Origin of the sequence: Microbispora sp. ZYX-F-249, assembly GCF_039649665.1 — a bacterium.
GTDB classification, from domain to species: Bacteria; Actinomycetota; Actinomycetes; order Streptosporangiales; family Streptosporangiaceae; genus Microbispora; species Microbispora maris.
In genome coordinates this window covers 1-114,249 of the sequence record NZ_JBDJAW010000002.1, presented here as the reverse complement: position 1 = coordinate 114,249, position 114,249 = coordinate 1, and the positions used below count along the sequence as shown (strand labels likewise).

Below are 114,249 nucleotides of genomic sequence, written 5' to 3'. Positions count from 1 at the left end.
ACGCGCAACTCCCGCATGCCCGACAGCCTCGCCGGCGACCTCGACGCCGAGTGCTCGGCCTGCCTCATGGGCGCGCGGCGGCTCGGCGAGCTGTTCGGCCGCTACGGCCGGGAGGCGGTCGAGGTGTGCTTCGACGCGATCGTCGGCAAGACGACCGAGACCTTCCGCCGCGAGCTGCTCGCCAAGATCCCCGAGGGTGTGCACGTCTGGGAGGACTACGCCGAGCATGACGGCGTGGACGAGCCGCGCCTGCACGCCCAGCGGATCACGCTCACCGTCGACCACTCGGCGGACACGCCGCTGACCATCGACTTCACCGGCACCTCACCGCAGGCCAAGGGGCCGATCAACCACGCGGGCGACTACGCCGACGGGGTGTTCCTGAAGAAGTGGCTGGCGCCGATCCTGCGCAACCTCGCCGACACCCCCGAGCGGATGGCCCAGCTCGACGTCAACGAGGGCGTCGTGCCACTGATCAAGATGGTCTTCCCGGAGAAGGGCACGCTGCTCACGCCGATCTTCCCCGCGCCCACCAACGCCCGTACGTTCGTGATCCTGCGACTGCTCGGGGTGCTGGCCGGCGTGCTCGCCAAGGCGACCGGCGGCCGCATGCCGGCCGACCAGGAGACCATCCGCTACACCGGCGTGTACGGCGAGTCGGACGACGGGCCCTACCTCATGCGCGAGGTGCTGGGCGGCGGGTCGGGCGGGCGCTGGTACGCCGACGGGGAGGACACCATCCACGTGGTGCCCGACAGCCGCAACATCCCGGTGGAGTTCGCCGAGGCGCGCTGGCCGTTCCGGGTGGAGCGGCTGGGCCTGGCCGTGGACAGCGGCGGCCCGGGGGAGTTCCGCGGCGGGCTCGGCTACGACAAGCACATCCGCATGCTGCGCGACGCCTCCTTCATGTCGATCGCCGACCGCTCGATCCTGTCGTGCTGGGGTGTGAACGGCGGCCGGGCGGGCCGTCCCTTCCAGGTCACCGTGGACGGTGTGGAGATGGAGGGCCTGGTCGACGACTTCCCCGTACGCGCCGGGCAGGTCATCCGCATCCGGACGACGGGCGGAGGCGGCTGGGGCTCGCCGTACGACCGGCCGGCCGAGACGGTGGCCGCCGACGTCCGCGACGGGAAGGTCTCGTTCGAGGGCGCGCGGGAGGACTACGGCGTCGTGCTGACCGGCACCCGCGACAGCGTCGTGGTGGACGCGGAGGCGACCGAGCGCTTGCGGGAGCGGCTGCGCGAAACGCGTCCCCCCGCCTTCTTCGACCGCGGCCCCGGCTATCCCAAACTCTCCGGCGGCCTCCCGTACGCGGAGGTGGACACCGTCTGACACGAGCCGGAAGGGCGGCGCTCACGCGGCCCCCGCCCCTGTGCCCGCACGAGCCGCCGGGCCTCGGCCGCCCCGAGGAGGTTCTTCTGCATCGTCCCCGGGTTTCGCCGGACCGTTCCGTGCGCTCTCGCACCGGTGATTGGCGGCGGTGTCCGTGGGTAGCCGTCCAGTGACGGCACAAAAGGGATGGTGAGCTACAAATGGCATCTATCGTGCAGCGCATCAGGGAGTACCTGCAGAGCCCCAAGGGCCGGGAGAACGTCGAGAAGGCCAAGACCATGACGCGTGATCCGGAGAACCGGCAGCGGATGCGCCGGCTGATGGACCAGTGGCGCGGCCATCGCACCCACCGCTGACGCGTTCGTGACCCCGGGCCGGGCCAGGACGACGACGCCCCGGCCGGCCGAGCGGGGGCGCGGCCGCCGTGACCGGGCCGGACGCGGGCGCCCGATCCGCTCTGGTCGACGGCGTGGGCCGCGCCCGCGTCCGAGCCGGGGGCAGGGGCCGCCGGACCGTCCGGCGGCGACGTCCGAGCCGGGGGCAGGGGCCGCCGGACCGTCCGGCGGCGACGTGGACGACGGCGCGGCTCGCCCGCTACCGCCCGCTGGGCTGCTGAGAGGTCTCCTGACCGTCCGCCCGGTCAGGAGCGAGCGGCACGGGCACGCGCTCCACCCGGATCGCGTGCACCTCGTCGCGGGGCACGACCACCTCGTACGCGCCGTGGTCCACAAGCCAGTAGCCGAGCGCCTCGGCCTTCAGGCCGTTGTGGCCGGTGTAGGCGATGTGCAGGCCGCCCTCGCCGCCGTCGCCGCCGTCGTCCTCGTCGAGCACGAGGCACGGCTCGCCCCCGAAGGCGCCGACCGTGCGCAGCAGGGTGAGCCGCTCCAGCGTGGAGCGGTTCACCCGCAGCCGCCAGTAGCCGCCGGCGGCGGTGAAGCCCTCCTGCGGGGTCTCGCTGAACAGCACCACGTCGTCGCCGCCGGGCCCGACCGCGGCGGCGTAGTCACGGTCGCGGTAGCGGGCGACGAATCCCAGGCCGACCGGCTCGATCTCGCTCATCGCGCCGGCCGCCAGGTCAGGCCGTCGTACCCGGCGAAGGGACGCTCCCCGGCCGCGGTGAGGTGCACGATCTCCGCGCCCGCCGGGATCGGCATGGGCATCGTGTGGAACTGCGGCACCACCTGCTCGCGCGAGGCGGTGAAGCCGTTCCCGGTGAAGGGCGGTGCATCGCTCCAATCACCGCCCATGTGCGGCCCGTACGGGACGACGTAAGTGTCGATGTCCCGTGCGTCCCAGCGCATGATGTACAGCTCGGGCACGTCCGGTGTCAGCTCCGATCCGTCGAAGCACAGGTCGAGGGCCTCGACGAGCGCGGCGGGGGTGGTGAGGCGGTCGCAGTCCTGCACCCGGTAGACGTATCCGGAGATGATCGTCCGGCGGCCCGACAGGTACGGCACGAGCAGCCGCGGCGGAACCACCTTCTGCATCCGCGTCCTGCGTCCCGGCTCGCTCATGGGGCCAAGTTTACGATCTGCCGGCTCCGAGCCGGCGGTGTTCGAGCGAGGGGAGGGTCGCGCGCGCGGTCTCGGTCCACGCCGCGTCGATCTCCGCCGGCAGCACGCCGGGGCCCGTGCCCAGGTCGTGGCGGGCGACCCCCATCGGGTCGACGAGCATGCTGCGGCCCACACCGAACCCGTCCGGTATGGCAGGGTTGGGCGCCTGGCCGACCGCGATGGTCCAGGTGGTGTTCTCGATGGCCCTCGCCCTGACGAGGGTCGTCCAGTGGTCCTCCTTCAGCGGCCCCGAGCCCCAGGCGGCGATCACCGCGAACGTGTCCGCGCCACGGTCGACCAGTGCGCGGGCCAGTTCGGGGAAGCGGACGTCGTAACAGGTGATCAGCCCGATCCTGAGCCCGGCCAGCTCCACCACCGCCGGCTCGTCTCCCGGCGCGACCAGTTTCGACTCCTTCGCGCCGAAGGAGTCGAACAGATGGATCTTCCGGTAGGCCGCCGCGAGCGAGCCGTCCTCGCGCAGGGCGACCGCGGTGTTCCAGACCCTGCCGTCCGCGGCGGGCTCGAAGACGCCGGCGATGACCGCGGTGCCGTGTTCCCGCGCCGCCTCGGCGAGGCCGGTGACGAACGGGCCGTCGAGCGGCTGGGCCGTCTCGACGATCCGCGGGCCGAACCGGGCGAGCGTCGCTTCGGGGAACACGGCGAGGTCCGCTCCCCGCGCCCGCGCGAGAGCGTCACGCACGGTCGCGAGGTTGGTCTCCGGGTCGTGGTCGACGGGGATCTGGCACAGCGCTACGCGGGTCACGGACCACAGTCTGCCCGGTCGTCTCCACACCCCACCAGATGCCCCGCGAAGTGCCCCACCAGGTGAGCGTGCGCCACACCCATTCCAGCGGGCCGTACCGGTGCCGGGCGAGCCACCACCGGCAGAAGACCGCCTGCGCGGCGACGGTGACGGCGGCGAGCACCACGAGGGCGGCTCCCGTGTCGTCGGCCTCCAGCAGCGGCATCGCCACCACGATCACCGTCGTGCCCGTCACGTAGTTGGTCAGCGTCATCCGTCCCAGCGTCTCGAACAGGGTGGCGCGCCGGGCGAGCAACAGGAACGCCGCCGCGTACGCGACCGCCCCGCACAGCGCCGCCGCCTGGTAGACCCCGCCGCCGGGCGGTGCGTGGTTCCACCACCAGGTCAGCCAGGCCGCGAGCACGGCAGCCGCCCCGCACACGACGCCGAGGAACGGCCCGCTGCCCAGGCCGTCCGCCCCGCCGAGGCGCGTCGGTCCTCTTCCCGGCTCCGTACCCGGGGCGGCGGCCAGGCCGAGCAGGAACAACGCGGTGATCAGCACGTACGGGTGGGAGTCGAGCACGGAGGCGACCAGCGTGCCGGAGCCGGCCAGCAGCACAGCCCACCGGGGCAGGAGGCTCGCCGGCAGCAGGACGAGCGCCCCCAGCAGCGCGTACGGCAGCAGCACCTCGCCCGGGTCGATCAGGGTGTGCGCCGCGCCCAGCACGGCGAGCACGGCCAGGCGCCGGAGCATGACGACGCGCGGGCGCCGCGTGCGCCGCCGCGCCGAGCGCAGGAACAGCGCGAAGGACAGCCCGAACAGGAAGGCGAACATCGGGTAGAAGCGGCTCTGGAACAGGTTCGTCATCACCCAGTCCAGCGAGGTGGGCGCCCGCCGCACCGTCTGCTGCCACGCGTTGACGAGCATGATCCCGCACACGGCGAACCCGCGCAGCGCGTCCACCCGCCGGATCCTGCCTGCCGTCAGGCTCACCCTCCGGCCCCTCCTTGTCAGCCTCTTCGCGAGCCGGGCGGCCAGAGCACCAGCACGCGCGTCTCCCGCTCGCGGACGTGCACGACGACGTCGGCCGTGCCGCCGAACCCACGCGCCGACAGCGCGTCCCGGTCGGCGACCAGGTGCCGCAGCCACCGTTCCTGCTCCATCATCGCAAGCTGCTCGATCTCGTGGTCCTCGAAGGAGAGACGCGGCTCGGGCTCCGCACGGGAAGCGAAGGCGCAGCCGATGCCCCGACAGCTTGCGGGGCGGCCTGATCGCCGGGGGCTGCCCGGTCACCCGGCCAGGCCCGGTCACCAGGGGAGGGGTTCCAGTTCGCGGTCGACGCGGCGCCAGTCCAGCACCGCGCCGATGACCGGGTGCGCCTCCCCGAGGATCCGGCGGAGCTGGACGAGCAGGGGCTCGCGCAGCATCCGGGCCTCGTCGGTCCGCCCGACGTCGCGCAGGGTCACGGCCAGGTCGGCCTCGCAGATCAGTGTCGTGGGGTGGTAGGCGCCGAGAACCGCGCGCAGCCGTTCGAGGGTGTCCCGCTGCAGCCTCTCGGCTTCGGCGTGGTCCTGCAGGTCTCCCAGCGCGTTGGCCAGGTTGACGGCGCAGGCGAGTGAGAAAGGGTGATCGGACCCGATCCTGCGCCGCAGCGTCTGGAGGGTACGGGTGCCCAGCGCCCGGCTCTCGGCGAACTCACCGAGGTGCCGCAGGTAGATCGTGAGGTTGCCGGCCGCGATCAGCGTGTACGGGTTGTCCGCGCCCAGCGTGCTCTCGTAGCTCGCCCGGACCTCGGCGGCGAGGTCGAGCGCCCGCCGTGCGTCGCCCGCCGCGGCGAGATCGCAGGCGAGACTCAGTTTGCACGCGACGGTCTCGGGTGAGTCGGGGCCGAAGCGCCGGAGACACCGCTCGTAGGTCGCCTCGGTGAGCCGCCGCGCCTCCGCGAGCGCGCCGGTCTCTCGCAGGGACACGGCGAGGCTGCGCGCGGTGCTCAACCTGTCGGGGAGCTCGGGGCCGGCCACCTCGGCGTAGCTGTTCAGCGTCTCGCGCAGCAGGTCGGCCGACTTCGCGTACTCCCCGGCCTCGCGGATGTCCAGAGCGAGGTTCGCCTCGGATAGGAGCGTGGAGGGGTGGGCGGGGCCGAGCACCTCGCGACGCTTGTCCGCGGTCTCCTGGTCGAGCCGGCGGGCGGCGTTGAAGTCCCCGGCGTGCCGCAGGGCGACGGCCAGGTTGTGGGACGCCGCGAGGACGCGCGGGTGGTCGTCGAAGAACAGCTCCTTCGTGCGCTCGTAGGTCTCCTGCTCCATCCGCAGCGACTCGGTCGGCTCGCCCAGGGCGCGCAAATCGGCGGCGAGGCTGCCGGCCGTCTGTAGCGTGTGCGGATGCGGGTCGGGCAGCACCCGGCGCTGGTCTTCGAGGATCGCCCGGTTGAGATCGCACGCCTCGCGGTACCTGCCCTGGGAACGCAGCACGTTCCCCAGGTGGAACCGCAGGTGGAGCGTCTGCCGGTCGTAGTCGCCGAGCTTCCTGATCCACAGCTCCTCCAGGCGGCGGCCGAGATCGAGCGCCCGGTCGAACTCGCCGCGCCGCCACAGGTACCGCACGCGGTCGACCAGCAGTTGCCGGGTCTCCTCCTCGTCGCAGTCCTGCGCGCTGGACGGGGCGAGGTGCGGCCAGATCTCGTCGTACCGCGGCCAGTTGCCGGGGTCGTCGGTGCCGCCCTCGCGCGGGCGGGCGCCCAGGAGGATGCGGTGCACCTCGTGGACGGTGCGCTCGCGCTCGTCGTCGTCCATCTGGTCACGCAGCACGGCCTGCACGAGTCTGTGCACCTGCACCGAGCTGTTGCGCTGGTCCACCTTGGCGAGGGCGAACCTGTGCAGCTCGCGCACCAGCCGCCCGATCATGATCTTCTCGCGCAGCGAGTCGTCGTACGGGATCAGGCAGCGCACGGTCTCGTCGCCGTACAACATGGACAGCGACACCGGTTCCGCGGCGAAGAAGGCCAGCAGCTGGAGCAGCCGGACCGCCGCGGGTGACTTCTCCCGCAGGCGCTCGATGGACACGTTCCAGGTGGCGGCGACCGAGGTCGGGTAGGTCGGGGAGTCCCCGAGTGCGAGCGTCCGCTCAAGCTGCTCGGACAGCGTGCCGACGTACTCGTCCACGCTCATGCCGCTCTCCTGCAGCCACGCGCCGGCCTGCTCGATGGCGAGCGGCAGGTCGCCCAGCGCGGCGGCCACCCGACCGGCGTCCCCGTCGCTGAGATCGGCCACCCGGCGCCGCAGGTGCTCCAGACTCTCCTCCCGGGTGAAGACGTCGACCTCCAGCGGCATGGCGATCCGCGACCAGGCCTGGCTCCGCGACGTGATCAGCACGTGCCCGGTGCCCCCCGGCAGGTAGGTCTGCACGTCCTCCGCGCTGTCGGCGTCGTCGAAGATGAGCAGCCAGCGGGCGTACGGCTCGCCTCGCCCCAACGCGTCCTTGGCCGCCAGCGCCGCCTCAGCCAGGTTGTCGCCGATCCTCATGCCCAGCCGCTCGGCCAGATCGGCCATCGCTCCGTTCAGCAGTTCCGGCTGCTCCGCCGGCACCCACCACACGACGTCGTAGTCGCTCATGAACCGGTGGGCGTACTCGATGGCCAGCTGGGTCTTGCCCACGCCGCCGAGTCCTAACAGGGCCTGGGCGCGGCCCTCCTGCGCCTGGGTCACCACGGCCGGGCTGCCGCCGGCGAACCGGTCGCGCAGCCGCTCCAGCATCTCGCCGCGGCCCGTGAAGGCGGCGTTCCTCGTCGGCAGGTTCACGATGGCCGGCTGGATGCCGGGATACCGCGGCGTCCCTCCCCGCCCGGCGGCCTCGGCCCCCGACGGGCGGCCGAGGGCGCGCAGCAGCGCGGCGGCCGCGTGCTGCTCGTCCAGCCGGAACAGGTCCAGCGCGGGCGGGTCGGCGTACGGCCGCGGGAGCCGTACGTCCGACACCCGGACGGCGACCAGATCGGCCGACGGCGCGGCGAGGCCCCCGGCGGCGCGCCATGTCTCCCGTGCCCGCCCCGAGCGCAGGTAGGCGGGGGACAGCAGCGCGACCGTGCGGCCCGCCGCCTCCGGCGTCCGCGACTGCCCGCTCGCGTCCTCCTCGCGCTCGCCCCCCTGCGTACGGACCCGCATGCCGGCCCGCGTCAGCACGGCGGTGATCCAGTCCGCCCACAGCCGGTCCTCGGGGACGTGACTCAGGGTGACGTCCTCCGACAGCGACGGGCGGCGCCGGACGAACAGCTCCCGGTAACTCAACCGCAGGTCCTCGTCCAACGGGGGAAGGGACGGCACGCGGCCCCCGGTGATGACGTTCGTGAGCCGCTCGTAGGCGGCCAGCAGCGAGCCGGGCGAGCCGGGCGCGTCGCCGAAGGCCGCCAGGGTCTCCTCGTACGCGTAGAACGGCTTGTAAGGGATCTCGACGGCGCCCCAGTAACTGCCGGCCTGGTCCTGGCCGATGCCGCTGGGGAACTCCTCGAACCGGCTCCGGGCGAAGGCCCGGCCCGTGTCGAGCTTCTCCTTCTCCGTGTCGTCCACGCGCATGGGGACCGGCAGGATCCTGATGCGGCGGTCGGAGAACCGCTCGGCGATCTCCGACGCGACCCGCGCGGCCCCCTCGATGCTCTGGTCGCTGAGCGTGAAGCAGGTGACCACGGTGTCGGGGAGGTGGACCGTGCAGATGCCGGCGACGTCGCTCAGACCGGTGCGGCTGTCGATGAGCACGTAGTCGTAGCCGCGCCGCATGTCCATCCGCAGGGCGTCGAGGAACTGCCCGCCGCCCAGCCGCTCGTAGAAGTTGTCCCAGTCGAAGGTGGACACCAGGGAGGAGTAGTCGCGGTCCTGCCGTCCGGCGGGCAGGAAGCCGAGGGAGCCGCCGTCGGGGAAGTGGGGCCACTCGACCGGGACGACGTGCCGCCCCACGTCCGCGTACCGGGTGTGCCAGTCGGCGGGCCGGGAACCGGGGCGCGTCGAGGCCCAGGCGAAGCCCGCGATCAGATCGATCACGCCGGCCGTGCCGGCGATCATCTCCTCGTCGAGGAAGGGCCGGAAGAACTTGTGCAGACCGGGGGACTCCAGATCCCAGTCGACGACCAGCACGCGGTGACCGTTGGAGGCGAGGATCCAGGCCGTGTTGGCCAGCGCCATCGTCCTGCCCGTCCCTCCCTTGTAGGAGTAGAAGGTGACGATGTGGCCGTCCCGGAACTCGCTCATTGCCTCCCCTTCCGTCCTGGCGGTTCGTCGGGCGCGGCATCTTCGGGTGCCCGGTCCTCCGGCGTGAGCGGCCACAGTCGCGGGCGGCCGCTGCGAGGCACCGGCTGCGCCGGCTTCGCCGGCAGCGGTGCGCGCAGGGTGGCGCCATCGGGCCGAGATTCTTGGGGTGGTGAGGAATGCAGCCGCACGGAGAGGACCCGTAGAACCACGCGTCCCGCGGTGCCGTAGCCGTGGCCGTCGTGTGGGCGAGGACGGCTATCGGCGCAGCTCCTTGTAGCGCTGCACGAACCGGTTGGGGTTCTCGTCCTCGGGATGCGTACGAGGCGTGTGCGCGTAACTGATGAAGAGATACGGGAGACGGCCTTCAGCGCCCGAGGTACCAGCCACCCCACCTCCCGCGCTCCGCCGGTCACTTCACTATAGGCTTGCGCCGCAGGGGCGACAGGAATGCCGGATTCCTTCTCTGCTCGTCCTCGTTTTCGGACAGCCGTTTCCCGGTCGTCCGGCATCACGCCGTTGTCGTTGGCGCGTGTCGGCCCTCGGCGGTCGCGGATAGGGTGAGGGCCGTGAAGGAGCCGCTGGTGCGGCGGATGCGGGAGTTCGGCACAACCGTGTTCGCCACGATGACGAAGCTGGCCGTGGAGACGGGCTCGATCAACCTGGGCCAGGGTTTCCCGGACACCGACGGGCCGGAGCGCATGCTGGAGCGGGCGGTCGAGGCCGTGCGGAGGGGTCTCAACCAGTACCCGCCCGGGCCGGGCCTCCCCGAGCTGCGCCAGGCGGTCGCCGAGCACCGCAAGCAGTGGTACGGCCTCGCCTACGACCCGGACGGGGAGGTCCTCGTCACCGTCGGCGCCACCGAGGCCATCGCCGCGGCGGTCCTCGCGCTCTGCGAACCGGGCGACGAGGTGATCGTGTTCGAGCCGTACTACGACTCCTACGCCGCGGCCATCGCGCTCGCGGGAGCCGTGCGCAGGGCGGTGACGCTGCGCGTCGACGCGGGGCGGTTCACCTTCGACCCGGCCGAGCTGGAGGCCGCCGTCACGCCCCGCACCCGGGTGATCCTGGTGAACTCGCCGCACAACCCGACCGGCACCGTGTTCACCCGGCAGGAGCTGGAGTGCGTGGCCCGCGTGTGCCGGGAGCACGACCTGATCGCGGTCACCGACGAGGTCTACGAGCACCTCGCCTTCGACGGTGTGGAGCACGTGCCGCTCGCCACGCTGCCCGGCATGCGCGAGCGCACGGTCATGATCTCCTCGGCGGGCAAGACCTTCAGCGTCACGGGCTGGAAGACCGGATGGGTGTGCGCCCCGGCGCCGCTCATCGACGCCGTGCAGACGGTCAAGCAGTTCCTCACCTACACCGCGAGCGCCCCCTGGCAGATCGCGGTCGCGTACGCCCTGCGGGAGGAGATGGACTGGGTGGCCGCGCAGCGGGCGGCCCTGCAGGCCAAGCGGGACCGCCTCGTGGCCGGCCTGACCGAGGCCGGCTTCGACGTGCTCCGGCCCGCCGGCACCTACTTCGTGCAGACCGACATACGGCCGCTCGGGTTCGACGACGGGCTGGAGCTGGCGCGGCGGCTGCCCGAGCTGGCCGGGGTGGTCGCCATCCCGACCCAGGTCTTCTACGACCACCCCGCGCGGGGCCGTCACTTCCTGCGGTTCGCCTTCTGCAAGCGGGACGAGGTCATCGACGAGGCGGTGACCCGCCTTCGCGGTCTCGGCGCCGGCTGAGTGGAGAAGGTTTGATAGCCCAGCGTTATCGGTCCTATACTCTCCGTTGGTGGTATCACGCTGATACCGCGCCGTACCATGGAGGCATGGCCATGACGCTTCGACTGAGTGACGAGCAGACCGAGGCCCTCCGGCGGCGCGCCGAGAAGGAAGGCCGGAGCATGCAGCAGATCGCTCTTCACGCGATCGACGACTACCTCGCCCGCGTCGCCGACGATGAGTACACCGACCTGCTGGCCGAGAAGGGGGCGCAGCGTTTCGCCGACCTCCTGCGCAGGCTGGGGGAGTGACCCGCTACATCACCCTTGAGCAGGCGCTGAGGATCGCCCGTCACGCGACGGGGGCGCCGATCGAGGTTCGTGACATCGGGCTCCTGGAGGCGGCCCTCCTGCGTCCGCGGACGTCGTTGTTCGGGCGGGACGCCTACCCCGATCTGCTGACCAAGGCCGCGGCCATCCTGCACTCGATCGTCTCCAACCATCCGTTCGTGGACGGCAACAAGCGAGCCGCCTGGCTCACGATGTACGTTTTCTGCGCAAAAAACGGGGTGGAGATCGAGCCGCGGGACGACGATGTCGCCTACGACTTCGTGATCGCGGTGGCGTCGGGGAAGCTCACCGAGGTCGACGAGATCGCGGACGTGCTGCGCGGCTTCACCGCCTCTTAAGCACCCGGACCGTGCCGAAGGCGACGAGCGGGGTCGCCAGCCACAGGAAGGGCACCACGTCGACCGCCCACGCGCTCGCCAGCGCGGTCAGCAGCCAGTAGATCCCGATGGCCCAGTAGACCCAGGTGTTGACGCGCAGGCGGGGCAGGTCGGTGTCCGGCCGGTGCAGGCGCTGCGCCGGCACCAGAGTGAACAGCGCGGCCTGGGACAGCAGCAGGATGGCCTCGTTGCCGCCGAACATCCCGGTCACCAGGGCCCTGCTGCTCGCCGTGAGGTGGCCGGCGTTGGCCTCGCCGAAGAGCGACGTCGTGTACGGCAGGAAGGCCACGAAGAACAACAGCGGGATGTGCAGCAGGAGCACCGGCTGGGACACCCGCTCGATCTGGTCGAACAGCGTGTGATGGGCCCGCCAGGCGAACCAGAGCATCAGGAAGGCGATGGCGAAGGCCATGAAGGAGCCGAAGTGGTCGCCGAAGAACGCCCCCAGCCGCTGGAAGTCCGCACCCTCCGGGCGGGGGAGCTCCAGGGCGAGCAGCGTGATGGCGATCGCGAAGATGGCGTCGGCGAAGACGCCGACGCGCTCGTGGGTGAGCCCGGGACGCACCTGGGGGGTGGCCATGTGTCTCCAATAAAAGGGGGGCAGTGGCGAGCATTGTGGCAGAAGTCACTCGCGATAAAAGTCGGCCCGATGCCGCTGACGGCCGAAGCCCCTGCACCCGGACCGCCTTCCCGCCGCCTCACAGGGAACGGCGCCGCCGCCCGGTGCCGAGCTTGGTGAAATGTGCCCATGGATGTGGCAGGGGTGGGCGAGACTCGCCAATGAAGGCCCGGGTGGGGCTGGATAGTTTCCGGGTGTGGGCGGACGCGTACTGATCGCACTGGGCGGCAACGCCATGACGGCTCCCGACGGGAGCGCGTCCCCGGCCGACCAGCACCGGGCGATCCGCGAGGCGATGGCCCACGTGGCGGCGCTCATCAGGGCCGGGCACGAGGTGGTGCTCACGCACGGCAACGGCCCCCAGGTCGGCAACATCCTGCTGAAGAACCAGCTCAGCGCGCACGTCGTGCCGCCGGTGCCGCTCGACTGGTGCGTGGCGCAGACGCAGGGCACCATCGGCACCCTCGTCATGAACGCCCTGCAGCGCGAACTCGGGGACGCGCGGGTCGCGACCGTCGTCACCCGCACGCTCGTGGACCCGGCCGATCCGGCCTTCCAGGACCCGGTGAAGCCGATCGGACGGTACTTCGGGGAGGGCGAGGCGCGCCGCTTCGAGGGGCACGGCCAGGCCTGGCGGCGCTTCGAACGCGGCTGGCGGCGGGTGGTCGCCTCGCCGCGCCCCGTGGAGATCCTGGACGCCTCCGCCGCGGTCGCGCTCATCGAGGCCGGCTTCACCGTCGTCGCCGCCGGAGGCGGGGGAGTGCCGGTCGTGCGCGGCGCGGACGGCACATTGACCGGGGTCGAGGCCGTGATCGACAAGGACCTCGCCGCCGCCGCGCTGGCCGCCGCCGTCGGCGCCACCGATCTCGTCATCGCGACGGACGTGCCGAACGCGATGGTGGACTTCGGCACGCCCCATGCCCGTCCGATCGGGGAGATAGAGGTCGCCGCCCTGCGTGAGCTGCAGGCCGCCGGCCACTTCGCCGGGGGCAGCATGGGGCCCAAGGTCGAGGCCGCCGTGCGCTTCGCCGAAGACGGCGGGGGACGGGCGGTGATCACCTCGCTGCACCACATCGGTGCCGCGCTGTCAGGAAATATCGGTACGAGGGTGTACAGAGGGGTGGAGGCATAGTGCCGGATCCGATCGAGGTACGGAAGGTCCCCATCGAGAGCGTCACCGACGCCTCCGGGCTGGCGAGGCTGATCGACGACGGCGTGATCGAGGCCGACCGCGTGCTTGCCGTGATCGGCAAGACCGAGGGCAACGGCGGCGTGAACGACTACACGCGGATCCTCGCCGACCGGGCCTTCCGCGAGGTGCTCGTGGCCAAGGGCACCCGCACCGCCGAGGAGGTCGCGCAGGTGCCCCTGGTGTGGTCCGGCGGCACCGACGGCGTGCTCAGCCCGCATGCGACGATCTTCGCCACGATCGGCCCGGCGAAGGCCGTGCGGACCGACGAGCCGCGGGTGAGCGTCGGCGTGGCGATGAGCGAGGTGATCTTTCCCGAGGACATCGGCAGGCCGGCGATGGTCGAGAAGGTGGCCGCAGGGGTCCGCGAGGCCATGAAGATCGCCGGCATCGACGACCCGGCCGACGTCCACTACGTGCAGACCAAGACGCCGCTGCTCACGCTGTCCACGATCACCGACGCGAAGGAACGCGGCCAGACGGTCGTCACCGAGGACACGCTGAAGTCGATGGACATCTCCAACTCCACCACGGCGCTCGGCATCGCGGTCGCGCTCGGGGAGATCGAGATGCCGTCGGCCGAGCAGATCCACAAGGACCTGTCGCTCTACTCGTCGGTCGCCTCGTGCTCCAGCGGCGTCGAGCTCGACCGGGCCCAGATCGTCGTCGTGGGCAACGTGCGCGGGATCGGCGGGCGCTACCGCGCCGGCCACTCGGTGATGAAGGACGCCCTGGACGCCGACGGCATCTGGGAGGCCGTCCGGAGCGCCGGGATCGACCTGCCCGAGCGCCCGCACCCGGACGACCTGGGCGACCGGCTGGTCAACCTGTTCATCAAGTGCGAGGCGGACCCTTCGGGCCGGGTACGCGGGCGGCGCAACATCATGCTCGACGACTCCGACGTCCACTGGCATCGCCAGATCAAGGCGACCGTCGGCGGGGTGGCGGCGAGCGTGACCGGTGACCCGGCCGTGTTCGTCTCCGTGGCGGCGGTCCATCAGGGCCCGTCCGGCGGAGGCCCGGTGATCGCCATCGCCGACCTCGCGTGATCTTGTAGTTAGTCGCATCGATGCCGTTTGACCTGCGCGATGACCCTCCGTGATCATGCAGAGAATCGGGCGGATGCGCTCTCACAAGCGGCGACGTCCGCCGTGATCATGCAGGTGGGGAGGCCTGCCCGGGTTGGGGGTAGGGTCGGGAGACGTGCCATCGATTCCGCAGCCCCTGCGTCCCGACGACGACGGCGGCACCGACGCGCCCGTCGCGGCGGCGCTGTCGGCGTTCCAGGCCGGCACGGCGACGGCGGCCGACGTCCTGGCGGTGCTCGCCGGGACCAGGCTGCTCGTCCCCGTGGTCGCACTGCTGACCGAGTCGGAAGTGGGAGAGCACGGACTGCGCCAGGAGAAGGAGAGCGAGATGGCCCTCCCGAAACTGGTCGGCAAGGACGGTCGTGAGGCCGTGCTCGCCTTCACCGGGACCGAGCCGATGCGCAGGTGGCGCGCGGACGCCCGGCCGGTGCAGGCCACCGCGCCGCAGGTCTGCCAGGCGGCGCGGCACGAGAGCGCCGCCGCCGTGGTGGTGGACGTGGCCGGGCCGGTCCCGTTCGTGATCGAGGGTGGAATGCTGCAGGCCCTCGCCACGGTGGAGGATGCCAAGAGGGACGCCTCGGCCGTGGACCGGCTCGCCCGCGAGGTGCCGGGCGCCACCGTGGCCCGCCTGGGGACGACGGAGGACAAGCGCCGCCGCTGGTGGAGCCGTCGCCGCGCCTGACCGGCGCCGGCCGCCGCCCTGGTGACGCCCTGACTCCTCCCCGCCGGGTCGTGCCGGCGCCGGCGCGTGGCCGCATCGGCCTCCGACCGGCCTCCTGGCACGCTCGACCCGGCGAGACCTGCCTCCCGGCGATGGCCACGCCGTGCCCAGGAACGCGGTCGTCCACAGGGCGGCGCCCATCGAGGGCCATGGCGGGTATGCGGGCGTTAGGGTCGGCCGCGTGTCCCTCGTCGTCCCCGCCGCCGCCGTCCTCGGCCTGATCGCGGGGGCCTACGCCCGTGCCCTCGCCGCCGGGTTCGGCCCCGAGCCGGACGACCGCCGCGCGGAGGCGCTGCCGGCGTTCGCCGCGGCGGCCCGCGCCGTGCCGCTGCCCCGCCCGCCGTACGTGCTCGAGGTCGCGACCGCGCTGGCCGCGGCGCTGGTGGCCTGGCGCGTCCACGACGGCTGGGTGCTCGCCGCGTGGCTGTACGCGGTTCTCACAGGGGCCGCCCTCGCGGAGATCGACCGGAGGACCTGGCGGCTGCCCGACGCGATCACGCTGCCGTCGTACCCGATCCTGCTGGTCCTGCTCGCGCCGTCGGGCCGGCTGCTGCCGGCGGTGGCGTCGGGCTGCGCGCTCGGCGCGGTCTACGCCGTGCTGTGGTTCGCCCGCCCCACGGGCCTCGGGCTCGGCGACGTGAAACTGGCCGGGCTGATCGGCCTGCTCACCGGGGCGCTCGGCGTGCAGGCCACGATCGCCGCCGGGATGGCGGGCCAGGTTTTCGGCGCGCTGTACGCCGTGGGGTTGCTCCTGGCCCGCAGGGCCACCCGCACGACCGAGTTCCCGTTCGGCCCGTTCATGCTCGCGGGCACGCTCGTGGCGCTGGCTTTTCCGGATATATAGGACGGACCCGTTTCCCGGTATCGGGGCACCCGCGGATGGTCAAGGGGGTGTCAGGGGGCGGCGCACTGGGATGCACATGGAAGACTTGTCCCCATGCTGCGCTGGTTGACCGCCGGGGAGTCACACGGCCCCGAGCTTCTCGCGATCCTGGAAGGCCTGCCCGCAGGTGTGGAGGTGACCACCGCCGACCTCGCCGAGGCACTGCGCCGCCGCCGTCTCGGATACGGCCGGGGGGCACGGATGAAGTTCGAGCAGGACGTGGTGACGATCTCCGGGGGCGTACGGCACGGCCGCACGCTCGGCTCGCCCGTCGCGATCCGCATCGGCAACACCGAGTGGCCGAAGTGGGAGACCGTCATGGCCGCCGACCCGGTGGACCCGGCGGTGCTGGAGGGCCAGGCGCGCAACGCGCCGCGCTCGCGCCCCCGCCCCGGCCACGCGGACCTCGCCGGCATGCAGAAGTACGGCTTCGACGACGCCCGGCCGGTGCTCGACCGCGCCAGCGCGCGGGAGACCGCCGCCCGGGTGGCGCTCGGGCAGGTCGCCCGCTCCTTCCTCAAGCAGGCGCTCGGCGTCGACATCGTCAGCCACGTGGTCTCCATCGGCGAGGCGAGCGCGCCCCGCGACGTGCTGCCCGGTCCCGGCGACATGGAGACGGTGGACGCCGACCCGGTGCGCTGCGTCGACCCGGCCGCGAGCGCGGCGATGGTCGCCGAGATCGACAAGGCGCACAAGGACGGCGACACCCTCGGCGGTGTGGTCGAGGTCGTCGCCTACGGCCTGCCGCCGGGCCTCGGCAGCTACACCCACTGGGACCGGCGCCTCGACGCCCGCCTCGCCGCGGCGCTCATGGGCATCCAGGCGATCAAGGGGGTCGCGGTCGGCGACGGCTTCGAGACGGCCCGCCGCCCCGGCTCGCAGGCGCACGACGAGATCGAGAACACCTCCGAGGGCGTGCGCCGGATGACCAACCGGGCCGGCGGCGTCGAGGGCGGCATGACCAACGGTGAGCCGCTGCGGGTCAGCGCCGCGATGAAGCCGATCTCCACCGTGCCCCGCGCGCTCGCCACGGTCGACGTGCTGACCGGCGAGCCGGCCAAGGCGCACCACGAGCGCTCGGACGTCTGCGCGGTCCCGGCCGCCGCGATCGTCGCCGAGGCGATGGTGGCGCTCGTGCTCGCGGACGCGGCCGTCGAGAAGTTCGGCGGCGACTCCGTGGAAGAGGTCGCGCGCAACCTGGCGGGCTACCTGTCGTCCCTGGTCATCAAGTAATAGGGTTTGTGATCATGCAATCGGCGCCACAAGGCCCCGCCGCGGTCCTCATCGGCCCGCCCGGCTCGGGCAAGTCCACGGTCGGGCGAATCCTCGCGGACCGCCTCGGCCTGCCGTTCCGCGACACCGACGCCGACGTCGAGGCCGTCGCCGGCAAGAGCGTCAGCGACGTGTTCGTGGAGGACGGCGAGGAGCGGTTCCGCGAGCTGGAGGCGCAGGCCGTGCGCGACGCGCTGGAGACCCACCCCGGCGTGCTCTCGCTGGGCGGCGGGGCGATCCTGCACGAGCACACGCAGAAGCTGCTGGCCGGCCACCGGGTCGTGTACCTCCAGGTCGGGCTCGACCAGGCGGTCAAGCGGGTCGGGCTCGCCTCGGCCCGGCCGCTGCTGGTGCTCAACCCGCGCAGCCGGCTCAGGCAGCTCATGGAGCAGCGCCGCCCGATCTACGAGAGCCTCGCCGCGATCACCGTCGCCACCGACGGCCGCGAGCCCGAGGACGTGGTGACCGAGATCGAGGCGGCGCTGTGACCGCGACGCGCATCACCGTGCGGGGCGACAGCCCCTACGACGTGGTCGTCGGCACCGGCGTGCTGCCCGAGCTGCCCGGCCTGCTGGACGCGACGGTGCGCACGGTCGCCATCATCCACCCCGCCGGGCTGCCCGAGATCGCCAGGCCGGTGCGCGAGACGCTCGAGGGCGCCGGGCTGGAGGTCGTCGCGCTGCCCGTGCCGGACGGCGAGGAGGCCAAGACCGTCCACGTCGCGGCCGAGCTGTGGTCGGCGTTCGGACGGTACGGCATCACGCGGTCCGACGCGGTCGTCGGCGTCGGCGGAGGGGCGACCACCGACCTGGCCGGTTTCGCGGCCGCGACGTGGCTGCGCGGCGTCCAGGTCGTGCAGGTGCCCACCACCCTGCTGGCCATGGTGGACGCGGCGGTCGGCGGCAAGACCGGCATCAACACACCCGAGGGCAAGAACCTGGTCGGGTCCTTCCACCCCCCGAAGGGCGTGCTGTGCGACCTGGCCACGTTGGCGAGCGTCCCGCGCGACGACTACGTCGCGGGCCTCGCCGAGATCATCAAGGGCGGGTTCATCGCCGACCCCACGATCCTCATGCTGATCGAGGACGACCCCGCCGCCGCCCGCACCCCCGAGGGTGAGCACACCCGTGAGCTGGTCGAACGCAAGATCCGGGTGAAGGCCGACGTCGTCGGGGCGGACCTGCGCGAAAGCGGCCTGCGGGAGATCCTCAACTACGGCCACACCCTCGGTCACGCGATCGAGCGGGTCGAGGACTACCGCATCAGGCACGGCGAGGCCGTGGCCATCGGACTGGTCTACGCCGCCGAGCTGTCCCGGCTCGACGGCCGGGTCGGGCGCGACGTCGTGGACCGCACGCGCTCCATCCTGGAGTCGGTCGGGCTGCCCACCTCCTACCGCGCCGACGCCTGGCCGCGGCTGCGCGACCACATGCGGGTGGACAAGAAGGCCAGGGGAGCGGTGCTGCGCTTCGTCGTGCTCGACGACGTCGGCAGGCCCGCGCGTCTGGAGAACCCGTCGGAGGAGCTGCTCGAAGCGGCCTACCGGGAGGTCGCCCGATGAGGCAGGTGCTCGTCCTGAACGGACCCAACCTGGGCCGTCTCGGCAGCCGGGAGCCCGACGTCTACGGCGCGCAGACCTTCGACGACCTGGCGGGCCTGTGCCGCGAGACCGGCCGTGAGCTCGGCCTGTCGGTCGAGGTCAGGCAGACCGACGACGAGGCCGAGCTGGTGAGCTGGATCCACGAGGCGGCCGACAGCAGGACCCCCGTGGTCCTCAACCCCGCCGCCTTCACCCACTATTCGTACGCGTTGCGCGACGCGATCGCGCAGCGTACGGCCCCGCTGGTCGAGGTGCACATCTCCAACCCGAACGCGCGGGAGGAGTTCCGCCACACCTCGGTCGTGGCGGCCGTGGCCACCGGGACGATCGCGGGGTTCGGCATGCGGTCGTACGAGCTCGCGCTGCGCGCGATCGCGGACATGGGCGAGTGACGAAAGAAGGGATCATGGGCTACCGGTCGTACGTGGCGGTCGGAGACAGCTTCACCGAAGGGCTCAACGACCCCCTCCCGGACGCGCCCCCTCCGGCGCCGGGCGAGGTGGTGCGCTACCGGGGCTGGGCCGACCGGGTCGCCGAGCGGCTGGCCGACCTCGAGCCGGACTTCCGCTACGCCAACCTCGCGGTGCGGGGGAAGCTGATCGATCAGATCGTCGCCGACCAGGTGCCCGTGGCCGTCGGCCTGAAGCCGGATCTGATCAGTTTCTGCGCGGGCGGCAACGACCTCATCCGCCCCGGCAGCGACCCCGACGTGATGGCCAAGAAGCTGGCCGCCGCCGTACGGACCCTGCGGGCCACCGGCGCGGACGTCGTGCTGTTCACCGGCACCGACCCCCGCGACACCCCGATCATGCGCAGGGTGCGGGGCAAGTTCGCGATCTTCTTCATGCACGTCCGCTCGATCGCCGACCTGTACGGCTGCCACCTGGTGGACATGTGGTCGATGCAGGGGCTGCGGGACTGGCGGGCGTGGAGCGGCGACCGGCTGCACATGAACGCCGAAGGCCACCGCCTGGTCGCCGCCCGGGTCCTGCACGTGCTCGGCGTGCCCGGTGAGGACGACTGGCGCAAGACCTGGCCGCCCCGCGAGGCGGTGGACCCGAGGGCCAAGCGCCGCGAGGACGTGCAGTGGCTCAGGGAGCACTTCGGCCCGTGGATCGGGCGGCGCCTGCGCGGCACGTCGTCCGGCGACGGTCTCGCCCCCAAGCGCCCCGACCTCAGCCCGCTGCCCCCGGTCAACTGACCCCTGCTCCCTGACCCGGGCCCGCGCCGCGGTAACAGCGCGTCCCCGCCGACGACTACGCGGGCGTGCCGGTCCGCGCCGCGGTGACAGCGCGTCCCCGCCGACGACTACGCGGGCGTGCCGGTCCACGCCGCCGCGCGGCGCAGGCTCCGGGACGTCCAGGGCGGGCAGTCCGGATCGCCTTGGGCCTCCGCGGCGGTGAGCCACAGGAAGTCCTCCACCTCCTCCGCCGAGGCGGCCACGGGCTGGGCGTGGGGTGGCATCGTCGCGCGGAAGACCACGTTGACGACGGGGTCGCCGTCGTCGGTGACGAAGAACCCGCTCTCCACGTAGGAGAGTCGGGCTCCCGTGATGTCGACCCCGATCTCCTCGGCGACCTCACGCCGCGCCGTCTCTTCGAGCACGTCGAGTCCCGCGTCGTCGGCCTCGACCTTGCCGCCCACGCCGGCGAGCGTGCCCGGTGCGTGAGCCTCCTGCCTGCCGCGCCGGATGAGCAGCCACCGGCCGTTTCGCTCCAGGAAGACCTCGACGTTCACGACGAAGGCCGGCCGGCCGCCCCGGGTGAGGCACTCCGACGTGACAGGGGTGTCAGCGCTCATGCGCCCGCACCCTACACGCGGTCGCGGGGGCTGACACCCTGCCCGAGGCGCGGACGGCGCCGCCCGGCCCACGCGCCGGTGCCACCGGCAGCCCGGACGGCGCGGCGCCCCTCCGGCCGTGGAGGTCCTACCACGGTCCGATGCGCGACGGGCGGACATCGCGCGATGATCCTGCCTCACGGCCACCGTCGCAGGGGCCGCCGATGGCCGAATTCGAGCAAAGCAGGTGACGATGGCGTGGAAACGACGGCCCGTGTCACGGCGTGGACGGGCGTGGCCACTCGCCGTGCTCGCGGCCCTGCCGATCGCGGCGGCCGCCGTCGTGGCGGTCGCCTTTCCTTCGGTCGCCGCCACCACGTGCCCCGGTTGCTACGGGCTGGAGCGGCTGGCCTCCGGCGTCTACGCCGAATCGGGCCTGCCGCCGTCCCGGACACGACAGGTGCTGTCCGCGGTGGACGAGGCGGAGCGGCGGGTCCGCGCCTTCTATGGCGGCAGGCGGACCTCTCCCCGGATCCTCGCCTGTCTCAGCGACGGCTGTTACCGCCGGATCGGAGGGGGCGGGGAGCGGGGCGTCGCGGTGCTGAACCGCTCGGTCATGCTGTCGCCTGCGGGCGTTGACCCGGTGATCGCCTCCCACGAGATGTCGCACGTCGAGCTGCACGCCAGGCTGGACTCGGGCGGTGCGGAGGTGCCGCAGTGGTTCGACGAGGGGCTGGCCGTGCTGGTCTCCGGCGACCCGCGCTATCTCGCCCCGGAGACGGCGGCCGACCGCTGCCTGGTGAGCTCGGACGCGCCGCTGCCGGTGACGCTGGACGCCTGGCTGCGGGCGGCCGGCGCCGACCGGCGCACCTACGCGGAGGCGGCCTGCCGGGTGAGCCGATGGGTCACCGCGAACGGCGGGCCGCACGCCGTGCTCGATCTCGTCCGGCGCCTCAACGCGGGCGAGACCTTCGCGGCCGTCACGAGGATGTGATCCGCCGGCTCCGTTCAGGAGCCGGCGGTGAGCCGGCGCAGGGCGTCGCGGACCTTCGCGGGGTCGGTGGTGCGCCAGAAGGGCGGCAGCGAGTTGAGCAGGAACCCGCTGTAACGAGCGGTGGCGAGCCGCGGATCGAGCACGGCGACGACGCCCCGGTCGTCCATCGAGCGCAGCAGCCGGCCCGCGCCCTGCGCCAGCAGCAGCGCGGCGTGGGTGGCCGCCACCGCCATGAAGCCGTTGCCGCCCGTGGCCGCCACATGTCGCTGCCGGGCCGAGGCGAGCGGGTCGTCGGGGCGCGGGAACGGGATCCTGTCGATGATCACGAGGGTCAGCGAGGGGCCCGGCACGTCGACCCCCTGCCACAGGGACAGCGTGCCGAACAGGCACGTCGCGGGGTCGCCCGCGAACTGCTTGACGAGCTGCGAGGTCGAGTCGTCGCCCTGGCACAGCAGCGGCACGTCCAGCCGCTCGCGCAGCGCCTCCGTGGCGGCCTTGGCGGCCCGCATGGAGGAGAACAGGCCGAGCGTCCGTCCGCCGGCCGCCTCGATGAGCTCGGCGATCTCGTCGACGTACGCCTCGGGCAGGCCGTCGCGGCCGGGCTGGGGGAGATGCGTGGCGACGTAGAGGATGCCGCGGCGCGGATGGTCGAACGGCGAGCCGACGTCGAGGCCGGTCCACTCGCCCGCGCGCAGGCCCCACTGGCGGGCCAGGCTGTCGAACGTGCCGCCGAGCGCGAGCGTGGCGCTGGTGAGGACGACGGTCCGGTCGCCGAACAGCTTGTCGCGCAGCATGCCGCCGACCGACAGCGGCGCGACCCGCAGCGTGGGGGGAATGCGCCCGCGGCCCTCCTCCAGCCAGACGACTTCGGCCCGGTGGACCTCCTCGGACCCGGCGTCTCCCGCGCGGGAGCCGTTCGCGGTGTCGTCGGATTCGTCCGCGTCGTGCCCGGCCGCCGGGCCGAAGGCGTCGAGCATCCGCTGGGCGGTGTCGTGGACGTCGTCCAGCGCGGTGAAGGCCGCCTTGCGCAGCCCGGCGTTCTCCGGGTCGTCCTTGTCCTTGTTGCGCGGCCCGAGGGCGGTGATGCAGGCGAACGCGGCGTCCCTGATCAGCGCGAGCGTCAGCCCGAGCGACTGCGGCAGCGTGTCGACCCGGCCGGGCGGAGCGACGGCCAGCAGGGCGCGCAGGTCCTCTCCCGCCTCCTGCAGGCGGTCGGCGATCCCCTGCTCGACCAGCCGGCCCGCCCGGCGCACGGCGAGGCCGACCGTGCTCTCCGACAGCTCTCCGGTGACCACCGAGGTCACCCGGTCGACGAGCTCGTGCGCCTCGTCGACCACGACCACGTCGTGCTCGGGCAGGACCGCGAAGTCCTCCATCGCGTCGATCGCCAGCAGCGCGTGGTTGGTCACCACGACGTCGGCCTCGCCCGCGCGCTCCCGCGCGAGCTCGGCGAAGCAGTCGGCGCCGCTGGGGCATCGCTGCGCCCCCAGGCACTCCCTGGCCGTCACCGAGAACTGCCGCCATGCCTGGTCGCTCACGCCGGGCACGATCTCGTCGCGGTCGCCGGTCTCGGTCTCGTTGGCCCACTCCTGGATGCGCTGCACCATCCGGCCGGTGGCGCTGACCTCACGCGGGTCGAAGAGCTGGTCGTCCTCGTCCTCGGGCATGCCGGCGGCCATCTTGTGGCGGCACAGGTAGTTGCGGCGGCCCTTCAGGATCGCGAACTCGGGGCGGTGCGGCAGCAGGCCCTCCAGCGCGTCGGCGAGCCGGGGCAGGTCGCGGTCCACCAACTGGCGCTGCAGCGCGATCGTGGCGGTGGACACCACCACGGCGTCGCCGCTCTCGGCCGCGTGCCTGATCGCGGGCACGAGGTAGGCCAGCGACTTGCCGGTGCCGGTGCCCGCCTGCACCGCGAGGTGCTCCTCGCTCTCGACGGCGTCGCGCACCGCCTGTGCCATCTTGACCTGGCCCGGGCGCTCGACGCCGCCCAGGGCGGTCACCGCGGTGGCGAGGAGTTCTTCGACGGGCGGGAGCTCGGGACGGTCCTTGGGCACGGAAGAACGCTACCCGGTGCCACCGACATCCGGTGCGTGTCCGTCCCACCACATCCTGGCGTTCCAGGAACTCCCTCCCGGCGCGCATGGCACACTGGGGTGTCAGTGCTCTCAAGGTCAACGGCGATCTACCCAGTGAGGTCGAAAAGGGACGAAACGGACGTTTCGCGAGGGTTCCCGAGATCGAGTGGACGGAAAAGGGCAGGTAAAGGCACTATGTCTGCCATGTCGGAAGTTGTCCCACTGCCATCGTTCGGCGAGGTGTTCTTCGACGCGCGAGGCCAGGACCGTGTGCTCCGGGTCACGTGGCACGACGGCACGCTGGTGCTGAGCCTGTGGCGGGGCGAGATGTGCACGGCGAGTTTCCGCATGCCCATGGACGACGTGGGACGGCTGATCGACACCCTGGACGAGGGTTTCGCCGAGGCGGGCGGCCAGGAGCAGGACGCCGGGACCGGTCCGTTCCCCCAGCAGGGGGCGGCGGGCCAGGACGGCTACGCGCCCCAGGGGGCCTACCCCGCGCACCCGCAGGACCGGGGGCAGGACCCCTACGCGACCCAGGTCCACGACCCGTTCGCCACGCAGGTCCACGACCCGTACGCGGCCGAGCCCCAAGAGGCGTACGCGGCGCGCGCCCAGGACGCCTACGCGGGGCCCGACGCGTACGCCGGGCAGCCCGCTGACGGATACGTGCCGCAGGACCCCTACGGCGTGCCCCACAACGTGCCGCAGGATCCCTACGGGCAGGCCCACGACGGGTACGCCGCCGCCGACGGTCACGTTCCCGCGCCCGACGGCTACGGCAGGGCCCACGACGGCTACGCGCACGGCGAGGACGGGTACGGGCAGGCCGAGAACGGCTACGGCCGCGGGCCGCGCGACGCGGGGTTCCCCGAGCCGCCCGGACAGGCCGACTACGAGTACCCGGACTACCCGGGAACCGGGCAGTACGCCCGTCCGCCGGTGCCGCCGCCCGCCCCGGCCCCCGAGGCCTATCCCGCGCCCGCCGCGCTCGGCCCCAACGACGTGCTCGTCGCCCGCGGCACGCCCACCCAGGACCGCCTCGTCGCGTCGTCCGCCACGCAGACCGGCCCCCAGGCGGCCTACCCTGCGGCCGCGCAGCCCGTGGCGCCGCAACCGGCCGGGCAGCAGCCCGCGCCGGTGGACCCGAGCGACCCCCTCGGGCTCGGCGCGGTCCGTCCATACGTCAACGAGTCGTACGCGAACGAACCGCCGCTTTACACCACGGGCGAGCGGCTTCGGCCGGACCAGTGGCCGGGTGGCCAGGCTCCCGACCCGCACGCCGAGCACGAGCGCCGCGGGGGGCGGCGTGCGGGACAGCCCGCCGCGGACTCCCCGATCCCGTGGTCGGACGAGAACGGGGAGAGCTGGGAGGGTGCCCGGGGCTGGTGAGGGCCCCGGTCAGCAGGAGTTCCAGCTGTAAGTAACCTCGTCGTCTGATGGACACGTCAACGGCACTGCAGTTCCTCCTGCTCCCGGCCGGCGCCCTCGGCGTCGCCGCCCTGGCCAACTGGCGCGGCTGGTCGGCCCCGCTGCTCCTGGTGATGGCGGGACTGGCCGCCTCCTACGTGCCGGGGGTTCCCGACTACAGCCTCGACCCGCACATCGTCCTGCTGGTCTTCCTGCCGCCGATGCTCTACTCGGCGGCACTGGACAGCTCGTACCTGCGGCTGCGCGACGCCGCCAGGCCCGTCGGCCTCCTGGCCGTCGGTCTCGTCCTGGCGACGACGGTGGTGGTCGGCTTCGTCGCGCACGCGATCGTCCCCGATCTCCCGCTCGCCGCGGCCTTCGCGCTCGGGGCGATCATCGCGCCGCCCGACGCGGTGTCGGCGGTCGCCATCGGGCGCAGGCTCGGCCTGCCGCGACGCGCACTGACCATCCTCGTGGGCGAGAGCCTGTTCAACGACGCCACCGCGCTGACGGCCTACCGGGTCGCGGTCGGCGCGATGACCGGCGCCGCCGCCGGTCTGCTCGACATCGGCGGGCAGTTCCTCCTGGCCGCCGGCCTCGGCATCGCGATCGGCCTCGCCATCGCGTACGTCGCAGGCGTGGCGCTGCGGCGGCTCGACGACGCGCTGATCGCCAACGGCGTCTCGCTGCTCGTGCCGTACGCCGCCTACCTCGCGGCCGAGGCCGTGCACGCCTCCGGCGTGATCGCCGTCGTGATCGTCGGCATCTACCTGGGCCACGAGCTCAGCCGGACGACGTACGGCACGCGCCTGCTGTCGGGCGCGGTCTGGAAGGTCGCCGACCTGGTGCTGGAGTCGATCGTGTTCGCCCTGATCGGGCTGCAGCTGCGCCCGATCATCGCCGGGCTGAACGGCGAGCGGCCGGGGGAGCTGGCGATGTACGCGATCGTGCTGTTCCTGGTGGTCGTCCTCGTGCGGATCGCCTGGGTGCCGCCCAGCACCTACCTGCCGCGGATGCTGTCGAAGAGAGTGCGCGCCCGGGAGCCCAAGACGCCGTCCTGGCAGAACGTGATGCTGACGAGCTGGGCGGGCATGCGCGGGGTGGTGTCGCTGGCCGCGGCCTTCGCCCTGCCCGAGCAGTTCCCCCAGCGCAACCTGCTGCTGTTCCTGACGTTCGCGATCGTCGTGGGCACGCTGATCGTCCACGGCCTGTCGTTCCCCTGGCTGATCAGGCGGCTGGGCGTGTCCACCGCGCGGGAGCGCTACGGCGACGACCTCGCGGAGGCGGGAGCCCAGCAGGCCGCGGCGGCCGCGGCCCTGGCGCGGCTCGAGGAGCTCACCGCCGACGGTGTGCTGGACGTCCACGAAGAGGTGGTCGAGCAGCTGCGCGCCAGGGCCGAGCGTAAAGCCCTGCACGCCTGGGAGCGGCTCGGCGGCGGCACCGGCCCCGAGGGCGAGGAGACGCCCGCCTCGGTCTACCGGCGGCTGCGCCGGGAGATGCTCGCCGCCGAACGCGAGGTGTTCGTGCGGATGCGGGACGAGCGGCGCATCGACGACGAGGTCCTCCACCGGGTCATGCAGGAGCTCGACTTCGAGGAGGCGACACTCGAACGCGGCTGAGCGGGCTCAGGACCCGGCCCGAGGGACCCGGCGCGCAGGCCAGGGTGGTCAGGACAGGGTGTTCAGGACAGGGTGTTCAGGACAGGGTGTTCAGGACACGGCCTGGCCCAGGCGCTGGTCCACGAAGCACCACCGCCAGTCCTCGCCCGGTTCGAACGAGCGCATCACCGGGTGGCCGGTCTCCTTGTAGTGGGCGGTGGCGTGCTTGCCGGGAGAGGAGTCGCAGCAGCCGATGTGACCGCACTCCAGGCACTTGCGCAGGTGGACCCAGCGCATGCCGCGCTCCAGGCACTCCTGGCAGCCTTCCGGCGTGAGCGGCTGCGGGTCGGCCGTCACGAGCAGGTGTTCGCAGTTCCCCATGCCGCAGATGCTACGGCGCTTCGCCGGGTGATCGGCGCCGCGCCCGGGCGGGGCCGCTCGCACCGAACCTCTACGAACCGCCCCCCGGAATCTGCACATCGTCTCCGTAGGTTCGTGGGTCATGACGACGGTCGACACGGGCGCTTTCACCGACTGGTTACGCGACTTCGAAGGCGCGGCGCTGCTGCGGCGCACCTGGGGCGACCCCGACTGGAGCGCGGGAGCGCGTCTGGAGCCAGCCCTCGTACGCAGCCTGCAACGGTTCCAGGTGGGGGAGGACGGTGACGGCGCCCGCCTCCTGGACAAGGCCCGCCGGGCGGGCGACCCGGTGTACGCGGAGGCGGTCCGCCTGTTCGTGGCGGAGGAACGCGAGCACGCCCGCCTGCTGGGCCGGCTCCTGGAGTCGGCGGGCGCCGGCACGATCTCCGGCCACTGGAGCGACGCCGCCTTCGTCCGGCTGCGGCGGCTCCTCGGACTGCGCACCGAGCTGATGGTCCTGATGCTCGCCGAGGTCGTCGCGCTGGGCTACTACCGGGCGGTGCGCGACGGTGTCCCGGACCTCCTGGCCGCGGAGGTCGCGGGCCGGATCCTCGCGGACGAGCTGCGCCACGTGCCCTTCCACCGGGACCGGCTGCGGCGGTCCTTCCGGGAGTCGTCCCGGTTGCCGCGGGCGGCCGCCTCGGCCCTGTGGTGGTCGCTGCTCGCGGGCGTGCTGACCGTGGTCGTGATCGATCACGGGGACGCACTGCGCGGCGCCGGGGTGTCCCGGACCGCCTTCGCCCGCGAGGTCCTGGGGTATTTCCGCGCGGTCGTCGCCGAGGTCATGGCGCGGTGAGGCGCTGAGGACCGCGATGCGGGCGGGGCCGCGAACGGCAGCCTGCTCCGGTTCCGCGGCGGGCGGGCGGCGGTTGGGTAGGGTGACCGGCATGCGACTCCTCCCGTTCGCCGCCGCCTGCGCGGCCGCCGTCCTGTTGGTCACCGGCTGCGCGACCGCGGACAAGGCCCAGTCGTGCGCCGAGGCGACGCAGCTGATCAGCCGCACCATCGGCGAGATCGGCAAGGTCGTCGACGACCCCGCCGCCATGCGCCAGAAGCTCGAGGACGGCGCCGCCGATCTGGAGAGCATGGCGAACAAGGCCGCCGACACCACGCTCAGGGACGCCCTCCAGGGCCTCGCCGACAGCCTGCAGAAGCTCAACGTCGACGACGCCAACGCGGCGGTGGACGCCGCGCAGAAGGTCGCCGCCGACGGCGCGAACTACCTGCGCCAGGTCAGCGAGGCCTGCCTCTAGATCTGATGCCGGGGCCGCCGGCCGGACGCGCCGGAGTGTCCCGCGTCCTGTCCGGCCGGGCCGCCGAACGGGCGGGTGCCGACGGAAGGGCCAGCGCGGCCGCCACACCGATCACGGAGATCGCGGCGGCGACCCAGACGGCCGAGCGCAGGCCCTCGGAGGTGGCGGCGCGCAGGGCCTGCCCGGCGAGGCCGGCGGTGTCGCCGCCGGCCACGGACACCAGGACGGCCAGGCCGGCGGCGGTGCCCGCCTGCAGGACGGTGGAGGACAGGCCGGAGACCACGCCCTGCACCTGCGGGGCCACGCCGGTCGAGGCGACCATGAACATGGTGGCGAACGACAGGCCCGCGCCCAGGCCGTAGGCCGCGAGGCCGGGCAGCAGGCCGAGGTAGGACGCGCCGGGCGACAGCAGCGACGCCAGCGCGGCCGTGCCCGCCGCGCCCACGCCCAGACTGAGCACGAGTGTGCCGCGCAGCCCGAGGCGCGGGATCAGCCGCTCGGCGGCCAGGTTCCCCGCCGTGATCGCGAGGGTCGGCCCCAGGAAGGCCAGACCCGACTCGACGGCGCCGTAACCGAGCACGTCCTGGAAGTGCAGCGTGAGGAAGCACGGCACGCACTGCAGCGTCAGGCCGTAGACCAGGATGACCATGGCTCCGGCGCTCGTGTGCCGGCTGGCCGGCAGCCGCGGCGGCAGCAACGGGGTGCGGCCGCGCCTCTCGATCACGAAGAACCCGGCGAGCAGCGCCGCCGCGACGACGGCGGGGGCCAGGACGGCGGGGGAGGCCCAGCCCCGTTCTCCGGCCTGCGCGACGGTGAACACCAGCAGCGTCACGCCGGCGGTCCCGGTGAGCGCGCCGGGAAGGTCGAATCCGCCCGCCCGCCGCCTCCCGTCGGGCGTCAGGACGACGAACGCCGCGGCGGCCACGGCCGCGGCGGGCGGCACGTTCACGAAGAAGACCGCCTGCCAGCCGAACGCGCCGGTCAGCAGCCCGCCGAGCAGCGCGCCGAGGCTCAGCCCGGCCGCACCGCTCACCGCCCACACGGTCATCGCCCGGGTGCGCGCCCGGCCCTCGGCGAACATGGTGACGACCAGAGAGGGTCGCGGGCATCAGCACCGCGCCGCCGAGCCCCTGCAGCGCCCTGGCTCCGATCAGCGGGGCCGGGGAGGCGGCCAGCCCGCCCAGCAGCGAGGCGGCGCCGTACAGCAGCAGGCCGGAGACGAACATCCGCCGTCTGCCGAGCAGGTCGGACAGGCGGCCCCCGAGCAGCAGGAAGCCGCCGAAGGGCACGGCGTAGGCGCTCACCACCCACTGCAGCGCGTGCGGGGAGAATCCGGCCTCGCGGGCGATCTGCGGCAGTGCTACGTAGACGATGGTGAAGTCCAGGGCGGTGATCATGCTGCCCAGGCCGAGGAGGACGAGAGGGATCACGGATCGCATGGCCGGAAGCCTGGCCGCGGCCGCGGGCCCCAGCCATCCCCGCGTTCTGACTACTCAATTTCCGCCTAGGCTGGACGATCGTGGACCGTGGAGCGGAGCTGAGCGAGTTCCTGAAGTCCCGCAGGGCGCGGCTACGGCCCGAGGACGTCGGCCTGCCCTACCGGGGCCACGGGACGCGGCGGGTGCGCGGTCTGCGCCGGGAGGAGTTGGCGCTGGCGGCCGGGATGAGCGTCAGCCACTACACGCGCCTGGAGCAGGGCAACGGCCGCAACGTCTCGGCCGAGGTGCTGGACGCGGTCGCCGACGTGCTGCGGCTCACCGGGGACGAACGGGCCTACCTCCACGCGCTGGCCCGGCCGGCGCAGCGCAGCCGCGACCTCGCGCCTGCTCCCGTCAGACAGGGGCTGCAGCGGGTGCTGGACTCGCTGGTGCTGACTCCGGCCTTCGTCCTCGGCCGGCATGCGAACGTGCTCGCCTGGAACGCACTGGCAGCGGCGGTCTTCGCCGACTTCGCCGCCATCCCCGCGTAACGCAGGACCATCGCGCACCTGATCTTCCTGGACGAGGAGATCAGGCGCACGCACGGCGAGGGGTGGGCACGGCTCGCGCGGGAACACGTGGCCCAACTGCGCGTCCTGGCCGCGCGCTATCCGAAGAACGCCCAGATCATGGAGCAGGTGGACACCATCTGCCGGCAGAGCGCCGAGTTCCGCGAGCTGTGGCACGAGCACCACGTGACCGCCGCGACGTACCGCGAGTACGTCCTCGACCACCCGGTCGTGGGCGAGCTGCGGTTGTCGGCCGAGCTCGTCGGCCTGCCGGGCGACCCGGAGCTGCAGGGCATGGACCTGTTCGCGGCGGAGGCCGGGTCGGAGTCGGAGCGGAAGCTGCGGCACCTGGCCGCCACCACCACACGCCTGCCGTCCGGTGCTTCGCCCGACGGTCAATAAACGGCAACCCCGACAAATCTAGGGGAAAAGGGGCGGAAATAGCGTGCTCGTATGGAAGAGAACGAACCCGACCCCCGCTTCGTCCTCGCCAACGAGCGCACGTTTCTCACCTGGATCACCACCTCGCTCGCGCTGAGCGCGGGCGGCATCGGCATCGCGGTCGTTCCCGAGGGCGTCTTCGTGCCGTGGGTGCGCACGCTGCTCGCCGTGGTGCTCGTGCTGCTGTCGGCCGTGGCCGCGGGCTCGGCCTACCCCCGCTGGCGGCACATCGACCGGGCGCTCCGGCGGGACCGCGCGCTTCCGCCGCCCGCCCTGGCCCCCCTGTTCGGGTACGGCGTGGCGGGGGTGGCCGTTCTGGCCCTCGTCCTGATCCTCCTGTCGAGGTGACCGGGCCCGTGGGCGACGTGCCGAGGCCGGGTCTGCACAGCGAGCGGACCCGGCTCGCCTGGGTCCGCACCGCCGTGACGATGTCGGGCTCCGCCATGGTGATGGCGGGACTCGCCGTACGGCACGATCTGCCCGGCCCCGCCGCCCCTTTCGCGGCCGCCGCGCTGGCCGGGGCGGTCCTGCTCCTGCGCACGGGAATCCGCCATCGCCGCCTGGAACGGGCGCTGCGGCACGGTCACCCGCTCGACCACCGGCTGGACGGGCGGATCGCCTGGGCCGGCGCGCTGGCCGTCGCCGCCGCGGCGCTGGTTCTTGTGCTGATGCCGGCGTTGTGAGCATCCGAGGCTGATCGGCACCGGAGCCGGGCGGCGCGGCACCGCGGCGGATCGCGGCCGGGAACGTCAGATGGCGGGCACCGCCTCCATGCTGTGCGGGCGCGGGCTGGTCTGCAGCCGGATGCCGCCGATGGCCGTCACCGCCGCCCTGTCCGCGTTCTCGCCCGCCCACTTCTCCGCCTTGGCGCGCAGACTCCGGGCGGGGGACAGCAGAGTGTCCGCCATCTTCGCGAAGAGGCTCGTGCAGGCCTTCGTGCCGACGCCGAGTTTGCAGCCGGCCTTCACGGACACCACCTTGTCGGGCCCGTCGTACCAGATGGAGACGGACATCTGGTGCCTGGCGGCGTCGCCGGGCCGGCAGATCATTCCCATCTTGGCGCCGGTCAGCGGGTCGGGTGCCGCGGACTTCGCGCATGTCCAGGCATTGGCCGCCTGCAGCCAGTTCACCGCGACCATGTCGACCGTCACCTTGGGCAGGTACCGCTGTTTCGCCGTGGGGAACCTCCCAGGGAAGGCAGGCGCGGAGGCGTCCGTCACCGGTTCGGCGGTCGCCAGGCCGATGGCGGCGCCGGTGACTGCGCCCAGCGCCAGCGCCGCGATCAGCGTGCCCACCGTGACCAGTACGAACACCCCGGTTCCACGTCGGCGGCCCGGGGAGGCGACGCCGGGAGGAGTGGGAGCCGCGGCGTCGGGCGGCGCGTACGGCTGCCCCTGCCGGACGGCGTACGGCTGAGCCGCGTGCGGCCCCGGCGGCTGCGGTGGCACGCTGAAGCCCTGCCGGGCGGCGGGCCCGGGGGGTGGTGGCACGACGGGGTGCTGCTGCTCGGGGAACCCGGGGGGTGGTGGCACGCCGAGGCCCTGCTGCGCGGGTGATCCGGGAGGCGGCGGCTGCACCGGCTGCCAGGCTCGGCCGTCCCACCAGAACCTGCCGTCGGGAGAGTACGGCCGGCCGGAGGGCGCCGCCATCAATATCTCCTCTTCATCGTGAGTTCGACGGACCGGGTGTTCGCCTCGCGCTCCAGCGCGTACTCCCAGTCGAGAACGAAGGTCATGTCCCCGTCGCCCGTGATCTGCTCGGCCAGCCAGCCGTGGACCTTTCCGACCGTCGAGGGGTCGTCACGGTGCGGCAGGGCCGCGAACCACGACATGTAGTCCAGCCCGGCCGCCGCCGTGGTGCTGTCCGGATTGACGATCCTGGCCTCGACCTTGCCGATGTACTCGTAGAAGTCCGCCACGTTGGGGACGCGGAAGAGATCCGCTTCGAACCGTACTTTGCCGACTTCGAGCTCACAGGACCAGAACTGCCTCTTGTCGGCGCAGGTGTGCCCCTGGCCCTGCAGCGCCTCGACCACGGTGCCGATCCTGATGCCGGGGATGCAGTCGTGGCCGCAGTATTTCGTGTCCTGCCGGCGGTCCGCGCGCGCGACGGCGTACGCGCCCAGGCCGGCGAGCAGGAAGACGACCAGGCCGATCGCCCCGACCACGATCCGCCGGGACCCGCGGCCACTCCGCGTCAACTCCACTGTCACGAAGACGGAGTATGGCAAGGATCCCGCACAGGTGGGGACAACGGGCGCGAATCCACCGTCCGACGCGCCGCTGTGGGGTCGTCCGGCGGGGGGTCAGTCGGCGGCGGCGATGGTGCCGGCGACCTCCTCCGCCCGCTCCTTCTCCTCGCGCGCGAAGCGCTCCGCGTCGAGCCGGTCGGCGATCTCCTCGTCCTGCCGCATCAGCGCGTCGAGACTCTGCCCGGCCATGTCGAGCACGCCCATGTCGGCGTACGCCTGCCGCAGGCGGGGGCTCCACAGGCCGATGTCCTTCACGCACGGCACGATGCGGCTGAACAGCAGCGCGCGGAACAGCCGGAGGTACTCCGACCGGTCCACGCACTCCATGACCTCGCCGACCTCCTGCCGCGACAGGCCGAGGTTCTCCCAGATCTCCTGGCCGCGCAGCCTGTCGCGCATGAGGTAGCAGCCCTCGATCACGAAGTCCTCGCGCTCGCGCAGCTCGGCGTCGGACAGGTTCCGGTAGTAGTCGCGCAGCGCCATCCGGCCGAAGGCCACGTGCCTGGCCTCGTCCTGCATGACGTACGCCAGGATCTGCTTGGGCAGGGGCTTGGTGGTGACGTCGCGCATGACTCCGAACGCGGCCAGGGCCAGGCCCTCGATCAGCACCTGCATGCCGAGGTAGGGCATGTCCCACCGCGAGTCGCTCAGCGTGCTGTCCAGCAGCGCCTTGAGGTGCCGGTTGATGGGGTAGGCCAGGCCGACCTTCTCCTGCAGGAACCGCGCGTACGTCTCGGCGTGCCGCGCCTCGTCCATCGTCTGGGTGGCGGCGTAGAACTTGGAGTCCAGATCGGGGACCGACTCCACGATGCGGGCCGAGCAGATCATCGCGCCCTGCTCGCCGTGCAGGAACTGGGAGAACTGCCAGGCGGCGTTGTGCCTGCGCACCTCGTCGCGCTGCCGCCGGTCCATGCGCTCCCACAGCGGGGTGCCGTGGATCGCCAGGGTGGTGTCCGGGACGCCCAGCACGTCGTACGGGTCGACCTCGATGTCCCAGTCGATCCGCTTGACGGAGTCCCACTGCTTGTCCTTGCCCTTCTGGTAGAGGGCGAGCATGCGGTCCCGGCCGTCGTCGTACTCCCAGGTGAACCGGGCCGCTCCGGTCATCTCCACGTCCCACGTGGAGAGCTCGGCGGGGATGGTGTAGAGCTCGTGGGTCGACACGGGGGACCTCCTCTGACGTACACCGTACGTTCACCCGCGAGCGTGGCACGTACGCTGTACGTACGTCAATGGACGCCGGACGCCGGCGGTGAGAGAGGATTCGGTCATGCTCAACCGGAACCGCATCGTCACCGCCGCCGTGGAGCTCATCGAAAGAGAGGGCGCCGACGCCGTCTCCATGCGCAGGATCGCCGCCGAGCTCGGCGTCGGCGTCATGTCGCTGTACAACCACGTGCCCAGCAAGGCCGCCCTGCTCGACGCCGTCGCCGAGGACGTGCTGTCGCGGATCGGCTTCACCGACGACCCGTCCGCCCACTGGACCGAGCGGGTACGCATCCAGGCGCGGGCCTTCCGGCGCATCGCCCACCACTACCCCCGTTCGACGATGGTCGTGGTGAGCAGGCAACTGGGCTCGACGGCGGGCCTCCTGCCGGTGGAGCGCGCCCTGGCGACCCTGCGCGACGCGGGCTTCGACGGCCGGGAGGCCGTCCGCATGCTGCGCATGTTCATCGCGTACGTGGTGGGCTCGCTGCTGCGGGAGGTCGGGGTGACCCCGACGTTCGCCCCGGTGCGGGCAGATGCGGCGGTCGCGGAGGTGGATCCGGCGCTGTTCCCCGTGGTCAGCGAGCTGCGGCCGCATCTGGACTCCTGCGACCACGACGAGGAGTTCGAGTTCGGCCTGGAACTGCTCGTCCAGGCCATGGCCGTGCGGGCGGACGCGCGGGCCGATCGCGGGACCGGCGAGCCGACCGGCCGCGGAGGCGCCCGGCGGTAGGCCGCCGGGCGCCTCGGCCCGGATCAGTACCAGTTGTGGGACCGGAAGTGGCCCCAGGCGCCGCACGGCGAACCGTAGCGGCCCTTGATGTAGCGCAGACCCCACTTGATCTGGGTCTGCGGGTTGAACCTCCAGTCGTTTCCGGCGTACCCCATCTTGTGCCCGGGCAGCGCCTGCGGGATGCCGTAGGCGCCCGAGCCCTGGTTGTAGGCCCGGTGGTCCCAGTTGCTCTCCCTGGTCCACAGGCTGTCCAGGCACTGGAACTGCTGGCCGGACCAGGTGCGGCGGGTGACGAGCCGGAAGGCGTACGCCTTGCTGCGGACCTTCGCCGGCGCCCGGCGGAACCGGGGCGGCTGCGCCGCCGCCCGCGTCGTCCACACGCCCAGGTGGGTGACGGGCCGCACGCTCTCCGCGGTCCGCTCCGTCTCTCCGGTCTGGCCCGTCTCCCCGGTCCGCTCCGTGTCCCCGGCCTGCCCCATGTCCCCGGCCTGCCCCGTCTCCCCGGTCTGGCCGAGGGCGGTCCACTCGCCGGCCCACGCCACTCCGCTTCCGCCACCGGTCACGGTGGCCGCGATGAGGGCGGCGACTGTGTTGCGTAGAAGGCTTCTGCTGTCCAAATCGGTCCTTGTCGTCGGGTCGCGTGCGGAAGGCGGGCGCGCGAACGCCCTCCGTCCGGCGGCGCCCATGGCATGGGCGCCGCCGTCCGCTCGGCCCGCCCGGATCACCAAGAGCTTCCGGCGGGCACCGCGACGGGTCCTCACGCGGATTGAAATACGGACAGCCGCTTCGCCGGTGGCATCGCGACACGCGGCGGCCGGTTCTTTGCCGTTCCGCCCCCCAACGCCGACCCTCCCCGGAGGCGCGGGTTACCGTGCGGCCGTGCGGCGCGCCCTGCGGCGAGCACGGACGGGACCCTCGTTTAGGGTGCGGACATGAGCGTTCTCGAGATTCCGGTGACCACGATCGACGGCGAGGGCACGACCCTCGGCGGCCTGCTCGGCGGCGGGGCCGCCCTGGTGGTCAACGTGGCGTCCAGGTGCGGGCTGACCCCGCAGTACGAGGGCCTGGTCGCCCTCCAGCGGACGTACGCCGACCGGGGGTTCACCGTCGTCGGCGTGCCCTGCAACCAGTTCATGGGCCAGGAGCCCGGCTCGGCGGAGGAGATCAAGGAGTTCTGTTCCACCACGTACGGCGTCGACTTCCCGCTGCTCGCCAAGACCGAGGTCAACGGCCCGGGACGGCATCCTCTCTACGACGAGCTGACCGCCGTGCCGGACGCGGAGGGCGAGGCGGGCGACATCCAGTGGAACTTCGAGAAGTTCCTGGTCTCCGCCGACGGCCAGGTGGCCGCCCGGTTCCGCCCCCGCGTCGTCCCCGAGGCCCCGGAGATCGCCGAGGCGATCGAGAAGGTCATCGCCTAGGGCTCGCGACCCTGGGCCCGCAACTCGCCCGTACGACGAGCTGGGTGGGCAGCGTGACGGTCGGAGGCCGCCTGCCCTGCCGCAGCACGAGCTCGGCGGCGCGGTAGCCGATGTCCTGGGCCGGCTGCGCGATCACCGTCAGCGGCGGGGAGCACAGCTCGGCCCACGGCACGTCGTCGAACATGATGAGCGACACGTCCCTGGGGATCCGCACGTCCAGCTCCCGGGCGGCCAGCACGGCCGCCTCGCCGAGCACGTTGCCGCCCGCGATCACCGCCGTGACGTCCGGCCGGTGCTGCAGCAGCCCCGCGGCGGCCGCGTAGGCGGAGTCGCGGCTCGACCGGGCGTGCACGACCAGGTCCCGGTCGGCGGGCAGCCCCAGCGAGTCGAGCGCGGCGGTGAAGGCGGCCACCCGCTGCGACTGCGCGTGCCGGCCGAGGTAGGCGATCTTCCGGTGCCCCAGCCCGGCGAGGTACTCCACCGCCGTCAGCACCCCCGCCCGGTCGTCGGGCACCACACTCGGCACGTCCCCCCGCACCCGCCGGTCGGCGAACACCACGTTCAGGCCCGCGCGCAGCGCGGGCGCCCACATGTCCCCGTCGCCGGACGGCACCGCGATGAGCCGGTCCATGCTCTGCTCGATGAGCGTGCCGATCAGCTCGGCCTCCCGCTCGGGGTCGTCGCCGGTGACCCCCACCGTGACCGGCTCGCCGTACGAGCGGGCGCACGACAGCACGCCGTCGGCCAGCCGCGCGTAGAAGCTGTCGGTGATGTCGGGGACCAGCAGGCCGATGCCGCCGGTGCGCTGGCGCCTCAGGTTGCGGCCCAGCGCGCTCGGCCGGTAGTCGAGGCGGGCCGCCGCGGCGAGCACCTTCTCGCGGGTCTCGGCGCTCGCCGAGCCGCCCGACAGGACCCGGGACACGGTGGCCACCCCGACCCCCGCCGCCTCCGCCACTTCCTTGATGGTTATCCGCCGCTGCGCTGGACCGTTCATGGAAACGATTCCATCATGGTTCCATGCCCTATGTCATCGAAATCTTGACAATAGGCGGTATTTCACGGGACAGTCTTGAAAACGTATCCACATCATCTTGGCTCGGACACGCGAAGGACTGGGGATGGCTTCAATCGTTCTGAACAACGTCGACAAGATCTACGCGGGCGGGGTGAAGGCCGTGAACGGCCTCAACCTCGAGATCAAGGACGGCGAGTTCATGGTGCTGGTCGGCCCGTCGGGCTGTGGCAAGTCCACGGCCCTGCGGATGATCGCCGGCCTGGAGGACATCAGCGGCGGCGAGATCGTCATCGGCGACCGCGTCGTGAACCACCTTCCCCCGAAGGACCGCGACATCGCGATGGTCTTCCAGAACTACGCGCTGTACCCGCACATGACGGTCGAGGAGAACCTCGCCTTCGGCCTCAAGCTGCGCAAGATGTCCAAGCCGGAGATCCAGAAGCGCGTCAACGACGCCGCCCGCATGCTCGGCCTGGAGCAGTACCTCAAGCGCAAGCCGGCCGCCCTGTCCGGTGGTCAGCGCCAGCGTGTCGCGATGGGCCGCGCCATCGTCCGCGAGCCCCAGGCCTTCCTCATGGACGAGCCGCTGTCCAACCTGGACGCCAAGCTCCGCGTCTCGATGCGCGCCTCGCTGAACCAGCTCCACGAGCGCCTCGGCGTCACCACCGTGTACGTCACCCACGACCAGGTCGAGGCCATGACCCTCGGCGACCGCGTCTGCGTCCTGCGCGACGGCGTCCTGCAGCAGGTGGACACCCCGCAGAACCTGTTCGACGACCCGGTCAACCTGTTCGTCGCCGGCTTCATGGGCTCCCCGGCCATGAACTTCACCTACGCCGAGCTGATCCGTGACAACGGCGGCGCGGCCGTGGCGTTCGCCGGCTACCGCCTCCCCGTCCCGGACTCGACCTTCGCGGAGAAGCCGGGCCTCGACCGGTACATCGGCCGCAAGATCATCCTGGGCATCCGGCCCTCCGACTTCGAGGACGCCGGTTCGGCCAGCGGCAACGGCGCCGGGTGGGTGCGCATCCCGGTGCGCGCCAACGTCACCGAGGAGCTGGGCTCGGAGATCAACGTCCTGTTCACGATCGACGCGCCGCCGGTCGAGCACAAGGACACGGTGGCCGCCGCCCACGACGGGGACGACGAGGAGACGACGCTGCCGCTGACCGGCGACAAGTCGCTGTGGACCGCGCGTGTCAACGCCCGCAGCCACGTCCGTCCCGGCCAGGAGATCGAGCTGGTCGTCGACACGCACAACCTGCACTTCTTCGACGTCGACTCGGGCCTGTCCATCGGCCACGAGGCCAACATCGGCCGCTGATCCCGGTCACCCCCGCCGTACGTAGGGCGGCGGGGGGTTTCCGGCGGAGCGCGGGGGCGGCACGCGCCCGCGCTGTCGTCCACCACCGGACGCTTCACCGGACGCTTCACCGGACGAGGCCCGGACGGAGGCCCCCACCGGCCTCCCGCGCGTGACCTCGTCGCGCCGGAGGCGCGCAGGGAGGCCGTCGCGCCGGTGGCGGCGCGCGTGGAACGGGTGGACCACGGGGAAGCGGCCGCGACGCAGGCACGCATGGGAGAGGAAAGCGGCGGCGGTCGCGGCGGTGACCGCGGCCGCGACTCCGGCGGGCACCCAGCCGAGCGCGACCGCGAGCCCGGCCGTCCCGGTGCCGGCCGAGACGCAGCACAGGGCGGGCGCGGCCTTCCGCGCCTGCCCGGACCGCCGCGGCCGGCGGGCGGCGTACGCTCCGGCCCCCACGACGGCCGCCAGCGCCGGCAGCAGCAGCCCGGCCGCGATCACGGCGGTGCCCCGTCCGGCCGTCAGCGCGGCGGCCGTGCAGGTCAGGACGAACCCGGCGAACAACGAGGCGGACGGACCCAGCCGGACCCTGCCCCGCGCCCTGCCGTACGGGAGGGCGCCGAGGAACGCCCCGGCCAGGGCGGCGGCGAGCACCGCGAGGAACGGGTCGCCCAGCACGAGCGCCGTCCCGGCGAGGAACGCGCCGGTGACGGCGGCGACCGCGGCCAGCGCGCCGCCGAGCCGGTCGAGCAGCCCGTACGCGTTGGTCATCGCGACGATCCACATGACGCTGACCGGCCCGTCGAGCCAGTCGCCGGTCAGCGTCACCTGCACGCCGCACAGCACGACCCCGCCCGCCGCCACCGACTCCACGATGAGCCGGGTGGCGAGCGGCAGCCTGCCGACGTCCGCGATGAGGCCGAGCAGCGCCACCGCCGCGGCGGCCAGCAGGACCGCGCCCACCCGCCGGTCCGGCAGGCCGGGGATCGCCACCGCGGCGCCCGCCGTGGCCGCCGCCAGCGTCACCCCGCCGAGGTAGGGGACCGTACGGCGGACCGGGCGCAGCCCCACGGCGGCGAGCAGGCAGGCGGCGGCTCCCGCGAGCACGGGCGCCAGTGCCGGAACGGAGGTCAGTGCCGGAACGGAGGTCAGTGCCGGAACGGGCGTCAAAGACTTCCCACCTCCGACCGCGTCGCGCCGCGCAGCGCGCGGTAGAGGGCCTCGGTGTCGGCCACCAGCCGGTCCACGCAGAAGGCGCGCCCGGTCCACGTGCGGGCCGACTCGCCCATCCGCCGCGCCAGGCCCGGATCCACGAGCAGCCGTACGACGTGGTCGGCCATCTCGTCCGCGTCGGGTTCGGTCAGGAACCCGGTGCGGCGGTCCACGACGACCTCGGGGACGCTGCCGACCCGGGTGGCCACCACCGGCAGCCCCGCCATGCCGGCCTCCACGAGCGCGAGCGGCGTGCCCTCGCTGTCGGAGGTGAGCAGCACCACGTCGGCGGCGGCGTACACGGTCTCGACGTCCCGGCGCCAGCCGAGCAGCCGGAAGGAGTCCCACATCGGCATGACGGCCCGCTCCACCTCCTCCTTCAGCTCGCCGCTGCCGCAGACCAGGAACCGGGTGCCGGGCAGCCGGGCGAGGACCGCCCGGGCCACCTCCGCGAGCCGGTCGGGCCGCTTGGCCTTCTTCAGCCGCCCGACGTACGCCACGACCGGCGCGTCGGGCGGGACGCCCAGCGCGGCGCGGGCGCGGGCACGCTCGGGAAGCGGGCCGAGACCGGCGCCGGGCGGGATGACGACGTACTGTTCGGGCCGGCCGATGCCGGCGGCGAGGAGGTCGTCGCGCACCCGGGCGCCGACCGTGACGAGGCGGTCGGTCATCCTGGCCAGCCGGCGCTCGATGCGGACGTAGACGGCCCGCCGCGGACGGGACAGCTGCCCGTCGAGGAGATGGCCGTGGTAGCTGTGCACCCGTGCCGCCCCGACACCCGACAGCCGCACCGCGAGGCGGCCGAGCGCGCCCGCCTTGGTGGTCCTGGTGTGCACGATGTGCGGCCTGAACTCGCGCATCGCGTTCGCCAGCCGGAACAGAGCCCGGTAGTCGTCGGCCGGCTTGATCGCGCGGCCGAGGCCCGGCACCCGGTGGACCGGGATCGTCGCGTCGCGAAGCTGCAGGTGGTCGCCTTCGCCGCCGTCGACGTATCCGGTGTACAGACGGTGGTCGAACTCCACCGCGCTGAGCCGCTCGCACAGCCCGGTGACCTGGGTGGCGGGACCGCTCACGTTCATCCGGGCGATTATCTCCATGACACGAATCCGGTCGTCCGGTTTCATGCTGGCTCCTCCCTGATCATGTGGAGAAGCTAGCCCCTGGTCCCACCGCCGACGGGGTGCCCGGACGCCGCCGGAAGAGACTTTTCCCTATCCGTACCCAAGCCTTAAAGCGGTCCCGTCCGCCAATTCCGCAGATGACGGAGGGGTCGCTCCTACAGTCGTAGCGTGGCGGAGAAGTTGCTGGTCGTGGGCCAGGGCCGGGCCGGGCTGCCCCTGGCGATGCGTGCCGTGGAGGCCGGGTTCCGCGTCGTCGGCCTCGACGAGGACGAGTGGCGGGTCAAGCGGCTGAACGCGGGGGAGCCCTGCGTCGAGGGAGTCGGCGCGGGCGCGCTGGCCGCCGCGCACGCCTCCGGCCGGTACGCGGCCAGCGCCGACGTGGCCGACGCGTCCGGTTTCGACGTCTGCGTGCTCACCGCGCCCGTGCGGATGCGGCACGGCGCACCCGACCTCGGCCCGCTCGGCACGGCGGCCGGCCGGGTGGCCCCGTTCCTGCGGCCGGGGGCGACGGTCGTGCTGGAGGGCGTCGCCTATCCCGGCACCACCGAGGAGTTCGTACGGCCCCTGCTCGAAGACGGATCGGGGCTGTGCGCGGGGGAGGACTTCCACCTCGGCCACAGCCCGCACCGGGCCGCGCCGGGCAACCCGCGCTGGCGGCTCGGCAACACGCCCAAGGTCGTCTCGGGCATCGACGCCGCCTCGCTGCGGGCGGTGACGGACTTCTACGGCCGGCTGGTGCGGGAGACCGTCCCGGTCTCCTCGCCCCGGGTGTCCGAGCTGTGCGCCCTGCTGGAGAGCGCCCGCGCGCACGTCGACGCGGCCCTGGCGAACGAGCTGTCGATCTTCGCCGCGCACCTCGGCGTCGACGTGTGGGAGGCGATGGAGGCATCCGCCACCACGCCCTTCGGGCATGCGGCGGTGACGCCCGGCCCCGGGATCGAGGACCCCTGTCTGCCGCTCGACGTGGCGTACCTGCCGTGGGGGATCCGGCGCGGGGTGGGACCGGCCTTCCGCCTGGTGGAGACGGCCAACGATGTCAACGCGCACATGCCCGCCCAGGTCGTGGACCGGCTGTGTCTCGCGCTCAACCGCAGGTGCCGCTCGATCAGGGGCAGCCGGATCCTGCTGCTCGGGCTGTCGCCGGTCGAGGTCGCCAAGACGCTGTGCCGGCTCGGCGCCCGGGTGCGGGCCGCCGACCCCCGCGTCGCGGGCTGGGGCGCCCACGACCTCGTCGTACCGGCCGGGGTCGAGGTCGTCGAGCCGGACGCCGCCGAGCTCGCGCGGGCGGACGCGGTCGTCGTGCTCGGCGGACAGGACTGCTACGACTACGACCTGGTCCAGCGGGCGAGCCGGTTCGTCTTCGACACCCGGGGCCGCTGCCGTGGGCCGAACGTCGAACGCCTGTGAGTCAGCGGTAGCGCACCTTCGCCATGCGGCCGACGAGGTTGAGCGGCAGGAGCCTGGCCAGCGCCACGACCGCCTTGTAGCGGGCCGACGGGACGCTCACCCAGGCCCCGCGGGCCAGGTCGCGCATCGCGCCGGCGGCGACCCGGTCGGCCGACAGCCACGCGAAGGGCGGCAGATTGGACATGTCGAGCTGCGCGCGGTCGTGGAACTCGGTGCGCACGAACCCCGGGCACAGCGCCATCACCCGCACGCCGTGCCGGTTGACCATGTTGGCCGCCGAGGCGCTGTAGTTCACCACCCACGACTTCGTGGCACTGTAGGTGCCGCCCGGGAGGAACGCCGCGACCGAGGCCACGTTGATCACCCCGCCCCGCCCCTTGGAGACCATGTACGGCAGGGCCGCCCGGGTCAGCCGCAGCACCGCCTCGCAGTGCAGCCGCAGCATCCGGACCTCGTCCTCCACGGGGGTGTCCAGGAACCCGCCGTGATGCCCGAACCCGGCGTTGTTGACCAGCAGGTCGACCCCGGAGCGCAGCCGCTCCTCGGCCGCCGTCATGCCCTCCTCGGTGGTCAGGTCGGCGCGCAGCGGCTCGACCGGCACGCCGTACCGCTTGTGCAGGGTCTCGGCGGAGGCGGCGAGCCGCTCCTCGTCGCGGGCCAGCAGGACCAGGGAGAATCCGTCGACGGCCAGACGGCGCGCGAAGGCGGCGCCGATGCCGGCGGTCGCGCCGGTGATGAGTGCGGTGGGCATGACGGCAGCGTACCCACCGCACGGGTCGATCCGTCCGGCTCCGTGGCGGGGTCACACCTCGGCGGTGCGGCTGATCAGCTCCTCGACCTTCGCGCTCAGGCGGGCGGCGCGTGGCCACCCGGCGTACAGGGTGAGGAACACGACCGTCTCGCGCAGCTCGGCCGGGCTCAGCTCGCCCGAGCGCAGGGCGGTGTCGAGATGCAGTGCGAGCATGTCGTCCATGTCCTGGCCGACGAGCAGGCCGAGCAGCAGCAGCCGCCGTTCCCTGACCGTGAGGACCTGCCGGGACCACACCTCGGAGAACATGCGCTCCGCCGTCGATCCGAAGAAGCCGTCCGGCCCCTCGCCGGTGCCGTCCTCTTCGTAGACCTGCTTCATGTCCTCCAGCCCTTCCCCCGGCGATTCCTGACGTCATGCATCAAGTTGTCGTGTTCGAGGCGGCCGGGCGTTACATCGTCGGCCCATCCGGCGCGGCTGTTCGACGTGCCGCGTGCGCTTCCGGCGGTCGTCCAGTGGGTATCGGCAGAAAGAGGACTACGCCGCCGCCGGTGTTCCGGGGCCGCGACGGGCCGGAAGCCGCGCAACCTCCGTGTAACGAGAGGAACCAGAATCCGGAAAAGATTTGGTCTAGTTTTCTGGCGTATCGCCGACTTACCGTGAGATGGACAGGTGGAAAACGGGCACTACTACCTCGTAGACCCGCAAAGCGGAGGTTTGGCCCTGGTGGAAAAACCGCGGGTAAGGGCCGGGGCGGTGGGCATGGTCGTGGGGGCGGCGCTGGCCGCCTCCTTGCTGTCCGGCTGTGCCGGCCCCGAATACACGTACGTCCGCGACGACTCGGGCGGCACCTACTTCAAGGTCCCCGCGTCATGGCGGCAGATCGACCAGAAGACGCTCGACGAGGTGCTCTTCGGCGACACGGACTCCGCCACCGAACAGCTCGCGAAGCAGGCGGTGTGGACGGCGGCGTTCGACGCCTACGACGAACCGTCCCTCATTCATCTCGTCCGGGGCTCCGCGGGCACCGACGACAGACCCTTCGTGTTCGCGAAGGTGCAGAAGCTCAGCGAGGCCGAGCAGAACGCGGCGTCGCTCAATCTGCTGCGTGGCTCCCCTCCGATGCCGGTGCCGCTGACGGAGGAGCAGCAGCAGGCGTTCGAGGCGAGCGGCCTGACGGGGTTCGAACTGCTGGCCGACGAGGTGCTGCCCATCGCGGACGGCGTCCGCGGCGTCCACACCGTTTACAACTACCGGGTGGGTAACACGGTGGAGACGTTCGACAGGACCGCCTACCTGTCGGCCGACGGGACGACGGCGTCCACCCTTCTCATCCGCTGCTCGCCCGCCTGCTACCGCCAGCGGGCCGCGGAGATCGGCACCGTCGTCAAGTCCTTCAAGGTCAAGCGCCTCATCAACCCGTGAAGGAGCCCCTCATATGAGCACGGCCCTCCCTCCGAAGCACCACGAGGGGCTTCGCGAACCGGGGTCGGGTCCGGTGGACCGCGACCCCCTCACCAGGAAACGCCTCCCGATGTGGGACCGGATCAAGTTCCTCATCCTGCTCGCCGTCGCGTTCGGCGTGCTGGTGTGGAACGAGATCGCGACGTTCCCCGGGATCATCTCGTTGTACGACGCGACCGTCCGCACGGTGGCGAGCGCCTCCTGGGTCCTGTGGCTGGCGGGCGTCGAGGTGCTCCGGCAGGTCCACTTCCTGATCAGCGAGCGGTCGGCCGGCTACCACGGATTCTGGACCCGGAAGGTCTTCGGCGGCTGGAACCGCTGGACCCACCGCAGGTTCAGCGACTGGAACCGCTACCGCATCTCCCGGGCGATCAAGTGGTTCGTCTGGATCGCGGTCATCGCGCTGGTGCTGGGCAAGGTGCAGCAGGTCTCGCCGCTCGAGGCGCTGTTCAGCGTCCCGGCCACCGTGTGGGGCTTCCTCCCCATGGTCCTGCAGCTCATGCTGATCATGGTGGTCGCCGTGGGACAGTTCGTGGCGATCTTCTGGTTCCTGTCGCGGGGCGGCGTCGACGTCTACTACCCCGACGACATCAAAACGCGCTTCTCGGACGTCTGGGGCCAGGACCACGTCGTCGAGCGGGTCAAGGAGAACATCGTCTTCCTGGAGAAACCGGACGAGATCGAGGCCAGGGGCGGCTACGTGCCCAGCGGGATCCTGCTGTGGGGCCCGCCCGGCACCGGTAAGACGCTGATGGCCGAGGCGGTCGCGGGCTCCACCGGCAAGCCGTACGTGTTCGTCGACCCGGGCGCCTTCATCAACATGTTCTTCGGCGTCGGCGTCCTCAAGGTGAAGTCGCTGTTCCGCAAGCTGCGCAAACTGGCCCTGCGGTACGGCGGCGTCATCGTCTTCTTCGACGAGGCCGACTCGCTCGGCAACCGCGGCGCGCTCGCCCAGGGCGGCCCGGGCGGCTGGGGCCGGTCCGTGCCGGCGCCGTTCGAGAACTCGGGGTGCAACGGCTTCGCCTACCTCGACCCGCACACGCGCACCGTGCTCGGCCGTCAGGCCGCGGGCCCGGCCTCCGCGGCCGAGCCCGCGAGGATGCCGCGCACCGGCGCCTTCGTCAACCGCCTGATGTACGGCGGGGGCATGGGCGGCGGTGGCGGGATGGGCACGCTGGAGGCGCTGCTCACCGAGATCAGCGGTCTGAAGAAGCCGCGCGGCTTCGTCAACCGTCACGTGCGCAGGCTGCTCGGCATGCGGCCCAAGCCGCCGCCGAAGTACCGCATCCTCATCATGATGGCCACCAACCTGCCCGAGGCCCTGGACGAGGCGCTGCTGCGGCCGGGCCGAATCGACCGCATCTACAAGGTCGGCTACCCCTCGAAGGCGGGCCGGATCCGCACCTACAAGGGCTACTTCGACAAGGTCAGCCACGAGCTCGACGACGAGCAGATCGACAAGCTCGCCACGATCACGCCGTACGCCACCGGTGCGACGATCAAGGACCTGGTCAACGAGTCGCTGATCACCGCGATCCGGGACGGCCGGGAGACGATCACCTGGTCGGACGTCATGCGGGCCAAGCGGCTCAAGCAGCTCGGGCCGCCCGAGGACGTCGAGTACATCGAGCGCGAACGGCACGCGGTCGCGGTGCACGAGGCGTGCCACGCCGTCGCCGCCTACCGCACCCGCCACCACCTGGAAATCGACCTGGCGACGATCGAGAAGGGCGCCGACTACCTCGGCATGGTCAGCAGCATCAAGCCGGAGGACCAGTTCACCAGGTGGAAGTCGGAGTACGAGGCCGACATCATGGTGTCGCTCGCCTCGCTCGCGGGGGAGCGGATGTTCTTCGGCGAGGACAACTCCTCCGGCGTCTCCGGCGACCTGCAGAGCGCCACCGCTATCACCGGCATGATGGAGGCCCACTGGGGCATGGGCATCGGAGTCGCCTCGCTGCCCGCGCTGCAGGAGCTCGGCCTGCGCGAGGGCAAGGCGGCGCAGCCGCAGCCCGGCGGCTCCGGCGCTTCGGGGGGCCGGCGCGACGAGATGGTGCCCGACATGCTCCCCGAGCGGATCGAGTTCAACCTCAGCCGGCTGCTGGAGAAGACGGCCGAGCTGCTGCGGGACAACCGCCGCGAGGTGCTGTCGGTCGCGCACGCCCTGGAACAGCACAAGACGCTCAACGGCGACGACGTGGTCGCGGTCATCGAGGGCAGGATGGGCCCGCTGATCGACGGCGTCGTCTACACCTCCGACGAGTTCTACGAGGAGATCGAGGCGTACCACACGGCCGCGGTGGCGGCCCACAAGGCGCACAGCGAGGTCCCGGTCGAGCTCCCGCTGCCGCGGACGCGTGTGATCGAGGCGTCGGTCGTCGCGGCGTCCTCCGGCGGCGCCGCGCCGGTGCTGGTCGCCCCGCCGCCGAACGGCGTGGCCGGCGGCAACGGGCACGCCCCGGCGGTCCAGCCGGGGGCGCCGGCGCAGCCGGACTTCGTGCCGTGGAACGGCGCCCCGCCGCCCCTCCCCGCGGGCGCGCTGTTCGCCACGCCGCCCGCCGCGCCGGACCGCCGGTCGCACGGCGCGCTGTGGGCGGTCGTCGGAGTCGTCGTGGCGGTGGTGCTGTTCGTACTGCTGGGGGCGCTGCTCCTCGCCCCGCCGCGGGGAGCGGCGGGGGTGGCCGCGGTCGGCGGGGTGCCGGCCGGCACGGCCGTGCTGCTGGCCGTCGCGCTGGTCGCGGTCGTCGGCGGCATCGCGGTGGCGGTCCTGCTGGTCCGCTCCCATCAGGCGGGACGGCGGCGCGCCGAGGAGGCCAGGGACCGGGCGGCGGACCGGGCGCAGTTGCTCGCGGCGGCGATGGACCCGGAGGTGGCGATGCGGCTGCTCGGCTACGACGGCCGCCGAGGCCCGGAGGCGTAGATCACCGATCCGATCCCCGGCGGGCCACCGCCCGCCGGGGATCGGCGTGTTCCGGGGGCCGGTGAAGCGCGCCGCCGCAGCCCGTCCGGCGAAAGCCCTGATGCGGTCACAACTTTGTCCTACCGCAAACGAAAGTTCTTGAAACTTGTACTTAACTTCTTCCATACGGTGATGAAAGAGGGTAATTTGGCGCCCACTTGAGGCCGTGAAGACCGTTTCGGCGGTGCGCGGCCCTGCCTTCCGTCACGGAACCGCCGGCCCACCACCCCCCAGTGGGCCGGCCTCCATGACGCATGAGATGGAGGACTGTCACCATGTCACGTAAGCGACTGCTCGCTCTGGCGGCACTGTCCGCGATCATCGCGCCGGCCTTCGCCGGCACCAGCGCGCTCGCGGCCCCCGCGGACGACCCCGAGTTCCGCGTGCTCGTCTTCGGCAAGACCACCGCCTTCCGGCACGACTCGATTCCCGCCGGTGAGGCGGCGATCCAGCAGCTCGGCCAGGAGAACGGCTTCGCGGTGGACGTGACGGAGGACGCGGCCCAGTTCACCGACGCGAACCTCGCCAAGTATCAGACCGTCGTCTTCATGTCCACGACCGGTGACCCGCTCGGCCAGCCCGAGCAGAAGGCGGCGTTCGAGCGCTACATCCGCAACGGCGGTGGCTTCGTCGGCGTGCACGCCGCCGGAGACTCCGGCTACAACTGGGCCTGGTACGGCGGCCTCGTCGGCGCCTACTTCCGCAACCACCCGGCGCAGCAGAACGCCACGGTGAAGATGGTGGGCCAGGGCGCGGCGTCCAACCGCGGGCTGCCGAACCGCTGGAACCGCTGGGACGAGTGGTACAACTACCGCACCAACCCGCGCGACGCCGGGGTGCGCGTGCTCGCCGAGCTCGACGAGAAGTCCTACAACCCCGGCTCCGGCGCCATGGGCGACCACCCCATCGCCTGGTGCCACAACTACGACGGCGGGCGTTCCTGGTACACGGGCATGGGCCACACCAAGGAGTCCTACAGCGACCCGCTGTTCCTCAAGCACCTGCTGGGCGGAATCCGGATGACCGCCGGGGTGACGAACTTCCCCTGCGACCCCGACGGCGACTGAGGCTGCGCGGGCTTCCACCCCGGCTTTCGGGAGCCGAGGCACGCCGTCCGGTGCGTTCACCGGGCGGCGTGCCTGCGCGTCGCCGGGAGGACCACCGGCCGTCGGATGCCGGGCGGCGGCCCCGGCGGGGTCAGAGCCGGAAGCCCAGGTCCGGCGTGATCTCCGCCACGTCCATCTGCGCCTTCTGCAGGCGGCCCGAGTAGTCCCAGTTCATCGCCTGCCAGCGGGTGAACTGGTCGAGCACCCACATGCCGCTCTGCCTGCTGCCGTTGCCCGACTTGCCGTTCCCGCCGAACGGCAGATGGGCCTCCGCGCCGGAGGTGGAGTTGTTGACGCTGACCATTCCGGCCGACACGCCCTCGCGGAAGCGGAACACCGCCTTCGGGTCGGTGGTGTAGATGGACGACGACAGGCCGTACCCCGGCCGGTTGGCCAGGTCGATCGCCTCGTCGAGGGTGGAGAACGTCGTCACGCCCACGATCGGGCCGAAGGTCTCCTCCAGGAACAGCCGGTCGTCCGGGCGGACGCCGTCCACGACCACCGGGTGATAGTAGAGGCCGTCGCCGTCCATCCGCCCGGCCGGGCCGGGCAGCACGGTGTGGTGCGGCTGGATCCAGCCCAGGTACTCCTCGTACCGCTCGGCGAACCTGTGGTCGAGCAGCGGGCCGTACAGGACGTCGCCGTTCGGGTCGCCGATCTTCGCGTCGCGCACGGCGGCGGTGAACCGGCGCAGGAACTCGTCGTGCACGTCCTCGTGGACGATGACCGTGCCGAGGGAGGTGCACCGCTGCCCGGCCGTGCCGAACCCGGAGAACAGGGCGCCCTCGGCCGCGAGGTCGAGGTCGGCGTCCGGCATCACGACCATCGGGTTCTTGCCGCCGAGTTCCAGGCAGGGCGACTGCAGGTGCCGGCCGCACAGCTCGCCGACGGCCCGGCCGACCGCGCTCGACCCGGTGAAGCCGACCTTCTGCACGGTGCCCTCGCCGAGCGCGCGGTCGAGACCCGCGTACGTCTGGTCGCCGGCGGCGAACACGAGGTTGAGCACCCCGTCGGGGAGGCCGGCCGCCGCGAACAGCCGGTAGAGCGCGTGCGCGGACGCGGCGGCGTACTCCGCGGGCTTCCACACCACCGCGTTGCCGCACAGCAGGGCCGGGACCAGGTACCACGAGGGCACGGCCACCGGGAAGTTGCCGGCCGTCACGACCGCCGCCACGCCGACGGGCACCCGGAACGTGAACAGGCTCTTGTCGGGCATCTCCGACGGCACGGTCTGCCCGTAGAGACGGCGGCCCTCGCCCAGGAAGAAGTCGCAGGTGTCGACGATCTCGCGCACCTCGCCCAGCGCCTCGGCGTACGGCTTGCCGATCTCCTCGGTGACCAGCCGGGCCAGCGCCTCGGTGTTGGCCTCGACCAGGCGGCCGATCGACGCGATCACCCGTCCCCGCACGGGGGCGGGGACGCGCGCCCACTCCCGCTGGGCCGCCGCCGCGGCGCGGCACGCGCCGGCGAAGCCGTCCGCGTCCGCGAGCAGGACGGTCGCCACGGTCTCCGCGGGCCGCGCCGGGTTCACCGACTCGTACGGCGTGCCCGAAGAGAGCTCCTCACCCGCGACGACGGAAACGATCTGCCGAGCCACCGCTGACCTCCGGAAGTGTTGCTGGTGCCGAGCCTCGATTACACAGTATTTCCATGTGCGGTGCCCGGCGACAGGCCCTCCTGCAGGGCGACCGCCGCGGCCTGGGTGCGGCTGGTCACGCCGAGCTTGGCCAGGATGTTGGAGACGTGCACGCTGACCGTCTTCTGGGAGATGAAAAGCCGCTCGCCGATCTCCCGGTTGGCCAGGCCGTCCGCGACGTGGGCCAGCACCTCACGCTCGCGCGCGGTGAGCGCGGCCAGCCGTCCGGGTCCGGAGCCCGTGGTGGCGACCGGCGCGGGGGTCCCGTCGTCCGCGGTGAGGACGCCCGGCGTCCCGGTGGCCGGGCCGTCCGCCGTGGCGGCCGTTGTGCCGGCCGTCGTGAGGGCCGTCGTGACGGGGGCGGACGGGTCCGGGAAGCCCGCTCGCGTGCCGACCGACCTGAGCGTCTCCAGGAAGGGCCGGGCTCCGAGCGCGGCGGCGACGCGCACCGCGTGCTCCCACTCGGCGCGGGCCGCCGCGCGGTCGCCCGCGCGCAGCAGGCTCTCGGCCAGCCGCCACCGCGACCGCGCCTCCTCGTACACGAAGCCGAAGCCGAAGGCGTCGGTGGCGCGCCGCCAGACCTCCGGGCCGCCCGTGCCGTGGGCCCGGTGCCACTCGGCCTCCGCCCGGGCCAGCCAGGCGCCGCCTTCCGGTCCCAGCCGGGCGCGCGGGCCGTTCGGCCCGTTCTCCGCCGCCCACCGCGCCCGGCGCAGCAGGTCGTCGCAGGGCTCGCCGGTCCGGCCGAGGTCGGCCAGCGCCCACAGGCCGGTGGCCGCGATCCGGATCACCCCGGGATCGAACGGCTCGAGCGTGGCGATGACAGCCTCGGCGTGGTCGAGCGCGGACTGGGGGTCGCCGCGCCACAGGGCCTGCTCGGCCGCCATGCCGCGCGCCATGTAGCCGACCAGCTCGTCGGACCAGAACCGGGCCAGCCACCGCAGCCTCTCGTCGGCGCCCGGGCGTCCCCGGCCCACCTCGACGAAGAGGGCGAACGACGACAACCGGGCCTCCGCCAGGGTGCCGACCCGGACGCCGAAGCCTCCGGCCAGCCGTTCGGCCGTGTCCCAGTCGCCGTCGGCGTAGTGCACGAGGTAGTGCAGGAAACGCAGGTCGGTGCCGTACGTGCTCCAGGTGAGCCCGGTCTCCCCGGCCAGCCGTCCGCCGTCCTCGGTGATGCGGGCGGCCACCGCGAGGGCGCCGTTCTCGTAATGGATGCGGGCGAGGTTGAAGTGCGCCCGCAGGTCGATGGACAGGTCGCCCGACGGCCGGCGGGTGGCGCGGGTGAGCAGGTCGACGGCGCGCTCGACGCCGCTCGCCGACTCCTCCTCGATCAGGGCGAGCGTGACGAGGGCACTGGCCTCCGCGTCGCGTGCGCCGGTCGCCTGGGCCACTTCCAGCGCCCTGGACGCCGTGGCGGCCGCCTCGTCGTAGCGGTACTCCCGGAACAGGGCACGGGCGTAGGTGGCCAGGGCCCTGGCCAGCAGCGGGCTGTGCGGCGCGTTGTCCACGGCCTCCCGGGCCACGGTGATCGCCTCGGCCTCGTCACCGCCCGCGTCCGCCAGACAGTAGGACAGCCGCTCGCCGGTCTCGGCGATCAGGACCGGGTCGCTCGCCTCGCGCCGCAGCCGCCGCAACTGCTCCGCCGCCCGGTGGTAGTCGCCGCCCGCGGCCGCCGCCGCGGCGCTGGCCAGCGCGATCTCCGTCCGGCTCTGCCCGGCCAGCCGTTCGGCCTCCGGTACCTGCTCCCAGACCTCCAGCGCCCGTTCGAAGTGCCGGTGCGCCTCCGCCGGCGCGCCGAGCCCGGCGGCCAGCCGGCCGGCCTCCACCGACGCCCGCAGCGCGCCCGGCAGGTCGTGCCCGGCGAGATGGTGATGGGCCAGCTCGGCCGGGGAACCGCCGCGTCCGGCGAGCAGCGCGGCGAAGGTGGTGTGCAGCCGGGTCCGCTCGCCCGGCAGCAGGTCGTCGTAGACGGCCTCCTGCAGGAGCGCGTGCCGGAACGCGTACCCGTCGCTGCCCGCCGTGAGCAGCCGCCGCGAGACGATCTCGCGCAGCGCCTCCTCAAGCGGCAGGTCGTCCAGCCCGGTCGCGTCGCGCAGCAGGTCGTGGCCGACGCGGCGGCCGGCCACCGCGGCGACGCGCAGCACCTGGCGGGCGGTGTCCGACAGGGTCTCCACCCGGGCCAGCAGCAGGTCGGCGAGCGTCCCGGGCAGCCGGGCCCGCTCCGCGCCCGCCGCCAGCAGTTCCTCCGCGAAGAACGGGTTGCCCCCGGCGCGCTCGATCACGGTCGTCAGGCCGTGTCGCGCGATCGGTTCCGGGGCGGCCTCGCCGTACCGGTCGAGGACGGCGAGATACTCCGCCATCTCGTCGTCGCCCAGCGGCGGCAGCTCGACGGAGGTGACCAGCGGCAGCCGGCGCAGCTCGGCCAGGACAGGGCGCAGCGGGTGACGCCGGTGCAGGTCGTCCGTGCGGTAGGTGCCGACGAGGCAGACCCGCTCGCGCTGCAGCATGCGGGTGAGGAAGACCAGCAGGTCACGGGTCGAGCGATCGGCCCAGTGCAGGTCCTCGAACACGAACAGGACCGGCTGCCGCCCGGCCACCTCCGACAGCATGTCGAGCACCGATCCGAACAGGCGCTGCTGGGCGAGCCCGCCGGTGGTGGATTCCGCCGGTCCCGCCTCGTCGCCGGGCAGCAGCCGCCGCAGCGCGGGACGGGCCGCGACGGCCGGGGCGACCGGCCCGCCGGGATCGGCCGCGGCGCCGCGCAGGGCGTCCGCGAGCGGCAGGTACGGCAGGGCGTCGCCGAGCTCGGCGCACTGGCCGACGAGCGTCACGAACCCCTGCCGCTGCGCGAGGTCGCACAGCTCGGTGACGATCCGGGTCTTGCCGATCCCCGCGTCGCCGCCCACCAGGGCAACCCCCGCGAGCCCGGCCGCGGCGGCGCCGAGCACGCCCGCCAGCTGGTCGAGCTCGGCAGAACGCCCGATCAGCACCTTTCGCGGCGTGCGTGCAACCACGCAGGCGAGTATGGCACGCAGCCCCGACAGAACCACGACCGCGGTATCAGTGCTCCTCCGTCACACCGGGCGGGCTCCCGCTCCATCGAGGGCGAGAACCGGTCGTACCGTCCGAGTCGGACGGGCTCGGGCACAGCGGTCGCGTGCCGTCGTCACGCACGCAGGGGGAGCCGGGCCGGGGTCCGGCCGGCTCGTGCCCTCACTGGCCGGTGGCGCCGTCGATGCGCTCGCGGAGCAGGTCGGCGTGCCCGTTGTGGCGCGCGTACTCGGCGATCATGGCGACCAGGATCCGGCGCAGCGAGACGGGCCGCCCGGTGGCGCGGTGCACGCCGGTCTGGTCCAGCGAGCGGGCGGCGGCCACGATCTCGCGGGAGCGCTCGCACTCCGCCCGCCACACGGCGAACGCCTCGTCGACGTCCCCGTCCAGATCCCCGAAGTCCTGGTCGGGGTCGTCGTCCGAGTAGTAGAGGAGGGGGACGTCCTCACCGGCGAACTGGATGCGGAACCACCACCGCTCGACGCCCCCGAGGTGCCGGATGATCCCGTGAAGGCTGAGCCCCGACGGCGGCACCCCCTTCTCCGACAGACGCTCCTTCGGGATGCCCGAGCACTTGAGCGCGAACGTCGCCCGGTGCCAGTCCAGGAAAGCCGTCAGGATCTCCCGCTCGTCGCCGACGAGGGGAAGGACCGGCCGCACATCGTCGTCCCAGGTCTTCGAGTAGTTCGCCTCGGGGATCTCGCTCATGGCCGCGACCCTGCCATACGCCGCCGACAACTCCGCCCGCCGCGTCTCCGGCCGCCGCGTCTCCGGCCGTAGCGCCGCCGATCCCGGTGCCGCCGAACGCGCTTCGCCGGCGCGTTGCGCCGGGGCGCGTTTTTGTCGGAGCGCGTGGCTACTGTGCGGCGGGTGACGAAACGGTGGGGCCAGGTCGCGACCCGGGGCACGGGTGACGCCGAGCCGGGCCGCGACCGTGCCGTCCCCGGCGCCGACGCCGGTGGCCGGGCGGCGGCCAGGCGGGCGCAGGCCGAGCAGCGCGAGGGCAGGGTCGCGGCGGGCCTGTCGGAGCTGGAGCGGTGGCTGGCCGACCAGGTCGCGCAGGGGATCGCGCAGGCCCGCCAGACGGGCCCCGCGGACTGGGACGACCTCGCCAGGCGGCTTGTCGACGCGCAGGCGCCCGGCGTCGCGGGGACCGTCGCCCGGCTCTCACGGGTGCTGCACGCGGAGGACTGGCCGGGCCTTCTCCTCGGGGAGTACGCGCTGCTCCATCTGCTCGCGGTCGCCCACCGCCGCGCGGCCGCGCTGCCCGAGCCGCTGCGGCAGACCGTGCGGGCGCGGGTCGGCTTCCCCGTCACCCGGGAGTCCGTCCTGGCCACCGCGGCCGTGCGGGACCACTGGGACGTCGTCGGCAGCCGTGACGAGGAGCAGGAGCGGCTGCTCGCCCGGCGCGTGTGGCTCGCGGGGCGCGCCACGGGCCGCGCCGCGATGGTGCTGTCGTTCACGCCGGCCGGACAGCCGCCGGACGCGTCACTCGCCCCGGGCACGACGATCGACGCCGATCTGGCGTTCTACCCGGGGGCGTCACCGCTGCGGGCCCTCGTGGCCGAGCGGTACGGCCTCGCCGACGCGGGACCGCCACCGGGGACGACGGTCTCCCGGGTGCCCGCGCTGATCGCGGAGGTCCTCACGTCCGACCCCTGGGCCGATTCGTGGCCGCTGGTGCTCGCCGGTGTCGTCCCCTGCCTGGACGGCCTCGCCGACGAGGAGGGGAACGCGCTGCCGCTGCATCCGTCCGCGGGCGTCCCGTGGCGGCTGCTGGCCGTCTCCGGCGGGCGGCCGGTCACGGTCGCGGCCGAGTGGACGCCGCGTGGGTTGCTCCCGCTCACCACCTGGGACGAAGAGGGCGGGGCGGTGCGGTTATGACACCGATCCCGTCGTTGCCCGTGCCGTGCCCGGTCGTCGCCGGGCCCGGGGTCCGGCAGCGGGCGAAGGCGGTCGCCACGCCGAGGAGGGCCGCCCGATGACCGTTTCGTGGGAGGAGCTGGTGTCCGCCGCGCTGGTGGGTGCCGCTCGCCGCGGCGTCCTGCCGGAGAGCCTGCTGGAGCAGGCGGCCGAGCAGGTGGTGAGGACGCGCGCGGGGCGGCGGCCGGGCAAAGGCAGCCCGCCGGTCCCCGCGGCGGCGGAGACGCTCCCGCTCGTGCCCGGCGCCGCGGCGGCCCGGCTGGCCCGGATGCTCGGCGGTGAGCAGGGCAGACTGCTCACCGAGTGGCTGGAGACGGCCGCCGCGCGGCGGGTGCGGGTCCCGGCCGAGCTGATCCCGGGGCTGCTCGGCCTCGGCGCGCGGGACCGGTCGATCCGCGCGTACCTGGGGGCGGTCACCGGGGCCCGGGGCCGCTGGCTCGCCGGTCTCAACCCCGCTTGGGCGTACCTGCTGGCCGAGCCCGCGCACGTCCCCCCGGACGAGGTGTGGGAGCTCGGCACGAGCGGGGACAGGCGGGCCTTCCTGACCGCGCTGCGCCGCCGCGACCCCACCGCCGCCAGGGAGCTGCTGGCCCGGGGCTGGGGCGCGGAGACGCCCGAGGACCGGGCCGTCTTCGTGACGATCCTCGGAGACGGACTCGCCATGGCCGACGAGCCGTTTCTGGAGACGGTGCTCGACGACCGGCGCCGCGAGGTGCGGCAGGCCGCCGCCGACCTCCTCACTCGCCTGCCGGAATCGCGGCTGGCCCGCCGCATGACCGCGCGGGTGCGCCGGTTCGTGACCAGGAACGGCGCCCGGCTGCGCGCGGAGCCGCCGGCGGCCTGTGACGCCGCGATGGAGCGCGACGGCGTCAGGGCGCGCCCGCCCGCCGGCATGGAGACGAGGGGCTGGTGGCTGCAGCAGGTGGTGGCGCACACGCCGCTGTCGTTCTGGCCGGGTCATCTCGGGATGCGGCCGGACGAGATCGCCGTGGCCGGGATCGGCGCGTGGGAGCGGGAGGTCCGCATGGGCTGGATCCGGGCGGCCATCCTGCAGCGGGACACGACGTGGGCCCGCGCCCTGTTCGAGGCCGAGCCGCTGACCGACCTGCTGGCCGTGCTCCCTCCGGAGGAGCAGTCCCGGCGAGCGGCCGAGCTGGTGGCGGGTCATCCCGTGGACGGCCAGATGGTCATGATGCTGGGCGGCGTGCCGCGACCTTGGGGGCCCCGGCTGGCGAGGGCCGTGCTGCAGAAGATCGTCGAGACCACGCGGACGCAGCCGTGGAACGCCGGCGAGCTGATCCGGCTGGCCGGAGAGCGGTTCGACCCCGCGATGCACACGCGGGTGGCGGAGGTCCCCGAACTGGCCGCGATCCTGCGATTCCGCTTCGACATGCTGGAGGAGCTTGCATGACCAGCGTCCTGCGTCCGCACGCGGAAGACCAGTTCGCCGACGAACTGGCCGTTCTCGCGAAGACCGACGACCGGCCGCGCCCACCCGGCTGGCGGCTGTCGCCCTGGGCGGTGACGGCCTACGTGCTGGGGGACGGCGGTCAGATCACGCCCAAGTACATCGGCCCGCGCAGGATCGTCGAGGTCGCGGTGGCGACGCTCGCCACCGACAGGGCGCTGCTGCTGCTCGGCGTGCCGGGCACGGCCAAGACCTGGTTGTCCGAGCACCTCGCGGCGGCGATCAGCGGTGACTCGACCCTGCTCGTGCAGGGCACGGCGGGCACGGCGGAGGAGGCCGTCCGTTACGGGTGGAACTACGCGCGGCTGTTGTCCGAGGGACCCTCCCGTCAGGCGCTGACGCCGAGCCCGGTCATGCGTGCGATGGCGGAGGGACGGCTGGCGCGGGTCGAGGAGCTCACCCGCATGCCGTCCGACGTGCAGGACGCCCTGATCACCGTGTTGTCGGAGAAGACGCTGCCGATCCCGGAGCTGGGTGAGGAGGTGCAGGCGGCCAAGGGCTTCAACGTCATCGCCACCGCCAACGACCGCGACCGCGGGGTCAACGACCTGTCGAGCGCGCTGCGCAGGCGGTTCAACACCGTCGTGCTGCCGGTCCCGGCCACCACCGAGGAGGAGGTCGACATCGTGGCCCGGCGCGTGGCGCAGCTCGGCCGTTCCCTGGAGCTGCCGGAGACCGCGACCGGGCTGGAGGAGATCCGCCGGGTGGTGACGGTCTTCCGGGAGCTGCGGGCGGGGGTGACCGCCGACGGGAGAACCAAGGTCAAGTCGCCCAGCGGCACGCTCAGCACGGCGGAGGCGATCTCGGTCGTCACCGGCGGGATCGTGCTCGCCGCCCACTTCGGGGACGGCGTGCTGCGCCCGGCCGATCTCGCGGGCGGCATCGTCGGGGCGGTCGTCCAGGACCCGGTGTCCGATCGCGTGGTGTGGCAGGAGTACCTGGAGACCGTCGTCCGCGGCCGCGACGACTGGCGCGACTTCTACCGGGCCTGCCGCGATGCCGGCTGAGATCGCCGCCGGCGCCACGTCCGGCCCGCGCGCGCCACAAGACGGCGGCGCCGTGCCCCTCGGTGCCGGTGCGGGTGGGGATGCGGGTGCCGGTGCGGGTGCTCCGCTTGTCGATGCGGGTGCCGGTGCAGGGGTGGGTGCGGATGCGGGCGCGAGTGGGACGGGCGAGGATGCGCCCCCGGGTGCGCACCGCATGCGCCGCGGCGGGCCGAGCACGGAAACCCGGAGCGGCGGCCGGGGCGGCTCGGGGGGTGGGGGCGACCACGACCCGCACCGGGTGCGCCGCGGCGGGCCGAGCACGGAAACCCGGAGTGGCTCGGGGGGCGGGGGCGACCGCGACGGCACCGCGAGCGGCGGTGGCCCGGGTGCCCCGGGGGGTGATGCGGGCCTCGGTCCAGCCTCTGACGGGGACCACGAGACCCGCCGGGGTCGTGGGGGCGCGGGTGAGGACCGGGGCGGGCCGGAGGTGTGGGTGCTGGGGGTGCGGCACCATGGGCCGGGATCGGCCAGGGCGGTGCGGGACGAGCTGCACCGGATCCGGCCCGATCTGGTGCTCGTGGAGGGCCCGCCCGAGGCCGACGGCCTCGTGAAGCTCGCCGCCGACCCTGGCATGCGCCCGCCGGTCGCGCTCCTGGCGTACGTGCCGGGTGAGCCGTCGCGGGCCGCGTTCTGGCCGTTCGCGGAGTTCTCACCGGAATGGCAGGCGCTCGCCTATGCGGCCCGGGCGGGCGTCGAGGCACGGTTCTGCGACCTGCCCGCCGCCCACGCCCTCGCGCTGGAAGCCGACCCCGTACGCCGCGACCCCGTCGGCGAACTGGCCCGCGCGGCGGGGTACGACGACCCGGAGCGGTGGTGGGAGGACCTGGTCGAGCACCGGGGCGAGGCCGGGACGCTCGACGTGATCGCCGAGGCGATGCGAGCCGTGCGCGACGGGCACGTCGCGGAGGGCGTCGAGGCCCGGCGCGAGGCGTACATGCGCAGGACACTGCGGAAGGCGGCGCGGGAGGGCTTCGCCCGCATCGCTGTGGTCTGCGGGGCCTGGCACCTGCCCGCGCTTACCCTGCCCGCGCTTACCCTGCCCGCGCTTACCCTGCCCGCGCTTACCCTGCCCGCGCTTACCCTGCCCGCGCAGACCCTGCCCGCGCAGACCCCGCCCGTGCTCACCCCGTCCGCGCAGACTTTGCCCGCGCAGACCCCGCCCGCGCCCAGCCGCCGCGCCCCGGGGCCCGGCGCGGCCGCGCCCGAGGGGGTGCCGGACGGCCCCGGCCGCCCACCCTCGGCCGCTGAGGACGAGCGGCTGCTGCGCGGCCTGCCCAAGGTCAGGGTCGAGATGACGTGGGTGCCGTGGACCCACGGACGGCTCGCCGCGGGTGCGGGCTACGGCGCCGGCGTCGCCGCACCCGGGTGGTACGAGCACCTGTTCACCGCGCCCGACCGGCCGGTGGAGCGCTGGCTCGCTAGGGCCGCCGCGATCCTGCGTGAGGAGGACCTGCCCGTCTCCTCCGCGCACGTCATCGAGGCCGTACGGCTGGCCGAGGGGCTGGCGGCGCTGCGCGGCAGGCCGCTCGCCGGGCTGTCGGAGGTCACCGAGGCGGTCAGGGCGGTCCTGTGCGACGGCGACGAGCCGAAGGTCGAGCTGGTCCAGCGGCGGATGGTCGTGGGGGAGCGGCTCGGGCGGGTGCCGGAGGCCACGCCGATGGTGCCGTTGCGGCGGGACCTGCGTGACGAGCAACGGCGCCTGCGCATGAAACCGGAGACCCTCACCGGGGAGCACGACCTGGACCTGCGCAGGCCGCTCGACCTCGGCCGCAGCCGGCTGCTGCACCGGCTCGCCCTGCTCGGCGTGCCCTGGGGGACGCCCCGGCGGGCCCGGAGCAAGGGGACGTTCAAGGAGTCCTGGTCGCTGGAGTGGCGGCCGGAGCTCGACGTCGCGCTCATCGAGGCCGCCGTGTGGGGGATCACGGTCGAGGCTGCGGCGACGGCCCGCGTCCGCGACCTCGCGGACGGCGCCGGTCTGCCCGAACTGACCGCGCTGGTCGAGCGCTGCCTGCCGGCGCACCTCCCCGGCGCGCTGCCGTACGTCCTGGCGCGGATCGAGGACAGGGCGGTGCTCGACGGCGAGGTGCGCCACCTCATGGCGGCGCTCCCCGCGCTCGTGCGGGCCCGCCGGTACGGCGACGTGCGCGGCACCGAGGGCCTCGCGGACGTCACCGAGTCGATGCTGGCCCGGATCTGCGCCGGGCTGTCCCCCGCCCTGACGGGGCTGGACGAGGACGCGGCCCGCGCGATGGCGGCGCTCGTCGACGGGGTGCACGCGGCCAGCGGGTTGATGGGCGAGGCCGGGCCGGCGGGAGCGGCCGGGGCGACGGGGAGCGGGCGGTGGCTCACGACGCTGGCCGCGGTCGCCCGCCGCGACGACCTGCCGGGGCTGCTCGACGGACGCGTCGTGCGGATCCTGTTCGACGCCGACGCGCTGGAGGACGACGTGGCCGCGCGCATGGCCCGGTCGATGTCGCCGGGCAACCCCCCGGCGCGGTCGGCGGGCTGGATCGAGGGCTTCCTGTCCGGGGGCGGCCTGCTGCTCGTCCACGATCCGCGCCTGCTCGCCACCGTGGACGCCTGGCTCACCGGCCTGTCCGCCCAGGACTTCGCGGACACGCTGCCGTTGCTGCGGCGCACGTTCGGGGCGTTCCCGGCGCCGGAGCGGCGGATGATCGGCCGGCGGATCCGCTCGGGCTCTGCGCTCCGCTCCTCGGAACCGGGCGGCGAGGCGGGGGCGGAGGTCGACGACGGGCTGGCGGCGGGAGCCGTACGGACCGTGCGGGAGATCTTGGGGCGCGAGACGGACGGGAGGCCCTGATGGACGGCGAGGACGAGCGGCTGCGCCGCTGGCGGCTGGTGCTCGGCGGTGCGGCGGAGGGGACGCTCGAAGGAGCGGACGCCCGGATGGACGCCGCCCTCGCGGCCCTCTACGACGACGAACAGGATCGGCGCGGCGCCGGCCTCGGGGCGTCCGCGCCGCGGGTGGCCCGATGGCTGGGGGACATCAGGGAGTACTTCCCCTCCAGCGTCGTGCGGGTCATGCAGAAGGACGCCATCGAGCGGCTCGACCTGACCCGGCTGCTGCTGGAGCCCGAGATGCTGGAGGCCGTCGAGCCCGACGTGCACCTGGTCGGCACGCTGCTGTCACTGGGCCGGCTCATGCCGGAGCGGGCCCGCGAGTCCGCGAGAGCGGTCGTCCGCACGGTCGTGCGGGAGCTGGAGGAGCGGCTGACGCGGCGCACGCTGGCGGCCGTCGGGGGCGCGCTCGACCGCTCGGCCAGGACCCGCCGGCCGAGGAGGGCGGCCGACGTCGACTGGGACCGGACGATCCGGGCCAACCTGCGCAACTACCTGCCCGAACGGAAGACCGTCGTGCCGTCCCGGCTGGTCGGGTACGCCCGCGGGCAGCGGGCCCTGCGGCGGGAGGTCGTGCTGGCCGTCGACCAGAGCGGCTCGATGGCCGCCTCGGTGGTGTACGCGGGGGTCTTCGCCGCGGTGCTCGCCTCGATGCGTTCGCTGAAGACCTCGCTCGTGGCGTTCGACACGGCCGTCGCCGACCTCACCGACCGGCTGCGTGATCCCGTCGAGGTGCTGTTCGGCACCCAGCTCGGCGGCGGCACCGACATCAACCGGGCGGTGGCCTACTGCCAGCGACTGATCACCCGGCCGGCGGACACCATATTCCTTCTGGTCAGCGACTTGTACGAGGGCGGGCCGCGGGAGGAGATGCTGCGCCGGATCGGCGCGCTGACCGCCGCGGGAGTCCAGGTGATCGTGCTGCTCGCGCTCGCGGACGAGGGGGCGCCGCAGTACGACCACGACAACGCGGCGGCGCTGGCCGCGATGGGGGTGCCGGCCTTCGCCTGCACACCGGACGCCTTTCCCGGCCTCATGGCCGCCGCGATCGAGCGCCGGTCCTACGACCAAGGTCGCATTTCCCTGCCGGGACGGTGATTTGTAATGTCCGTATCATGACTTCGGTGATGACCGCCCCGGCCGTCTTCAGCCAGCGATACCGGGCCCTGAGCGTCGGAATCGTGGCCCTGGTGATGCTCGTGGCGTTCGAGTATCTCGCGGTGGCCACCGCGATGCCGCTGATCGGCCGCGAGCTGAACGGCTACCACCTGTACGGCCTCGCCTTCAGCGGCGGCATGGCCGCCACCGTGATCGCCACGGTGCTCGGCGGACGCTGGGGCGACGCGCGGGGGCCGTTCCCCGCCCTGTGGACGGGGGTGGCGGGGTTCGTCGCCGGGCTGGCGGTCTCCGGGTTCGCGCCCACCATGGAGGTCTTCCTCGTCGGCCGGTTCCTCCAGGGGCTCGGGGGCGGGCTGTTCAACGTGGCGCTGTACGTCCTCGTGGCCCAGGCGTATCCCTCCGCCATGCACCCGCGGGTGTTCTCGGCGCTGGCGGCGGCCTGGGTGCTGCCGTCCGTGGTCGGCCCGGCGGTCACCGGGTTCGTGGCGGAGACCTGGAGCTGGCGCTGGATCTTCCTGGGCGTCGCGGTGCTGTCGGTCCCCGCCGCGCTGATCATGTGGCGCGGCCTGCCCGCGACGGGCGGGCAGCCGAGGGAGGCGATGGGCCGCGCCTTTTTGCCCCGCTTCGCCTGGGGCGTGTGCGCCGCGGTCGGCGCGGCCCTGCTGCAGTACGGCAGCGGCGCGGCCGGGGCGGGCATCCCCCTGGTCGTGGCCGGACTGGCGGTGCTCGCGCTGACGCTGCCGAGGCTGCTGCCCCCGGGGACGCTGCGCGCCGCCCGGGGTCTGCCCACCGTGGTCGCGCTGCGCGGCCTGGCCGCCGGATCGTTCTTCGCCGCCGAGGTGTTCGTGCCGCTGATGCTCGTGCAGGAGCGGGGGCTCAACGCGGCCGAGGCCGGTCTCGCGCTCACCGGCGGGGCGCTCGCCTGGTCCCTCGGGTCGTGGATCCAGGGCCGCAGGCCGCACGCGCGGGCGCTGACCATCCGTCTCGGCGCGACGCTCATCGCCGCCGGGATCTGCGTCACCGCGTCCGCCGTCATCCCCTCCGTGCCCGTCCCCGTCGTGTTCGCGGGCTGGGTGGTGGCGGGGCTGGGCATCGGCATGGTCTTCCCGACGCTGTCGGTGCTGGTCCTGGAGCTGTCGGCGCCGGGGGAGGAGGGCCGCAACAGCGCGTCGCTGAGCGTCGGCGAGTCGGTCTTCTCGGTCGTCGCCGTCTCGCTGACCGGCGCGCTGCTCGCCGCCTGGGGTGGCCTGCCGTGGGTCTATCTGACGTGCCTGGGCCTGCTCGTCGTCATGGCGGGCACGGCCGGACTCGTCGGCGGCCGTTTCGAGCACCGCCGCGAAGCGGGCACCATGGAGGTCTAGGGAATCCCGGAAATTTTCCGCCAGGCGCCGTGTCCGGTCCGGCCGCGGGCGGGGATCCCGGGAAGGAATTAAGGGGATCCGAGTGCCGCGTGTCCGGGAGCTGGAGGTCTTCAGGATGACCCTGCCGTACGGCAGGCGTCCGGAGACCGTTCTGGTAAAGATCACGGACTACGGCGGCATGGTCGGCTGGGGCGAGGCCGTCGATCCCGGCGAGGCCGGCCCGCTGGAGCGGGCCCTGCCCGCGCTCGTGGGCCTCGACTGGGAGCACCCCTCGGAGCTGGGGGACAATCCCGGCGGCGCGGCCGGCGACATGGCCTGCTGGGATCTGTGGGGCCGCATGAACGGCGTCCCGCTCGCCCACGCGCTCGGCGGCAGCCGTACGTCGCTGATCGCGACCGTCAGGCTGACGGCGGACCGCTCGCTGGAGAGCATGGTCGCCCGGGTGAACCGGCACGTGTGCGCCGGCTACGGGCACGTGACGCTGGACGTCCACCCCGGCTGGGACGTGGAGCCGCTGCGCGCCGTGCGCGCCGCCTACCCCGGCCTCGCCATCGCGGTGGACGGGCGCGGCGCCTACACCGAGATCGCCCAGCTGGAGGCGCTGGACGCGTACGGGGTGGTGGCGATCGAGCGCCCGTTCAAGGACCTGCTGACCAGCGCCGACCTGCAGGACAGGGTGTCGGCCGCGGTCGCCGTCGAGGTGAGTTCGGTGGCCGAGTTCGACGAGGCGGTGAGCGTCAAGGCGGGCCGGGCGCTGCTGCTGCGCCCCGCGAAGATCGGCTCGCTCACCGCCGTGCGGCGCGCGCACGACCGCGCGGTGGAGGCCGGGTGGGACATCGTCTGCGCGGGCGGCCTCGGCGCGGGGCTCGCCCGGGCCGCGACGGTCGCCGTCGCCAGCCTGCCCGGCTGCTCCCTGCCCAGCGACGTGGCCGAGCCGCCGCGCAGCGCGCAGGTGGTGCTCCCGCCGGTCGGGGCGTCCGGCGGGGTCGTCGCCGTGCCGCTCACCCAGCCCGGTCTCGGGCACAACGTGGACGAGGACCGCGTACGCCGCCTGGCCCGCGAGACGTTCCGCGTCTGACGGCTCAGCGGGCCATCGCCGTGTGCGGGGTCCCGCAGCCGTCGTCGATCGGGCTCGGCGTCCCGGGCGTGGGGAGCACGGGTGTGGGGAGCACGGGTGTGGGCGAGGGCGGCGGGGCGTGCCGGTGCCGGCGCGGAGCGGCGGCGGGCGAGGAGCCGGCCGACGCGGCGGACGGGCCGGCCTGGGCGCGGACCGAGGCGCGGATCGCCCTGGCCGTGAGCAGCCGGATCCGGTCCCAATCGGGATAAGCGGTGTTGATCAGGGGCGGCACGAACTGCAGGCTGTTGATCGCGGCATGCTTGACCTTCCACGCCAGCGGCACCAGGTGCTCCAGCATGGACCGGGGCACGTCGGTGCGGATGAGCCCGCGCGTGGCCGCCGCGATCTCGGTGAACCTCGTCAGCACCGTGGCCGGGTCGGCCTGGGAGAGCAGGGCACCGAGGACGCACCGCTGCCGGTGCATGCGGTCGAAGTCGTCGCTGCCGGTGCGGGAGCGGGCGTACCACAATGCCTCGGTGCCGGTCAGCCGCCGGGTGCCCGCCCTGACGAGGCCCTCGTCGTACAGGCCGTAGACGATGTCGCGGTCCACCGCCACCACGAGCCCGCCGAGGGCGTCGATCATCTTCGCGAAGCCCCAGATGTTGACCAGCGCGTACCAGTCGATGTGCAGGCCCAGGGTGTGACCGACCGTCTCCTTGAGCACCTCGGCGCCCATGTGCCGCCGCCCGCCGAACAGTTCGGGATGGTCGTCGGCGTACTGCCACACCGAGAACAACAGGTCCTCGCGCCAGCCGGGGCGGGACTCCGGCAGCTGGAACCCGAAGGGGAACCGGGCCGCCATGGGGCTGCCCGGGGGGAAGCGGACGTGCTCCAGGTTGCGGGGCAGCCCGAGCAGCACCGTGTTGCCGGTCCGCACGTCCACGCTGGCGACGTTGATGCTGTCGGTCCGCATCCCGATCCGGTTGTCGCCCCAGTCGCCGCCCAGCAGGAGCACGTTGACCCGGTCGCGGCCCGCCCACGGGTCGTCCCGGCGTACGGCGCCGCCCACCTGGCCGGAACCGTCCGGCGCGGTGAAGAGCGAGCCGAGGGTCTGCTCGGACACGCGGGCGTACCGCGCGGCGACCGCGAACGGCACCGCGACGACGACCGCGAGCACCCCCGCGACCAGGCCGGTGAGGATCTGCCCTGCGCGGGGCAGCCGCCCGGGACGCAGGACGACGTACGAACGGACGACCAGGCAGAACCAGGCGACGGCACAGGCCGCGAACACCAGGGAGATCTGGCTCAGCCAGCCCAGCGCGTGCCCGGCGAGGCCCGCGTCGGCGCCCGCGGTCACGCCCGCGACCGTGACGGCCACGGTCAGGTAGCCGCTGAGCAGGAGCAGACCGGTGCGCCACCGGCCCGCCCGCAGGTGCGCCGCGCCGGGCAGCACCGCCGACAGCGCCACCCAGCCGATGAGCGCGGCGGCTCTGCGCGCCGGCCCGCCGCGACGCGCCGGTGGCGGCGGGGCGCCCTTCCGGGGTGCCAGATCAGGGGTGACCACGCGTCAATTGAAGCGACGCCGGGCCCGGAAAACCGGCGACCGGCCCGGACCGGAGCAGTCCATACCGGCATTTGACCAGAACTCGACCCGGGACTCGCCCTACCAGGGGAAGGCGAACAGGCCGTAGTAGGCGGCGGTCAGCAGCAGCAGCGCGGTCCCGCCGAGCACGCCGGCGAGAACGCTCTTCTGCCACGGCGTCGGCTCCCACCCGTCCCGCAGCCCACTGAGCACCGCCGCGAACGCCGTGACCGTCTGCACGAGCATCACGATGGCGAGCAGGCGTACGACCAGCCACCCGGCCTGCACGGCGGGCCAGGCGCCGGCCTGGTTGACGGAGAACAGCACGATGAGCGTGATGAACGCCATGACGGCGGCCAGCTCGCCGAGCCCGGTCCAGGCCATCCGGCGCAGCCGCCGCCTGAGGGCGGGCCACAGGTGGACCCTGGCCTGCAGCCGCAGGTCGCGCCCGCGCAGCCGGACGACCATCTCGGTCACCGGCGCCGCGACGTACCCGACCGCGGCCAGGCAGAGCGTGAGCCACAGGATGGTGCTGTCCCCCCACCACGGCGCGGCCGGCACGTCGCTCGCCTCGAAGCGCTGCACCGGGGTCGCCCCCGCGATCGGCACCGGGGACCTGGCCGTGCGCGGCAGGTCCTTGATCCAGTTCGCCAGCGTCGGCAGGTAGTCCGCCGCGAACGGCCCGCCGCGGATCCGCATGGCGTGGTCGGCCCCCGCGAGGAAGCGGATCGTGTAGTCGGTGTTGCCGCTCCGCGTCAGGGCGCCGGTGAGGGTCTCCGTGCTCTCCACGAAGGGGATGGACGGGTCGTCGGTGCCGTACAACGCGAGGACGGGCTGGGTGATCCCGCGCAGGGCGGGCACCCCGTCGTAGCGCAGGAAGTCGAAGCCGACCCCGCCCATCGCCCGGGTGAGCAGGTCGCGCACGCCGGTCGGGGCGTGCAGGCGCAGCAGTTGCTCGTTCAGGGCCCAGGCGACCTGGCGCAGCGGTGAGACGTTCGGCGAGGAGACCAGGACCACGAACGCGGCCTGCGGGTCGCGGGCGGCGGCGACCGGGACGACCCAGCCGCCCTCGCTGACCCCCCACAGTCCGGCCCGCGCCGGATCGACGTCGGGCCGCTCGCGCAGCACCCGCAGCATGCGCAGGGCGTCGTCGGCGAGCAGCCCGAAATCGCGGCTGCGGAAGGAGTAGCCCACGGTCCGCTTGTCGTACGCCAGCGTCACGATGCCCGCCCGGGCCAGCCACTCGGCCTGCTGGGTGAACTCCCCTCCGTCGCCCGACCCCGAGCCCTGCACGAACACCATCGCCGGGTGGCGTCCCGGGGACAGGGGCGCCCTGATCGTCGCCTTCAGCGTCTCGTTCTTCGCCGGGACGAGGATCGTCTCGGTACGGAACCTGTCCGTACGGGCGACCGGGCGCACTTCGGCGGCGGGCTGGGGAGGTATCTCGCGGAACTGGGGCGAATCGGGCAAGGGTGGGGGATCGAATGCCGGCGGGGAGAGCAGGTGGCCGACGGCGGCGAGCACCACCATCAGCACACCGGCGATCACTCCGAGAGTGCCCCGGCCGACGTTCATGAGGCGGCTCCCCCATGCGTGCGCGCGATACCGACTACAGGCTAAGTCATTACTTCCCATTTACGATGCGCACCAGAGGGGAGGTTGGGGCCGCGTTTGTCGGCGGGACCTGTTAGCTTCCTGCGACATGCGTGTCCTGCACAGCTCCGACTGGCATCTGGGCCGGTCGTTCCACCGCGAAAGCCTGCTCGGCGCCCAGGCGGCGTTCGTCGACCACCTGGTCGAGACCGTGCGCGCCGAGCGCGTGGACGTCGTGGTGGTCTCCGGCGACGTCTACGACCGGGCCCTGCCGCCCGTCGACGCGGTCGCGCTGTGCAACGAGGCGCTGGGCAGGCTCAAGGCCCTCGGCGTGCACACCGTGCTGATCAGCGGCAACCACGACTCCGCCGTACGGCTGGGCTTCGGCGCCGACCTCATGGAGCGGGTGCATCTGCGCACCGACCCCGGCCGGGCCTGGGAGCCGGTCGTGATCGGCGACGTGGCGTTCTTCGGCATCCCCTACCTGGAGCCCGAGCTCGTCCGGGGGCCGTGGGAGCTGGCCGAGCGCAGCCACACGGCCGCGGTCTCGTACGCGATGGAGCGTGTCCGGGCGCATCCGGCGGCGCGCAAGGTGGTGCTCGCGCACGCCTTCGTGACCGGGGGAGAGGCGAGCGACAGCGAGCGGGACATCAGCGTCGGCGGGGTCTCCCACGTGCCGTTGAGCGCCTTCGCCGGGGTCGACTACGCGGCGCTCGGCCATCTGCACGGGCGCCAGGTGATGAGCGAGACCGTCCGCTACAGCGGATCGCCGATCGCCTACTCCTTCTCCGAGGCCGGTCACACCAAGGGCTCCTGGCTGGTCGACCTCGCCACGGGCGGGACGGAGTTCGTCCCCGCCCCCGTGCCCCGGCCGGTGAGCACGGTGCGGGGCCGCATCGAGGACCTGCTGACCGGCGCCCGCTACGACCGGTACGAGGACCACTGGCTGCAGGTGACGCTGACCGATCCGGTGCGGCCACGCGAGGCGATGGAGCGCCTGCGCCGGCGCTTCCCGCACGCGCTGGCGCTCGCCTTCGAGCCGGACGGCGTGGCGCGGGGACCGGAGGCCCGGGCGAGGATCGCCGGCCGGCCCGAGATCGAGGTGGCGCTCGACTTCGTCCGCGAGGTCCGCGGCGAGCCCGCCGACGACGACGAACGGCGCCTGCTGGAGGAGGCGGTCGAGGCGTGCCGCATCAAGGAGAGCGTATGACCGGGTGGATCGGCAGGCACGGTTCGATCCGGCTGGGTCACCGGCGTGCCTTCGGCACGACGCGACCCCGAGCCGCCGGGCGAGGGAGTGGCACGGGCCGCCTGTCCATGCGGATGGCGGGGCGCGGGCCCGGCCCGTGGACGAGTTTGGAGGTCCGGTGAGGCTGCATCGGCTGCGCCTGGTCGCGTTCGGGTCGTTCCCCGGGACGGAAGAGGTCGACTTCGACGCGCTCGGCGAGGCGGGCCTGTTCCTGATCCACGGGCCGACCGGCGCCGGGAAGACGACCGTGCTCGACGCCGTCTGCTACGCCCTCTACGGCAGGGTGCCCGGCCAGCGGGAGAGCGCCCGGAGCCTGCGCTGCGACCACGCACCGCCCGGCCGGGGGCCGTCGGTGACGCTGGAGGTGACGATCCGGGGCAGGCGCCTGCGCATCACCCGTTCGCCCGCCTGGATGCGGCCGAAGCTGAGGGGCTCGGGCCTGGTGGAGGAGAAGGCGAAGGCCCTGGTCGAGGAGCTGACCGAGCCCGGCGGGCAGTGGCTGGCGCGCAGCACCCGCAGCGACGAGGCCGGCGACTTCGTGAACACGCTGACCGGCATGACCATGGCGCAGTTCTGCCAGGTCGCGATGTTGCCGCAGGGCGAGTTCGCGAAGTTCCTGCGGGCCGGCGGCGAGGAGCGGCGGGAACTGCTCGAACGGCTCTTCTCCGTGCGGGTGTTCGGCGACGTGGAGCGGTGGCTCGCCGACCACCGGACGCGCACCTGGCGGGACGCGCAGGAGCTGGGCCAGCGGGTCGAGTCGGTGCTCGACCGCATGCGCGGCGCGGCCGGGGACGACCTGCCGCTGCCCGAGGACGCCGCCGAGCCCGCCGCCTGGTCGAGGGAGGTGCTCGATCTCGCCCGCGGCGCGCTCGCCGACGCGGTCGCGGCCGGCACGGCGAGCCAGGAGGCGCTGCTGTCCGCCCGCGCCGGCCTGGAGGAGGGCCGGAGCCTGGCCGACCGGCAGCGTAGGCACGCCGCCGCCCTGGCCCGGCGGCAGGAGCTCGACGCGGCGGCGGAGGAGCGGTCGGACCTGGAGGCGATGCTCGACGAGGCCGCGCGGGCCGACCGGGTGGCGCCGCTGATCCGGCAGGCCGGTCAGCGGGCGGAGGCCGCGGCCAAGGCGCGGCGGCTGGCCGCCGACGCCGCGCTCCGCGCGCTTCCCGGCCCCACGGCGTCGCGCTCCCTCGCGGCAGCGGGCGCGGACCCGGATGATGAGCGGCCGGATCCCGAGCGGCTGGCCGTGCTGGAGCGGGAACGGCGCGACGAGGTCGCCCGGGTGCGCCAGATCCTCCCGGAGGAGGCGCGCCTTCGGCAGGTTCGCGACGAGCGCGCGGACGCCGAACGCGGGCTCGCCGGGCTGACCGAGGAGGAGGCCGGGCTGACGCGGCGGCTGGCGGCACTGCCGGCCGAGCGGCTCGACGTCGAGGAACGGCTCGCGCGGGCGCGTACGGCGGCGGCGAGCCTGCCGGGCCTCACGGCCGCCAGGGACGCCGCGCTGCGGTCGCGGGAGGTCACCGAGCAGGCCGGTCTGCTGGACGCCGAACTGACGCGGCTGGCCGAGGAGGAGGCGCGGGCGGGGGCCGCGCAGGCGGAGCTGCCCGCGCTGCTGGCCGGCGCAGAGGAGCGGCTCAGGGGTTTACGCGACATGGCCGCGCGCGTCCCCGCCCTAAAGGCCGCCGCCCATCTGGCGGAGGAGCGCCTGGAGGCCGCGCGGCTGCGTGACACCCTGACCGCCGAGCTGGAGGCGGCCGAGCACGACCGGCGCGCGGCCGTCGATCTGGCCCAGGAGCGCAGGGACCGGCTCCAGGAGGTGCGCCAGGCCAGGATCGACGGCATGGCCGCCGAACTGGCGGCGGGGCTCGTCGCCGGGGAACCCTGCGACGTCTGCGGCGCCACCGAACATCCGCGTCCCGCCGCGCCTGCGGCGCGGGCCGCGACCGCGGACGACGAGCAGGCCGCGCAGGAGGCGTTCGATGCCGCCCAGCGGGCTCGTGAGGAGGCGGAGACGGCCGTCGCCGCGCTCTCGTCGCGGCTCGGCGACGCGGCGGCGCGCGCCGGGGACCTGTCCCGGGACGACGCGTCCGCCGCCCTCGCGGACGCCCGCGAGGAGCTGTCGCGGCTGCGCGAGGCGGACACGGCGGTCGCGGCCGCCGAAGCGGAGGCCGGGCGGCTCGCGGCGGAGCTGGAGTCGGCCCGTGACCGGGCCGCGGAGCTGAGCGCGCTGCTGACCGAGACCAGGACCAGGAGGAACGCCCTGCTCGCGGAGGGCGAGCGGCTCGCCGCCGGCCTGGAGGGCGACCTCGCGACGGCGGAGGCGGACCTGGAACGCGCCCGGTCCCTCGCCGCGTCCGAGGAGGAGCTGGCCGCCCGCGCCACCCGGCTCGCGGCCGAGCTGGAGGAGCTGGGCACGCGGGCCGCGCGCACCGGCGCGGCGATCGCGGAGGCGCGGGCGCACCGGGACAGGCTGGCGGCCGACGAGCGCAGGCTGGCCGAGGTGATCGACGCCGCCCGCGGCGAGGACGCCTCGCTCGCCGCCCGCCTCGATCGGCTCGAGGAGGAGGCGGACCTGCTCAGGGAGGCCGCCGAGGCGGCGGTCGCGGCGGCCGCCGCCGACCGCGAGAGCCGGGCGGCGCGGGCCGAGGCCGGCAGAGCCGCAGCGGACGAGGGGTTCGCGAGCGTGGAGCACGCGGCCGCCGCCGTCCGCACGCCGGAGGACCGGGAGGCGATGTCCGAGCGGCTGGGTCATCTGGACGCCGAGCGCGCCACGGTCGAGGGGCTGCTCGCCGACCCCGAGCTGGTGGCGGCGGCGGCCAGGCCGGCCGCGGACCTGGCGGAGCTGGAGGCCGGCCACGAGCGGGCCGAGCGGGACCACGCCGTCCGCACCTCCGCGCGCGACCGGGCGCGGGGCAGGCTCGACCACCTCACGGGGCTCGCCGGCGAACTGGACGAGGCGCTGCGCGCCTACCGGCCGGCCGAGGAGCGCCATCGCCTGGCGCGCCGCCTCGCCGAGCTGGCGACCGGAACGTCCGGCGACAACCGGTGGCACATGCGGCTGTCGGCGTACGTGCTGGGGGAGCGGCTCCGGCAGGTCGTCGACGCGGCGAACGAGCGCCTCGACCGCATGTCGAGCGGTCGCTACCTGCTGCGGCACGACCTGAGCCGGTCCGCGGGCGACCGGGGCCGGTCGGGCGGCGGGCTGGGCCTGCGCGTGCTCGACGCCTGGACCGGCGTGGAACGCGACCCCGCCACGCTCTCCGGCGGCGAGAGCTTCATCACCTCGCTCGCCCTGGCGCTGGGCCTGGCCGACGTGGTCACGGCGGAGGCGGGCGGCGCGGAGATCGGCAGCCTCTTCGTGGACGAGGGCTTCGGCACGCTCGACGACGAGACGCTCGACGACGTGCTCGACATCCTCGACGGCCTGCGCGAGGGCGGCCGTGCCGTCGGCGTCGTCAGCCACGTGGCCGAACTGCGGGTGCGCATCCCCGCCCAGCTCCGCGTGGTCAAGGGCCGTTCCGGCTCCACACTCTCGCATCGCTGAGCGGGTGACCCAAGTGACGTACGGTCGCCGGGGCGGGCGGTTCACCAGAGCGTGAGCGACCGGGTCAGGATGCCGGCGAGGTCCTCCTCCGCCACGGGCCTGGGCGAGGTGGTGAGCAGCCGCTGCTGCTGCATCGCCCCCTCCACCAGCGCCGGCACGTCGCCCTCCGCGTACCCGACGCCGCCGATGCCGTTCGGCATGCCGACGTCGCGCATGAGCGCGGTCAGCACGCCGGGCAGGAAGTCCGCCGGGTCGTCCGGTGTGGCCGCCGAGGGGTCGAGCAGCCCGGCCGCGCGCAGGTGCCGCGCGGGGTCCGCCTCGAAGGTGAACCGGAACGCCTCCGGCGCCGTCAGCGCCACGGCCATGCCGTGCGGGACCATCGGCCCGCCGCCGGGATAGCCGGCCGGGTGGAAGTCCTTCACCCGGCCGGCGATCGGATAGGCGTTGGCGTGCGGGATGTGCACGCCCGCGTTGCCGAACCCCAGCCCCGCGAACGTCGCCGCCAGCGCCATCGCGCCCCGCGCCTCCGCGTCGTCGCCGTTCCGCACGGCCGTGCGGAACGAGCCGGCGAGCAGCCGGAGCGCCTGCTCCGACCACATGTCCGCCACCGGGTTCGACCCGCAGTACGGCACGCGCTCCTCCGGCCGTTTGCGCTCGTAGGAGGTGTACGGCCGGGCGGTGTAGCTCTCCAGGGCGTGACAGAGGATGTCCATCCCCGCCGCGGCGGTCACCTCGGGCGGCTGCGTCATCGTGAGGCCGGGGTCCACGACCGCCAGCACCGGGCGGAGCCGGGCGTGGCTGATCCCCGTCTTGACCTTGAGACCGAGCACGTCGAGCACGCAGATGGTGGTGCTCTCCGAACCGGTCCCCGTGGTCGTGGGCACCGCGACCAGCGGCTTGAGCGGCCGCGAGGGAGCGCGTCCGGCGCCGATCGGCGCGTTGACGTAGTCCATCAGCTCGCCCGGGTTCGTCGTCAGCAGGTTGACGGCCTTGGCCGTGTCGATGCTCGACCCGCCGCCGACCGCCACGAAGGCGTCCCACGGGCCGCTCGCGCGGGCGTGCCCGATCGCCGCGAGCAGGCTCTCGTCGGTGGGCTCGACGTGGACGCCGTCGTACACCTCCACGTGCAGGCCGAACCCGGCGATCTGTCCGGCGATCCGCGCGGGAGCGCCCGTCGCCGCCACGCCCGCGTCGGTCACCACCAGCACACGGCGCGCGCCGTACTGCCCGAGGTCGAAGCCGATCTCGGCGGACGCGCCGGGGCCGAACTTGAGCGCGGGCGCGCCGTACGTGAAGACGGACTCGGGGTTGCTCGGGACGATCACGATCGCTGGCCTTCCATCCGGGGCTCATGCGGGCACGCGCGATGCCGGTGCGGGGGCGTTCCCGGATGGGAACCTGGCATGTGGCATGCTGCATGTCAATTGCGCCGCCGGGGACGCGGGCGGAGCCCACGACCGGGAAGGTGGTCAGACGGTGCGAGCGGTCGCCGGCACTTCCAGCCTCACCGAGCAGGTCGTCGAGGCGGTGAGGGAGGCCATCGTCTCGGGCGAGCTGCGGCCCGGAGAGCTGTATTCGGTCTACCGGCTGGCCGGGCAGCTCAACGTCTCCCGCACCCCCGTACGCGAGGCGATGCTCCGGCTGGCGGAGGCGGGCCTGGTGCGGTTCGAGCGGAGCCGGGGTTTCCGGGTGCTGGGCCGCGACCCCCGGGAGATCGCCGAGGTGTTCCAGCTGCGGCTGCTGCTGGAGGTGCCCGTGACGAGGCGGGCGGCCCGCCACGCCGGTCCCGGCCTCGTCCGTGCCCTGCGCGAGGAACTGGACGCGATGCGCGCCGCGGCGGCCGACCACGACGAGCCGCGTTTCATGCGGCACGACCGGGCCTTCCACGACGCGGTCCTCGCCGCGGGAGCCAACCGGCGGCTCGTCGAGGTCGTCGCCGGGCTCAGGGACGCCACGGTGACACTCGGCGCCTCCACCGTCGACCGTTCCCGCTCGCTGGCGGACGTCGCCGCGGAGCACGAGCCGATCCTCGCCGCCGTCCTCGCGGGTGACGCGGACGCCGCCGCCGCGGCGATGCGCGCCCACGTGGCCCACACCGGCGAGCTCCTCGTGACCCAGGCCGCCGCCGAGAACGGCTGCCCCGCCGACCCCGCGGACATCGCGCTCATCCACGACGCAGCCGACGAATCTACAACGTAAAGGACTATGCGGGCAAGGACGAGATCCGGACCGCGCTGCGCTACCTGGCCGTGGAGCGCGGACACGAGGCCGAGGGGGCGGGAGCGGTGCCGGTCGCCGCCCTGCTCGCCGGGAAGGTCGCCGCCTACGGACGGGTCGTGGCGGTGGTCGCGAGCCGCACCATCACCCCCGCCGCGCTCGCGGCCGTCCTCGCCGCCGACGAGGCGGTGTGAGCCACAGGCCCGGCAGGTCAGGGAGCGGGCTCGCCCGTGGTCGTCGTGGTGAGCGCGGCGACGGCCCGCAGCGCGGCCGCGGGATCGTCGGCGAAGAACCGCACCCGCCGGATGGCCGTCGCCGGGCGTACCGCCTGCCAGGGACGGCGTGGAGGCGACACCTCGATCGGTTCGCGCAGGTCGACCACGAGGTTGGTCTGGGACGAGACCGCGAGGGCGAGCTCGCCGCCCGACAGGCGCAGGAGTCTCTTCTCGTCGTAGCGGCGGTCGACGCGCGCCGACGCGACGAGCCGCGCCGGGACGTCCAATCTGAACAGCCGGCCGTACCGCAGGCGCAGCGCGTCCGGCGAGACGGTGTGCGGCCGGCGGGCGCAGCTGACCATGACGCCGAGGACGCCGAGGGCCGACGCCGCGTCGAGGGCCAGTATCACCAGGCGCGGCGCGTCCGGCAGCCCGAACCGGCGCAGCAGCAGGTCCATGGCCACGGTCTCCAGGACCAGTACGCACAGCAGCACCGCCATCGTCGGCGTCTGCTCCCGGCTGTAGCCGATCGCGTGCCTCACGACGCCGCTCCGTGCGCGAGCAGCGCCATGGCCTGCCGCGCGACCTCGGCCTGCGCGGGAGACAGATCGGCGAGGAACGCCTGGGCGAACGGGTCGTCGGCGCCGGGCATCGCGGAGGCCAGTGAGGCGGCGAGCTCGCGGGGCAGGTGGGCGGCGAGGTCGGCGGCGAGGGCGGCCACCCGGGGATCCGCGGGGTCGGCGCCGTCCAGTTCCGCCAGCCTCCGGTGCAACACCTCGGCCCGGGCGACCGCCTCCGGCGTGGTCATGGGCCGCATCAGCTCCAGCAGGCGATCCCGGTCCTCCGGCTCGGCCGCCGCGTCGAGGAGGGCGAGCAGTTCGGCCTCGGCCGCCGCGAACGGGGAGTCGCGCACGGGTTCGAGGCACCGCAGGAATTCGGCCATCGCCGGCGAGACGGCGTCGTCCGGCGACGGCGCCTCCTCGCTCAGCAGCGCGGCGAGCCGCCCGCGCCTCGCCCTGATCGCCGCCTCCTGCCGGGCGAGGTCGGCGTCCAGCTCCAGCAGGATCTCCCGCAGCTCCCGCGCGGAGTCGCCGGTCAGCACGTCGCGCACCTCGCTCAGCGACAGACCCAGCTCGGTCAGCCTGCGGGCCCGGGCGAGCAGGAGCGCGTCGCGCAGGCCGTACTCCCGGTAGCCGCCCCGCCGCCTCGACGGCTCGGGCAGCACGCCCTGGTGGTGGTAGTGCCGCACGGTGCGGGTGGACACCCCGACGAGCGCGGCCAGTTCGCCGATTCGCATGCCCTCATTGAAAACGTTGACGTCGCGGCAAGGTCAACAGCTCACAGAGGCAGCCAGCGGGCCGTGAGGAGATAACCGCCGTAGACGAGCGCGGCGGCGGAGACGAGCAGGAACAGCAGCACCCAGAGCGTGCCGGGCACCCGGGTCAGCCGGGCGAGCTGGTCGGCGTCGGAGTCGGGCGCGCGGCCGACGCGCCGCTTGCTCTGCAGTTCGAGGATCGGCCGTACGCCGCCGAGCAGCAGGAACCACGCGGCGACGTACGCGCAGGCCGACTGGACGTCGGGCGGCGCGAACCAGGACAGCGCGAAGACCGCGCCGCCCACGGCGAGCAGCGACACGGCACCGAAGAAGTTCCTGATCATCAGCAGCATGCACGTCAGCAGCGCGAGCACGCCCCACAGCAGCATCGTGATCCGCCCGTCCGCGACGAGCCAGGCCGCCCCGAGCCCGATCAGCGAGGGCGCGACGTACCCCGCCGCGGCCGTGGCGATCATGCCGGGTCCCGTGGGCCTGCCTCGGGTGAGCGTCACGCCCGAGGTGTCCGAGTGGAGGCGGATGCCCCGCAGCTTGCGCCGGGTCAGCACCGCGACCAGCGCGTGGCCTCCCTCGTGGGCGATCGTGATCAGCCCGCGGGAGACGTGCCACGACGCGGGATAGGCGACGACGGTGAGGGCGGCGAACCCGGACAGGACGACCAGCCAGAGCGGGGGCGCGATCTGGACGGCGGTCAGGTGGTTCCACAGGGCCTTCAGGGGGGTCACCCCCGGAATCGTACGGCGGCCGCCCGCCGGCCGCGGACGTGCCCACACCCGGCCGGCGTCGATCGGTACACTCCGGGCATGCCCACCGCCGAGCGAGCCGTCGCCGTCGGTCCCGCGGAGCCGGCGGACGCGGAGGCCGTCAGGAGCATCCTCGCCGGGTCGTGGGGCGGCCCGCTCGTCGCCGTTCACGGCGAGCTCATCGACGCGTCCGCGCAGCGAGCGCTCCTCGCCAGGGTGGAGGGGCGGCCCGTCGGACTGCTGACGTACCGGCCGGTGTCGGACGCCGAATGGGAGATCGTGACACTCGACGCGGTGGAGGCCGGGCGGGGTGCCGGGCGGGCACTGCTGGACGGGGTGCGCGCCGAGGCGGAGCGCGCGGGCGTCGGGCGGCTCTGGCTCGTCACCACGAACGACAACACCCGCGCCCTGCGCTTTTACCAGCGGTACGGATTCGACCTGGTGGCGGTCCACCGCGACGCGGTCGAGGCCGCGCGCGGGCTGAAGCCCTCCATCCCCACCCACGCCGACGGCATCCCGATCCGTCACGAACTCGAACTCGAACTGCTCCTTCGGCGTGACGGCGGAGACGGCGCCCGGGGCGGCACCGCGTCCGGCATGCACGCGAACCCGGGGGAGCGGCGGGACGAGCCCCGGGTCTCCCGGTAGGGCTCTCACCCCACAGGCCGCGCGGAAGGAGGAGCATCGAGCCGGGGCGCGGCACGACCTCCCGGCCGGGTGTGCGGAGCGTGCCCATGCCGGGTGGCGGGGGCCGGTGCCCGATGTGAGGGCGGTTACCTTCTACATGTGGCTGAGCGGCGTATGCGTGGACTGCGCGGATTGAGTGGGCTGATGAGGGCGAAACCGGAGCAGGCTCCCGAGCACTCCATGGACCCCCGTGCGGGCGAGGAGGAGACGTTCCGGCACAGCGTGATCGACAACGCCGTGTACGTGGACGGCGAGCGCGTGGACTCCCCGCTTTCGCTGGGCGACGCGATCGCCGCGCTGCGCTCGCGGCCGGGTGCGATGGCGTGGATCGGCCTCTACCGCCCGGAGGAGGCCGAGCTGATCAAGGCCGCCGAGGAGTTCGGCCTGCACGAGCTCGCCATCGAGGACGCCATCGTCGCCCACCAGCGGCCCAAGGCCGACCGGTACGGCGACACGCTGTTCGTGGTGCTGCGGGCCGCCCAGTATCTCGACCAGCCCGAGAAGGTCGCCTTCGGCGAGCTGCACGTCTTCGTCGGCCCCGACTTCGTGCTGACCGTACGGCACAGCGAGGCGCCCGACCTGTCCAAGGTGCGCCGGCGCATGGAGTCGGACCCCGACCTGCTGCGCCAAGGGCCGCAGGCCGTGCTGTACGCGATCCTCGACGCGGTCGTGGACGGCTACGCGCCGGTGGTCGCGGGGCTGCAGAACGACGTCGACGAGATCGAGGTGCAGGTCTTCGGCGGGGACCCGGCCGCGCCCCGGCGCATCTACGCCCTGTCACGCGAGGTCATCGAGTTCCAGCGGGCGACCAGCCCGCTGGTCCCGATGCTCGACGGTTTCATCGCGGGCTCGCCCAAATACGGCGTGAACGAGGAGCTGCAGCGCTACCTGCGCGACGTCTCCGATCACGCCATCACGGTCACCGAACGCGTCGCGGGCTTCCGCCAGATGCTGCAGGACATCCTCGTCGTCAACGCCACACTCGTCAGCCAGCAGCAGAACGAGGAGATGACCAAGCTCACGGCCGCGAGCATCGCCCAGGGCGACGAGGTCAAGAAGATCTCGGCGTGGGCGGCCATCCTGTTCGCCCCGACGCTGGTCGGCACGATCTACGGGATGAACTTCGACCACATGCCCGAGCTGCACTGGCTGCTCGGATACCCCATGGCGATCATGCTCTTGGGCGTCGTCTGCCTCACGCTCTATCTGGTCTTCAAACGCCGCGACTGGCTCTGACGGCTCCGGTCACGAGTGCCTGAACTGGAAGGAGATCTCGAGCTTGCGCTCCATCGTGGTGTCGTCGGCCGTCAGGATGGTCCGTACCGTCTCGCCGTTCAACCCGGCGACGACGATCGCGTCGTCGTCGCCGTCCCCGGTGGCCTGGCAGACGACGTGCTCGTCGCCGAACCAGGCGTAGACGTACTGACAGTTCGCGGTGAACCGCCGCAGCTCCTGGCCCGTGTCCGCGTCCCGGACGCAGTACGTACGCGCCGGGCCGGCGCAGGCGGTGAGGAACGACCGCCGGGAGGGCGCGAACAGGATTCCGACCTCGTCCGCGCGGACGGTGTCGGCGACGGCGCCGGCCGCCATGTCGCGCACCGCCGTCCCCTCGCGGCCGAAGAAGCGTATCCCCCTGGCGCCGCCGGTGCCGGTGAGCGCGACCACGCCCTTGTCCCGGGCGTCCCACGTGAACGTCGAGTGGGCGATGGCGGGGTCCGTGACCGTCACGACCCGTGCCTTCGGCTCTCCCACCTCGGCCACGATGAAGCCCTTGCTGGTGACCTCGGTGGATCCGGTGAACATGATCAGCGTCAGCAGGATCTTCCGGCCGTCCCTCGACCACTGGATGTTGGTGCCTTGGAGGGGCTCCCGCACCGTCAGCGTCTTGCGGACATCGCCGGTCTCCAGGTCGATGACGTCGATCGAGTCGTAGCCGTCGGTGAACTCGGTCGGCAGACCCGCCGCGTACCTGCCGTCGGGGGAGACCTCGACCTGGAAGTAGCCCGTCCATTTCCGGAACTTCGCGCCGGGGGAACTCCTCGTGTAGAGACCCTGCAGGCGCCCCTTGGCGTCCGTCACCCGGTACGCGGCGACCGACACCGGGTCGTCCGGGTGTTCGTGGAGCACCGCGGAGACGCCGGGCAGTTCCCGCCCGACGAGGCCCGTCGTGGGAACGGCCTCGTCCCGCGCCGCGGGCGAATCCGGGCCGGAGCCGGGACGGGGCTCCGACTTGCGCTGGAAGGTCGTCCCCCCGCCGGCCGCCCCGCCGCTCTTGCCGGAGGTGACCTGCGGACGGGGGACGCTCGGACTCGTCACCGGGGTGATGTCCGTGGCCGGCGTGGGGTTCTCCTGCCCGGCGGGTACGACGGCGAGCGCGGACGCCGGCGGCGAGCCCGGCAGGGACGTGTGCGCCCTGGCCGCCCGCACGCCCGGGTCCTCCCCTTGGGGCAGGACGAGCACGGCCGCGGCGACCGCCGCCACCGCGGCGCAGACCGCCGCGACGACCTTGGCGACCGGACGGCCCGCGCGCCCACCCGTATCCGTGGCCGCCCCCGTGAACGCGTCCGTCGTCGCATCTGTGCCCGCGTCTGTGCCCGCGTCTGTGGCCGCGTCTGTGGCCGCGTCTGTGCCCGTGGCGGTCACGCCCACCGGGCCGGGTGCGGGCGACGGCTCCGCCGCCGCCCCCGGACGCTCGGCCCGGTCCGGCTCTTCCGCACGTGCCGCCGCGGGCGCCTCAGCGGCGGGGGACGGAGGCGCACCCTCGGCGGGCTCCGGCGCGGTTTCCGGGGCGTCCTCGGCGGGTTCGGGCGCGGCCTCGCGAACGGTCTCCCGGCCACTCGCGTGAGTGCTCCTCGGAGCCGGTTCGGGGGCCGACTGCTCGATCAGCGCATCGATGACCTGCTGGGCGGACGGCCTGCGAGCCGGATCCTTGCCGAGACAGGACGCGATCACATCCCGGAGCCTGCCCTCGACGTCCCGGATCTCCGGCTCACCGTTCAGGATCCGGTTGATGACGGCGGGCAGCGACTGATTCCCGAACGGTCCCGACCCGCTGGCCGCGAACACGATCGTGCCGGCCCAAGCGAACATGTCGGCCGCCGGGCCGATGTCCTGGTTGAGGAACTGCTCCGGCGCCATGTAGGCGGGCGTTCCGATCGGTACGGAGGTCAGCGACGACGTGGTGTCGAGGGCGCGGGAGATGCCGAAGTCGATCACCCGTGGGCCGTCGGGGCCGATGATCACGTTGGGCGGCTTGAGGTCCCGGTGGACGATTCCGGCACGGTGGATCGCCGCGAGCGCGGTGGCCGTCCCGACCGCGAGGCGGGACAACGCGTTCCCCCGGATAGGGCCCGAGGCGGCGACGCTCTGCTGGAGTGAGGGGCCGTCGATGAACTCGCTCACGATATACGGCCGGTCATATTCCACGCCGGTGTCCAGAACCTGGGCCGTGCAGAAGGCGGCGACTCTCTTGGCCGCGGCGACCTCCCGGAGGAACCGCTGGGCGCCGGCGACGTCGCCGGTCAGGTCGGGCCGGATCCACTTGACCGCGACGGGCTGCCCGGAGGGATCGACCGCGTGGTAGACCGTCCCCTGGCCGCCCACGCCAATACGGCCGGTAATTCTGTAACGACCGATTTGTGGCGGGTCGCCCGGCCTTAAAGGTGATATCTCCGGCACATGGTCATTGTTATGGATCGATCCAAGCGGTAGTAGATGTCACTGGGACAATTGTTATCGGAACGGTGCTCACATGCGGAGGGCCGGAAGATTCATTCGCCACGACGTACGGCCCGAAGGTGAACGCGAGGTCCAGCGGCGGGTGGGCCGGCCATCCGCGGCATGAACCGGCCCGGGGCGTACGCACGCCCCGGGCCGGCTCACAGAACTCTCAGCGCTTCACGCGCACCCAGTCGCTCCGGCTGGAGGACGGGCCGGCCTCGCCGTTGCCGGCGAAGACGACCTTCCAGTAGCCGGACGCCGACGCCGTGGTCTTGCCCCAGAGCTTGCCGGAGCCGTTCGTCCACAACGTCTTGACGTAGTGCCAGGAGCCGCCGGCCTTCTTGAACCAGACGGTCACCTTCTGGTGGCCGTAGCCCTCCCAGCCGTGGTCCCAGACCTGCAGCTTGCCGCGGAAGGTGAGATACCTGTGGTACTTCACCGGCTCCGGTGCGGCGTTGAACAGGATCACCCGGGTGCCGGCCCTGGGCGGAGGCACCGGCCGGGGCACGCGGACCGTCACGTAGTCGGTCGCGCTCGCCGAGTACGCCGCTCCGCCGGTCGCCTCGAACTCGGCCCGCCACCAGCCGGAGGTCCTGGCCCTCACGTCCGCCGCGAAGCGGCCGTGGGAGTCGGTCCGGTCGGAGGTGACGTACTGCCAGCGGTAGCCGCCGGCGGGCTTGAACAGGATCTTCACGCTCCGCCCGGGGTAGCCGCTCCAGCCGGCGAAGCCGGAGATCTCCAAGCGGCCGCGCAGGCGCAGCGTGTCACCGGCGTCGACGGGCTCGGGGGAGGCGTCGAATCCGGTGATGCGGGTACGGCTGGCCGCGGCCCTGACGTCGACGCGGTCGCTGTCGCTCGTCGCGGGCTCGGCGTCGGTGGCGCCGGCGAACTCGGCCCGCCACCAGCCGGTCCTGTCCGCCCTCTGGTCGACGGAGAACCGGCCGTCGCGGTCGGTCGTCACCGAGCCGACCCGGCTGTAGGACCCGCCGACCGGCTTGAAGGCGATGTCCACCTTCTGGCCGTCGTACGCCTGCCGGCCGCCGCCGTCCAGGTAGGTCAGCGCGCCGGTCAGCCTGATCCGGCCGCCCCGGTCGACGACGTCGGGCGAGGCGTCGAAGTCGAGGTCGGTGGTCCAGTGGACCTGGAACTCCTTGCTCGCGGTGCCGCCGTCGGCCCGCACCTGGAACTTCCAGACGCCGGGCTCGTCGCGGAAGGTGAAGCCGTAGCTCGCCGAGTAGACGCCGGAGCCCGCGGGTGCGGGGTCCAGCGGGACGGCACGGCCGTCGCGGTCGACGAGCCTCGCCGCGCCCTTCTGCGACGCCTTGTAGGTGAAGGTCGCCGTCGAGCCCGAACCGCCGGCGACGACCACGGGAGTGGGGGAGACGGTCAGGTCACTCGGACCCGCTGCCGTCGCCGCGCCGGCGGTGGCCGGGAGCGCGACGAGGGCCGCCCCTCCCAGGACCACTGCCGCGATCGCGGCTTGAATGCGTTTCAACATTCCGGTGAACCATCCTTCCCGGTGGTTGAACGCGGCCTGAGGGTGCCACGTCATTCATAACGAGTAGACGGGTGAATACCGGCGACGGTTGAGCGTGCTGACCTATCGTCATCGATTTGTGTCAAACGGGAAGATCCATAACCGCCGGCGTACCAAGTTGTCGCTGTGCGGGACGGAGCGTGCATCGTGCGACATAATCGGCCGTGTGGTGCGGGACGCTGTGGAGACGCATTTCGCCGAGGCCGTCGGGGCGCTGACCCCCGGACCCGCCCGGGATCCGGACCTGCCGGTACGGCCGGGCACGGGCCTGACGGGCACGCGGTGCCGTGAACTGTTCGCCGTACAGCTCGGCAGCAGGCTGCTCGACGTCGCCGCCCGCCACATGCGTGAGCGCGACGAGGGCTTCTACACGATCGGGTCGTCGGGGCACGAGGGGAACGCCGCCGTCGCCGCCGCGCTCCGCGTGGACGACCCCGCGCTGCTGCACTACCGGTCCGGCGCCTTCTACCTGACCCGGTCCGCCCAGGCCGGCCGGCTGGCGGAGGAGGGGCTGCGCGACGTCCTGCTGGGGATCACGGCGTCGGCCGAGGAGCCGATCGCGGGCGGCCGGCACAAGGTGTTCGGCCACCCCGGGCTCGCCGTCATCCCGCAGACCTCCACGATCGCCAGTCACCTGCCGCGCGCCGTCGGCGTCGGCTTCGCCATCGAGCGGGCGCGCACGCTGGGCCTGCCCTCCCCCTGGCCCGGGGACGCCATCGCCGTGTGCAGCTTCGGCGACGCGTCGATGAACCACGCCTCCGCGCTGACCGGGCTGAACACCGCCGCGTACGGCCGCCACCGCGGGCTGCAGATCCCCGTGCTGTTCGTGTGCGAGGACAACGGCCTCGGCATCAGCGTGAAGACGCCGCCGGACTGGATCGAGCGGGCCAGGCACCCCCTGCTGGAGTATTTCCAGGCGGACGGCTGTGACCTGGCCGACGCCTACGACGCGGCGCTGCGCGCCGCCGAGCACGTGCGCGTCACCCGCGCCCCGGCGTTCCTGCACCTGCGGACCGTGCGCCTGATGGGCCATGCCGGTTCCGACGTGGAGATCGGCTACCGCACCCGCCGGGAGATCGCCGCCGACCTGGATCGCGACCCCCTCGTCCGTACGGCGCGGCTGCTGGTGGAGGCGGGCCTGGCCGAGCCCGACGAACTGCTGGCGCGCTACGAGGCCGAGCGCGACCACGTGCTGAAGCTCGCGCTGGAGTGCGCGCGCCGGCCCCGGCTCGCCACTGCCGAGGAGGTGACGGCCCCGCTCGCGCCGCGCCGTCCCGACGTGGTGGCCGCCGAGGCGGTGCGGGCCGCGCCCGCCGAGGCGCGCGAGCGCGCCTTCGCCACCCTGCCGGAGCAGGAGGGTGGGCTGACCGTCGCCCAGGCGGTCAACCGCACGCTGGCCGACGCGATGGCGCTGGACCCCGGGGTCCTCGTGTTCGGTGAGGACGTGGCCCGCAAGGGCGGGGTGTACGGCGTGACACGCGGGCTGCTGCGCCGGTTCGGGGCGGAGCGGGTCTTCGACATGCTCCTGGACGAGCAGGCGATCCTCGGCCTGGCGCTCGGGAGCGGCGTGTCGGGGCTGCTGCCGGTGCCGGAGATCCAGTATCTCGCCTACGTGCACAACGCCCTTGATCAGATTCGCGGCGAGGCGTCGACCATGCAGTTCTTCTCGCAGGGCGCGTATCGCAATCCGCTGGTCGTACGAGTCGCCTCATATGCCTACCAAAAGGGCTTTGGTGGACATTTCCATAACGACAACTCAATAGCCGCATTGCGCGATATTCCCGGTGTGATCGTGGCGTCTCCCGCCCGGCCCGACGACGCCGCCGCGATGCTGCGCACCTGCCTGGCCGCCGCCCGCGCGGACGGCAGCGTCTGCGTGTTCCTCGAACCCATCGCGCTCTACCACACCCGTGACCTCTTCGACGAGGGCGACGGCGGCTGGCTCGCGCCGTACGCGCCGCCGGCGCGCTGGGCCGAGACCCACGTCCCGGTCGGCCGCGCGCGCTCCTACGGCGACGGCCGCGACCTGACCATCGTGACCTACGGCAACGGCCTGCGCATGAGCCTGCGGGCGGCGGTGAGGCTCACGGCCGAGGACATGAGCTGCCGGGTGCTCGACCTGCGGTGGCTGTCGCCGCTGCCGGTCGACGACCTCATGCGCGCGGCCGAACTGACCGGCCGCGTGCTGATCGCCGACGAGACCCGCCGCAGCGGCGGCGTCTCCGAAAGCGTGATCACCGCGCTCGTCGACAATGGCTTCCGCGGCCCGATCAGCCGTGTGACCTCACAGGACAGCTTCGTGCCGCTCGGCCCGGCCGCCGACACCGTCCTGCTGTCGGAGTCCGACATCGAGCGCGCCGCCCGCAAGCTCCTCACGTCGTGATCTTGTAGTTTGTCGCAGGGATGTCTCCTGACCTGCCTGGTTTCTTCTCGTGATCTAGCAGCAAATCTGGGCTACGGCCCCTGACCTGCGCCTCATTGGAGTGTGATCTTGCACTTGCAAGATCGCGCAGGTCGTACGCTCTGGTCAGTGAGCGTGATCGCCGAGATCTGCAAGATCATGAATTGGAGTTCGGCAGATCAGGGGCCACTCGTGCGACAAACTACAAGATCACGGTCGGCTGAGGCCCAGGTCGCGCCACCTATACGCGACAAACTGCAAGATCACCCAAGGGGGGAGAGGGCGGCGCGGGCCATGGTGCGGAGGAGATCGGCCATGGCCTCGGGGGCGAGCTCCCCGGCGCTGCGCGGGGTGGAGTTGAGCAGGCCGAAGACCGCGTGCGTGGCGGCGCGCAGCCGCGCGGGCGGGCAGGCGGGGTGCAGCTCGGACAGCACGGTCACCCACTCCTCGGCGTACAGCCGCTGCAGCCGCCGGATGGCCCGCCGGGCCTGCTCCGGCACGTTGTCCAGTTCGCGCTCGTGCACGCGGATCAGCGCGGGGTGATTCAGCGCGAACTCGATGTGCCCGGACAGCAGCGCGTCGAGCGCGGCCTCGGCGGTGTCCGGGTCGGCGGTGGTGGCCAGCCGCGCCCCCTGCTCGCGCAGCCGCTCGCTGATGTCCAGCAGCATCTCGGCGAGCAGGGCCTCCTTGCCGCTGAAGTGCCGGTAGAGCGCCGGCCCCGACACGCCCACGGCCGCGCCGATGTCCTCGATGGACACGCCGTGGAAGCCGCGCGCCGCGAAGAGGGCCGCGGCGGCGTCGAGGATCTCGGCCCGCCGGTTGCGGGTAGGGGTCTTCACGGTCCTCCCGGTCTTCACGGCACCATGGTAGACGGAGTCTGTTAACGATGACTAACATCGCGGCATGAGCACGAGTGACTGGCCGGCGCTGGAGAGCCGGTGCGACCCGGGCGGCGAGCCGTACAAGCGCAACGCGGAGGCGAACGAGCGCCTGGTGGCGGACCTGCGGGAACGGCTCGCGGCGGCGGCGCGCGGCGGCCCCGAGCGGGCCCGGGCCAGGCACGTTCAGCGCGGCAAACTGCTGCCCAGGGACCGCGTCGACACGCTCCTCGACCCCGGCGGGCGATTCCTCGAGCTGTCCCCGCTCGCGGCCACCGGCATGTACGACGACCAGGCCCCCGCCGCGGGGATCATCACCGGCGTGGGACGGGTCGCCGGGCGCGAGGTCGTGATCGTGGTCAACGACGCCACCGTCAAGGGCGGCACGTACTACCCGATGACGGTCAAGAAGCACCTGCGCGCCCAGGAGGTCGCCCTCCACAACAACCTGCCGTGCGTGTACCTGGTCGACTCGGGCGGCGCCTTCCTGCCGAAGCAGGACGAGGTCTTCCCCGACCGCGAGCACTTCGGCCGCATCTTCTACAACCAGGCCACCATGTCGGCGCGGGGCATCCCGCAGATCGCGGCCGTGCTCGGCTCCTGCACCGCGGGCGGGGCGTACGTCCCGGCGATGAGCGACGAGGCCGTGATCGTGCGCGGCCAGGGCACGATCTTCCTCGGTGGGCCGCCGCTGGTGAAGGCCGCGACCGGCGAGACCGTCACCGCGGAGGAACTGGGCGGCGGCGAGGTCCACGCCCGCGTCAGCGGCGTCACCGACCACCTCGCCGAGGACGACGCGCACGCCCTGAAGATCGTGCGGGACATCGTCGCGTCGCTCGGCCCGAAGAGCCCACGCCCCTGGGATGTGGCACCGTCCGAGCCGCCGCTGTGGGACCCGCGCGACCTGTACGGCATCGTCCCCCAGGACACGCGCCAGCCGTACGACGTGCACGAGGTCATCGCCCGGGTGGCCGACGGCAGCAGGTTCCTGGAGTTCAAGGCCGAGTACGGCCCGACCCTGGTGACCGGGTTCGCCCGGATCCACGGCCACCCCGTGGGGATCGTGGCCAACAACGGCATCCTGTTCGGCGAGTCGGCGCTCAAGGGCGCCCACTTCGTCGAGCTGTGCGACCGGCGCTCGGTCCCGCTGGTGTTCCTGCAGAACATCAGCGGCTTCATGGTCGGCAAGGCGTACGAGGCCGGGGGCATCGCCAAGCACGGCGCGAAGATGGTGACGGCGGTCGCGTGCGCCCGGGTGCCGAAGTTCACAGTGATCATCGGCGGTTCGTTCGGCGCGGGCAACTACGCGATGGCCGGGCGCGCCTACTCGCCCCGATTCCTGTGGATGTGGCCGAACGCCCGCATCTCCGTCATGGGCGGCGAGCAGGCCGCCACCGTGCTCACCATGGTCGGCGACGCCGACGCCGACGAGATCCGGGCACAGTACGAGCACCAGGGCAATCCCTACTACTCGACGGCGCGCCTGTGGGACGACGGGGTGATCGACCCCGTGGACACCAGGACCGTCCTCGGCCTGGCGCTCGGCGCCGCCGCGAACGCCCCCCTCGAACCCGTCGGCTACGGCGTCTTCCGGATGTGAGTGATGTTTTCGACTGTCCTGATCGCCAACCGGGGTGAGATCGCCGTCCGGATCATCCGCACGCTCCGCGCGCTGGGGATCCGCGCGATCGCGGTGCACAGCGACGCCGACCGCGACGCCCGTCACGTGCGCGAGGCCGATCTCGCCGTCCGGCTCCCGCGCGGCTACCTCGACATCGACGGGATCGTCGAGGCCGCCCGGGCGAGCGGCGCCGAGGCCGTCCATCCGGGGTACGGCTTCCTCGCCGAGAACGCCGAGTTCGCCCGCCGCTGCGCGGCCGGCGGCCTGGTGTTCGTCGGCCCGCCCGCCGAAGCCATCGAGGCCATGGGCGACAAGATCCGGGCCAAGGAGACGGTCGCCCGCGCGGGCGTGCCGGTCGTGCCCGGCGGCGCGGAACCGCACGACGACCTGGCCGAGGCCGCCGCACGCATCGGCTTCCCGGTGCTGATCAAGCCGTCCGCGGGCGGGGGCGGCAAGGGCATGCTGCGGGTCGAGTCCGCCGACGCCCTGGCCGCGGCCGTCGAGTCGGCCCGCCGTACGGCGACGGCGGCCTTCGGGGACGGCACCCTGCTGATCGAGCGGTTCGTGGACCGGCCCCGGCACATCGAGATCCAGGTGATGGCCGACGGCCACGGGAACGTCGTCCACCTGGGCGAGCGCGAGTGCAGCCTGCAGCGGCGTCACCAGAAGATCGTCGAGGAGGCGCCCTCGCCGTTGCTCGACGAGGAGACGCGGGCCCGCATGGGCGCGGCGGCGGTGGAGGCCGCACGGTCGGTCGGCTACGTCGGCGCCGGCACGGTCGAGTTCATCGTCCCCGGCGACCGTCCCGGCGAGTTCTTCTTCATGGAGATGAACACCCGGCTGCAGGTCGAGCACCCGGTCACCGAGATGGTCACCGGTCTCGACCTGGTCGAGCTGCAGCTGCGGATCGCCGCGGGGGAGCCGCTGCCGTTCGGGCAGGACGAGGTGCGCCTGCGCGGCCACGCCGTCGAGGCCCGCGTGTACGCCGAGGACCCCGCCCGCGACTTCCTGCCGACGGGCGGCCGGATCCTGGCCCTGCGGGAGCCCGCGGGCGAGGGCGTGCGGTTCGGCGTGCGGTTCGACTCGGGACTGACCTGCGGAACGACCGTGGGCAGCGACTACGACCCCATGCTGGCCAAGGCGGTGGCCTGGGCCCCCGACCGGGCGGGCGCGCTCGCGGCCCTCGACCGGGCGCTGGCCTCGACCGTGATCCTCGGGGTGACCACGAACATCGGGTTCCTGCGCGCGCTGCTGGCCGACCCGGAGGTCGCGGCCGGGCGGCTCGACACGGGGCTGGTCGAGCGGCGGCTGTCCGGCCTCGTCGGCGGCGAGGTGCCGGACGAGGTGCTGGCGGCGGCCGCGCTCGTCTTCCACTCCGGCTTCGACCGCTCCGGCTCGGGCGACCCGTGGGATGTGGCGGACGGCTGGCGCGTGGGGGAGCCCGCCTGGACCGTGCACCGGCTCGGCGTGCCCGTACGGGTGCGGGGCGCCGCCGCAGACGCGGAAATTGAAGTTAACGAGCGTTCACTCGGCCGGGCGCGGCTCGAGTGGACCGGCTCGGAGGAGGCGGCGGTCACCCTCGGCGGTGTCACCCGCAGGTACGCGGTCGCCCGGAACCGCGACACGGTGTGGCTCGCCGAGGGTGGCCGCGCCTGGCCCGTCACCCGGCACGAGCCGGGCGATCCGCAGGACCGGCAGGGCGGGACGCTCGCAGGGGACGGCGTCGTACGCAGCCCGATGCCGGGAACGGTGCTGCTGGTGAAGGCGGCCGAGGGCGACCGGGTCAGCGCGGGACAGCCGCTGGTCGTCGTGGAGGCGATGAAGATGGAACACACCCTGACGGCGCCGGTAGGCGGCGTGCTCGCCGAGCTGCGGGCCCGGCCGGGCCAGACGGTGGAGCTGGACGCGGTCCTGGCGCGGGTGACGCCATGCGAGTGACGATCTACGAGGTGGGCCCGCGCGACGGCCTGCAGAACGAGTCCGCCGTCGTGCCGGTCGAGGTCAAGCGCGAGTTCATCGGGCGGCTGGCCGAGGCCGGGCTGACGACCATCGAGGCGACGAGCTTCGTCCACCCCAAGTGGGTGCCCCAGCTTGCGGACGCGGGAGAGCTGCTGGAGAGCCTGCCCCGGGTGCCCGGGGTCCGCTATCCGGTGCTCGTCCCCAACGAGCGCGGCCTCGACCGGGCGCTGCAGCAGGGCGTCACCGACATCGCGATCTTCGGCAGCGCCACCGAGTCGTTCGCCCGGCGCAACCTCAACCGGACCGTCGAGTCGCAGTTCGAGATGTTCGCCCCCGTCGTCGAGCGGGCGCTGGCTCACGGCATGCGGGTCAGGGCGTACGTGTCCATGTGCTTCGCCGACCCCTGGGAGGGGCCGGTCGCGCCCGCGCAGGCCGCCCGCGTCGGCCGCAGGCTGCTCGACCTCGGCTGCTACGAGCTGTCGCTGGGCGACACCATCGGCGTCGGCACGCCACGGCACGTCGAGGCGCTGCTGGACGCCTTCGCCGAGGCCGGGGTCGGGCCCGACCGGCTGGCCGTCCACTTCCACGACACCTACGGCCAGGCCCTCGCCAACACGCTCACCGCGATCAGGCGGGGGATCACGGTCGTGGACTCCTCCGCCGGCGGCATCGGCGGCTGCCCGTACGCGAAGAGCGCCACCGGCAACCTCGCGACCGAGGACCTCGTCTGGATGCTCGACGGCCTCGGCGTCGAGACCGGGGTGAACGTCAGGTCGCTGGCCGCCACCAGCCTCTGGCTCGCCGCAATCCTGGGCCGGCCGAGCCCCTCCCGCGTCGTCCAGGCTCTCGCCAAGGAGATTTGAGATGCTCAACGACGAGCACGTCGAACTGCGCAAGTCGGTCGAGGAGTTCGCCCGCGAGGTGGTGGCCCCGGTCATCGGGGACTACTACGAGCGGTGCGAGTTCCCCTACGACATCGTCCGCAAGATGGGCGCGATGGGCCTGTTCGGCCTGCCGGTCCCGGAGGAGTACGGCGGCATGGGCGGCGACTACTTCGCGCTGTGCCTCGCCCTGGAGGAGCTGGCCAGGGTCGACTCCTCGGTGGCGATCACGCTGGAGGCGGCGGTCTCGCTGGGCGCGATGCCCATCCTGCGGTTCGGCACCGACGCGCAGAAGCAGCGGTGGCTGCCGAAGATGGCGGCGGGGGAGGTCCTCGGGGCGTTCGGCCTGACCGAGCCCGGCGGCGGGTCCGACGTGCCGGGCGGAATGCGCACCACGGCCGTCCTCGACGGCGGCGAGTGGGTGATCAACGGTTCGAAGGCGTTCATCACCAATTCGGGCACCGACATCACCGGCGTGGTCGGGGTGGCGGCGATCACCGGCCGCCGCGAGGACGGCAGGCCGGAGATCTCCACGATCCTGGTGCCGTCGGGCACGCCCGGCTTCACCGTGTCGAAGAAGTATTCCAAGGTCGGCTGGTCGGCCTCCGACACCCGGGAGCTGTCGTTCACCGACTGCCGGGTGCCGGAGGAGAACCTGCTGGGCGAGCGCGGCCGGGGCTACGCGCAGTTCCTCCGTACGCTCGACGAGGGCCGGGTGGCCATCGCCGCGCTGTCGGTGGGACTCGCCCAGGGCTGCGTCGACGAGTCGCTGCGCTACGTGGGCGAGCGCCGGGCCTTCGGTCAGGAGATCGGCCACTACCAGGCCATCCAGTTCAAGATCGCCGACATGGAGGCCAGGGCGCACACCGCCCGCCTGGCCTACTATCACGCCGCCGAGCGCATGCTGGCGGGCCTGCCGTTCAAGAAGGAGGCCGCGATCGCGAAGCTGGTGTCGTCCAACGCCGCCATGGACAACGCCCGCGACGCCACCCAGATCTTCGGCGGCTACGGCTTCATGAACGAGTTCCCCGTCGGCCGCTTCTACCGGGACGCGAAGATCCTGGAGATCGGCGAGGGCACCAGCGAGGTGCAGCGCATGCTCATCGCCCGCGAACTCGGCCTGCCCGCCTGAGGGTTCAGCGGACGGCGAAGTTCCGGACCTCGTATCGGAGCGTCGAGCACTGTGGGCGCCTCCAGGAGCGGAGGGCTCATATGGCGGTCGAGATCGTGTACGAGACGCATTCGATCACTGAGGACAACGAGAACGGCATCGCCACCCCGCTACCGGCCACCCGGCGTCGGCCGTGCCGCTGCCACCGCTTCGAGGCGTAGGGCCCGATCATGAGACGGATGTTCGTGCTCATGGGCGCGGGAGTCGCGGCCCTGAGCGTCGCGGGGGCGGTCGCCCAGGTCGTGGTCTCCGCCACCGGGTCGCCCGCCTCCGCCTGCACGGCCGCGGAGGAGGCGCTCGCCACCTCTCTCGGGACGCTTCCGATCCTGAACGCTCGTCCGGACGGCGCGACGCCGCGCGGCGGGCGCGAGACCGGATGCGATCGCGACGACGCGCTCGTCTCCGCCGGGCAGTCGTACGACCTGCCGGTACCCCGGACCGGGGTCCTCTCCTTCTACCGCGACGCGGCGCAGCGGGACGGCTGGACGCGATCCCCGGACGACGAGGGCGACGGGACGGCCTGCCTCGTCAGGCGGATCGGCGGACGCGACGTCCACCTGTCGGTGTGGTTCATCGGCCCGGAGGCGGGACGGGACGGCGACGGATATCACGTGAGCGCCACCTCGTCCCTCGACGGCGCAGGGCGCTGCTGACGAGACGCCTCTGAGGGACGGTCCGGGGTGCGCCCGCCGAGGTCGTCGATGCCGGTTGCCGCCATCCCCGAGCGCCGGTTTCCGTGCCGCCTCCGGCGGTCCTGCCGGAGGCGGCGAGGCCGCTTCACGCGATCACGCGACCGCGGTCCCCTCGAGCTCGACCATCAGGCCGGGGATCGCCAGTCGTGTCACCCCGAGCATCGTGGTGGAGGGTGCCACCCCCGCGGCGCCCAGCCGCGACGCCAGCACGCCGTAGTGCTCGAAGAGCCGATCGACGTCGGTGGTGTAGACGTTGAGCCGGACGAGGTCCGCGAGGGACATGCCGGCCTCGCCGAGCACGGCCTCCAGGTTGTCGAGGCTCAGCGCCAACTGTGCCGCCATGTCACCGGGGTGCCGGGGCTTGCCGTCGCCGCCCATCGCGGCCTGCCCCGAGCAGTAGAGGGTCCGGGTGTGCCCGGAGACGATCTCGCCCTGGTTGTATCCCAGCTCCACCGACCACGCCCACGGGTTGACCGCCGTTCGCTCCATTGCCACATCAGCTCCAATCGATTCGTCGACATCACGGATGCCGAGCGGCTCGGGTAGCCGCGTCGATGAGCCTCCCAACGAATCACGACATCTTGTGTCGTGTATTTCGGTACGTTTTCGCTGTGCGCGCCGACCGGTTGGTCTCGCTGGTGCTGCTGCTGCGGCGGCATGGCCGGCTGTCCGCGGCCGCGCTGGCGCGCGAGCTGGAGGTGTCCACCCGCACCGTGCTGCGCGACATCGAGGCGCTGTCGGCGGCCGGCGTCCCGGTCTACGCCGAACGCGGGCGGCACGGCGGGTTCGCGTTGTTGCCCGGTTTCCGCACCGAGCTCACCGGACTGAACCACGACGAGGCCCTTGCCCTGCTGGTCGCCGGGTCGCGGCGCGGCGCGCAGGCGTTCGGCCTCGGCTCGGCGCTCGCTTCGGCGATGCTCAAGGTGGTCGACGCGCTGCCCGAAAGCTATCGGGACACCGCGGCCGGCGCGGCCGAGCGATTGCTCGTCGACCCGGAGACCGACCTCCTCTCACGCCGGCTCGTCGCCGAGGAGGTGCCCGACGCGATCGCGGCCGAGGTCCTGCGCGCGGTGTTCGCCGGACACAGGCTGCGCATCCACTACGCGGCCGTGGACCAGGCGCCGAAGTGGCGCACGGTGGACCCGATCGGCCTGGTCACCGTACGCGACCGGGGCTACCTGCTGGCCACGAGGTCCGGCGCGGACCGCACCTATCGGCTGTCCCGGATCCTGGCCGCCGAGGAACTCGCCGAACCCGCGCGGCGACCGGAGCGGGTCGATCTGGACCGGGCCTGGCGGGAGCGCAGCACGCGGTTCCGGACCGGTGGCGATCAGGTCACCGTGCTGGTGCGGGTGGACCCGGCGCGGCGGGAGGAGCTGGTGAGCACCGCGCTGGCCGTCCGCGCCGAGGACACCGACTCGGACGGCTGGCTGCGGCTGGAGGCGGACTTCCAGGATGCGAGACACGCCGAATGGGCGCTGTGGCAGCTCACCACGGACGCGGAAGCCCTGGCGCCGCAGTGGTTGCGCGAGGCTCTGCACGACCGCGCCGCCGCGATCGCCACCCGCTACGGACCGTCATCCTGAGAGCCGCCGCCTCTCTGCGGGCCTGCGCCGGGCGATCCGGACCGCCGCCCAGCGTGCTGAACTCGCCGCTCCGCCGCCGTGGCCGGATTCGCGTCAGCTGCCCTCGGTGATCCACATGCAGGTTTGTGACACTTTGAAGGTTGTCTCGACTCCATATTCCGGATCGCCCGGGAACCACTGGTACTCGTCGGACGCTGCCGCGTCAGTGGGGAAATGCATGTATCTGTTACTGCTGGTCAGCAGTACTGCGCCGCAGCCGTCCTGCTCGTCCAAGTACTTGACGGTGTTGGAGATGTCCGGACTGATTTTCTGCACGGCCTCGAGGTGACTTGCTCCTGCCCGGGCCACGGCAAAGACATGTGTGTACGTGCAATGCGTGTAACTCCTGTTGCTCCCGATTTTGCCACTGGTGCACACGGGCGGCGCCGGTTCGTGCTTCACGATTCCTTCGACGAGTGCGTTGGCCGGCGCGGCTGACGCGAGGAATGCGGCAACCGCTGCGGCGAACACCAGACCGGAGGCGCGGATCATCTTTCTCATGAGCGGAAAATTATGGCTATGAGGATGCAATTTCCTTGCATGGTCCTTGCGCGCGGCTTACAGCCGGGTCGCCCCCGGGGCCGGTCGCGCACCTGTCCGGACGGCCGCCGGGTCAGCGGCCGGGCGGCGCGAACTCGGGCTGGTCGAGCACGCGCAGCCAGCTCCCGTCGGGCTGACGCCGTACGACCTGGGCCCGCGCGCCCGCGCCGTCCTTCGGCGGGGTCGAAGTCAGCGCGAGATCGCCGCTGACCAGGGTCGGGAGGGGCTCCTCGGGCTCGAAGCGGGGCCGGTTCGCGAGGACCTTCTCCCACAGGGCGCGGATCGCCTCCCGGCCGGCCGTCACGCTGCCCGGCGGGTAGGCCAGCACCGCGTTCTCCTCGTACAGCGCCGCCACGCCCGCGGCGTCCCCGGCGTTGGACCGCTCGACGAACAGGCGGGTGATGTCCTCCGGCCGCATGGCCTTCTCGTACTCCGGCATGGTTCCTCCCGATCTCTCGTACGGTCTCCAGCCTGCCGAGGGGCCGCTGAGAAGTCCAACAGATGGATCAGATGGAATCTAGAATCAGTGGTTATGGAGTTGCGTCAGCTGGAGTATTTCGTCGCGGTCGCCGAGGAGCGCAACTTCACCCGGGCCGCCGAGCGGGTGCACATCAGCCAGTCCGGCGTGAGCGCACAGATCCGGCAGCTCGAACGCGAACTCGGCGCCGAGCTGTTCGAGCGGTCCGCCCGGAGCGTCACGCTCACCGTCGCGGGGAAGGCCGCGCTCGGTCACGCCCGCGCCGCGCTCGCCGCCGCCGGAGCGCTGGGACAGGCGGTGGGCGAGGTGACCGGCCTCATCCGGGGCCGCCTCACCGTCGGGATGGTCGTCGGCTGCACCGTCACGCCGCTGTTCGACGCCCTCGCCGCGTTCCACCGGGCGCATCCGGGCGTCGAGATCGCCCTGCTGGAGGACAACTCCGACCGGCTCGCCGACGGGGTGCGCTCCGGCGCCCTCGACCTGGCCCTCGCCGGGATCGCCGCCGCCCCGGAGGACCTGGAGACGTTGACGGTCGTCAGCGAGCGGCTCGTCGCCGCCGTCCCGCCGGACCACCCCCTCGCGAGCCGGGGGGCCGTCACGCTGCGCGAGCTCGGCTCGCACCCGATCGTCTGCATGCCCGCAGGCACCGGCCTGCGTACGGTGTTCAACCGGGCCTGCGCGGCCCGGGACGTCCGGCCGGTGATCGCGCTGCAGGCCGGGGCGGCCGACGCCGTCGCGGATCTCGCGGCCCGCGGGCTCGGCGTCGCCGTCCTCAGCGAGTCGATGGCCGCGGCCCACCGCGACCGGCTCGTCGCGCTCACGATCGCGGACGTCGAGTCGCCGGCCCTGCTCGCCCTGGTGTGGCGCGGCGGGCACGGCCCCGCCGTACGCGAGTTCGTGCGGCAGGCCCGCCGCGCCTTCGCCGTCCCGTCGGCGTGAGCACCGCCGGGGGATCCCCTGATTGGGCGTATGTGCCCGGTTACTCCTGGGGTCCCTTCATGGGGTGACCCGCCCCGCCTCACCGACGCGTGGTCCATCTCGCCCCGATATCAGGAAATCAGGCCGGCCGTTCCGGCACGTTCCTCAACGGCCCGCCGATCGCCTGATCAGACGATGAACGTGTACACATTCCCCGCGATGTTCATCAACTGCCCGTTGGTCGGGTACCCGTTCTGGTGCTGATCATTGTTCTGCAGCGGGGCGCCGACGGCCAGGACATAGTTCTGCCCCGCCGCCAGTGCACCTGCTCCGCCCGCGATCGTCACCGCGAACGAGTTGGCGAGCTGCTGGCCAAGCGTGCCCACCGCTAGGTGCACCGCTCCCGGTAGAGCCCCGGCCGGGTAGATGTAGACGTTCATGTCACTGTCCTTTGGATTGGGTAGCCGGACGCGTCATGTCGTGCGGCCCGACCATATAGGCGCAGGCCTCCGTTCTCCTACTCCGAATTCGATCCGGGCCGGCATATTCAGGTACCTATTGCGGCCCATAATCGGTCGCAGACAACATAATCCGCGAATTATCGCCACAAAGCGCACGAGATATGGTCCCGCCGTGATTCAGGCTTCGGTGGGCACCGGAATCGCGGAGCCCGGCCAGTGCCTTGGTCGCGCTGCGGGGCCTCCGCGGCGAGCGTGACCACCGTTCGCCGGCAGGATCGAGCGAGCGCGCTGGTACCGACCACAGCGGCGCTCGCCACCAGCACGTCGTACGGCAGGCCGGTCGGGCCTTCGCCGTCGCTCCGGGGTGAGAATCGCCGGGGGACCCCCTGATTGGACGTATGTGCCCAGGTACTCCTAGAGTCCCTTTCATGAAGTCTGGTGATCTCCAGCTCCGGAGGGCCGAGAAGAGCGACGCGGACGAGATCTTCGCGCTCGCCCGAGAGTTCGCGCTGACCTTCCGCCCCGAGCGCGCGCCGTTCGACGCCGCGCTGCCGCAACTCCTGGAGAACGAGGACGCCTTCCTCATCGTCGCCACCGTCGACGGGACCGTGCGCGGCTACCTGCTCGGCTTCACCCACCTCACACTCTTCGCCAACGGCAGGGTCGCGTGGGTGGAGGAGGCCATGATCGAGAGCAGCTACCGCCGCCACGGCATCGGGCGCAGGCTGCTCGAGGAGTTCGAGACGTGGGCACGCTCACGTCAGGCCGGGTATGTCGCGCTGGCGACCCGGCGGGCCGCCGAGTTCTACGGCGCCCTCGGCTACGAGATCTCGGCCACCTACTACCGCAAGATGCTCAGACCGAAGATCTGACCCGCACCGGCCCGGACCTCGCGCGTCGCGCCGTGGGCCACGCGCGGGCGGGGACGGTCAGACCGAGGACGTGAGCTGGGCGTCCAGGCGGTATCCGTCCACGGTCACGTAGACGGAGTCGCCGGGCCGCGCGTTCAGCCGCATCAGGACGGGCTGGAGCGAGTCGAACACCGGCTGCCGGTCGCGCCATACCAGGACGACGGCGTTGTCTCCCGGGCCGGTGACCGACAGCAGCGTGCCCGGGCGCATGCCGAGCTGCGCGGCGTATCCCTCGGGAACCGCCACCGGCTCGCCGCGCAGATGGCCGCTGGTGACGTCGATCCGCTGCCAGCGGCGCGGGTCGGAGGCCGGGCTCGAGGTGGGGCGGGGGTTCGGCACCAGATGCGGCCGGGGCACGCCCCCCGCCAGGTTCCCGTTCAGGTTGCCGCCGAGGTTCCCGTTCAGGTTGCCGCCGACGTTGCCGTTCAGGTTGCCGTTCGTGAGCGCGTTGAGCGCCGCGAGCGCGGTGGCGGCGTCGGGCCCGTTGTTGGCCTGCGAGGGGACCGGGATCCCGCCGCGGCCGTGGTGGTGCCCGTTCGCGCCCGGCGTACGGCGGGGCAGCGGCGCGGGCTTGGCGGCCGGCTCGGACCCGTTCCGGGTGGGCAGGGGGCCGGGCTCGGACGGGGCGCTCGCCTTCGGCATCGAGTCCAGCCACGCCTTGGCGGAATGGGCCCGGATGCCGAGCTGACCGAGCAGCTCCACGACGTCGGCGTCCGCGGGCTTGCCGGCCAGCAGCTGGCGGGTCTTCTCGCGCAGCCCCGCCAGGTCGCCGACCACGAGCCAGCCGTCCTGGAGGCGGCGGTCCGGCATCAGCGTGACCAGCACGCGCCACAGCGGCGTGCCGAGCGCCGGGACCTCGACGGGGTGGGACGGGTCCGCCGCGATGAGCTGTTCCTGGGTGGCCGCCGCGCCCAGCCACTCGGTGAGCCCGAACAGATGGCCGGTGAGCGGCGCCGAGTCGGGGGAGCGCAGCCACAGCAGCACTCGCTCCTCGGCCGTGCGCTGGGCCTGGGAGAGCAGTTCCCGGTCCACGTTGAGGTTGTGCGCCAGCGTGCGGAGGCTCACGGGTTCGGCGGCGAACAGCCGCTCGGCCGCGACGGCCCTGGCGAGCGGGTCCCAGTCGCGGAACAGGCCCTCGATGACCGCGATCATCGGGTGCGCGCTGAGGTCGGGCGGCTGCCTGTCCGGTGCCGCTTCGGCGGCGGGCTGGGCAGGCGAGGCCGCGGGCTGCGGGATCGAGGCCCCCGCCTGCCGGGCGAAGGGCTGGGTGACGGGCTTGGCCGGTTCGGCGAGGGGCGCCGGTGCGGCGGGCGACGGGGCCGGCGCGCCCTGCCCCGGCCGTCCGGGCGCCTGTCCCTGCTGCGCGGACGTCTGGGCGGCCTGTCCGGGTGCCGGCGCGGCCGGCCGGGCGAAGGGCTGCGCCGCGGCCCCGGGGACGGCCTGCGGGAACGGCTGGGAGGTGGTGCCCGGGGCGGGCTGTGGGAACGGCTGGGAGACCGGCCCGGGGGTTGCCTGAGGGAAGGGCTGGGAGGAGGTCCCGGCCTGCGGGAACGGCTGGGAGACCGGCCCGGGGGCGGCCTGCGGGAACGGTTGTGACGTCGTCCCGGGGGTGACCTGGGGGAACGGCTCGGAGGCGGGACCGGCCTGTGCCTGTGCCTGCGCGGGTTTCTCGTCTTCCGCGAGCGCCGGCGCGGATCCCCCGGAGGCGAGCTCGCTCTCCAGGCGTGCGAACACCTCCCGGAACACCGTGGTCAGGAGGACCTCGGGCGAGGCGGGAGCGGCCGGAGCCTGGAGATCGCACGGCGTCAGGCGGCGCAGCCGGTACCACCCCCCGAGCTGGTTCACCACGGTGCGGACCGGGGCGGGCCAGCCGGGCATCGCCGGGTCCACGGCGTGCACCTGGAGCGCCGGGAGCAGGTCGGTGAGGGGGAGGTGATCCCAGCGGCCGACGGCCAGGCGGGCGAGCCGCTCGCAGAGCCAGTCAACGCCGGTCGCCCGCATCGCGCGGCCGACCCCGACGGATGCCCACCAGCCGCCGGGCAGGCGCGGGTCGGCCAGCATCTCGGCCACCTGCTGAGGACGGCTCCAGCGCAGGGCCGGGACCAGGTCGCTCAGGCAGATCGTTGACTCGGCGTCCATCGGTATGACCGCACCCTCCCGAGAGTGACGCATGTTGCTAATGGTGCAGCTTACGCCGCAAACCAGCAATTGGTGTCAATAGGGTAAAGTTCCCGGACCCGGCCGGCCGCCGACCTGGGCGACCGCCGCGGCCCCCGCCTCACACCCCTTGCGCAGTGCTTCGCCGGACGCGTACCCGGCCATCGAGGCGACCAGGAACCCCGCGGCGAACGCGTCTCCCGCGCCCGTCGAGTCGACCACCTCCGCCGGGGGCGCGTCCGCTTTGGCGACTATACGGCCATCGCGGGCCAGCACGGCACCGCCGGCCCCCAGCTTTACCACCGCGGTGCCGTAGCGGTCGCTGAGCGTGCGGGCCGCCGTCTCGGGATCCGCGGCGTCCGTGAGCAGCAGCGCCTCCTCCAGGTTGGGGATCACGATGCCCGCCGGGGCGGTCTCGTGGAGGAACCGCTCGGGGCCGAACGCGCGCAGGGGCCCGTAGGACGCCGGATCGACGCTGATGGAGATGCCGCGCGCGGCGGCCTCGCGCATGGCCAGCCGCGCGAGCTCCAGGCCCGGCTCGGCGAACATCGTGTACGCCGACAGGTGCAGGTGCCCGACCCCGTCGAGGAGCTCGGACGCCCAGTCGCCGGCCCCGATGTGGCCGCTCGCACCGCGGTTGGTGAGCATGGACCGCTCCCCGGTGGCGTCGACCATCGCGATCACGACGGCCGAGGGCCGTTCCGGGTCGATCCGCAGGTGGGGCCGGACCCCGGCCTTGGTCAGCTCGGCCGCGTGCCACTCGCCGGTGTCGTACCCCGCCCGCGCCAGCAGGCGGGTGTCGGCGCCGAGCCGGGCGGCCCAGGAGGCGGTGTTCGCCCCCGAGCCGCCCGGCCGCAACGCGATGTCGGCGGGCGTGTCGGTGCCGGTGGCCACGGGGCCGTCGTGCAGCGCGACGACGTCGGTGACCACGTCGCCGATCACCAGCAGAGCGCTCACCCGGCCGCCCAGGAGGCGGCGATCTCCCCGGCCAGGCGCGTGTTGCCGCGTACGGCCGCGAGGTTGGCCTCCAGGGAGGCGCCACCCGTGCCCTCGACCAGGTACTCCAGCAGGAACGGGGTGATGGCCTGACCGGTGATTCCGCGCTCCTCGGCGGCGCGCAGGCCCTCCGCGAGCACCCGGTCGTGCAGGCCGGGGTCGAGCTGCAGGTCGGCGGGGACCGGGTTGGCCACGATCAGCGCGGTCTCCAGCCCGGCCAGCGCGTCCTGGGCCCGCATGATGCCGGCGGCCTCCTGCGGCGTCTCGATGCGCCAGTCGACCGGCTCGCCGGAGCTGTGCAGGTAGAAGCCGGGGAACTCGTCGGTCCGGTAGCCGACGACGGTGACCTGCTTGGTCTCCAGCCGCTGCAGCGTCGCGGGCACGTCGAGGATCGACTTCACCCCGGCGCACACGACTGTGATCCTGGTGCGGCTGAGCGTGTCGATGTCGGCCGACTCGTCCTGCACCGCGGTCCAGCCGCGGTGGACGCCGCCGAGACCCCCGGTGGCGAACACCCGCACGCCCGCCCGGGCGGCGAGGAACGAGGTGCCCGAGACGGTGGTGGCGCCGCTCAGCCCGAGCGCGGCGGCCGGGGCGAGGTCGCGGAAGCCGAGCTTGCGCAGGCCCGGCTCGGTCGCGATCCGCTCCAGCCCGTCCTTGTCCAGACCCACCCGCGGAACGCCGTCCAGCACCGCCACCGTCGCCGGCACGGCACCCGCCTGCCGGACGATGTCCTCCAGTTCGAGGGCGACCTGAAGGTTGCGGGGCTGGGGCAGCCCGTGCGAGATGATGGTGGACTCCAGGGCGACCACCGGACGGCCGGTGGCCAGCGCCTCGGCGACCTCATCGGAAACGCGCATGTCTCTCCTGTTTTCCGCTCACCATCGGGGCGCTCACTTCCGCCTGGTCGTGCCGGAGGCGCGCCATACGCGGCTCCCTGCTCGCTCCTCGGTCCAGATCGGCGGCGCGCCCCTCCGGATCGCTCGGTGATTTTTCGCATCAGCGGAGGATTGTCCGCTTCGGCATATTCTGCCCGGGTCCTGTGGGGGAACTTGCGATAGGTTGCGGGCATCCGCCCAGGACCGACCGACGACATCTCCTCCCGCCGCCTCCTCCGAATCCTCCCGCGACCTTCCCGAGACCCTCCCACGCCCGCCCGCACGACCCGAATCCGGCCCGCGCGCATCGCGCGGCCCGGCCCGCGACACCGAGCCACGTACGACCCGGGAGAACGCTCCATGCCACGCTCGCACTACGACGTCGTCATCGCCGGGGCCGGGCACAACGGCCTCGTCGCCGCGGCCTACCTCGCCAGGGCGGGGCGAGAGGTGCTGGTCCTGGAACGCCTCGGGCACGTGGGCGGCCTCGCCGTGTCGGCCCGGGCGTTCCCCGGCGTGGACGCGCGGCTCTCGCGCTACTCCTACCTGGTCAGCCTGCTGCCCACCAAGGTCGTGAAGGACCTCGGGCTGCGCCTCGACCTGCGCCGCCGCCGCTTCGCCTCCTACACCCCGGCCGGTGACACGGGCCTGCTCGTGGACAACGAGGACGCCGGGCGCACCGCCGCGTCCTTCGAGGCCGTGACCGGGGGACGGCACGACCTCGCGGCCTGGGAGCGTTTCTACGGCATGACCGCCCACGTGGCCGAGCGCGTCGCGCCGACGCTGCTCGCGCCGCTGCCCGGCCGTACGGCCCTGCGCGAGACCGTGGGGGACGACGAGGCCTGGCGCGACCTGTTCGAACGGCCGATCGGCGAGGTCGTGGACGAGCGGTTCGCCGACGACACCGTCCGCGGGGTCGTGCTCACCGACGCGCTGATCGGAACCTTCGCCGACACGGCCACCGACCTGCTGGCCAACCGGTGTTTCCTCTACCACGTGATCGGCGACGGCACGGGCGACTGGAACGTGCCGGTCGGCGGGATGGGCGCGGTGACGGCCGAGCTCGCCGAGGTCGCGCGGCGGCACGGCGCCGAGATCCGCACCGGGGCCGAGGTCCTGGCGATCGACCCGGACACGGGTGAGGTCACCTTCGACGACGGCGCGCAGCACGTGGTGACCGCGGGGAAGGTGCTGGCCAACCTGCCGCCCGCCGTGCTCGCGCGGCTGCTCGGGGAGACGCCCGAGCGGCCCGAGGGCGCACAGCTCAAAATAAACATGGTGCTGTCGCGGCTGCCCCGGCTGCGGGACCCCGCGGTGGACCCCGCCGAGGCGTTCAGCGGCACCTTCCACATCAACGAGAGCCGCGACCAGCTCGCCGCGGCGTACGCGCAGGCGGCCGCGGGGAAGGTGCCGGAGCTGCCGCCCGCCGAGGTCTACTGCCACTCGCTCACCGACCCCTCGATCCTCGGCCGGGAGCTGCGGGAGGCGGGGGCGCACACGATGACGCTGTTCGGCCTGCACATGCCGGCGTGGCTGTTCGCCGATCCGGAGGCCAAGCGGGAGGCGCTGGCCCGCACGCTCGCCTCGATCGACTCGGTGCTCGCCGAGCCCATCGAGGACTGCCTGCTGCGCGCGCCCTCGGGCGAGCCCTGCCTGGAGGCGAAGACCCCCCTCGACCTGGAACGGGAGGCGGGCCTGCCCGGCGGCCACATCTTCCACCACGACCTGTCCTGGCCGTACGGCGAGGAGGGCGACCACGGGGCCCGGCCCGGTCAGTGGGGTGTCGAGACGGCGCACGAGCGGGTGCTGCTGTGCGGCGCGGGCGCCCGGCGCGGCGGCGGCGTCAGCGGCATCCCCGGCCACAACGCCGCCATGGCCGTTCTCGGCAGCGTTTGAGCGGGACGCCTGACGGGCCACGCCCCGCCGCGCGTGGCACGGACGGCGCCCCGCCTCGCCCGCCCGGATTCGCCGGTCTTAACCGGATTCTCATGACGCTCAGGTAGCTTGTGCCGGTGCGTGAGGAATCGGCGAAACTGCTGGTAGTGGACGACGAGCCGGCCCTCAGGGAGGCGTTGCGCAGCAGCCTGGAGTTCGAGGGGTACGCGGTCGAGAGCGCCGCCGACGGGCTGACCGCACTGGACCTCCTCGACCGCGCCGCACAGAACGGGGGAGAGTACGACGCGATGCTCCTCGACGTCATGATGCCCCGCCTCGACGGATTGACGGCCTGCCGCCGGCTGCGCGCCTCCGGCAACCGGCTGCCGGTGCTCATGCTGACCGCGCGTGACGCCGTCGGCGACCGCGTCTCCGGCCTGGACGCCGGAGCGGACGACTACCTGGTCAAGCCGTTCGAGCTCGACGAGCTGCTCGCCCGGGTGCGGGCGCTGCTGCGGCGCGGCGGGCAGTACGCGCGCAGCGAGGCCGGCGGCGACGTCCTCGCCTTCGGCGACCTGCGGATGGACACCGTGAGCTGGGAGGTCACCCGGGCCGGCCGCAGACTGGACCTCACCCGCACCGAGCACCTGCTGCTGGAGCTGTTCCTCACCCATCCCCGGCAGGTGCTCACCCGCGAGCAGATCCTGCGCGAGGTGTGGGGCTTCGACTTCGAGCCGTCGTCCAACTCGCTCGACGTGTACGTGATGTATCTGCGGCGCAAGACCGAGGCGGGCGGGCTGCCCCGCCTCATCCACACCGTGCGCGGCGTCGGCCACGTGCTGCGGTCGTCCCCGTGAGACGCCGCACGCTCCGGTCCCGGCTCACGCTGCTTATCGCGGCGGCGGTCGCCCTGGCCGTCGCGGTGGCGGCGGCGGTGTGCTGGCTGCTCGTCCGCGGCGAGATGCGCGGCCGGATCGTCGACTCGATCACGCACCTGCGGCCGCCGGCGCAGCAGGTCGGGTTCGCGCTGTGGGACTGCGCGGGTCATGGGCGCAAGGAGGGCCCGCGACCCGACTGGGACCCCTCGGGGCGCAGCTGGCAGGTCGTCATGGCGGACGGCTCGGTGTGCGTCGCGCCCGGGTCGGCCCCGGTGACGCCGACCGCGCGGGAGCGGGCGATGGCCGCCTCCGGGGGCACGCCCGTGCTGCGCGACGCGGTCACGACCGACGGCACGTCCGTGCTCGTCTACACCTTCAGGTACGAGCCGCGTCCGGGCGGCCCGCCCAAGGACGCCGCGCAGTTCGCGGAGCCGCCCCCGCCGGAGGGCCCGGTGACGGTCAGCGTGTTCCGCTCCACCGCCGAGATGGACAAGACGCTGGGCATCCTCGCCCTCGTCTTCGGCTCGGTCTGCGTGCTCGGCGTGCTCGGCGCCGCCGTGGCCGGGCTCTGGCTGGCCCGTACGGCGCTGCGCCCGGTGGAGCGGCTGACCCGCGCGGTCGAGCACGTGGCGAGGACGGAGGACCTGAGCGTGACGATCCCGGTCGAGGGGGAGGACGAGATCGCCCGCCTCAGCAGGTCGTTCAACACGATGACCGCCGCGCTGTCCAGCTCCCGGGAGCGCCAGCGGCGGCTCGTGGCCGACGCCGGGCACGAGTTGCGCACCCCGCTGACCAGCCTGCGCACCAACATCGACCTGCTGCTGCGCAGCGAGAACACCGGCCGCGCCATCGAGCCCTCGGCCAAGCGGCGGCTGCTGGCGAACGTCAAGGAGCAGTTCGAGGAGATGTCGAGCCTCATCGGCGACCTGCTGGAGCTGTCGAGGAAGTCGGAGAGCGGCGAGCTGTCGGCCGGCATCGGCCTGCACGAGGTGGTGGCGTCGGCGGTCGAGCGGGCCAGGCGGCGCGGTCCCGGGCTGCGCTTCGACGTCGGCCTGGAGCCGTGGCAGGTCCACGGGGACGCCCGGGGCCTGCGGCGGGCCGCGGTCAACGTGCTCGACAACGCCGTGAAGTTCAGTCCGCCCGGGGGCCTGGTGACCGTGCGGCTCGAAGGCGGCGTGCTGACCGTACGCGACGAGGGCCCGGGCATCCCCGAGGACGAACTGCCGCACGTCTTCGAGCGGTTCTGGCGCTCGCCGTCGGCACGCAGCCTGCCCGGCTCCGGCCTCGGTCTGGCGATCGTGGCGCAGGCCGTACGGGACGCCGGGGGACGGGTCGCCCTCGAGAACGCCCCCGGCGGCGGAACGCTCGTCACGGTCGAGCTCCCCGGGACCACGCCCCGGGCCTGACGTTCCCGGGCACGTCAGGCGCTCGGGCCCGTCCCCCCGCCACCCCGGGTCACCCGGTGCCACATGACGCCTTCGCTGCGCGGCCCCCGGCCCTCGATCGCGGGGAATACGCTAGTCCGGATGATCCCGTGGAAATAGCGGCTGGACGGTGCGACGGAGGCTGTGCGGGTGGAGTTGGGGAAGCGATTCGGACGGCAGCCGCGGCGGGTGCGGCCCGGAACGGAACCCGCCGTGCCGGGCCCCGAGCCGATGCAGGAGCCCCCGGCGCCGGAGGCCGAGCCGCCTCCTCGCCGCCGAGGAGACTGGCTGCGGCTGTACGGCTGGCTCGCCGCCATCCTCGCGGCGGTTCTCGTCGGTGGCTGGATCCTCTTCGCCGCCGGGCCGCCGACCGAGGCCGAGTTACGCGAGCAGGCCCGGCTGACGGGGAAGAAGAAGCTCTTGATCGGGGTCAAGGACGACACCCCCGGCATCGCCTTCCGCGACAAGACCGGCGCCTTCTCCGGCTTCGACATCGACATCGCCTACCTGATCGCCGGCCAGCTCGGGTTCCGGCCCGAGCAGGTGGAGTTCCTGTCGATCGAGACCGAGGACCGGGCCCGCCGCCAGGCCACCGACGCCGACGGGAACTTCGTCACCGTCGACCTGGTGGTGGCGACGTTCAGCATCACCCCCGGCCGGCTGCAGGATCCGTCGGTCGGCTTCTCCAGCCCTTATCTGTTCACCGAGCAGTCGGTGGTGACGCGGGCCGACCACTCCCGGGTGACCTCGCTCGGCCAGCTCGCCGGTGAGAAGGTCTGCACCCTCGGCACCTCGACCTCGGAAGGTCCGCTGGCCGAGAGCGGTGCCAAGGTGACCGCGGAGAACAAGATCAGTGCCTGCTTCGAGGGGCTGGAGACTCACCTGTACGACGCCGTCAGCACGGACGCCGCGATCATGGCCGGGTTCGTCGCCCGGTCCGGCGGGAAGTTCAGGCACCACGACATCGGCTTGGAGAAGACCGAGATGTGGGGGGTGAACGCGGGCACCAACACCTCCCTGCGCACGCTGGTCGAGCTCGCGTTGTACCGCTCCTACGCCGACCCCCAGAACAGGACGTGGGAGGAGGCCTACGACCGGCATATCCGCCCGCTGCTCGCGGCCAATCCCGGGGTGAACGTGGCCCAGAGCACCCAGCCGTGCCTGAGGGCGCCGCAGGTCCGCCGGTGGCCGTGGGAGCGAGCCCTCTCGGACGATGGCTGCTGAGGCGGGGGAGACGGGCAGGGTCCGCGCGCCGCAGCGCAACCAGGAGTGGGTGCTGACGCTCCTGCCCGCCTTCCCGCTGGTGCTGCTGGTGATGCGGCTGTGGTACGCCAGCCGGCAGGACACGCAGACCCTGCTGCTGCTCGTGCAGTACGTCAGTCCGCTCGGTCTGCTCACCACGGTCCTGCTGACGCTTGTGTGGGTGTTGCCCGCCGTGGTGCTGGCCGGCCGGGTGCTCGGGCCGCTGTACCGGCTCAGCACCCGGCGCTCCGTCTGGGTGGCGCGGGCCGCCGACCGGGTGCCCGACTGGGTGGTCGCGGTGGCCGTGGGCGTCGGGCTGCTCGGCTGGCAGCTTCGTTTCCTGCCGACCCTGCTCATGCTCACGCTCGCGGTGGCCGGGCTGACCCTGCGAGAACGCCGTCCGCTGGACCGGACGGGGATCCGGGCCGTCTGCCTGGTGCTGCCGGTGGTCTCCGGCGTGCTCGTCCTCCTGGCGCTCCGCCCGGCGATCGCGCAGGCGCTGGAACAGGCCGACGTCGCCACACTGATCCTGCTCACCACGCCCCCCGTGCTCGCTCCGCTGGTCACCGGGCCGGTGCCCGCGCCCGCCGCGCCGCTGGTGGTGCACGGCCTGACCTGGACGCTCGCTGTGCTCTTTCCGCTGGTGGCCGGAGTGGTGGTCATGCGCTCGCCGATCCTGCCGCTCACGGCCGTGGAGATCGCCGCCGAGCCGGACGGCGAGGCCGAACAGGTCACGGTCGGCTACGTGATCGCCAGCGACGACCGTCTCGTCACCATCCTCGAACGCTCCGGCGCGGTCCGCTTCGTACGCAACGACCTGCTGGTTTCCCAGGTGCTCTGCCCGGAGCCGGGCGCGGTCCCGCACACCACCGTGAACCTCTACAAGTGGAACGTCGAGCAGAGCGCCCTGTCCTGGCTGGCTCCGGCGCCCGTGACGATCCCGCTCGATTCTCGCTGCGAGGGCCGTCCGGCGACACCGGACGACCTCACCCACGACGAGGCCGCTGTCTCCGCGGGTGGTGCGGCGCGTGCGGCCGCGGGATCGAGATTCATGGTGCCTTAATGAACGCCTCAGGGGCGTCCCATGCCGGGCCGCGAGCGTGGGCGCATGAGCGAGCTAATCAGTGAGCACAGTGCGCTTCGCGAATGCGACTCCGAGCCGTCAGGCGTGGAGGTGGCATGAGCGAGCGGAGCGAGCGAGTCGGTGAGCACAGTGCGCTTCGCGAATGCGATTCCGAGCCGTCAGGCGTGGAGGTGGCATGAGCGAGCGGAGCGAGCGAGTCGGTGAGCACAGTGCGCTTCGCGAATGCGACTCCGAGCCGTCAGGCGAGGAGGTGGCATGAGCGTGACGACGGTGTCCGGGCCGGTGGCGGGGGCGTCCCGCAGGACCCGCCTGGTCGAGGTCGTCGTTCCCGTGTACAACGAGGAACGCGTGCTGGCCGCGAGCGTGCGGCGGTTGCACGCCTACCTCAGCGGCGACTTCCCGTACGGCTTCCGCGTGACGATCGCCGACAACGCGAGCACGGACGGCACATGGACGGTCGCCCTGCGGCTGGCGCGGGAGCTGCCGGGAGTGCGGGCCGTCCACCTCGACCAGAAGGGCCGCGGACGGGCGCTGCGGCGGGTGTGGGAGGCCAGCGACGCCGACGTGGTCGGCTACATGGACGTGGACCTGTCGACCGACCTGGACGCGTTCCTCCCGCTGGTCGCGCCGCTGATGACCGGCCACAGCGACCTGGCGATCGGGACCCGCCTGTCCCCGTGGTCCAACGTGGTGCGCGGGCCGAAGCGCGAGGTCGTCTCCAGGTCCTACAACCTGCTGCTGCGCTCGCTGATGGGAGCGCGCTTCTCCGACGCGCAGTGCGGGTTCAAGGCGGCCCGCACCGAGGTCGTGCAGGCCCTGCTGCCCGCCGTGCAGGACGAGGCGTGGTTCTTCGACACCGAGCTGCTGCTGCTGGCCGAGCAGCACGGGCTGCGCATCCACGAGGTGCCGGTCGACTGGGTGGACGACCCCGACAGCCGGGTGGACATCGTCCGGACGGCGGTCGACGACCTGAAGGGCATGTGGCGGGTCGCCCGGGGCAGTCTCACGGCTCCCGCCGCCCCGCCGTCCCGGACGTCGGTGCGCACGCAGATTCCCGTCTTCGCGGTGGTCGGGGCGATCAGCACGGTGGCGCACCTGGTGCTGTTCTGGATGCTGCGCTCGCTGCTGCCGCCGGTGGCGGCGAACGCGATCGCGTTGTTCGTTACGGCCGTCGCCAACACCGCGGCCAACCGCCGCTTCACCTTCGGCGTACGCGGCCGGGCGGGTGCCCTGCGGCACCACCTCGGCGGGCTCGTCGCCTTCGTCGCGGGTCTCGCGCTGACCAGTGGGGGTTTGGCCGCGCTGCCCGCCGGCGCGTCGCGGGCGGCCGAGCTCGCCGCCGTCATCGTGGCCAACGGCCTCGCCACCCTGCTGCGCTTCCTGCTCCTGCGATCCTGGGTCTTCGCGCCCCGGAAGGACTCCCGATGACCGTCCTCGCCCCCGCGACCGCGATCGGGCACCGCCCCCCGGCGGACCGGGTGACGCCGCTTCTACGCTGGGGGAAGTGGGCCGTCCTCGCGCTCGCGGCGGTGCTCCACACCTGGGCGCTCGGCCGCAACGGGTACGCCAACGACTACTACGCCGCCGCGATCTACTCCGGCACCAAGAGCTGGAAGGCGTTCTTCTTCGGCGCGCTGGACGCCGGGTCGTACATCACGGTCGACAAGCCGCCCCTCGCGCTGTGGGTGATGGGCCTGTCGGCCCGGATCTTCGGCTTCGGCACCTGGAGCATGCTGCTGCCGCAGGCGGCGGCGGGGGTCGGGTCGGTCGCCCTGGTCCACTCCGCCGTACGGCGGGCGCTGCTCGGGCTCGGTGCCCGTGCGGCCGGGGCGGCGGCCCTGCTCGCCGCGGTCGTCATGACGCTGACCCCCATCACCGTGGCCATCGACAGGGACAACAACCCGGACACCGTCCTGGTGCTGCTGCTGGTGGCGGCCGGGTGGTTCTGCCTGGAGGCGATCCGCACCGGACGCCTGCGCACGCTGCTGGTCACCGCCGCGCTGGTGGGCCTCGCCTTCAACACCAAGATGCTCCAGGCGTACCTCGTGCTGCCGGCGTTCGCGCTGACCTATCTCTACGCCGCGCCGGGGACGGTCGTACGCCGGATCGGGCGCCTTGCGGCCGCCGGTGCGGTCCTCGTGGTGACCAGTGCGTGGTGGATGGTCGTCGTCGACCGGTGGCCCGCGTCCTCGCGGCCGTACATCGGCGGCAGCACGGACGACACCGTCCGGGACCTGGTGATCGGATACAACGGCCTGGGCCGGATCTTCGGCGGCGCGGGCAACGGCGGCGGCCCGGGAAGACCGCCCGCCGAGGCCGCGGAAGGCATCACACGCGCGTTCGGAGGCATGGGCGGCGGCCCCGGTGGCGGCGGCGGGGGTGGCGGCTTCGGCGGCGCGTCCGGCGCGGGCAGGCTGTTCAACGACGTCATGGCCGGGCAGATCTCCTGGCTCCTCCCGTTCGCCGCAGTTGCCCTGGTCTGCGGCCTCGTGCTGGTCGCGAGGCCGGGCCCCGGGCCGTCGAAGGGAACGGCCGGGGACGCGGTCCGCGCGTCGCTACTGGTGTGGGGTGGCTGGCTCGTCGTGCACTACGCCGTGTTCAGCTTCTCCAGCGGGACCTTCCACCCGTACTACTCCACCGCGATGGCCCCCGCGATCGCCGCGCTGACCGGTATCGGCGGCGTGCTGATGTGGCGGGCGGCCCGCGCCTCGGGCGCCTGGCGGCTGGTCCTGGCCGTCGCGGTCGCGGTGACCGGGGCCTGGTCGTTCGTCGTGCTGCGCCGTACGCCCGATTTCGTGCCGTGGCTCGCCTGGGCGGTGGCGGGTGCGACCGCCGTCGCGGCGCTCGCCCTGGCGGTCACGGCGCGCGCCTCCATCAGACCGGAGCGCGGCGGCCCGGCCGGGCGTGGGGGCCGGACGGCCGCGCGGGTGACGGCGGTGGCGCTGGCCGCGGCGGTCGCGGCCGGGCTGGCCGGTCCGGCGGCGTACGCGCTGACGCCGCTGGGCTCGGCGGTGAACGGCACCAACCCCACGGCGGGGCCGTCGCAGGGCATGGGAGGGCCGTCCGGCCGCGGCGGCTTCGGCGGCCCCGGCGGCCCGGATGGGCCGGACGGCATGACCACGCCCGGTGGAGACGCCCAGGACGGCATCGCACAGGGCGGCAACCGGCAGGGCGGACGCGGCATGCCCGGGCCCGGCGGCCGGGTGGACGCCGCGATGGCGGCGTACCTGAAGCGGAACAAGGGGAGCGCCACCTGGCTGGTGGCGGTGGACAGCGCGCAGACCGCGTCGTCGCTCATCCTGTCCACGGGCGAGCCGGTCATCGCGATGGGCGGGTTCACCGGCTCCGACCCGGCGATGACGGTGGAGAAGCTGCAGCGGTACGTGTCCGAGGGCAGGTTGCGGTACATCCTGCTCGGCGAGGGCGGTTTCGGACCCTCGCGCGGGGCGAGCGCGGACGTCACCGAGTGGGTGAAGGCGCACGGCACGCGGGTCGGGGCCGCCGAGTACGGGGGCACGGACGGCGGCGCGGTCGGCGGATCGGTGCTCTACGAGCTGGGCCGACGGCGTTCGGCCTCCTCCTCAGCGGGTACGTGATGGGCCTTTGGACCGACGAAAGGACTCCCATGGACACGGAGGGCTTCATCGCCCTGCTGAACGAGGACCTGGAGAGCGAGTACCGCTCGATCGTGCAGTACGTGCAGCACGCGGCCACCATCAAGGGCGCGGAGTACCTGTCGATCATCGAGGAACTGAAGGAGCACCTCGGCCAGGAACTCAACCACGCGAGCACGCTGGCCGAGCAGATCGACTTCCTCGGCGGCGTGCCGAGCGTCCGCGTCCCCGAGGTGCCGGTGGCGACCGACGGCGCGGACGCGCTCCGGCTGGACCTGGAGCTGGAGCAGGAGCAGCTTCGCCGCTACCGCGAGCGCGTGGAGCAGGCCCAGGAGCTCGGCCTGAGCGACGTGGCCGAGGCGCTGCGCCCGCTGCTGCAGCAGACGCAGGACCACGTCATGGACCTGCAGACCGCCCTCGGCAAGTGACCTGACGGCGGGGCGAGCCGGGGCACGGCGCGTGCCCCGGCGGCGCGGCCTCGACGCCGTGGGGCGCGTGGCGGGCCGGCGCGTGGTGAGCGCGATGGGTCAGCGCGGCCGGGCGTAGTCGTCGAGGGCGCGCACGATCAGCGCCCTCGCGTCGTCGCGGAAGGCCGCGACCTCGCAGAACTCCTCGAACGCCTGGGCGTAGAAGGCGACGTCCGCGGCGTCGCGCAGCAGCAGATCCCTGGTCCTGGTCGCCACCCCGACCATGCAGTCGTCGTAGATCCAAAAAGAGTTCATCAGGGCGGACGGCAACTGCGCCTCGAACGGCAGCAGCCCGAACTCCACGTTCGGCAGCGTGGTCACCGCGATCAGCCGGTCGAGTTGCCCGCGCATGACGTCCGGGGGCGCGAGCCGGTAACGCAGCACCGCCTCCGGCATGACGAACCGGAACCGCCGGGCCGGGTCGTACAGGATCTCCTGGCGGCGCATGCGGACCCTGATCGCGTCGTCCACGTCGTCGGTGGGCTCGTGCACCCGCCTGACCTTGCCGAAGATGTGCCTGGCGTATTCCGTGGTCTGCAGCAGGCCGATCACCACGCCCGGCTCGAACGCCCGGAACAGCCGGGTGCGCGTCTCCAGCTCGCGGATGTCCTCCTGAAGCGCGGCGAGGCCGTTCCTGTGCCGCTGCCGCCAGGAGTCGTGCCGCTCGAGCAGGCCGGCCGCCTGCCGGACCAGGCCGTCGATCGCCTGCGGGTCGGCGTCCACGGCCTTCCCCCACGCGGCCACGTCGTCCTCGGTGGCGGTCTGGCGGGCGTTCTCGATGCGCGAGACCTTCGACGGCTGCCAGCGCAGCCGCTCGGCGAGGTCCTTCCCGGACAGCCGGGCGTTCTCCCGCAACTGGCGTAGCTGGGCTCCCAGGTCCATGCGGGCCTGATGGAAACCGCTCACTTCCACCTCCGGCCGTGGTGCGGTCCAAGGTAGACCCGGCACGCCGGATCATGCCAGACGGCGGCCCTCAATCGTGATCGGACAGGACTCGCCGGGCGATCTCGACGAGCAGTTCTCTCGGTACCTCGACCGCTGTCTCCCCGTCGAGCACGTGGCGCAGGTCGGCGCGGGCCTCGCGGTCCAGGACCTCCAGGCCCTGCACGACGATCGTGCCGCGGTCGGTCTCGTAGAGGGAGGGACAGGCCCCCGCCTCGGACGTGGAGCCGAGAAAGCGCAAACGCATGTCCTTTTCTCCCGATCAGCGGCAATCGCGGGCAATTTTAGTGCCGCGACCGCCAAGGTTTGCCCGGACGGAGCGGTGCCCAGAGTGGTGCATTGCGAGGCGGAGGAGGAGCTCGTAGCGGAGCCTACAAGTGACACCCTCGAGCCCCGCGGAAAGTCCGAGCCTGCGAGGAGTTTTCGTGGGTGGGGTGACAATCGGCGAGGTGCCGGTCTGGGCGACGAGACGGGGCAAAGACTGGCGGGACTGGTACCGGCGACAGGGCCCACGCTTGCTAGGTTCACGTGTCTGCGTAAGTCGATCAACGAGGAGACATGGACCGCGGCACCCGACGTACCAAAGCCCTGTGGACCGCCGTCACGTTGGGGACGGTGGCGCTGCTAGCGACGGCGTGGGCGACTGTGAGCCAGGCATGGCCGTGGAGCGACGCGCTGCCGGACCGGTCGTGCTGGAACTCCATCGACCGGTCACTGCTGTCGGACGCGGCACCACCCGGTGACACGTCCTGGGAGGTCGCCGAGGGTGAGGACCAATGGGGTGACGCGGAGTGCACCGTCAAGACGGGCGACTGGCGGCTCAACACCACCGTGATGAAGACGCCACTCAAGGCACATCTGTGGTGGAGGCTTGGCATCGTCCCGCTGGGCCACGGCCTGCCAGGGATGATCAGGCCCAGCGGCGACCGTATCGACGGCTGGCTCTATCTGCCCCCGTGCGGGAACGAACTCGTGAATGTCAACATCCCCGGCGCGGCATCGGAGCGGCGCGACGCCGCGGATTTCGTCGCGAAGGCCCTGCTCGCCGTCGGCAACGCGAAGATCGCCAGGTGTGGCGGCAAGCCGTTCCCCGATCCTGGAACCTTCGACTGGTCCGGGATGGAGGCCGTACACCTCGCCCCGGACGAATCACCCTGCGGTGTGGAGCTACCCACGACCCTACGGAAGAAGAACAGTGCGCTGGCACAGCTCGGCGTCCTCGGCGAGGGTCCTGTCGCCAGGTGCACAGCCCTTCGCGAAGGCGACGACGAGCACGGCCTGGGTCTGTTCTCGGCTGTCGTCCTGTACGACGAGGCGATTCTGAACGCCCTCTCGCCGGACGGCGTGCGAGCCACGGTGCGGGTATCGCCTGGCAATCCCTTGGATCTGACGCGCGAGGACCTCCGCTACGACGGCGATGCCGCGACACGTCTGGTGTGCGGCGACGGTGGTGCCGCCAGGTTCGTGCACGTGTTCGCCTCAGGTTCCGACGCCGAGTACGCGGCGATCAAACGCGCGGTCCTGAACAAGGTCGCGGGCGACATGGGCTGCCACTGACGACAGCGGTGACAACCCGCGGCACTAGCCTGGTGCCCTCAGATCGGGAAGCGGCCGCGGCGCCAGCGCCAGTGGCCGCCGGCCGT

Annotated in this window: 100 protein-coding genes and 2 pseudogenes (1 of these 102 only partly in view); 60 read left to right on the top strand and 42 right to left on the bottom strand. The window is 73.1% G+C overall.

The window, feature by feature from the left end; all coding sequences use genetic code 11:
- Both AAH991_RS03045 and AAH991_RS03040 read left to right on the top strand, forming a co-directional pair.
- A protein-coding gene (locus AAH991_RS03045; RefSeq protein WP_346224177.1) for a hydantoinase B/oxoprolinase family protein crosses the window boundary here: on the top strand, positions 1-1,332 show its 3' portion. 501 nt of this gene lie to the left of the window's left edge; 1,332 of the gene's 1,833 nt are visible here — the last part of the coding sequence; the start codon falls outside the window, past its left edge; the stop codon is at positions 1,330-1,332.
- A gap of 200 nt (positions 1,333-1,532) precedes the next feature.
- Positions 1,533-1,688, top strand: coding sequence for a hypothetical protein (locus AAH991_RS03040; RefSeq protein WP_346224176.1), 156 nt, complete (start codon positions 1,533-1,535; stop codon positions 1,686-1,688).
- 238 nt (positions 1,689-1,926) lie between these two features.
- Here the strand turns inward: AAH991_RS03040 and AAH991_RS03035 are convergent, their stop codons facing one another.
- From AAH991_RS03035 to fxsT, 6 genes are all read right to left on the bottom strand, one after another.
- Positions 1,927-2,391 (bottom strand): hypothetical protein, encoded by a 465-nt coding sequence (locus tag AAH991_RS03035; protein WP_346224175.1) that lies wholly within the window; start codon positions 2,389-2,391, stop codon positions 1,927-1,929.
- A complete protein-coding gene (locus tag AAH991_RS03030) occupies positions 2,388-2,846 on the bottom strand; it encodes a hypothetical protein (RefSeq protein ID WP_225898026.1) in 459 nt (152 codons plus the stop codon). Before AAH991_RS03030 ends, AAH991_RS03035 begins: the two co-directional genes overlap by 4 nt.
- Before the next feature lie 10 nt (positions 2,847-2,856).
- A complete protein-coding gene (locus AAH991_RS03025) occupies positions 2,857-3,648 on the bottom strand; it encodes a carbon-nitrogen hydrolase family protein (RefSeq protein ID WP_346224174.1) in 792 nt (263 codons plus the stop codon).
- A complete protein-coding gene (locus AAH991_RS03020) occupies positions 3,578-4,621 on the bottom strand; it encodes a DUF418 domain-containing protein (RefSeq protein WP_346224173.1) in 1,044 nt (347 codons plus the stop codon). Before AAH991_RS03020 ends, AAH991_RS03025 begins: the two co-directional genes overlap by 71 nt.
- A 17-nt stretch (positions 4,622-4,638) precedes the next feature.
- Complete coding sequence (locus tag AAH991_RS03015) at positions 4,639-4,794, bottom strand: hypothetical protein (protein ID WP_346224172.1); 156 nt, start codon at positions 4,792-4,794, stop codon at positions 4,639-4,641.
- Positions 4,795-4,935: 141 nt separating this feature from the next.
- Entirely contained in the window at positions 4,936-8,862 is a 3,927-nt protein-coding gene (fxsT, locus tag AAH991_RS03010; RefSeq protein WP_346224171.1) for an FxSxx-COOH system tetratricopeptide repeat protein, read from the bottom strand.
- A 566-nt stretch (positions 8,863-9,428) separates the two neighbouring features.
- On the opposite strand from fxsT, the gene AAH991_RS03005 reads away from it, so the two are divergent.
- From AAH991_RS03005 to AAH991_RS02995, 3 genes are all read left to right on the top strand, one after another.
- Positions 9,429-10,598: a pyridoxal phosphate-dependent aminotransferase gene (locus AAH991_RS03005; RefSeq protein WP_346224170.1), complete on the top strand. Its 1,170-nt coding sequence runs from the start codon at positions 9,429-9,431 to the stop codon at positions 10,596-10,598.
- A gap of 92 nt (positions 10,599-10,690) precedes the next feature.
- The gene (locus AAH991_RS03000) at positions 10,691-10,888 is read left to right on the top strand and encodes a type II toxin-antitoxin system TacA family antitoxin (protein ID WP_346224169.1); all 198 of its coding nucleotides are present in this window, start codon (positions 10,691-10,693) and stop codon (positions 10,886-10,888) included.
- Complete coding sequence (locus tag AAH991_RS02995) at positions 10,885-11,265, top strand: type II toxin-antitoxin system death-on-curing family toxin (RefSeq protein WP_346224168.1); 381 nt, start codon at positions 10,885-10,887, stop codon at positions 11,263-11,265. The genes AAH991_RS03000 and AAH991_RS02995 overlap by 4 nt, the downstream gene beginning before the upstream one ends.
- Here the strand turns inward: AAH991_RS02995 and AAH991_RS02990 are convergent.
- The gene (locus AAH991_RS02990) at positions 11,252-11,884 is read right to left on the bottom strand and encodes a TMEM175 family protein (protein WP_346224167.1); all 633 of its coding nucleotides are present in this window, start codon (positions 11,882-11,884) and stop codon (positions 11,252-11,254) included. The genes AAH991_RS02995 and AAH991_RS02990 overlap by 14 nt on opposite strands.
- Positions 11,885-12,119: 235 nt before the next feature.
- Between AAH991_RS02990 and AAH991_RS02985 the strand changes: the two genes are divergently transcribed.
- From AAH991_RS02985 to AAH991_RS02945, 9 genes are all read left to right on the top strand, one after another.
- Positions 12,120-13,055 (top strand): carbamate kinase, encoded by a 936-nt coding sequence (locus AAH991_RS02985; RefSeq protein WP_346224166.1) that lies wholly within the window; start codon positions 12,120-12,122, stop codon positions 13,053-13,055.
- Positions 13,055-14,161 carry a barbiturase gene (bar, locus tag AAH991_RS02980; protein ID WP_346224165.1) on the top strand — a complete coding sequence of 369 codons (1,107 nt, stop codon included), beginning with the start codon at positions 13,055-13,057 and terminating at the stop codon, positions 14,159-14,161. The genes AAH991_RS02985 and bar overlap by 1 nt, the downstream gene beginning before the upstream one ends.
- 154 nt (positions 14,162-14,315) lie before the next feature.
- Entirely contained in the window at positions 14,316-14,882 is a 567-nt protein-coding gene (locus AAH991_RS02975; protein WP_346224164.1) for an SseB family protein, read from the top strand.
- Between the two features lie 220 nt (positions 14,883-15,102).
- Positions 15,103-15,765, top strand: coding sequence for a prepilin peptidase (locus AAH991_RS02970; RefSeq protein ID WP_346224163.1), 663 nt, complete (start codon positions 15,103-15,105; stop codon positions 15,763-15,765).
- A 93-nt stretch (positions 15,766-15,858) separates the two neighbouring features.
- A complete protein-coding gene (gene aroC, locus AAH991_RS02965; protein ID WP_346224162.1) occupies positions 15,859-17,037 on the top strand; it encodes a chorismate synthase in 1,179 nt (392 codons plus the stop codon).
- Positions 17,038-17,051: 14 nt separating this feature from the next.
- Positions 17,052-17,564: a shikimate kinase gene (locus AAH991_RS02960; protein ID WP_346224161.1), complete on the top strand. Its 513-nt coding sequence runs from the start codon at positions 17,052-17,054 to the stop codon at positions 17,562-17,564.
- A complete protein-coding gene (aroB, locus tag AAH991_RS02955) occupies positions 17,561-18,637 on the top strand; it encodes a 3-dehydroquinate synthase (RefSeq protein ID WP_346224160.1) in 1,077 nt (358 codons plus the stop codon). The genes AAH991_RS02960 and aroB overlap by 4 nt, the downstream gene beginning before the upstream one ends.
- The gene (gene aroQ, locus AAH991_RS02950; protein ID WP_346224159.1) at positions 18,634-19,068 is read left to right on the top strand and encodes a type II 3-dehydroquinate dehydratase; all 435 of its coding nucleotides are present in this window, start codon (positions 18,634-18,636) and stop codon (positions 19,066-19,068) included. Before aroB ends, aroQ begins: the two co-directional genes overlap by 4 nt.
- A gap of 14 nt (positions 19,069-19,082) precedes the next feature.
- The gene (locus AAH991_RS02945; RefSeq protein ID WP_346224158.1) at positions 19,083-19,877 is read left to right on the top strand and encodes an SGNH/GDSL hydrolase family protein; all 795 of its coding nucleotides are present in this window, start codon (positions 19,083-19,085) and stop codon (positions 19,875-19,877) included.
- 107 nt (positions 19,878-19,984) lie between these two features.
- Here AAH991_RS02945 and AAH991_RS02940 read toward each other — a convergent pair whose 3' ends face one another.
- Positions 19,985-20,476, bottom strand: coding sequence for an NUDIX hydrolase (locus tag AAH991_RS02940; protein ID WP_346224157.1), 492 nt, complete (start codon positions 20,474-20,476; stop codon positions 19,985-19,987).
- A gap of 253 nt (positions 20,477-20,729) precedes the next feature.
- Between AAH991_RS02940 and AAH991_RS02935 the strand changes: the two genes are divergently transcribed.
- On the top strand, positions 20,730-21,449 hold the full coding sequence (locus AAH991_RS02935) for a hypothetical protein (protein WP_346224156.1): 720 nt from the start codon (positions 20,730-20,732) through the stop codon (positions 21,447-21,449).
- A 14-nt stretch (positions 21,450-21,463) separates the two neighbouring features.
- Here the strand turns inward: AAH991_RS02935 and AAH991_RS02930 are convergent, their stop codons facing one another.
- On the bottom strand, positions 21,464-23,503 hold the full coding sequence (locus AAH991_RS02930; protein ID WP_346224155.1) for an ATP-dependent DNA helicase: 2,040 nt from the start codon (positions 23,501-23,503) through the stop codon (positions 21,464-21,466).
- Between the two features lie 225 nt (positions 23,504-23,728).
- On the opposite strand from AAH991_RS02930, the gene AAH991_RS02925 reads away from it, so the two are divergent.
- Both AAH991_RS02925 and AAH991_RS02920 read left to right on the top strand, forming a co-directional pair.
- Positions 23,729-24,916 (top strand): chromosomal replication initiator protein DnaA, encoded by a 1,188-nt coding sequence (locus AAH991_RS02925; protein WP_346224154.1) that lies wholly within the window; start codon positions 23,729-23,731, stop codon positions 24,914-24,916.
- A 47-nt stretch (positions 24,917-24,963) separates the two neighbouring features.
- On the top strand, positions 24,964-26,553 hold the full coding sequence (locus AAH991_RS02920) for a Na+/H+ antiporter (protein WP_346224153.1): 1,590 nt from the start codon (positions 24,964-24,966) through the stop codon (positions 26,551-26,553).
- A 90-nt stretch (positions 26,554-26,643) separates the two neighbouring features.
- On the opposite strand, the gene AAH991_RS02915 is transcribed toward AAH991_RS02920, so the two are convergent.
- Positions 26,644-26,913, bottom strand: coding sequence for a ubiquitin carboxyl-terminal hydrolase 14 (locus AAH991_RS02915; protein ID WP_346224152.1), 270 nt, complete (start codon positions 26,911-26,913; stop codon positions 26,644-26,646).
- 121 nt (positions 26,914-27,034) lie between these two features.
- Here AAH991_RS02915 and AAH991_RS02910 point away from each other — a divergent pair, with 121 nt between their 5' ends.
- Together AAH991_RS02910 and AAH991_RS02905 are read left to right on the top strand one after the other, a co-directional pair.
- The gene (locus tag AAH991_RS02910; protein WP_346224151.1) at positions 27,035-27,748 is read left to right on the top strand and encodes a ferritin-like domain-containing protein; all 714 of its coding nucleotides are present in this window, start codon (positions 27,035-27,037) and stop codon (positions 27,746-27,748) included.
- 91 nt (positions 27,749-27,839) lie between these two features.
- Complete coding sequence (locus tag AAH991_RS02905) at positions 27,840-28,205, top strand: DUF8711 family protein (RefSeq protein WP_346224150.1); 366 nt, start codon at positions 27,840-27,842, stop codon at positions 28,203-28,205.
- Here the strand turns inward: AAH991_RS02905 and AAH991_RS02900 are convergent.
- Positions 28,186-29,286, bottom strand: a complete 1,101-nt coding sequence (locus tag AAH991_RS02900; RefSeq protein ID WP_346224149.1) for an MFS transporter — start codon at positions 29,284-29,286, stop codon at positions 28,186-28,188. The two genes, AAH991_RS02905 and AAH991_RS02900, sit on opposite strands and share 20 nt — an antisense overlap.
- Before the next feature lie 76 nt (positions 29,287-29,362).
- A pseudogene (locus AAH991_RS02895) lies at positions 29,363-29,602 on the bottom strand (MFS transporter); the annotation flags it as partial.
- A gap of 122 nt (positions 29,603-29,724) precedes the next feature.
- Between AAH991_RS02895 and AAH991_RS02890 the strand changes: the two are divergent.
- From AAH991_RS02890 to AAH991_RS02880, 3 genes and pseudogenes are all read left to right on the top strand, one after another.
- A pseudogene (locus AAH991_RS02890) lies at positions 29,725-30,594 on the top strand (helix-turn-helix domain-containing protein).
- A 51-nt stretch (positions 30,595-30,645) separates the two neighbouring features.
- On the top strand, positions 30,646-30,981 hold the full coding sequence (locus AAH991_RS02885; protein WP_346224148.1) for a YidH family protein: 336 nt from the start codon (positions 30,646-30,648) through the stop codon (positions 30,979-30,981).
- Entirely contained in the window at positions 30,978-31,316 is a 339-nt protein-coding gene (locus AAH991_RS02880) for a DUF202 domain-containing protein (RefSeq protein WP_346224147.1), read from the top strand. The genes AAH991_RS02885 and AAH991_RS02880 overlap by 4 nt, the downstream gene beginning before the upstream one ends.
- Before the next feature lie 66 nt (positions 31,317-31,382).
- On the opposite strand, the gene AAH991_RS02875 is transcribed toward AAH991_RS02880, so the two are convergent.
- The 3 genes from AAH991_RS02875 to AAH991_RS02865 all read right to left on the bottom strand — a co-directional run bounded on the left by AAH991_RS02875 (position 31,383) and on the right by AAH991_RS02865 (position 34,048).
- Positions 31,383-32,282 (bottom strand): hypothetical protein, encoded by a 900-nt coding sequence (locus AAH991_RS02875; RefSeq protein ID WP_346224146.1) that lies wholly within the window; start codon positions 32,280-32,282, stop codon positions 31,383-31,385.
- Positions 32,282-32,845, bottom strand: a complete 564-nt coding sequence (locus AAH991_RS02870) for a hypothetical protein (protein ID WP_346224145.1) — start codon at positions 32,843-32,845, stop codon at positions 32,282-32,284. The genes AAH991_RS02875 and AAH991_RS02870 overlap by 1 nt, the downstream gene beginning before the upstream one ends.
- A gap of 93 nt (positions 32,846-32,938) precedes the next feature.
- The gene (locus tag AAH991_RS02865) at positions 32,939-34,048 is read right to left on the bottom strand and encodes a ferritin-like domain-containing protein (RefSeq protein WP_346224144.1); all 1,110 of its coding nucleotides are present in this window, start codon (positions 34,046-34,048) and stop codon (positions 32,939-32,941) included.
- 106 nt (positions 34,049-34,154) lie between these two features.
- On the opposite strand from AAH991_RS02865, the gene AAH991_RS02860 reads away from it, so the two are divergent.
- Complete coding sequence (locus tag AAH991_RS02860) at positions 34,155-34,823, top strand: TetR/AcrR family transcriptional regulator C-terminal domain-containing protein (RefSeq protein WP_346224143.1); 669 nt, start codon at positions 34,155-34,157, stop codon at positions 34,821-34,823.
- A gap of 23 nt (positions 34,824-34,846) precedes the next feature.
- On the opposite strand, the gene AAH991_RS02855 is transcribed toward AAH991_RS02860, so the two are convergent.
- On the bottom strand, positions 34,847-35,440 hold the full coding sequence (locus AAH991_RS02855; protein ID WP_346224142.1) for an aggregation-promoting factor C-terminal-like domain-containing protein: 594 nt from the start codon (positions 35,438-35,440) through the stop codon (positions 34,847-34,849).
- A gap of 315 nt (positions 35,441-35,755) precedes the next feature.
- Between AAH991_RS02855 and AAH991_RS02850 the strand changes: the two genes are divergently transcribed.
- Positions 35,756-36,244, top strand: a complete 489-nt coding sequence (locus tag AAH991_RS02850; RefSeq protein ID WP_346224141.1) for a glutathione peroxidase — start codon at positions 35,756-35,758, stop codon at positions 36,242-36,244.
- Here the strand turns inward: AAH991_RS02850 and AAH991_RS02845 are convergent.
- Positions 36,234-37,238 (bottom strand): LacI family DNA-binding transcriptional regulator, encoded by a 1,005-nt coding sequence (locus AAH991_RS02845; protein WP_346224140.1) that lies wholly within the window; start codon positions 37,236-37,238, stop codon positions 36,234-36,236. The two genes, AAH991_RS02850 and AAH991_RS02845, sit on opposite strands and share 11 nt — an antisense overlap.
- 124 nt (positions 37,239-37,362) lie before the next feature.
- Here AAH991_RS02845 and AAH991_RS02840 point away from each other — a divergent pair, with 124 nt between their 5' ends.
- Positions 37,363-38,583 carry an ABC transporter ATP-binding protein gene (locus tag AAH991_RS02840; protein WP_346224139.1) on the top strand — a complete coding sequence of 407 codons (1,221 nt, stop codon included), beginning with the start codon at positions 37,363-37,365 and terminating at the stop codon, positions 38,581-38,583.
- Positions 38,584-38,589: 6 nt separating this feature from the next.
- On the opposite strand, the gene AAH991_RS02835 is transcribed toward AAH991_RS02840, so the two are convergent.
- Together AAH991_RS02835 and AAH991_RS02830 are read right to left on the bottom strand one after the other, a co-directional pair.
- Entirely contained in the window at positions 38,590-39,732 is a 1,143-nt protein-coding gene (locus tag AAH991_RS02835) for an MraY family glycosyltransferase (RefSeq protein ID WP_346224138.1), read from the bottom strand.
- On the bottom strand, positions 39,729-40,898 hold the full coding sequence (locus tag AAH991_RS02830) for a glycosyltransferase (protein ID WP_346224137.1): 1,170 nt from the start codon (positions 40,896-40,898) through the stop codon (positions 39,729-39,731). Before AAH991_RS02830 ends, AAH991_RS02835 begins: the two co-directional genes overlap by 4 nt.
- Positions 40,899-41,063: 165 nt before the next feature.
- On the opposite strand from AAH991_RS02830, the gene AAH991_RS02825 reads away from it, so the two are divergent.
- A complete protein-coding gene (locus AAH991_RS02825; protein WP_346224136.1) occupies positions 41,064-42,302 on the top strand; it encodes a nucleotide sugar dehydrogenase in 1,239 nt (412 codons plus the stop codon).
- 1 nt (position 42,303) lies between these two features.
- On the opposite strand, the gene AAH991_RS02820 is transcribed toward AAH991_RS02825, so the two are convergent.
- Both AAH991_RS02820 and AAH991_RS02815 read right to left on the bottom strand, forming a co-directional pair.
- Entirely contained in the window at positions 42,304-43,053 is a 750-nt protein-coding gene (locus AAH991_RS02820) for an SDR family NAD(P)-dependent oxidoreductase (RefSeq protein WP_346224135.1), read from the bottom strand.
- A gap of 51 nt (positions 43,054-43,104) precedes the next feature.
- The gene (locus tag AAH991_RS02815; protein WP_346224134.1) at positions 43,105-43,431 is read right to left on the bottom strand and encodes a carboxymuconolactone decarboxylase family protein; all 327 of its coding nucleotides are present in this window, start codon (positions 43,429-43,431) and stop codon (positions 43,105-43,107) included.
- A 345-nt stretch (positions 43,432-43,776) separates the two neighbouring features.
- Here AAH991_RS02815 and AAH991_RS02810 point away from each other — a divergent pair, with 345 nt between their 5' ends.
- From AAH991_RS02810 to AAH991_RS02800, 3 genes are all read left to right on the top strand, one after another.
- Complete coding sequence (locus tag AAH991_RS02810) at positions 43,777-44,475, top strand: hypothetical protein (protein ID WP_346224133.1); 699 nt, start codon at positions 43,777-43,779, stop codon at positions 44,473-44,475.
- Positions 44,476-44,488: 13 nt separating this feature from the next.
- Positions 44,489-47,434, top strand: a complete 2,946-nt coding sequence (locus AAH991_RS02805; RefSeq protein ID WP_346224132.1) for an AAA family ATPase — start codon at positions 44,489-44,491, stop codon at positions 47,432-47,434.
- A gap of 314 nt (positions 47,435-47,748) precedes the next feature.
- On the top strand, positions 47,749-48,540 hold the full coding sequence (locus tag AAH991_RS02800; RefSeq protein WP_346224131.1) for a ThuA domain-containing protein: 792 nt from the start codon (positions 47,749-47,751) through the stop codon (positions 48,538-48,540).
- 130 nt (positions 48,541-48,670) lie between these two features.
- Here AAH991_RS02800 and AAH991_RS02795 read toward each other — a convergent pair whose 3' ends face one another.
- From AAH991_RS02795 to AAH991_RS02785, 3 genes are all read right to left on the bottom strand, one after another.
- Positions 48,671-50,176 (bottom strand): aldehyde dehydrogenase family protein, encoded by a 1,506-nt coding sequence (locus tag AAH991_RS02795; protein ID WP_346224130.1) that lies wholly within the window; start codon positions 50,174-50,176, stop codon positions 48,671-48,673.
- Positions 50,177-50,214: 38 nt separating this feature from the next.
- Positions 50,215-53,229 carry a helix-turn-helix transcriptional regulator gene (locus AAH991_RS02790; protein WP_346224129.1) on the bottom strand — a complete coding sequence of 1,005 codons (3,015 nt, stop codon included), beginning with the start codon at positions 53,227-53,229 and terminating at the stop codon, positions 50,215-50,217.
- Positions 53,230-53,428: 199 nt separating this feature from the next.
- The gene (locus tag AAH991_RS02785) at positions 53,429-53,974 is read right to left on the bottom strand and encodes a DinB family protein (protein ID WP_346224128.1); all 546 of its coding nucleotides are present in this window, start codon (positions 53,972-53,974) and stop codon (positions 53,429-53,431) included.
- A 162-nt stretch (positions 53,975-54,136) separates the two neighbouring features.
- On the opposite strand from AAH991_RS02785, the gene AAH991_RS02780 reads away from it, so the two are divergent.
- From AAH991_RS02780 to AAH991_RS02750, 7 genes are all read left to right on the top strand, one after another.
- Positions 54,137-55,150, top strand: coding sequence for an SWIM zinc finger family protein (locus AAH991_RS02780; protein ID WP_346224127.1), 1,014 nt, complete (start codon positions 54,137-54,139; stop codon positions 55,148-55,150).
- Positions 55,151-55,247: 97 nt separating this feature from the next.
- Positions 55,248-56,600, top strand: coding sequence for a DUF5691 domain-containing protein (locus AAH991_RS02775; RefSeq protein WP_346224126.1), 1,353 nt, complete (start codon positions 55,248-55,250; stop codon positions 56,598-56,600).
- Entirely contained in the window at positions 56,597-57,664 is a 1,068-nt protein-coding gene (locus AAH991_RS02770; protein WP_346224125.1) for an ATP-binding protein, read from the top strand. The genes AAH991_RS02775 and AAH991_RS02770 overlap by 4 nt, the downstream gene beginning before the upstream one ends.
- Before the next feature lie 472 nt (positions 57,665-58,136).
- Entirely contained in the window at positions 58,137-60,524 is a 2,388-nt protein-coding gene (locus AAH991_RS02765) for a DUF5682 family protein (protein WP_428833924.1), read from the top strand.
- Positions 60,524-61,660 carry a VWA domain-containing protein gene (locus AAH991_RS02760; RefSeq protein ID WP_346224123.1) on the top strand — a complete coding sequence of 379 codons (1,137 nt, stop codon included), beginning with the start codon at positions 60,524-60,526 and terminating at the stop codon, positions 61,658-61,660. Before AAH991_RS02765 ends, AAH991_RS02760 begins: the two co-directional genes overlap by 1 nt.
- Before the next feature lie 17 nt (positions 61,661-61,677).
- Complete coding sequence (locus tag AAH991_RS02755; RefSeq protein ID WP_346224122.1) at positions 61,678-63,042, top strand: MFS transporter; 1,365 nt, start codon at positions 61,678-61,680, stop codon at positions 63,040-63,042.
- An 82-nt stretch (positions 63,043-63,124) separates the two neighbouring features.
- Complete coding sequence (locus AAH991_RS02750; protein ID WP_346224121.1) at positions 63,125-64,120, top strand: enolase C-terminal domain-like protein; 996 nt, start codon at positions 63,125-63,127, stop codon at positions 64,118-64,120.
- 4 nt (positions 64,121-64,124) lie between these two features.
- Here AAH991_RS02750 and AAH991_RS02745 read toward each other — a convergent pair whose 3' ends face one another.
- The gene (locus AAH991_RS02745) at positions 64,125-65,663 is read right to left on the bottom strand and encodes an LCP family protein (RefSeq protein WP_346224120.1); all 1,539 of its coding nucleotides are present in this window, start codon (positions 65,661-65,663) and stop codon (positions 64,125-64,127) included.
- A gap of 99 nt (positions 65,664-65,762) precedes the next feature.
- The gene (locus AAH991_RS02740) at positions 65,763-67,256 is read right to left on the bottom strand and encodes an alpha/beta hydrolase family protein (RefSeq protein ID WP_346224119.1); all 1,494 of its coding nucleotides are present in this window, start codon (positions 67,254-67,256) and stop codon (positions 65,763-65,765) included.
- Positions 67,257-67,383: 127 nt separating this feature from the next.
- Between AAH991_RS02740 and AAH991_RS02735 the strand changes: the two genes are divergently transcribed.
- Complete coding sequence (locus AAH991_RS02735) at positions 67,384-68,484, top strand: exonuclease SbcCD subunit D (RefSeq protein ID WP_346224118.1); 1,101 nt, start codon at positions 67,384-67,386, stop codon at positions 68,482-68,484.
- A 157-nt stretch (positions 68,485-68,641) separates the two neighbouring features.
- Entirely contained in the window at positions 68,642-72,061 is a 3,420-nt protein-coding gene (locus tag AAH991_RS02730; RefSeq protein ID WP_346224117.1) for an AAA family ATPase, read from the top strand.
- 41 nt (positions 72,062-72,102) lie between these two features.
- On the opposite strand, the gene AAH991_RS02725 is transcribed toward AAH991_RS02730, so the two are convergent.
- Positions 72,103-73,386: a hydroxyacid-oxoacid transhydrogenase gene (locus AAH991_RS02725; RefSeq protein ID WP_346224116.1), complete on the bottom strand. Its 1,284-nt coding sequence runs from the start codon at positions 73,384-73,386 to the stop codon at positions 72,103-72,105.
- 151 nt (positions 73,387-73,537) lie between these two features.
- Between AAH991_RS02725 and AAH991_RS02720 the strand changes: the two genes are divergently transcribed.
- On the top strand, positions 73,538-74,260 hold the full coding sequence (locus AAH991_RS02720) for a GntR family transcriptional regulator (protein ID WP_346224115.1): 723 nt from the start codon (positions 73,538-73,540) through the stop codon (positions 74,258-74,260).
- A 50-nt stretch (positions 74,261-74,310) separates the two neighbouring features.
- A complete protein-coding gene (locus AAH991_RS02715; protein ID WP_346224114.1) occupies positions 74,311-74,472 on the top strand; it encodes a hypothetical protein in 162 nt (53 codons plus the stop codon).
- Positions 74,473-74,489: 17 nt separating this feature from the next.
- On the opposite strand, the gene AAH991_RS02710 is transcribed toward AAH991_RS02715, so the two are convergent.
- The 3 genes from AAH991_RS02710 to AAH991_RS02700 are packed head-to-tail and all read right to left on the bottom strand — an operon-like array spanning position 74,490 to position 76,551.
- The gene (locus AAH991_RS02710; protein ID WP_346224113.1) at positions 74,490-75,035 is read right to left on the bottom strand and encodes a hypothetical protein; all 546 of its coding nucleotides are present in this window, start codon (positions 75,033-75,035) and stop codon (positions 74,490-74,492) included.
- Positions 75,032-75,790, bottom strand: coding sequence for a MerR family transcriptional regulator (locus tag AAH991_RS02705; protein WP_346224112.1), 759 nt, complete (start codon positions 75,788-75,790; stop codon positions 75,032-75,034). The genes AAH991_RS02710 and AAH991_RS02705 overlap by 4 nt, the downstream gene beginning before the upstream one ends.
- A gap of 41 nt (positions 75,791-75,831) precedes the next feature.
- Positions 75,832-76,551, bottom strand: a complete 720-nt coding sequence (locus tag AAH991_RS02700; RefSeq protein ID WP_428833923.1) for a M50 family metallopeptidase — start codon at positions 76,549-76,551, stop codon at positions 75,832-75,834.
- Between the two features lie 78 nt (positions 76,552-76,629).
- Between AAH991_RS02700 and AAH991_RS02695 the strand changes: the two genes are divergently transcribed.
- Together AAH991_RS02695 and AAH991_RS02690 are read left to right on the top strand one after the other, a co-directional pair.
- Positions 76,630-77,217, top strand: a complete 588-nt coding sequence (locus AAH991_RS02695; RefSeq protein ID WP_346224111.1) for a GNAT family N-acetyltransferase — start codon at positions 76,630-76,632, stop codon at positions 77,215-77,217.
- Positions 77,218-77,400: 183 nt separating this feature from the next.
- The gene (locus AAH991_RS02690) at positions 77,401-78,492 is read left to right on the top strand and encodes a magnesium and cobalt transport protein CorA (RefSeq protein ID WP_346224110.1); all 1,092 of its coding nucleotides are present in this window, start codon (positions 77,401-77,403) and stop codon (positions 78,490-78,492) included.
- Between the two features lie 9 nt (positions 78,493-78,501).
- On the opposite strand, the gene AAH991_RS02685 is transcribed toward AAH991_RS02690, so the two are convergent.
- Positions 78,502-80,934, bottom strand: coding sequence for a serine/threonine protein kinase (locus tag AAH991_RS02685; RefSeq protein ID WP_346224109.1), 2,433 nt, complete (start codon positions 80,932-80,934; stop codon positions 78,502-78,504).
- 211 nt (positions 80,935-81,145) lie between these two features.
- The gene (locus tag AAH991_RS02680; RefSeq protein ID WP_346224108.1) at positions 81,146-82,474 is read right to left on the bottom strand and encodes a hypothetical protein; all 1,329 of its coding nucleotides are present in this window, start codon (positions 82,472-82,474) and stop codon (positions 81,146-81,148) included.
- A gap of 205 nt (positions 82,475-82,679) precedes the next feature.
- On the opposite strand from AAH991_RS02680, the gene AAH991_RS02675 reads away from it, so the two are divergent.
- Positions 82,680-84,896 (top strand): transketolase C-terminal domain-containing protein, encoded by a 2,217-nt coding sequence (locus tag AAH991_RS02675; RefSeq protein ID WP_346224107.1) that lies wholly within the window; start codon positions 82,680-82,682, stop codon positions 84,894-84,896.
- Between the two features lie 281 nt (positions 84,897-85,177).
- On the opposite strand, the gene AAH991_RS02670 is transcribed toward AAH991_RS02675, so the two are convergent.
- Positions 85,178-85,771 (bottom strand): SACE_7040 family transcriptional regulator, encoded by a 594-nt coding sequence (locus AAH991_RS02670; RefSeq protein ID WP_346224106.1) that lies wholly within the window; start codon positions 85,769-85,771, stop codon positions 85,178-85,180.
- A 46-nt stretch (positions 85,772-85,817) separates the two neighbouring features.
- Between AAH991_RS02670 and AAH991_RS02665 the strand changes: the two genes are divergently transcribed.
- The 5 genes from AAH991_RS02665 (at position 85,818) to AAH991_RS02645 (ending at position 92,077) form a co-directional block, all read left to right on the top strand.
- On the top strand, positions 85,818-87,392 hold the full coding sequence (locus AAH991_RS02665; RefSeq protein WP_346224105.1) for a carboxyl transferase domain-containing protein: 1,575 nt from the start codon (positions 85,818-85,820) through the stop codon (positions 87,390-87,392).
- Between the two features lie 3 nt (positions 87,393-87,395).
- Entirely contained in the window at positions 87,396-89,351 is a 1,956-nt protein-coding gene (locus tag AAH991_RS02660) for an ATP-binding protein (protein ID WP_346224104.1), read from the top strand.
- Positions 89,342-90,235: a hydroxymethylglutaryl-CoA lyase gene (locus AAH991_RS02655; protein WP_346224103.1), complete on the top strand. Its 894-nt coding sequence runs from the start codon at positions 89,342-89,344 to the stop codon at positions 90,233-90,235. Before AAH991_RS02660 ends, AAH991_RS02655 begins: the two co-directional genes overlap by 10 nt.
- Position 90,236: 1 nt before the next feature.
- Positions 90,237-91,385 carry an acyl-CoA dehydrogenase family protein gene (locus tag AAH991_RS02650; protein ID WP_346224102.1) on the top strand — a complete coding sequence of 383 codons (1,149 nt, stop codon included), beginning with the start codon at positions 90,237-90,239 and terminating at the stop codon, positions 91,383-91,385.
- Between the two features lie 209 nt (positions 91,386-91,594).
- Positions 91,595-92,077, top strand: coding sequence for a hypothetical protein (locus AAH991_RS02645; protein ID WP_346224101.1), 483 nt, complete (start codon positions 91,595-91,597; stop codon positions 92,075-92,077).
- Between the two features lie 132 nt (positions 92,078-92,209).
- On the opposite strand, the gene AAH991_RS02640 is transcribed toward AAH991_RS02645, so the two are convergent.
- Positions 92,210-92,605 carry a RidA family protein gene (locus AAH991_RS02640; protein ID WP_346224446.1) on the bottom strand — a complete coding sequence of 132 codons (396 nt, stop codon included), beginning with the start codon at positions 92,603-92,605 and terminating at the stop codon, positions 92,210-92,212.
- Between the two features lie 122 nt (positions 92,606-92,727).
- Here AAH991_RS02640 and AAH991_RS02635 point away from each other — a divergent pair, with 122 nt between their 5' ends.
- A complete protein-coding gene (locus AAH991_RS02635; RefSeq protein WP_346224100.1) occupies positions 92,728-93,702 on the top strand; it encodes a helix-turn-helix transcriptional regulator in 975 nt (324 codons plus the stop codon).
- A 93-nt stretch (positions 93,703-93,795) separates the two neighbouring features.
- Here AAH991_RS02635 and AAH991_RS02630 read toward each other — a convergent pair whose 3' ends face one another.
- Both AAH991_RS02630 and AAH991_RS02625 read right to left on the bottom strand, forming a co-directional pair.
- Positions 93,796-94,242: a hypothetical protein gene (locus AAH991_RS02630; RefSeq protein WP_346224099.1), complete on the bottom strand. Its 447-nt coding sequence runs from the start codon at positions 94,240-94,242 to the stop codon at positions 93,796-93,798.
- 112 nt (positions 94,243-94,354) lie between these two features.
- Positions 94,355-94,720 (bottom strand): YybH family protein, encoded by a 366-nt coding sequence (locus AAH991_RS02625; RefSeq protein WP_346224098.1) that lies wholly within the window; start codon positions 94,718-94,720, stop codon positions 94,355-94,357.
- Positions 94,721-94,813: 93 nt separating this feature from the next.
- On the opposite strand from AAH991_RS02625, the gene AAH991_RS02620 reads away from it, so the two are divergent.
- Positions 94,814-95,698 (top strand): LysR family transcriptional regulator, encoded by an 885-nt coding sequence (locus AAH991_RS02620; RefSeq protein ID WP_346224097.1) that lies wholly within the window; start codon positions 94,814-94,816, stop codon positions 95,696-95,698.
- A 167-nt stretch (positions 95,699-95,865) separates the two neighbouring features.
- On the opposite strand, the gene AAH991_RS02615 is transcribed toward AAH991_RS02620, so the two are convergent.
- Entirely contained in the window at positions 95,866-96,117 is a 252-nt protein-coding gene (locus AAH991_RS02615) for a hypothetical protein (RefSeq protein WP_346224096.1), read from the bottom strand.
- 449 nt (positions 96,118-96,566) lie between these two features.
- Here AAH991_RS02615 and AAH991_RS02610 point away from each other — a divergent pair, with 449 nt between their 5' ends.
- On the top strand, positions 96,567-97,010 hold the full coding sequence (locus AAH991_RS02610) for a GNAT family N-acetyltransferase (RefSeq protein WP_346224095.1): 444 nt from the start codon (positions 96,567-96,569) through the stop codon (positions 97,008-97,010).
- Positions 97,011-97,067: 57 nt separating this feature from the next.
- Here the strand turns inward: AAH991_RS02610 and AAH991_RS02605 are convergent, their stop codons facing one another.
- The 3 genes from AAH991_RS02605 to AAH991_RS02595 form a co-directional block, all read right to left on the bottom strand.
- Positions 97,068-99,188, bottom strand: coding sequence for a hypothetical protein (locus tag AAH991_RS02605; RefSeq protein WP_346224094.1), 2,121 nt, complete (start codon positions 99,186-99,188; stop codon positions 97,068-97,070).
- Positions 99,189-99,263: 75 nt separating this feature from the next.
- Complete coding sequence (locus AAH991_RS02600; RefSeq protein WP_346224093.1) at positions 99,264-100,163, bottom strand: carbohydrate kinase family protein; 900 nt, start codon at positions 100,161-100,163, stop codon at positions 99,264-99,266.
- Positions 100,160-101,062 (bottom strand): pseudouridine-5'-phosphate glycosidase, encoded by a 903-nt coding sequence (locus AAH991_RS02595; protein WP_346224092.1) that lies wholly within the window; start codon positions 101,060-101,062, stop codon positions 100,160-100,162. Before AAH991_RS02595 ends, AAH991_RS02600 begins: the two co-directional genes overlap by 4 nt.
- 378 nt (positions 101,063-101,440) lie before the next feature.
- On the opposite strand from AAH991_RS02595, the gene AAH991_RS02590 reads away from it, so the two are divergent.
- The 8 genes from AAH991_RS02590 (at position 101,441) to AAH991_RS02555 (ending at position 111,625) form a co-directional block, all read left to right on the top strand.
- On the top strand, positions 101,441-102,976 hold the full coding sequence (locus AAH991_RS02590; RefSeq protein WP_346224091.1) for a phytoene desaturase family protein: 1,536 nt from the start codon (positions 101,441-101,443) through the stop codon (positions 102,974-102,976).
- Between the two features lie 116 nt (positions 102,977-103,092).
- Positions 103,093-103,812, top strand: coding sequence for a response regulator transcription factor (locus AAH991_RS02585; RefSeq protein WP_346224090.1), 720 nt, complete (start codon positions 103,093-103,095; stop codon positions 103,810-103,812).
- On the top strand, positions 103,809-105,239 hold the full coding sequence (locus AAH991_RS02580; protein WP_346224089.1) for a sensor histidine kinase: 1,431 nt from the start codon (positions 103,809-103,811) through the stop codon (positions 105,237-105,239). Before AAH991_RS02585 ends, AAH991_RS02580 begins: the two co-directional genes overlap by 4 nt.
- Positions 105,240-105,470: 231 nt before the next feature.
- Positions 105,471-106,481 (top strand): transporter substrate-binding domain-containing protein, encoded by a 1,011-nt coding sequence (locus tag AAH991_RS02575; protein ID WP_346224088.1) that lies wholly within the window; start codon positions 105,471-105,473, stop codon positions 106,479-106,481.
- Positions 106,471-107,562 carry a hypothetical protein gene (locus AAH991_RS02570; RefSeq protein ID WP_346224087.1) on the top strand — a complete coding sequence of 364 codons (1,092 nt, stop codon included), beginning with the start codon at positions 106,471-106,473 and terminating at the stop codon, positions 107,560-107,562. The genes AAH991_RS02575 and AAH991_RS02570 overlap by 11 nt, the downstream gene beginning before the upstream one ends.
- 276 nt (positions 107,563-107,838) lie before the next feature.
- Positions 107,839-109,011 (top strand): bifunctional glycosyltransferase family 2/GtrA family protein, encoded by a 1,173-nt coding sequence (locus AAH991_RS02565; protein ID WP_346224086.1) that lies wholly within the window; start codon positions 107,839-107,841, stop codon positions 109,009-109,011.
- The gene (locus AAH991_RS02560) at positions 109,008-111,179 is read left to right on the top strand and encodes an ArnT family glycosyltransferase (protein ID WP_346224085.1); all 2,172 of its coding nucleotides are present in this window, start codon (positions 109,008-109,010) and stop codon (positions 111,177-111,179) included. Before AAH991_RS02565 ends, AAH991_RS02560 begins: the two co-directional genes overlap by 4 nt.
- A gap of 29 nt (positions 111,180-111,208) precedes the next feature.
- Positions 111,209-111,625 (top strand): ferritin-like domain-containing protein, encoded by a 417-nt coding sequence (locus AAH991_RS02555; protein ID WP_346224084.1) that lies wholly within the window; start codon positions 111,209-111,211, stop codon positions 111,623-111,625.
- 99 nt (positions 111,626-111,724) lie between these two features.
- Here AAH991_RS02555 and AAH991_RS02550 read toward each other — a convergent pair whose 3' ends face one another.
- Positions 111,725-112,570: a helix-turn-helix domain-containing protein gene (locus AAH991_RS02550; RefSeq protein ID WP_346224083.1), complete on the bottom strand. Its 846-nt coding sequence runs from the start codon at positions 112,568-112,570 to the stop codon at positions 111,725-111,727.
- Positions 112,571-112,637: 67 nt separating this feature from the next.
- Positions 112,638-112,853: a hypothetical protein gene (locus AAH991_RS02545; RefSeq protein WP_346224082.1), complete on the bottom strand. Its 216-nt coding sequence runs from the start codon at positions 112,851-112,853 to the stop codon at positions 112,638-112,640.
- Positions 112,854-113,164: 311 nt separating this feature from the next.
- Between AAH991_RS02545 and AAH991_RS02540 the strand changes: the two genes are divergently transcribed.
- Complete coding sequence (locus tag AAH991_RS02540) at positions 113,165-114,163, top strand: hypothetical protein (protein ID WP_346224081.1); 999 nt, start codon at positions 113,165-113,167, stop codon at positions 114,161-114,163.
- Positions 114,164-114,249: the final 86 nt, after the last annotated feature.

What these genes read in the sequence shown, in the direction of transcription:
- AAH991_RS03040 (WP_346224176.1), top strand. Translation starts at nt 1,533, where the DNA reads ATGGCATCTATCGTGCAGCGCATCAGGGAGTACCTGCAGAGCCCCAAG.
- AAH991_RS03035 (WP_346224175.1), bottom strand. Translation starts at nt 2,391, where the DNA reads ATGAGCGAGATCGAGCCGGTCGGCCTGGGATTCGTCGCCCGCTACCGC.
- AAH991_RS03030 (WP_225898026.1), bottom strand. Translation starts at nt 2,846, where the DNA reads ATGAGCGAGCCGGGACGCAGGACGCGGATGCAGAAGGTGGTTCCGCCG.
- AAH991_RS03015 (WP_346224172.1), bottom strand. Translation starts at nt 4,794, where the DNA reads ATGATGGAGCAGGAACGGTGGCTGCGGCACCTGGTCGCCGACCGGGAC.
- fxsT (WP_346224171.1), bottom strand. Translation starts at nt 8,862, where the DNA reads ATGAGCGAGTTCCGGGACGGCCACATCGTCACCTTCTACTCCTACAAG.
- AAH991_RS03000 (WP_346224169.1), top strand. Translation starts at nt 10,691, where the DNA reads ATGACGCTTCGACTGAGTGACGAGCAGACCGAGGCCCTCCGGCGGCGC.
- AAH991_RS02990 (WP_346224167.1), bottom strand. Translation starts at nt 11,884, where the DNA reads ATGGCCACCCCCCAGGTGCGTCCCGGGCTCACCCACGAGCGCGTCGGC.
- aroC (WP_346224162.1), top strand. Translation starts at nt 15,859, where the DNA reads ATGCTGCGCTGGTTGACCGCCGGGGAGTCACACGGCCCCGAGCTTCTC.
- AAH991_RS02960 (WP_346224161.1), top strand. Translation starts at nt 17,052, where the DNA reads ATGCAATCGGCGCCACAAGGCCCCGCCGCGGTCCTCATCGGCCCGCCC.
- aroQ (WP_346224159.1), top strand. Translation starts at nt 18,634, where the DNA reads ATGAGGCAGGTGCTCGTCCTGAACGGACCCAACCTGGGCCGTCTCGGC.
- AAH991_RS02945 (WP_346224158.1), top strand. Translation starts at nt 19,083, where the DNA reads ATGGGCTACCGGTCGTACGTGGCGGTCGGAGACAGCTTCACCGAAGGG.
- AAH991_RS02940 (WP_346224157.1), bottom strand. Translation starts at nt 20,476, where the DNA reads ATGAGCGCTGACACCCCTGTCACGTCGGAGTGCCTCACCCGGGGCGGC.
- AAH991_RS02925 (WP_346224154.1), top strand. Translation starts at nt 23,729, where the DNA reads ATGTCGGAAGTTGTCCCACTGCCATCGTTCGGCGAGGTGTTCTTCGAC.
- AAH991_RS02920 (WP_346224153.1), top strand. Translation starts at nt 24,964, where the DNA reads ATGGACACGTCAACGGCACTGCAGTTCCTCCTGCTCCCGGCCGGCGCC.
- AAH991_RS02915 (WP_346224152.1), bottom strand. Translation starts at nt 26,913, where the DNA reads ATGGGGAACTGCGAACACCTGCTCGTGACGGCCGACCCGCAGCCGCTC.
- AAH991_RS02910 (WP_346224151.1), top strand. Translation starts at nt 27,035, where the DNA reads ATGACGACGGTCGACACGGGCGCTTTCACCGACTGGTTACGCGACTTC.
- AAH991_RS02905 (WP_346224150.1), top strand. Translation starts at nt 27,840, where the DNA reads ATGCGACTCCTCCCGTTCGCCGCCGCCTGCGCGGCCGCCGTCCTGTTG.
- AAH991_RS02900 (WP_346224149.1), bottom strand. Translation starts at nt 29,286, where the DNA reads ATGTTCGCCGAGGGCCGGGCGCGCACCCGGGCGATGACCGTGTGGGCG.
- AAH991_RS02885 (WP_346224148.1), top strand. Translation starts at nt 30,646, where the DNA reads ATGGAAGAGAACGAACCCGACCCCCGCTTCGTCCTCGCCAACGAGCGC.
- AAH991_RS02875 (WP_346224146.1), bottom strand. Translation starts at nt 32,282, where the DNA reads ATGGCGGCGCCCTCCGGCCGGCCGTACTCTCCCGACGGCAGGTTCTGG.
- AAH991_RS02860 (WP_346224143.1), top strand. Translation starts at nt 34,155, where the DNA reads ATGCTCAACCGGAACCGCATCGTCACCGCCGCCGTGGAGCTCATCGAA.
- AAH991_RS02850 (WP_346224141.1), top strand. Translation starts at nt 35,756, where the DNA reads ATGAGCGTTCTCGAGATTCCGGTGACCACGATCGACGGCGAGGGCACG.
- AAH991_RS02845 (WP_346224140.1), bottom strand. Translation starts at nt 37,238, where the DNA reads ATGAACGGTCCAGCGCAGCGGCGGATAACCATCAAGGAAGTGGCGGAG.
- AAH991_RS02840 (WP_346224139.1), top strand. Translation starts at nt 37,363, where the DNA reads ATGGCTTCAATCGTTCTGAACAACGTCGACAAGATCTACGCGGGCGGG.
- AAH991_RS02830 (WP_346224137.1), bottom strand. Translation starts at nt 40,898, where the DNA reads ATGAAACCGGACGACCGGATTCGTGTCATGGAGATAATCGCCCGGATG.
- AAH991_RS02820 (WP_346224135.1), bottom strand. Translation starts at nt 43,053, where the DNA reads ATGCCCACCGCACTCATCACCGGCGCGACCGCCGGCATCGGCGCCGCC.
- AAH991_RS02815 (WP_346224134.1), bottom strand. Translation starts at nt 43,431, where the DNA reads ATGAAGCAGGTCTACGAAGAGGACGGCACCGGCGAGGGGCCGGACGGC.
- AAH991_RS02805 (WP_346224132.1), top strand. Translation starts at nt 44,489, where the DNA reads ATGAGCACGGCCCTCCCTCCGAAGCACCACGAGGGGCTTCGCGAACCG.
- AAH991_RS02800 (WP_346224131.1), top strand. Translation starts at nt 47,749, where the DNA reads ATGTCACGTAAGCGACTGCTCGCTCTGGCGGCACTGTCCGCGATCATC.
- AAH991_RS02785 (WP_346224128.1), bottom strand. Translation starts at nt 53,974, where the DNA reads ATGAGCGAGATCCCCGAGGCGAACTACTCGAAGACCTGGGACGACGAT.
- AAH991_RS02775 (WP_346224126.1), top strand. Translation starts at nt 55,248, where the DNA reads ATGACCGTTTCGTGGGAGGAGCTGGTGTCCGCCGCGCTGGTGGGTGCC.
- AAH991_RS02770 (WP_346224125.1), top strand. Translation starts at nt 56,597, where the DNA reads ATGACCAGCGTCCTGCGTCCGCACGCGGAAGACCAGTTCGCCGACGAA.
- AAH991_RS02760 (WP_346224123.1), top strand. Translation starts at nt 60,524, where the DNA reads ATGGACGGCGAGGACGAGCGGCTGCGCCGCTGGCGGCTGGTGCTCGGC.
- AAH991_RS02755 (WP_346224122.1), top strand. Translation starts at nt 61,678, where the DNA reads ATGACTTCGGTGATGACCGCCCCGGCCGTCTTCAGCCAGCGATACCGG.
- AAH991_RS02740 (WP_346224119.1), bottom strand. Translation starts at nt 67,256, where the DNA reads ATGAACGTCGGCCGGGGCACTCTCGGAGTGATCGCCGGTGTGCTGATG.
- AAH991_RS02735 (WP_346224118.1), top strand. Translation starts at nt 67,384, where the DNA reads ATGCGTGTCCTGCACAGCTCCGACTGGCATCTGGGCCGGTCGTTCCAC.
- AAH991_RS02705 (WP_346224112.1), bottom strand. Translation starts at nt 75,790, where the DNA reads ATGCGAATCGGCGAACTGGCCGCGCTCGTCGGGGTGTCCACCCGCACC.
- AAH991_RS02695 (WP_346224111.1), top strand. Translation starts at nt 76,630, where the DNA reads ATGCCCACCGCCGAGCGAGCCGTCGCCGTCGGTCCCGCGGAGCCGGCG.
- AAH991_RS02690 (WP_346224110.1), top strand. Translation starts at nt 77,401, where the DNA reads ATGAGGGCGAAACCGGAGCAGGCTCCCGAGCACTCCATGGACCCCCGT.
- AAH991_RS02680 (WP_346224108.1), bottom strand. Translation starts at nt 82,474, where the DNA reads ATGTTGAAACGCATTCAAGCCGCGATCGCGGCAGTGGTCCTGGGAGGG.
- AAH991_RS02665 (WP_346224105.1), top strand. Translation starts at nt 85,818, where the DNA reads ATGAGCACGAGTGACTGGCCGGCGCTGGAGAGCCGGTGCGACCCGGGC.
- AAH991_RS02660 (WP_346224104.1), top strand. Translation starts at nt 87,396, where the DNA reads ATGTTTTCGACTGTCCTGATCGCCAACCGGGGTGAGATCGCCGTCCGG.
- AAH991_RS02655 (WP_346224103.1), top strand. Translation starts at nt 89,342, where the DNA reads ATGCGAGTGACGATCTACGAGGTGGGCCCGCGCGACGGCCTGCAGAAC.
- AAH991_RS02650 (WP_346224102.1), top strand. Translation starts at nt 90,237, where the DNA reads ATGCTCAACGACGAGCACGTCGAACTGCGCAAGTCGGTCGAGGAGTTC.
- AAH991_RS02645 (WP_346224101.1), top strand. Translation starts at nt 91,595, where the DNA reads ATGAGACGGATGTTCGTGCTCATGGGCGCGGGAGTCGCGGCCCTGAGC.
- AAH991_RS02640 (WP_346224446.1), bottom strand. Translation starts at nt 92,605, where the DNA reads ATGGAGCGAACGGCGGTCAACCCGTGGGCGTGGTCGGTGGAGCTGGGA.
- AAH991_RS02630 (WP_346224099.1), bottom strand. Translation starts at nt 94,242, where the DNA reads ATGAGAAAGATGATCCGCGCCTCCGGTCTGGTGTTCGCCGCAGCGGTT.
- AAH991_RS02625 (WP_346224098.1), bottom strand. Translation starts at nt 94,720, where the DNA reads ATGCCGGAGTACGAGAAGGCCATGCGGCCGGAGGACATCACCCGCCTG.
- AAH991_RS02620 (WP_346224097.1), top strand. Translation starts at nt 94,814, where the DNA reads ATGGAGTTGCGTCAGCTGGAGTATTTCGTCGCGGTCGCCGAGGAGCGC.
- AAH991_RS02615 (WP_346224096.1), bottom strand. Translation starts at nt 96,117, where the DNA reads ATGAACGTCTACATCTACCCGGCCGGGGCTCTACCGGGAGCGGTGCAC.
- AAH991_RS02610 (WP_346224095.1), top strand. Translation starts at nt 96,567, where the DNA reads ATGAAGTCTGGTGATCTCCAGCTCCGGAGGGCCGAGAAGAGCGACGCG.
- AAH991_RS02605 (WP_346224094.1), bottom strand. Translation starts at nt 99,188, where the DNA reads ATGGACGCCGAGTCAACGATCTGCCTGAGCGACCTGGTCCCGGCCCTG.
- AAH991_RS02595 (WP_346224092.1), bottom strand. Translation starts at nt 101,062, where the DNA reads ATGCGCGTTTCCGATGAGGTCGCCGAGGCGCTGGCCACCGGCCGTCCG.
- AAH991_RS02590 (WP_346224091.1), top strand. Translation starts at nt 101,441, where the DNA reads ATGCCACGCTCGCACTACGACGTCGTCATCGCCGGGGCCGGGCACAAC.
- AAH991_RS02570 (WP_346224087.1), top strand. Translation starts at nt 106,471, where the DNA reads ATGGCTGCTGAGGCGGGGGAGACGGGCAGGGTCCGCGCGCCGCAGCGC.
- AAH991_RS02565 (WP_346224086.1), top strand. Translation starts at nt 107,839, where the DNA reads ATGAGCGTGACGACGGTGTCCGGGCCGGTGGCGGGGGCGTCCCGCAGG.
- AAH991_RS02560 (WP_346224085.1), top strand. Translation starts at nt 109,008, where the DNA reads ATGACCGTCCTCGCCCCCGCGACCGCGATCGGGCACCGCCCCCCGGCG.
- AAH991_RS02555 (WP_346224084.1), top strand. Translation starts at nt 111,209, where the DNA reads ATGGACACGGAGGGCTTCATCGCCCTGCTGAACGAGGACCTGGAGAGC.
- AAH991_RS02545 (WP_346224082.1), bottom strand. Translation starts at nt 112,853, where the DNA reads ATGCGTTTGCGCTTTCTCGGCTCCACGTCCGAGGCGGGGGCCTGTCCC.
- AAH991_RS02540 (WP_346224081.1), top strand. Translation starts at nt 113,165, where the DNA reads ATGGACCGCGGCACCCGACGTACCAAAGCCCTGTGGACCGCCGTCACG.